The sequence below is a fragment of the Paenibacillus sp. DCT19 genome, from assembly GCF_003268635.1.
Lineage (GTDB): Bacteria > Bacillota > Bacilli > Paenibacillales > Paenibacillaceae > Paenibacillus.
In genome coordinates, this window is sequence record NZ_CP029639.1 from 3296907 (window position 1) to 3412249 (window position 115343).

Consider the following 115343-nt stretch of genomic DNA (forward strand, 5'->3'; position numbering starts at 1 on the left):
ATCGTTATTGCATTTCAAGATTTTATTCCCTCAAATGGATGGTTTAACTCAGAATGGATTGGATTCGATAACTTTAAGTACGTATTCGGTATGCCAGATACGATGCAAGTTATTGGAAATACCTTATTCATTTCATTGTTGAAAATGATCGTTGGTATCATATTTCCTCTTGGATTGGCGATCTTGCTTAATGAAGTTAAGAACGTTGTATTCAAACGAACAGTTCAGACGGTCGTCTATATGCCTTATTTTATTTCCTGGATTATATTATCCGGCATACTAATTGACATACTGTCACCTTCAGGCGGTATTATCAATAATTTTCTAGGACTTTTTGGTTTTGAACCTATTTATTTTTTAGGCGATGGTGCATGGTTCCGCTTTGTAATTGTTGCTTCACATATATGGAAAGAACTTGGCTTTGATACGATCGTATACTTGGCCGCAATTCTAAGCATCGATAAGTCTTTATACGAAGCAGCAGCGTTGGACGGTGCTGGACATATCAAGCAAATGTGGCATATTACACTTCCTGGTATGAAACCAATCATCGTATTACTTAGTGTTCTAAGCCTTGGAAATATATTAAACGCAGGTTTCGATCAGGTGTTTAATCTGTACAGTCCTCAAGTCTATTCCAGTGCAGACATTCTGGATACGTATGTGTTTCGGATCGGCATGGAGCAGATGCAGTATGGTGTAGCAACAGCTGTTGGACTTTTCAAATCGTTCGTGTCATTTATCTTCATCTGTACCTCCTATCTTCTTGCCTATAAGCTCGCGAATTATCGCATTTTTTAATTGGAATTTACGAGCGATAAGCCCCATTTCTCTCAATAAATAAGGAGGCTGTATACATGATCGAACGACGCACGCTTTCTCGAAAAGTATTCCTATATGCGAACTATATTTTCTTAACCTTATTTTCCATCACTTGTTTATTCCCTATTATTCATATGGCCGCTTTATCCTTCAGTAGTAATGCAGCCGTTTCAGCTGGATGGGTGACGATTTGGCCTGTGGATTTTAATCTGGATTCCTATAAATATATCTTCAGTAACAACATCTTTATGAGTACGGTACTCGTTTCCTTTCAAAGGGTGATACTCGGGGTTTCCTTAAGTTTAACCCTCACTGTTCTTGCTGCTTATCCGCTCTCGAAATCCAATTTGAAGTTTCGTTCCAGAACGATATACTCCTGGTTTTTCGTTATAACGATGATCTTTAATGGAGGATTAATACCAACCTTCATGGTAGTTAAAGAGACGGGGCTAATGGACACCATCTGGGCTCTTGTCATCCCTTCAGCGGTTAATGTATTTAATATTGTGCTCATGCTTAACTTTTTCCGTACTCAGCCGCCAGAGCTTGAAGAATCTGCCCAAATGGATGGCGCAGGTTCCTTGCGAACATTATGGAGCATTTACTTGCCCATATCTAAACCATCCTTAGCCACAATCGCCCTATTTTCAATCATTTTTCACTGGAATTCATGGTTTGATGGCATGATCTATATGAACTCACCGTCCAACTATCCGTTACAGACCTATTTACGAACCGTTATTGTATCAAGAGATTTAACCAATATGAACGCGAGCGATTTATCACTCCTTGCTAATATTTCTAATCGTACGGTCATGGCAGCCCAATTGTTCGTATCCATGCTGCCCGTCTTATGTATCTATCCTTTCCTGCAAAAGTATTTCGTCAAAGGGATCGTGCTTGGCAGTGTCAAAGGGTAGTTTAATCAAACTATACATTATGAGGTGACACATGAATCAGGATCTATTGAAGCGTGCTTTTTTAAATCCGGGTCACTCGTTTCGCTCAGTTCCATTCTGGGCTTGGAACGACAAGTTGGAGCAAGAGGAGTTGAATCGCCAGATTGATGGTTTCAAGGAACAGGGCATGGGCGGTTTTATGATGCATGTGCGTGAGGGCTTGGAAACACCTTATCTGAGCCAAGAGTTTATGCATCGGATCAAGGACAGTGTTGCTAAGGCGAAGGAGTCAGGCATCTCTGCCTGGTTGTACGATGAAGATCGATATTCCTCAGGGATGGGTGGTGGAATGGTCGCGAGTAAAGGCGGCGATAAGGTGCGTGCCAAGGCACTGACTTTAGATATGAGCCGCACCTTTGATCGAGAAGATACATCCATTGTGGCCATATATCACGCCATCATAATAGGGGAAGTATCACGAAGCTGAGGCAACTGGCAGAGAATGAACTCGGAGTGGTTCTTCAGACGAAAGATGAGATCTATCTCATCTTCCGTGTGAGAATCGCTGATAAAAACGACTGGTGTCATGGGGACACCTACACGGATCTTATGAATCCTGAAACGGTAAAGTTATTTATTGAGACGAACTATGAACCTTACAGAGAAGCAGTTGGAGAAGAATTCGGAAAAACGATTCCTGGGATATTTACCGATGAGCCGACGATCCAAGGTTTTGCCGAACGTATGAATGAACCAGAATTGACTTGGATTGCATGGAGTGAACTATTTGCACACGAGTTTGAAGTCAGAAGAGGATATTCCATATGGACGTTGCTTCCATACTTCTTTTTTCAAGGTCCCCTTTCTTCACAAATACGTTATGATTATTGGTTGACCGTGACGGAAACGTTCAGCGAATCGTATACGAAACAAATTGGGGAGTGGTGCCAAGAACAGGGCATTCAGTTCACCGGACATTTTCATTCCGAAGGTAGTATTGTCGGACAGACTCGTCATAGCGGTTCAGTAATGTCGCATTATCGATATTTGCACATTCCGGGTATTGACACACTGGGTGAGCAAACCAAAGAACATTTAACGATCAAACAGGTCTCCAGTGTTGCGAATCAGCTTGGTAAGAAACAAGTAATCACCGAAACTTACGGTGTGACAGGCTGGGACTTAACTTTTGAGAGTCGAAGATGGATGGGGGATTGGCAATTTGCTTTAGGCATTAATTTATTGACTCATCATTTATCCTGGTATTCACTCAGAGGATGTCGTAAGCGGGATTACCCACCATCTTTCAATTATCATACGAACTGGTGGAGTCATAATCGGCGCATGGAGGATTATTATGCAAGACTGGGCTCTGTCTTAAGTGAGGGGAAATTAACTCGGAATGTGCTCGTGATTCATCCAGCTTCATCGGTGTGGTCACATCTCGGGCAAAATGTGAACATATCTTCATGGAAAAATACAGCCGGTAATGAATCCATGCTGACAGACTATGATAAGTCTTTCAACGAATTCGTCAACCGGATGGTTGAATGGCATGTCGACTATGATCTGGGTGATGAGCTTATAATGAAAGAGTTCGCCAGAGCTGAGAAAGGTCAGCTATACGTCGGTGAAGCACAATATTCACTCATTGTTCTACCTTCTCTACACAATGTCATGTCCTCAACACTTGAGGTGTTGCTTTCATTTATGGACAGTGGAGGTATTGTTGCTGCATTTGGGGAAGTGCCGTACTTAGTAGATGGCAGGTCGGAGAGTCTGCAACGTTTGGATGATCTAAAAAAGCATTTCCAATATATTCAATTCAAAGATTCTGCTGAACTGATAACGCTGTTGGACGAGAAAACATCACGTGCCGTAAGCATTCTGGATCAGGATGGCAATGAAGCGAAGCATTTTCTTCACATGCACCGGCAAGTACAACATGGCTCGACTGTTTTTATTGTAAACAATGATCGGAATAACACCCATCAAGTGGAGATCAGTATTTCAGAAGGGCAACACCTGGAAGAATGGGATGCTTGGTCGGGAGAAATGATTCCACGCCCAGTTGCTAAGAAAGATGGCAAGATACGCTTCAGCGATACATTCGGGCCAGCACAGTCCAAGCTATATATTGTTTCATCCACTTCAAGTAATCAAGAGGAAATTGCAACCGTTAACAACGATCAGATGACTGACGTGAATCAAAATCATGGTTCCGCTCAAGATCATACCCTGTTTGAAATAAGCAATAAGTACATTTCAGAGCTACAGCCTGTCTCGTTTGAGAGAACTGCACCTAATGCGCTTGTTCTTGATCAATGCCAGTTTCGCATGGGGAATGAACCGTGGTCTAAGCCTATGGAGGTGTGGAGGGCTCAACGTATGATTCGTGAACGACTGGGTATGCGTCAGGTATTCCACAACGGAAACCTACAGAGGTACTTTTGGATTCATCAGGAACATCCGGGCAATGAAACCCCGCTGGAACTGAGGTTTACATTTGTGGTCGCCGATGTGCCAGCGAATGATGCATTTCTGGTACTTGAAGATGCACATCGTTTCGACTACGAGCTTAATGGCAACTGCTTAGATAAAAAGCCAGAAGGATATTATTTGGATCGGAGTATGCAAAAAATTAAACTGTCAGGATTGCATGAAGGTATAAATACGCTAAAAGTTCTGATCTCGTACTGTAACGATATGGAATTGGAGAATGCATATATTATTGGAGATTTTGCTGTCGACCCTTATCGTAAAATAGTGATTGAGCCTAACAATCTAACTTACGGCGACTGGCGTAAACAAGGCTATCCCTACTATTGTGGCAGTATGAACTATTATTTCGAGATCGAAAAGGGTATTGAATCAGTTAACGGATACAGACTGGAGTTTGGTAAATATGCGGCTGTTCTACTTGAAATCAAGCTGGACGGAACAATATCTAAGACCATTCCGTGGAAAAGCGAGGCATGGTTTGACATAGATCCTGGCGTTCTGACGTGCCAGAAGAATAAAGTCGTGGTTGAAGTCGTTGGAAGTCCAAGGAATCTGTTCGGCCCACTTCATCAACAGGAGACCAATTCAAGCTGGATTGACTGGTGGTCATTTCACCCCGAAGATGAAGATTATACATTAGAATACCAAGGCACTCCCTACGGTTTATTAGAACCCATCAAACTTCTAAGTAGTAACAAGAAGGTTCGAGATTATTGATAGAAAGGAGACGTGACGGATGAAACCGGTGAATTTAAGGATCAATAATTATTATTCTCCTTTGGGTATGGATACCAAAGTTCCCGTATTGGGCTGGCAGCTAGAAAGTGAAGAGCGTGGACAACACCAGGCGTATTACCGAATTATATTTGCAGAACAGAAAACGGATATCGAACAATATAAATATTTATTGTGGGATAGCGGGAAGGTAAGTTCTTCCGAGCAATTTGGCATTCGTTATGAAGGGCAACAACTACAAAGTGTAACGACGTATTACTGGAGAGTGGCAGTCTGGAATCAGCATGGGAAAATGTGTTGGAGTGATCCTGTATCATTATTTACCGGCTATTTATACGATGAGACCTGGAGAGCGAATTGGATCGGAAAAGGGGATGCCAAGCCATTCTACGCCCGAACTGAGTTTACAGCAACAGGGAAGATCAAGCGAGCCTATGCACTCGTTTCGGGACTCGGTCATTTCAAGATGTTCATGAATGGAGAAAAAGTGGGGCTTAACGAAATGGACCCAGGCTGGACCCATTACGAAAAGTCCGTACAATACGTATGCTTTGACGTGACAAACCATATACGAGAAGGATCGAATGTCATTGGACTTTCGGTTGGCAACGGGTTTTATGTAGGCGATGCAGGCGACCGACATTTCTACACGATTGGAAAAGGGTATGAATCATATGGAAATGTGTTGCTTGCTATTGGCGAGTGGCATATTGAATATGAAGACAGCTCCATACAGTATGTACTGACCGGAAGTGAACAATGGAAAGTTTGTGCTAGTGCGACTACTTTAGCTAATGTATATGGTTCAGAAAATTTCGATGCTCGTTTGTATCCGGAAGGTTGGTACGAATCGGCATTTGACGATTCTACATGGTCTAAAGCAAAGGTGGTAACCTCACCCAAGGGGAAGTTGGTAAGCCAGAACCAGCCACCAATCATTGTGAAATCCGTCTACGATACGATTAGCATTGAGGAGCCTAAAGATCAAATTTATGTTTTTGATTTAGGGCAGAATATGTCAGGCATGTTCGAAATCTATGTCAGCGGCCCTGCCGGAAGTAAAGTAACCATTAAACCTGGGGAACTAAGAAACGAGGATGGAACGGTTGCCACGCCTTGGGATATTGTGACGTATTCAGAATATACGCTATCCGGTACAGGTGAACTGGAAACATGGAAGCCAGATTTCTCATGTTACGGGGCAAGATGGGTACAGATCGAAGGATGTACGCGTGACCGTACTGATCCATCGAAACCATTTATTCACGACGTAAAAGGACATTTCATCACGTCAGCATCACCGGATGCGGGACATTTGGAAACGGATGATTTCCGTATTACCAAACTAGGTGAGATTATAATCAAAGCAATTGAAAGTAATCTTCAAAGCGTACACTCCGATTGCCCTACGATTGAAAAGCTGGGCTGGATCGAGACGGCAAGTCTGATGGGGCCATCCATCATGTATGTCAAAGCGGTTGAAGAGCTCTGGCTGAAAATTACACGCGATATGATCGAAGCACAGACAGAAGAGGGCCTTATTCCTGATATAGCACCTGAATACTCCAAATTTACAGAGGGGTTCCGGGATTCGATTGCTTGGGGAAGTGCAATCATTCTGGTTCCAGAATTACTGCTTGAGACGTATGGGAATCGAACTGCACTGGAAGAAGCTTATCCAGCTATGAAGAAATACTTGAACTATTTGAAATTAAAAGAAGTAGACGGTGGGCTCATACAACACGGTCTCGGTGATTGGGGCATTGTGCCGCAAAGTGGCGGAGATTATATCGAAAATGTTGAAACAGCCTTTTACTATGAGTGTTATAAGTTAGTATCCAAATTCGCTTATATGCTTGGACTCGATGATGAATCTGCCTATTATGAATCGGAGTCGGCACGCGTGAAGCGATGTTATAACTCCAAGTTATTACGTCAGGTCACAGAAGAGGGTCGCTACGCTTATTGCAAGTTAAATGGGGAGTTTGATCCATTGAATCAAGTCGTGCAGGCCATCCCGCTATACTTCAGGCTTGTGGAGGAAGAGTATCGATCTGATGTGGAAGCTGCGCTATTACATGCCACATCCGGGAGACAACTGAAGTCAGGCGAGATTGGGCTACGCTTTTTGTTTGGTGCTCTCGCAGGTATAAAAAGAAACGATATCGTCTTCGATATGATGATGCAGCCAGAGCATCCAAGTTATATTCGATTTGTTGAGCGTGGAGAAACTGCGCTGCCCGAATTTTGGACGGACGATTCCCGTTCTCGCAACCATGATATGATGGGACATATTCTGGAATGGTTATATAAGGAATTGCTCGGAATATCATCGTTAAGTGACGCCTACAAAGAGATTCTCATTGCGCCTGGCTGTTTGGATCGAATTCAATATGCCAGCGGTAGTCACTACTCCATTAGAGGTAAGATCGAGAGCGAATTTACGGTGGAGGAGCGTGGATATCAGTTAACAGTGACCATTCCTCCGAACACCCATGGCAGGGTTAAGTTACCTATTATTTCAGATCAAGCAGTGATTATGGAGGGAGGAATTCCAATCGGTTATGAGGATGTGCGAGAGCGTGGTCGTTCATATGCAATAATTGGAATTCAATCGGGAAGTTATCGGTTCACAGTGAATGGACAGTAATGCAATGTAAGGTGAAATAAGAGAAGGGATGTCCCTCAAGGTATTGAGCCTTGTGAGACATCCCTTTTTAACTTTGAAATCTGCTGATCTTCTTATACAGTTAGAATATCTACTCCTAGAGCTGGAAGAGTCAACTTCTGATCCAATCTCTCGCTGGTCAACAAGCTGCGATAAGGAACGTCCAGCGTAATCTCTCGTTGCTCATTCGTCAAATTGATCAGGAAGAGGAAGCTCTGCTCCCCCTTCGTTCGAATCGACAGCTCGACACCTTCCGGCAGCTGGATTTTGGGCGCCAGTTCCTTTTCCTTCAATATGTCTTCAAACAGCTGATAGAAATAAGATGGCTCCGGCCAAGTGCCAACATAATACACTTCACCTTCACCAAGCTTATTGACAGTAACTGCCGGCACACCCTCGTAAAAGTCGTTGTCATACCAAGCGATCGGCTCTGCACCTCGTAGTTCCAGTAGATCACACCATTGCTTCGCAGCGAATGTCTTGCCCTCCGCGTTCCGTATCCGATGCTCGCTGTTGCCGATTGCATCGTATTCACTTACGACAACACCCGCAGCTTCCGCCAGTAGCCCCGGCAGAGGCAGCATCTCACATACATTCCTCATGTTCTTCACGCCAGTCCGATTGGTGAGGACAACCGTACCACCTTTGGCTGCGAATCGCTCCAGTCGCTGTGCTACTTCTTCACTTAACAGGAAGAGAGAAGGGACAATGACCAGCTTGTAACCGTCGAGCTCTTCAGTCCAGTTGATAACGTCTGTACCGACGCCCATTTTCAGAAATGCATTATGCATAGAGGACAAGTTGTCTATATAGTGCATTCCCCCTTCCGCCTGCGCCTGAAGGGAAAGGGCTGTATGCTGATCGTGGGAATGTAGAATCGCAACCTGGGTAACAATTGCTGAGCCGCCCAGCAGTTCTCCTAACTGGTTCACCTCGCGAGTAAGCTCAGCGAACTCCCGGAACCTGCGTCCAGGAACATTACTGTGGTCGATTAGCCCATGCCAGAATTGTTCGGCTCCGACGGTAGCACTCCGCCAGCGGAAATGAACGACCATATCCGCACCACGGGCAATTGTCTGCCAGGAGCGAGCTCGAATCAGTCCAGGATAGGGGGTGCGCTGAATCGGCATCCAGGCGCCCTGCGCTCCGCTGAGCTGTTCCATTACCCAGAAATTCCGGCGTTTGATGCCGCGAACCAAGTCCAGCGTAAGCGCTCCGTTCCTCGGAAACCGATCGCCATAATCGCGATACAGCTCATTGGGATAATAATCGACAGAGACGAAGTCCAATCCGTTGTGCATATCATAGTAGTCTAGGGTATTTGGATATTGCCACATGTTATGCGTCACGAATTGATCTGGACAGTTACGGCGTAAAATCTCAAGCTGCCATCCCAGCAGATGGCCAACGCTGTCGGAACAAAACCGCTTATACTCCAGAAGATAGGAAGGATTCATCGGTTTGCTGGCACCGAGCGGCGTTGTTACCTCAGCCCAGCTGCTGTACTCACCACTCCAGACGACCGTACCCCACTCCCGGTTCAACTCCTCCAGATTGGAATAACGCTTCTGCAGCCAAGCGACAAATGCACGATTGCATGTATCACAATGACACTCCTGATAGTGCATCTCGTTATCGATTTGCCAGCCAATGACGGCGGGATGCTTACCATAGCGCTGTGACATCGCTTCCACAAATTTGGAGCCCAGCATTCTCAAGGAAGGACTGTTGTTGCAACGATGTCCACGCACACCTGGCCGGATGATGTGGCGTTGCTCATCCATAGGCAGTACATCTGGATAACGGGTTGTCATCCAGTTCGGCGGGGTATTGGTGGGGGTGCATAACACAATTTTCATACCGCGCGAAGCGAATACTTCTATAGCCGAATCCAGCCATTCGAACTGATAATTACCCTCGGTCGGTTCCATTCGGCTCCAGGCGAACTCCGCCATTCGCACAACAGAAACCCCGTCTCTTGCATAAGGACGGCATCTTGCTCCCATAACTCCGGGGTCCATTGCTCTGGATAATAATCAATTCCTATCTTAATTGTCATCCTGTAATCTCCTTTATTTATCAATATATTGCGATTATATGCTATATTAATTGGAGTGAATATCTTAAATAATTAATATGATATAACAATATTAAGATAATAGGAGAATTGGTCGCATGCCTCATCCCAATCGCAATTTCCCGGTATTATCTGCCCGAGACAAGCTACTCCCTTTTTATTTGCTTGGCATCGGCCTACATCATGAACAGGAGCACATACGCCGAGATCAAGGCATTCAGGACTATCAGTGGATTCAATGCCGCAGCGGCGAAGGTAAGCTCAGGCTAAGCGGAACGGAACATATCATCAAGCCGGGTATGGGCATGCTGTTGTTCCCCGGTCAGAAACACGAATACTATGCGCTATCAGAGAGCTGGGAGGTGGATTGGATCATTTTTGATGGCAGCGGGTCAGCGAGTTTATTTGAAACAGTCGGCATTGTCAATACATCCGTATATACGCTTGCGTCGCCCGAGTACCTTTTCTCCCGAATGCGAGAGTTGTTGCAAGCCGCCCTTACACCACAAGAGCAGACGTTAAGCAATTATGCCTGCTCCGGCATCCTCTATACCTTATTGACAGAGATTATTCAGCGTGTCTCTGTCGAGGGAAATGATACCGTTGGGCAGCAATATGAGCGGATAAAACCGGTTTTGGATTATATTGAGCAGCATTATGCTGAAGAGATTACTTTGCCAACGCTGGCTGGTCTCATTTGCGTTACACCGGAATACTTCTGCCATTTGTTCAAGAAGACGACAGGCATTCGTCCCATCAGTTATGTTAATCAGGTGAGGGTCAACAAAAGCAAGGAACTTCTGCTCGACAATGCGCAGCGTGGGATGGAGGATATTGCTCGTCAAGTCGGCTTCGAATCTACCAGCTATTATGGAGCAACCTTCAAGAAGCTGGAACGACTCACACCCGGCGCGTTCCGCCGAGTCTATCAGAAGTCGTAACATAAGAATTCGAGTGTGCAGCCGGCTAAATAGTTGGATTATTAACTAAAAAAGAGGGCAGGCCTAATTCTATAGCTTTAAAACCTGATTAAGCTGCTCTGAGCTACAACTCTTAGATTGAAATATTAGACCAGAAAAAGTCGCTATCTTAGCGACTTTTTCTGCTTGGAAGGCAAATGGAAGGTCAATCATGCTTATGTGTAATGCATCGCAACCGTATCTAATAAGAATCGAATCAGAATCACATTGCTTGATCCGTTGGACGAACTAAAATCTCGTTGACCGCCACGCGACGTGGGCGAGTTACAATAAATTCAATCGTTTCTGCAATATCTTCTGCTTCAAGAACTTCAATATGGCTCAGAATATTGGAAAGTTGCTCACGCACGTCTTCACGTAAGTGATTACCTAGTTCCGTTCCCACTGCACCTGGCTCTAAAACAGCCACACGAACGTTAAGCCCGGCCGTCTCTTGCCGCAGTGCTTCAGTAAACGCTGCTACACCAGATTTCGTGAGACTATATACCGCTTGCCCTGCCGATGGTTTGCGTCCAGATACTGAACTAATATTTATTAAATCAGTAACTTTCCGGTCGGAAGTCAAAGCTGATTGGATTAGATACGGTAGTGCAGCATGGGATATGTATAACAACCCATTTATATTCACGGATATCATTCGTTCCCATTCGATTGAGGTCGCCTCTGCCACACCCCGATTAACATGAGTCCTGCATTATTTATAACGGTGTCCAAACGTCCATATTTATCTATAACCTGCTGAACTGCATGTTCCGCTTGCTTCTTATCTGTTATATCTGTTGCTATTACAAGAACCTCACCTCCAAGGTTTTTTAGCTCGGAAGCCAGATTCTCCAATCGATCTTTACGACGTGCGACAAGGACAACGGTTGCTCCTTGAGCAGCGAGCCTTCTGGCAGTTGCTTCACCGATTCCACTACTTGCTCCAGTTACCAACGCCACCGTATCTTGCAATTTCTTAAACATGTTATATTCCTCCTCAAATTTTATTCGCTAAACGCTAAGATGTTACTGTTGTAACGTCTTGTTGAGCTCAGTATAATGTGTATAACATAAAGATATCAATGCATTTCAAGGCAAGTGTGACATAAAAGGAGATGTTGTAATGTCAAACCCATCTAATCAAGTCAGAAGTGCTCTGACGAAAGAATGGATCTTCAATGCACTCATGATATTAATGCAAACCAAAAGTCTAAATAACATATCTATTACCGAGGTGTGTACAAAAGCTGGTGTATCACGCATGGGGTTCTATAGAAATTACAACATCATTGAGGATGTAATCGTGGAACGTATTGATCAAGTGTTTACTGACTTTTTTGATCAGGCATTGGCAGGGGAGAACTTTGATAATTATTATTCAACACTATTATTTTTCAGATGTTTCAGGAATGAGAAAATCTTAGTAGAAAATCTGGTAAAGTCCAACGTTAGTTACTTATTGCTAGCCAAGTGTAATGAATACCTACACAAATTAGCCACAAGAATTGTAGTTAAAACCTACGATGATTCTTACAAAGAAAACTATATTGCTAAGTTTTATGTAGGTGGATTCTATTGCGTTTTAATCGAATGGGCGTTAAATGGCATGAAAGAAAGTGATACGTACATGGCTGATATTTTGTATGAGTTCTGTGGGGTCACTATTCCGAAGGGAAATGCCGAAAAAATAGTATAATTAGTTAATTTTTATTATTTCTTGATAATTTTCCATATGAAGTCGCTGTTTAAGCGGATTTTTCTTATGGCTTTAGCCAGTTGAATGCGTGAAACGTGTGAGCAAGTTGACAAAACACTGAGCCTGAACATACCTGTTGTCAGGCTAGCGTCTTTAGGCACATTTTGGAAACAAGGGGCTGACCCAAGAGCAAACCACCCGTTGGACGGGTGGTCATGATTGACAATTGAGTTGAGTAGCCTCTGGGACTAATCTTTATTTACTTATACTAAACCATCCTGGCATTGCTTGAATTGCATCCCAAAGTTTAGCTGGAATATCAAGTTGATCTAGTTTCGAAACGTTCAATACAGAAACCACCTCGGATTCACGTTCATTTACAATCTTCTCAACCCAATTAGGATCCATAATTAATGCTTGCCCAATGGCGACTAGCGGCAGACCTAATTCCTTAGCTTTAAGAGCATCATCCGGTGTTCTTATGGAGCCAGCAGCCATTACAGGTACCTTACCGTTTGCGCGTTCAAGAATTAATTCAAGTCGTGTTTTTTCATCTTGACTATCCATGGGCTTTGAAGACACATTATCTAATGAAGCGTGTATATAATCTAAATCCTGTCCGACAAGAAAGTCAATTAAATCATAGGTGTCTTTCATACGTAATCCATCCACTTTAGAGGATTCTTCAGGTGATAGTCGGAATCCTATAATGAATGGTTTTGTAGCATGTTTTTTTTTTACATTTTTGATTTCTTCAATAATTGCAAATGGAAAACGCAAGCGATTTTCAAGTGATCCTCCCCATTGGTCTGTCCGTCGATTTGTCGCTGGCGACCAAAAATTCTGAATTAAAAATCCGTGAGCTCCATGAATTTCGACGCCATCAAATCCAGCATCAATTGCTCGTCTTGTGGTGTCTCCAAATGCCTGTACAATCGACAAGACCTCCTCATGTGATAGTTCTCTTGTTTGTGAAGTTGAACCTAAAAGAGTAGCTTCAGGTAGTAATGCACTTGAACTAACTGCGTCCAGTCCTGGCACAGCTTTGTTACCAGCATGAAAGATCTGAAGAATCGCAGGAGCGCCACCACTTTTCGCGGCTTTAGCTAATTTACGTAAACTTGGAGTGAAATCATCATTGTACCCAGCAAATTCATTCGTAAAACCTTGCCCATTAGGTGTAACATGAGTACACCCTGTAATGACGAGTCCTACACCATTCACTCTTTGTGTGTAATACTTTATTTCGTTATCCGAAATGGTAAGATCATCATTGCTTGACCAGGTTGTCATAGGAGCCATAACAATACTATTTTTAATTGTTACGCCACTTTTGAATGTAAAGGATCCAAATAATTTACTGTATTTTTGTTTCATTTCATAAACCTCTCTCTCATATACTGTTTTCTATTTCAGTTTAACTAGTTGCCGATACGACAAGTCAAGCGTATATTCATATGTGAATATACATAGAATTTTTGTGATTCCACTCTCTTTATGATATATATTTAGTTACAGTTACTGTAACTATAGGAGGGGACAGATTAGTGTTGCATTCAATGACATATGTAGTGGAGAATTTAAATGTATCTGCAAAGACACTTCGATTTTACGAAGAACAAGGGATATTACCAAATATAGCTCGTGACGAAAAAGGCCGAAGGGTCTATAGCGAACAACAAATTGAATGGATTTCGTTTATTCGTTGCCTGAAAGAGACAGGTATGCCTCTTTCAAAAATAAAGGAATACCAAGAACTATTTAAATCGGGAAGCGCCACCTATGGACTAAGAGAACAAATCTTGATAAATCATAAATTAGAAGTCCAAAAGAATATTGAGAAAAATTTAAAGCACTTGGAAGAAGTTAACTATAAACTAGCCATGTATGAGCTTCAGAGAGAAGAGGCTATGAGTAATCCTGACTATAACTTTAAGTGTCACGGTATGGAGAGTAAAAAAGTGAATTAATGCAGTAACGAGAAAGGAAGACAAGTTCTGCTGTAAGCGGCATACTGCGTGAAGGGCAGAAGGGTACAAGTAGTTTATCTCAACTGTATAATCAAGGATGAGATTGACGGAAATATGTTCCAGAAATCATCCCACATGCTTCATGTCCAACATGACATGGAGTAAGTAGTACGGGTAGATTCGGCAGAATTAGGGCTGAATAAGCTCATTTGGGAAGGGATCGCGAAGGGATATGTCACGTAGCTATAGACCTTAATATGGTGAAAGTAAGGGATAAAAAGCAATTGTACTTGGGAGTAATCAGTGTTACTCTAAAAGTCTGTGTTCACAAGATATGAATAGTAGTCACCATTATAGTTAGAAAGAAAGGTAACACGATGATAACAGTTGATAACTTATCCTTTTCATTTCCGCAAAAAGATTTATATAACAATGTCTCATTTACATTAGAAGAAGGTCAGCATTGCGCTTTTATCGGGACAAGTGGCAGTGGGAAGAGTACGCTGATTGATATTCTGATGGACCCCGAACGATATTTATATGATGGCAAGTTAGAGATAGACCCCGAGTTCAGAATCGGGTATGTAAGTCAGTTCTCGCAAGTAGACGAAGCGAAAGAAATGACTGTATTTGAATTCATCGCAGAAGAATTTATCAAGCTCCAAGAAGAAATCACGTCGATTTATGATGAAATGGCAACCGCTTCGGATATGGATTCGCTGATGGAAAAGGTTCAATTGGCGTTAGACGCGTTTGAGTCGATGGACGGGGATAATTACGAAAATAACATCAATAAGCAGCTAAACCTGGCTAATCTCATGAAGCTGAAAGATCTTAACATTTCCTCCTTAAGTGGTGGAGAATTCAAACTGATTCAAGTGATGAAGGAAATGCTCCATCGTCCAGACTTAATGATTATGGATGAACCAGATGTATTTTTGGATTTTGAAAATCTTAATGCACTTAAGAATCTTATTAATTCCCACAAGGGAATGCTGCTGGTTGTTACGCACAACCGATATCTGTTGAATCATTGTTTCAACAAAATTATCCACCTTGAAAATACGGAGATCCAAGAGTTTGATGGGCGGTTTATCGATTATAACTTTTCATTGCTTCAGACCAAAATAGAGTTACAAGAAATTGCAGTCGCTGAAGAAGAGGAAATTGAGAGAAACGAGAATATCGTCACTAACCTTAGAGCGATTGCAACCGTTGATTCAGAAGCATCGAGAGGGAGAGCGTTAAAGGCCAGAGTTAAGTTTACAGAAAGATTGGAAGCACGTAGAATTAAAGCGCCATTTGTTGATATTAAGCAACCGAATATTCGTTTTGGCATGGAGCATGATCCTGAAGATATCCCCGTTATAAACGTCAATCATTATAGCGTTGCCTTTGACGAGTTGCTTATAGACAATGTGAGCTTTGGGATGAAATCAACAGATAAAGTAGCCATTATCGGTGCAAACGGTACAGGGAAAACGACTATGCTCCGAGAAATTTATCAAAACAACCATGCTTCAATTGAAATCAATGCTGATGTTAAAGTGGCTTATTTATCTCAGGTTCAAGGTGAAATGCTTGAGGATTCTAACACCATATTGGAAGAATTCATCGATGCTGGGTTTGATACGTATGATGAGATTAGATCATATATTTCAAACTATGGCTTTGAAGGAGAAATTCTGGATCAAAAGATAGAATCTTTATCTGGTGGAGAAAAAAATATGCTTCAATTGGCTAAAGTTGCTGCCAGTAAAGCAAATGTGCTGCTTCTGGATGAGCCGACAAGCCATTTAGACACCTATACACAAATAGCACTGGAGAAAGCTATTGTGGACTACAAAGGCGCCATTCTCATGATTTCTCATGATTTTTATTCTGTAGTCAACGGTATGGATTATGTTGTCATCATTGAAGATAAGAAGATTAGAAAAATGAGTATGGAAGAATTTAGAGAGATGATCTATGCCAGCCATTTCAACAAAGACTATTTAGAAACTGAACAAAAGAAAAAAGCTGTTGAAATGAAAATTGAATTGGCTTTGAAAGATACTAACTTTGAACTTGCAAAAGTATTGGTTGATGAGCTAGAAGAGGTCATTAAGCTGCTTTAATTGAAAAGGCTCTGATTGAAAAAGTCAGTCACCGCGAACAGGTCTAAAATGAATTCAGGTGTGACAGATTGGAATTAGAAGACGTTAACAAATTCGTTTGATATCTATAGTAAAAACTTAATTTGAAAGCAAACCAAAAAATGTTGGTCTAGTATAGATCAACATTTTTTGGTTCGTAAGCGATATGTATGTAAAGGAGAGAAATCTGATCTGACACTCCATATAAAGATACAAAACATTGATAAGCATCGGGAACCATTAACTGGATGCCAAATTAGTAGTGTGCAAACTGTCAAGGATTGATTACAATAGAAGCATTACAGACTAAGGGATGAATGTACAATGGTTCAAGAAGACAGCGTATTTGAACAGATTATGAAATCGAAGCGATCCAAATCGGTCAAGACTAGAACAGGTCAGGTAAGCCCAGCTCCAGCCAAGAAAACATCTCTGGAACAATTAAATGATTTGGATATCCGACACCATAATGTAGAAGCCGAATTAGTAAAACCAAGTATGCCGCATAGACGGGTACTAGAAATCAGGAAAGAACTGAGTCAGATTAGAAAATTAAAGAAAGAAGATCACATGTTATAAGCTTTTTAGAAAAGTACATACGATGCTATTAAGTTCATATTACACCGTGGTTGTAATCGAATCATCGGATCACTAGTAAGTCGTGAGGTCATAAAGACTCACGACTTTTTATATGCATGGAGTGTTAATTCGTAATAGAGAGAATACGCCATGCTGAATCTTCTTTTTGCATTAAGTATAACTTAGTAGTTTCATCTGCTTGTAGGGGAGACTCATGGAAATACACATTTTTTGTTTGACAAATACTTCAATGTTTCCATCTTGAAGCACGTTAAACCACGGCTCATCCATCGAAATAACTGCACCGTACACTTGACTGAATTTCCCCTCGTGAACCGCGTGTTCTTGGACATAGGCTGAACGTACCGCCTCAGCATCAAACTCCAGTACACCTTTCATATTTCGATTTAATGTCTGCACAATTTGCAACTCATCCCCCTCATAGGGACTCTCATCTATGTAGTGAAAATTGACGATCTTCGCTGCATCAAGAGCAGCTGCAATTTCTTCTTTACTGGTGTAGCCGACTAAATTGGTTTCTTCTTGTTGAACAGGCTCACTAGTAGAGGTAGATATAACTGGAGAGTCAGGGGAAACGGAATAACGAGTCAACACACAAGCCATTAGAAGAAATACAATCCATAATTTTGTCATGACCAATCCTCCTTATACATACTCTGCTTAGTTATAAACGTCTACAGTAATGAAATAGTTGCCCTGTACTGGCTCGGTTTATTGTTGAGACGAAAGGGGAATCTGGCCGGCTCGTTGAATTATATCCAAAACGCATAAAGTGGGAAGAGGTCGATGTCCATGGCGATTGAAGAACGAATCGATGCTATTATTAAGCGCTTACAACCAGAAACTCATCTTCAGAATAAATACGGTCAGGAAGCAACACTAGCAGATCGAATGGAATATTACAACACACCCGGGGTATCCATTGCAGTTATCCATGACTTCAAACTGGAATGGGCTCGTGGATTCGGAATATGCGAGGCTGGGAAACCTGAGGCTGTCACCGAAACGACCCTCTTCCAAGCGGCGTCGGTCAGCAAGCCGATTTTTGCTGTAGCTGTAATGCGATTAGTTCAGGAAGGGAAGTTAGATCTGGATCGGGACGTGAATAATTATCTGACATCTTGGAAACTACCTTCTGTTTCCGGTTGGCAGCCCAAAGTTACGTTGCGGCAATTATTGAGCCATAGTGCGGGAGTTACGATTCAGGGATTTCCAGGTTATGAAAGAACCGATGAACTTCCCACGCTAGTGCAGATTCTCAATGGACAGCATCCAGCAAATACCTCATCTGTGGAGGTTAATGTTATTCCAGGATTGCAATTCAGATACTCCGGAGGGGGAACAACGATCGCACAACAGCTTGTTGAAGATATGCTGAATCAACCTTTGGCTGAAATAATGAGCGAGTTGATATTCAGCCCGTTGGGACTTACGAACAGTACATATGAACAGCCATTGCCTTCTCAAAGATATGAAACTACTGCAGCGGGACACCCTTGGAAAGGTAGAGCTCTGCCTGGCAAGTGGTATGTCTACCCCGAAATGGCGGCAGCAGGTCTCTGGACAACGCCTTCAGATCTTGCTCGTATAGGCATTGACCTGCAATTAACACTGAAACATCATTCGAGTGGGATTCTGTCTGCGGATACACTAAACGAAATGTTAACTGCTCAGATTGAGAATCATATGGGTATCGGCTTTTTCCTTGAAGGGGAAGGGGAAGGAAGCCGTTTCGGTCATAATGGGTGGAATGAAGGTTTCGTAACCCGTTTGGTTTTATCCAAACATCACGGTTATGGTGCGGTCATTATGCTCAATTCGAATGAAGGTAATGCATTGCTTGGAGAGCTCGAACATGCTATTGCGCGTGAGTACGGATGGCTCGGATATTTTCCTGACAAAATAAAAGCGGATGTATCACCGAAAATACTCAAGGAGTACGCGGGTGATTATAAAGCAACATCCGGACCACATGCTTCTATCCACCTAGATGGTAATGACTTGTCTTTGCAAATCTATGAGCAGTCCCCAATCCGACTATTTCCCGAATCGGAGGCAAAATTTTCAGCAGAGGGGCTGAATACAAGCATTGATTTTGAGCGGAATAGGGATGGTCAAGTTGTGGCGCTTCACATTCATCAAGAGGGCAGGGCATTCCGTTTGGATAGAGCATTGAACTAAGTTGCAGAGTAACTGTAGTCTAAAACTCAGAACAATGACTTCTCTGCAATTAACCGTATTCGCTCGTTATATGCGTCAATTAATAATTAGATTGAGCGTGGCGCAATGTGTTAGTAGGTTGTCATGTTGTGCTAGTTACTTATATGAACGCTAAGAGTATCATTATATTTGTAAGTTAGCGAAGGATGCTTTACATCCGATTAGTCAGTCAGCAGAAGGAGGTGCACATGAATGACAAGTGATTCCTTTGAACGCATCAAGATGCCATCGGGATTTTGGGAAGGTCTACGTCAGATCGGCATTAACTCACATGATGTAGCACGGAAGGCTGGTTTACCGCTCACGGTTATTTCCGATTCAACGGTGAATATCACTCAATATTACGCAATCTGGCAGGCATATTCCGATCTCGCAGGTGATATTGCTCACGGGATGATTCAACTTGCAACCATATATGAGGTGACGAAATTCCCACCACCTATATTAGCCACATTCCACGCACGTGATTATCGTGATGCATTGCAACGGATGGCTCGATATAAAATGTTATGTCCTCCTGAAAGTCTAAAGATCATTGAAGATGGGGAAGATTGCATCCTAGATCTGCAATGGTTGGATACTGATGAATCTTGTCCGCCGTTACTAGTGGGCATTACACTAGCATTCCTGCTCGAATTAGGACGACGGGGAACAGGTCGGCATCTGACGGCTAGCGCTGTAGAGTTCGCACAGCCGATGGGAGATTTACAGGTTCTTGAAGGTTACTTTGGATGCCGAGTTCGAACGGATGCTAATCACAATCGATTGAGCTTACATCGGAAGGATCTGGATATTCCTTTTCATTCTTATAATGCAGAGTTACTTGAAATTCTGACCCCTGCACTGGATCGCACGTTACATGAACATCAAGGTAATCGTTCCTTGTCGGAGACAGTCAAATGGATTATGAAGCGTAGCTTCAGCGCCGGACGTCCTGATGTACACATGGTTGCCAAGGAACTTGGTATGAGCAATCGGACTTTGCAGCGTCGATTAACCGATGAGAGCACGAATTTCAACCATCTGCTGACGGAAGCAAGGCATGAACAGGCACGGGTATACTTATCAGATTTATCACTTGATATCAAGGAAGTTGCATTTCTAATCGGATATGAGGATCAAAATTCATTTTACCGTGCATTCCGCACTTGGGAAGGCGATACACCTGCCAATTGGCGCATTGAACATGCGGAGGGATATGCAAACTCAGGAGATCATCCTTCATTTTCAGGCGGACACACTCATTAATCATCAATCATCTAGAACCAACAACTAGAACAAACAAGGGAGAATACTATTATGGACATGGGATTGAATCATAAAACAGCATTGGTAACAGGTTCGACAAAAGGAATCGGTAAAGCCATTGCCATAGAACTGGCCAAAGAAGGTGTAAATGTACTGATCAATGGACGGAATTACGATGAGGTAGAGAGCGTTGTAAATGAAATCAAGTCTACCTATCCAGATACGTCTCCTCAAAATGCAGCAGCCGATATTGTTAATTCTGCAGAGCGTGAAGCATTATTTGCAAAGTTCCCACAGGTTGATATTCTGATAAATAACACCGGAATTTATGAGCTGATGTCTTATTATGATATAGATGATACTATATGGGAAAATACATTCAGACCAACGTGTTATCCGCAGATGCGCTGACTCGATTTTATCTGCCTACCATGTTGAACAATAACTTTGGCCGGATCATCTTTATTGCAAGTGAAGAAGCAGTAATGCCTGGACATATGCCTCAATATGCCGTAACGAAATCCATGCTGCTCTCTTTATCCAAGAGTCTGTCCAAATTAACAGTAGGCACGGAAGTAACGGTCAATACAATTATGCCTGGGCCGACACTCTCAGAGAATGTACAGCAGATCATTGAGAGCGTCATACAGGATGAGAATATGACCTTTGAAGAGAAAGAGAAAACCTTCATGGCCGCGAATCTTCCGCAATCGGAGTTACAACGTTTCATTAGACCAAGCGAGCTTGGCAGACTTGCGACATTTGTATGCAGCCCGTTCGCAACACCATTTAAAGGTTCACCGATCCGTATGGATGGTGGAATGGTTCCGACAATTTACTAATTGTACTGGAGTACATGACAACCTCATCACTATAACTGACAGCCGATTGGATTGATCGGCTTTTTTTGATGTTACGTTTGATGTTACCGAGTCCAAGGATAAAAGTGTGTTGTCGTTGTAAGTCGGAATGTATGCCAGTTTGCAGGCAGGCTATGAGCTTTAGTGGCGAGTTACTAACGGAAAATGGTAAACTGGACTTGATATAACGGAGATATGGATGAGGAGAACTCATTTCATTTCTACCAAAACAACTGCGTGGGCTTTATCCATCTGTCTATTTGAATGAACTTTCTATTAAACTTTTATTATTTGATTGGGAGGGTCAACATCATGGATTTGGTAAACCAATTTTTAAATGGCTTAAGAGCAGCATTACCAGCAGAAGAACTTGATGATTTAAACATAGCACATGGTGCTACACAAGAAGATATTGATACACTGAAGTCGCAATATCCAGATTGTCCAGAATCGTTAATCCGTTTGCTTGAAAATATAGATGGTACATATTGGAGAAAGTATGGAGACAAAGAAATTACAGTCTGCATTCTAGGCTCGGATGTTGAAGAAGGTCGATATCCATATTATTTACTCTCCACCGAGGAAATGCTCCAAAGTTCGAAACAAGAAGAAGATATGTCCTATCTATTGGAATACGAAGAGGACGAGGGGAGGAACCCGTTGACCCTAAAATAAATTCAGAAGGGCTCCTTCCGGGCAAATATATTCATTTCTCGGATTGTATGAACAATGGTGGCACATCAAGACTTTATATTGATTTTAACCCTTCTGATCTAGGGGTAAAGGGTCAGATTATTCGCTTTTTACATGACCCTGATGAATACGCAGTAATTGCGAACAGTTTTGATGCGTATTTACAAATGCTTATTGACGGTGAATATGTGTATCTAAGTGAAGACGAGGATTAGGAGGAAGAAGGTGCAATGTGAGTAGTAAAATTCATGAATTTAACCTTTGGGCTGAAACCAAAGGATGGGTTATTCGCACCAAATCGAGTCATGATTTAAATTTAGATAATGATGTAAGAACAAGATACAACAATATCCCTGATGAATATTCAGAGTTTTTACGTGTTGTAAAGCAATGCGTCTCACCAAGTGAGCAGACATGGTTCCTGTGTGAAAATGAATATAATCATAGTACAGATACTGCGTTTCGATGGAATGAATTTGAACTGCTCAGCTTGGAAGCGGCGGCAGGAGACGATCAATGGACATCAGAGATTAAAACATGGTGGGATCATTATCTGCCAATCGTCATCTCCGTGCATGGGGCTATTCCTTCTATGCCATCGATTTAATCAACGAAATAGGTACAATCGTGCGTGGGGAAGAACCTGAATTTGAAGAAGTCACCAAAGTGGCAGAGCATCTTGATGAATTTTTACAACTTATTATGTCGAATTCATTAGTTATAGAGTAAGCAGATATGACAATGCAATAATCTCAGATGCCAGTGATCAATAGTATATCTTAACCAAGTCGCTATTTAGCGGCTTTTTCTTTTGGGTGTAGTCCAGAGTATAACCTCTCGATTCTAATGATTCTGTTCTCCAGCCGTTCTGGATTTAAAAAAAGCAATAAGTGATTCCGATAACTGCTGCTGTGCCTTGCTGATGAATCGGTCAGCATAATAAGTTAACTCCAAGTGACGGATCGGAGCAGGTTCAGCAATAGGAATTGATACGATATGTGACCATTCCCGATGTTGCTTCAGCAGTTCTTTTGGTTGAATGGTCGCACCAATGCCAGCCTCCACTAACTGTAACAGCGAGGAAGCGGAACCTACCTCCATGACCGTATTTAATTCAAAACCTTGTTCTCGGCAAACAATATCCACCAAATCTCTCCCCAAATACCCCTTCGGGTACATCACCAGAGCATACCCAGTCAGTTCTTTGAGTGTAACCTCACGCCGCTTCGCCAGCTCACTACCTGAATGAACAAACAATTCGTAGGGCTCACTTCCCAGCGGAAGCTGAACCAGTCGTTTGTCCGAAGGGCCACACAGTCCAATCCCCAGATCTACTTTATGGGCAAGCACTTCTTCCCGAACGAAGATCGTTGAGAATGCTTGCAGGCTAGTTTCGGGATAACGGTTCTTGAAATCAACGAACAACGGAACGAGCTGGAAGTCAAGATCGGACGGTAACACACCCAGCCGAATGGTTCCACGATTCTCGGATCGCAATTCTTTAATCGCATTCTTCGCATCCATTTCAGCCTGTAGCATTTTGGTGCCATATTGATGAAGCAGCCTGCCAGCCTCGGTTGCGACTACTTTTTTACCAATCCGATCAAAAAGCGGCATACCTACTTCTGCTTCAAGCAGGCGAATCTGTTGGCTCAGTGTAGGCTGTGAAATTCCAAGTAACTCTGCGGCTCTCGTGAAATGAAGTTGCTCGAAGACGGCCATAAAATACGTAATGTTTCGAGTGTCCATAGAGTTTCCTTTCTACTAATCATAGTATTTAACTATCATAATAATACGAATTATTGGATTGATCAATGGTTCAAGCCGACTTATACTCATAGTGACTTCAACACGAATGGAAAGGAAAGAGTCTTATGAAAAAAACATTCTATTTATTCGCTCTATTTGTAGCGGCTTTGAATCTACGCCCTATCATTACATCGGTTGCCTCCATGATGGGTGTTATTCAATCCGAGCTAGGCATTAGCGCTTTGACGGCTAGCCTTCTGACCACATTGCCTGTCCTATGTATGGGGCTGTTTGCCCCAGTTGCCACAAGGCTAAGCCAACGCTTTGGTTTGGAGCGCACACTATTTATTGCGTTACTTCTCATCACCGTGGCTACGATCATGCGTGGTATTAACGAATCGATCACAATACTCTTAGTGACTGCTTTGGCAGGAGGGGTCGGCATCAGCTTCGCCGGACCCTTATTATCTAGTTTTATCAAAAAGTATTTTCCAACGAGTCCGGGTGTTGTCAGCATTTACTCAGTATCTATGACCATTGGTGCAGCACTTGCTTCAGGCTTAACCATTCCGATCTATGCTCAAAGCGAGAAGAACCTGCCATTCGCTATGTCATCTTGGGCTATCTTAGGAATTATCGCTCTAATCATGTGGATGGCGCTGTTACGGCACAAACAACATTCCAGCAATAAGACTCAGCATCTCAGACTACCGCTCGGCAACAAACAAGCAATTCAATTTACCTTGTTCTTTGGCTTCATGGCTAGTGTGTTCTATGCCTTAACGGCCTGGATTTCGCCCATTGCGCTTAGTTTTGGCTACAGTTCGCAATACGCTGCAATGCTGCTGACCCTGTTCACCCTGATTCAAGTTCCGGTTGCTCTGTTCGTTCCAGGTATCGTGAATCGTACAGGTAATCCTAAATTACTACTTGTCTTGTGCAGTATATCAGAGCTCGTTGGTCTGATTTTACTTCTATTATCGGCTCCCATGCTTCCAGCCGTGCTTTTCCTAGGGATCGGTGCTGGCGGATTATTTCCTCTAGCGTTGATGCTGCCCATTATGGAAACGCGTAGCGCAGAGGAAGCGGGAACCTGGTCGGCTATGTCACAGATGGGAGGTTATATCCTGGGTGCTTTTGGGCCACTTTTTATTGGATGGATGTTCGATCTAACAGGTCAATTTAACGCTTCGATTATTGCCATGCTGGTCATTGTAATGCTAATGATTGGTGTTCAGCTATCCATGGCATTAGGAAAAAAGGCGGAAGGAGGATCTCTTCAATAATCCTGCATAGGGCATAACTCGAATCCATAGGTGAAAGGGTGATGCTCCCGTCAGTAGTTGCCCTTCTCGTCGAAGACGGGGAGCTATAGCTCCTGCCGCCCCCGTAATGATCATTAGTATTATGATGTTCAGAAATCCAATGACCATCGTACCCATGTAACTTGACGTTGGATTATATAGCAATCGTTGAACCAGAGAGAGGGGCATATTATACCTTTCGCTGTTTCCGAGAAAACATTAAACCCAAAAATACAGCTGTTATTAATTTGTTATAAGTTGTTGTAAACCAGGTGTTACTCGAGCCTATTGCTTTTCCATTTATCGGCTAGCATGATCTGCTGCCTCCATAATCACTTCCCCCATCGTTGGGTGAGGATGAATGGTCATTGTCAAATCTTCTACGGTTGCACCCATCTCTATGGCTAAGGCAAGCTCGGAGATAAGGGTAGATGCTTCAGCACCTACGATTTGTGCACCCAATACAAGACCAGTTGTCGCATGGGCTACAATCTTAACAAAGCCTGCGGTTTCTTTCAGTGCGAGTGCCCGGCCATTAATGGAGAAAGCGGCTTTTCCGATAACAACAGGCACTGAACTTTGCTTACACATGGTCTCACTAGTTCCAACACTGGCTAATTCCGGACTGGAAAACACAACAAGTGGAATTGCCTTGTAGTCGATAATGGAGGACTTACCTGCGATGGCTTCTGCTGCAATTTTAGCCTCATAGGACGCTTTGTGAGCCAATGCGGGACCTTTGATCACATCACCAATGGCATAAATATGAGGAATGACTGTTCTACATTGTGCATCGGTTTCAATGAGTCCTTGATCTGTAACCGGCAAGCCGATGCGATCCAAGCCTAATCTTCCATCGGTATTGGGTTTTCTTCCAATGGTAATGAGCGCGTAATCTGCCTGCACATTGCATTGTTCGTTTTGAAGTAGATAGTGGAGATCGACACCGTTTGTATGCTGACTCGCGCTTGTAACTTTTACTCCTGTAATTAGGGTTATGCCATCTTCTTTCAGCTGACGAACTACTGGGGCTACAAGCTCACTTTCGAATCCGGGTAATATTCGTTCGCCGCCCTCTAGTATTGTCACTTTTGTTCCAAATCTGGCAAACATCTGTCCAAGCTCCACACCAATATAACCACCGCCCACAACAACAAGACGTTTAGGGACTTCAGGCAGAGCCAGTGCTTCGGTGGAGGACAGGATACGGTCACCAAAAGGAAGGGTTTTAATTTCAATTGGGCGGGAGCCTGTTGCCAATATAAGATGATTGAAAGTGATTTGTTGGTCACCAGATTCGGGATGCTGAATTACAGCTGTATGCGAATCAATCAAGCTTGCTTCACCTTTTAACACAGTAACACCTGCTGATTTCAAGAGAAATTCTACACCTCCAGCCTGTTTGCTCACGATCGCTTGCTTGAAGGTCTGAGCCTCTGTATATGAAGTTTCGCCGTGAAAATCGCTCCATTGTCTGCGTATAGTCAAGCGTTCCGCTTCGGCAATGAGTGCCTTGGAAGGGATGCAACCTACATGTGTACATACGCCTCCTAAATGATCTCGCTCCACAATAGCTGTCTTCATGCCAAGCTGTGAAGAACGTAACGCTGCCACATAACCTCCCGGACCTGAGCCAATAACTAAGGTATCTACCGTGTTTACATCATGCATTATTGTGTACCTCCTATAAAATATGATGATCATAATATATTATATCCATCATATTTTATAGGAGTCAATACATAAATGCTTTTGATTCACGACGAGGATAGGACATTCCAGCAAATTGACAAACAAAAATATGATGTCTATAATATTTTAAAAAGTGCTTAGATAAGCTAACGAAACAAGTACCTACTCAACTGAGGAAAATGAAAAAAGCAAAGGAGGAGAGAAAGGATGCCATATCCAGAGGGGCATAAGTTAAAAGTTAGAAAACATATTATCTCAAGTGCTGCCAAAGCATTCCGAACCAATGGCGTTCGTAACATCAGTTTGCCATACATTATGAAAGGTGCGGGCCTGACTCATGGCGGCTTTTATTCCCATTTTGAGAACAAAGAGCAACTTGTGATTGAAGCTTGTAAGTTTGCCATTAGCGATACGATTGACATGCTGCAAAAAGTAGCTGATAAAAACAAAGATAAACCGGCAATTCAAGCGATCATTGAATTTTATTTAAGTCCACTTCATCGGGATCAGACGGAAATAGGCTGTATTCTTCCTGCGCTCTCGGGAGAGATTGCCCAATTATCCGAGGAGGTTCGTCAAGCCTATACCCAAGAATTGCAGCGATTTATGGACTTTATTACGGAGGTGGCTGGGTTTGATGCTTTTACCGGTTATGCGCTGGTAAACATCATGGTAGGCACACTCGCTCTGGCTCGAGCCGTCAATGATTCAACGTTCAGTGATCAGTTGCTACTGGCAGGTAAGACGCAGGCATTACAAATAATAGCAGTTTACGAATGAATTCTTTATTAATATCGTACGAATGAAAATAAAAATAGAATGGGAAAAGAGGAGAAGAGGATCATGGACATAAGAACAATAGATGTGAATGGGCTTCAGATTGCCTATGTAACTAGTCGTGAAAAATTAATAATCGATGTTCAGTCTGCGATTGATTTAATGGCAACTGTCAGGTATCAAGTTGATTCTAACCTTATCATTTTAAACAAATCGGAAGTAAGTGATGAATTTTTTGATTTGAAAACACGTCTCGCTGGAGAAGTGCTTCAAAAGTTTGTTAATTATCAAACGAAGCTGGCTATCATCGGTGATTTCTCAACGTATACCAACAAGAGTCTGAAGGACTTTATCTATGAGAGCAATAATGGAACAGATATCTTCTTTTTGACAGATGAGGAACAAGCTGTTGAGAAACTAAGTAAGGCTTGAGTAGGTGTAAATAAGACACGATTGAGCTGCTGGCAAGCGGCTTTTTAGTTTACGCTAATATATGACAAACCTAGCGCGGTGAAACGGTAGGGACTTATGATCACTGTATGGAAGGGAGGGAACGCATATTCTCGACGAAAAAAATGTTGACGTGGAACCAGTTACATCACTTAATCTTGTTTTGTAAGGAGGGATCACATCATCATTCTTGTTTAATCAATGCATGATGACCTTTTTTTGGACACTTAATAAATAAACATTATAAAGTGTTTGAATAAAGGAGGATTTCTCAACCAAAATCACCAAGTGGGCATACTAAAACATGGAGGTCATCACAATGATTAAACTGGTAGTTACTGATTTAGATGGAACGTTTCTAAACAATCAAGGTTCGTACGATGTCGAGCTTTTCAAACAAGTGTATGCAGAGATGCGGCAAAAAGGAGTTACCTTCGTCGCATGTACCGGGAAACAATGTGAACGTGTAGAGAAATTGTTTGATGAGCATGGCAAAGGTGTTTGGATTTTGGGTGACAGTGCAGCCCGAATTAAAAAAGATGGTGAAGTCGTTAAAGAGTTCAGCATTGATAAGGATCTCGCTTTGAAGGCGATTGATCGAATTCAGGACTTCGACAAAACGATGACTCTAATCGTATGTGCAAGCGATGCGGCTTATGTTCATTCTTCCATTTCAGAAGATATGTACAAAGTGGTTAAAGGATCTTATGAACGTGTGATTAAAACCGATTCCTTTGAAAAGATCGAAACTCGTTTTATTAAAATTACGGTCTTTGATACAGAAGGACGCAGTACAGCATTGAGAGCGCATGTGGAGGAAACGTTGAGTGGACAAATTTACATTGTTGATTCAGAGGCTAAATGGCTGGATATTACGGCATTGAACACCCACAAAGGAGAGACCGTTAAGAAGCTGCAAGAAATGTTGGGTGTCACATACGAGGAAACAATGTCATTCGGTGACGGTGAGAATGATGTGGAGTTGATGGCTATCGCCAAATATAGTTTTGCAGTAAGTAACGCTTGTGATAATACGAAAAAAGCAGCAAACTTCATTACGAAATCCAACGAAGAGAATGGCGTTCTTCTAACGGTTCAAAAAATACTGGATTTGCAGTAATACTTGTCTACCCACAGGTAATGCATGTTCAAAATGACAAGGGCAATCATATGATTGCCCTATTTGTATTGGATATGATTGGATATGAAACGTTAGGTAGAATCGTTGTTCGACACTTGTTTGCGATAATGCTGTGGAACTACGCCCATTTGTTTACGGAAAATGGACGAATAATAACTGGAGCTTTGGAAACCACAGGCAAGTGCAATTTCACTTATCGACCTCCGTGTTTCTTTTAACATTTCACAGCTTTTCTGAAGGCGATATTGAGTGACATAGTTGTTCGGCGATTGACCTACATATTTGTTAAACAATTGGCAACAACGGCTTCTACAGACAGCTCCTGCAGATGCGATTTCCTCTAGCGTTATCTTCTGATCATAGTTCTGGTGAATGAAATGAGTCATTTCCTGAACATGCGTTAATACGCCAGTTTGTCCTGAGATAGGCTTTAACTGATCGCCAATTGTAGCGCATAACGATAGCGCTTGGGCTACCAAACGCAGTGGATTGGCATGTGTATGCTCCGTGTGCATTTCCCGATAGAGTTCCTGAATGGACAGTAATACGTCTTGCTGCCAGCCCACCTGATCCGTTAACACTACAAAATCAGCCATCTTGGAACTGAACTTCTCCGCCCAGTACGTTTGTATATATGAAGCTTTCTCACCAAGGATAGAGGGATGAATAACGACCACAAGGAAGGTACAATCGTCGTGATCCTCTACAGCGTAACCATAATGCAAACGTTGGCTGTTTACAAAAAGTCCATCGCCTGGATGCAATCGAGTGATACTTCCATTCACAGAGAAATCCATTGATCCTTTTAATACATAGATAAACTCCAGATCCACATGCCAATGTGCAACTGCTGCATGATTGTTAAATTGATGAAGGTTTCCCTTGCGGACATAAAGCGGTAAATCAGGAAGATTGTAATTCAACCGTTCTGATAAATCAGAGAACACCTCTAAATCTGTCATCGAGAATCCCTCTTTACACAAATGTATACGATTTTAATAAAAGTATAGCCAATATTGATGGAAACAACAATCATTGTGTCCTATTCTTATATTGTGGAAAACAAGAGAGAGGACAGATATACGTGAGAAAACGCATGCAACTTCAAGGTTTCGGCAAAAAAGACTTTAATCGAGAGTTAATATCGCTTGTGATCCCCATTGCATTACAAAACCTAATATCAGCAACGGTGATATCTGTAGATGTAATTATGTTGGGTATGATTAGTCAATCTGCAATGGCAGCCGTATCACTCGCAGGTCAAATCACGTTTACTTTAACATTGTTTTACATGGGATTGGCAGCGGGGGCGAGTATCCTCACGGCTCAGTACTGGGGGAAGAAGGATACAGCAACCATACAGCGCATTCTTAGTATTGCCTGCGTGTTCTCCTTAGGTATATCGATTCTATTTTTCTTGTCTTCCTTGTTGGTTCCCGACGCCCTGATGCACTTATTCACCAATGATCCTGAACTGATTCAATATGGGTCAAGGTTTTTACAATTTAATTCCTTTTCTTACCTTGTGATGGGATTATCGCAGATGTATCTGAGTGTGATTCGAAGTATGGAAAATGCCAAACTCAGTGCGTGGATTAGTTCTTTATGTTTGGTCTTAAACATTATATTTAATGCCATTTGTATTTTTGTACTATTCCCATCGAATCCGGAACTTGCGATTGGAGCTGTAGCTCTTGCCACGGTGCTCGCGCGTATGATTGAACTGGCATGTTGTGTGATTCATTCTTTAACCAAAGGAAGCATTCGTTTTCGTTTACCGGTACGCGACCGTGTCCAGCGTAATCTATTAAAGGATTTCTTGAAATATACACTGCCAGTGCAGGGGAATTATATCGTATGGGGAGGAGCGCTTACCGCTACGGCTGCCATTATAGGACATGTAAACTCCGATATGGTAGCAGCAAACTCCATCGCATCTGTAGTTAAAAATTTGGCCATTGTTCTCTGTGGAGGTATAGCTACGGGTGGCTCTGTGCTTGTAGGAAAGTATCTGGGACAGGGTCAAATGGAGAAAGCAAGGTATGCAGGTAACTACATGTGTTATTACGCTTTGATTTTTGGAATCATTGCAGGCTGCACGATATTACTGATCAAACCTTTGGTATATTCCATCGTTAATTTGAGCCCGGTTGCTCAAAGTTATCTAGACGGGATGTTATACATTAGTGCGTATTACTGTATTGCCAAATCGTTTAACTCGACAACCATAGCGGGGATATTCCCGGCTGGTGGAGATTCCAAGTTTGGATTATGGTGTGACACAGTTGTGATGTGGCTTGTTATTCTACCCCTTAGTTATCTATGTGCGTTTGTGTGGCAAGTATCTCCCATTTTCTTATATGTCGTCATTAGTCTAGATGAGTTGATTAAACTTCCTATTGCTCTGACTCGATATCGTCAATTTAAATGGCTTAACAATTTAACTAGAAACTTTACATAACCTTAAATTCACTAAGGATTATGTAATTTACTCTTATAAATATTAGCTTTTCATAAAGGAGAAGATGGTATGAATATTCAAGAACGTATGGCAAGCAAACAATTGTTTACAGATCACGATTCCAATTACCCAAAAGAAGCTGCAAAGTTAGCCAAAGCACGCCAGCGAGGTAAAGCACTATGCTATGAAATCAATAATTTGCACCCAGATGATGTTGAAATGCGCAAGAACTTAATGAAACAACTTTTTGGTAGCATAGGCGAAAATGTGTGGATGGAGCCACCACTTCGTATGTCATACGGGTCAAATACGACCGTAGGAAATAATGTATATATCAATTTCAATTTAACCGTGGTTGATGATTATAAAGTTACGATTGGGGACGATGTGATGTTTGGCCCTAATGTAACGATTGCGGTGACGAGTCATCCTGTACACCCTGAGAAGCGCAAAGAAGGTGGGATGTTTGCATTACCCGTTGTGATTGAAGATGGGGCTTGGATTGGAAGCGGAGCAATTATTCTACCAGGAGTCACCATTGGCAAAGGAAGTGTCATTGGTGCGGGCAGTGTTGTAACGAAGGATGTCCCTGCAAACGTAATTGCTGTAGGGAATCCATGCAGAGTCCTTCGTGAGATTACGGAGCATGATCGAGAATTCTACTATAAAGACATGCGTTTTGATCAGGTTGAGTGGTAAAAGAAGTGACATCTACCTTCTGGAGAGGAGTTTGTCTATGTATATCCTTTATTCAATTATTGTATTGCTAGCTCTGTTTTTTATCGTTAGAGCCATTGTTCATACCCGTCGAACCCATATAATCGCTAATAACATGAAAAAGAAGTTTGAACATAATTTTAATGAAACTGCTTATCATAATGATCAGCACAATGACAGGATGTAATTAAGAAAAACAGAAGATTATAATTTTAAATAAAATGAAGAAAGCAACCGACTCAATGAGTTGGTTGCTTTTTGTTTTGCTTGTGATTAGGTGTCTGTATGCATGTCCTATGTTCTGGCTGGGCACAAATCGTCAAATCGAATTATTTTTCTCTGTACTCGGTGTTAATATTTTGTTATATGAAGTGTATTTAGACATGTTCTGCAGAGTAGAAAGAATTACGCCACCTACAATAAGGATGGAACCACCGACCTGTGTAAAAGTGACTGGATTACCTAGAATGAGATATCCAAGCACCATAGCGACAAAGGGTTGCAGATTCAGAAATACGGATGCTTTGGCAGCGCCAACTTTGCGAATTTGATTATTCCAAATGATTGCACATAAACCTTGAATGAGCAGAGCAGAACCGATCAAGAGAATCCACCATCCCAAGGAATGAGAGCTCTGCTCATTCGGCTCTTGCCATAGAGCCACCGGACATACAAGCAGGCAGCCGAGCAATGTTGAATAGGCAGTCGCTTGGAGAGCATCCATTTTTTGCGTGAGTTTTCTCATTAGAATCGTAGAACCGGAGAAGGCGAGCATGCAAATAAACATGATTCCCATACCCGTTGTTAGGGATAGATGTAATCCTTTACCTTGGCTAACTACAAAAAATACACCAGTAAGTGCAACCAACGATCCGACCGCCATGCGTAAAGTGAATGATTCTCTTAAGAAAACTCTCGCTAGTATAGCAGTAAAGATAGGAGAGAGCGATAATATGAGTGAAGCTGTCGTTGCATCGATCGTCTGTAATCCTGTAAAAAAGGATACCTGATGAAGCAGCATTCCAATGAAGGCAATGGGAATGAGGTAAATGATGTCCCTTGCAGTCAACCGTATCATACGTTTGGACAAAATCAGATAGCCCATCAGGAACATGGAGGAGATGACAAGTCGGTATGCGGAAAGATGCATTGCAGGAAACTCCTGCAGCAAGAGTGAACCGAATACGAAGTTGCTCCCGTAAAGCGTCGCACAGAATATAAGAAGCAGATAAGTTCGCAAGCCGCTGCGCCTTCTTTCAAAATTTAGCTAACTCAATCAGCTTATTGGATAGGCTGACCCTTAATCGCAACCAGCTCAATCTCGATTTCAGCATTACGAGGGAGCTTAGCCACCTGAACAGTAGTTCTTGCGGGATGGTGGTTATCGAAAAAGCGACCATAAATGTCATTCATTTGCCCAAAGTGCTCTAAGTTCGTCATGAAAACAGAGGTTTTCACAACGTCTTCCAGCGTGAATCCAGCTTCAGACAACACATGTATTAGATTCGTGAAGATCTGCTCGGTTTGTGCAATAATGCCTTCCTGCAATTGACCTTCTGCATCAATCGGGAGCATGCCGGAAGTGTACAACACATTGTTATGTCTTATTGCTTGTGAATAAGGACCGACGGCTTCCGGCGCATGTGCTGATGTAATGACTGTGTGACTCATGATGAAGTTCCTCCTCTACAGATACATCGTATTTTTTATCCATGTTTAAGTACTGTGTAATTAAGAACCCGCAGCCATAAGCTGCGGGTGTCAGATCGATTTCATATCCGCTACTTGCGTTGTTATTGACCCGCCGGTGTGAAATTCTCATCTAGAAATGATTGAACGGCCTGGAACGCCTGAACTCTATTTTTCTCAAGCAGTACCATATGGGTACCTTCTCCAATTTCCACCCAACGCCGATAAGTAGCTCCGGTTAAGGAAGTAAAGAAGTTTTGTGCCAAATCTAACGGCACATCAATATCCCATTCCGCATGAACGAGGAGTACAGGTACAGTGATGTCTTTCGGTTCATAGAACGCTTTGCCAACCGTCCAATACTCACGAATGTCGAGGATCGGTCCGTTGGTAGCGCGAATATGATCAGGATGGATGGACTGAGTATTAGGATCAGTCGCGAGAGTTGCTTCGACCCATTTCTCAAACCAACCCTTAGGAAGCAGATCGTCACGTTTCCCTTCAGGAGCAGCACTTAACCAGCGTTCCTTCGTAGATCCTGCGGGCACAAGACGATAAGAGCCGAGCGAACCGCCAGTATCAATCGGGATCGGCTTCGTGCTGAGCCATTGCGGAGCGATTAGAGTTAATTTGTTTACCTTATTGTTGTTAAGACTTGTGTATGCCCCAGCTACCGTACCTCCCCAAGACATCCCAAGGATATTAACCTTGGATAGATTACGGTGTTTAAGGACAAAGTCTACAGCCGATCCGAAATCACGAACGCCAGTTTCTGTGCGGACAAGTGGAGGGTTCTGATCCGCAGGCTGTTCCATTTCTGGTGGTCTTGTGGATCCGCCATAGCCACGTACATCAACTGCATAGACATCATAGCCGTGACTAGCGAGGTAATCTAGGAAGGAAAAGCCGTCGAGCTCCACATCATACAGACTGCCTACCGGATAAGTTGCACCATGAACCATGACGATTGTTTTCTCATTCGTGAACTCATTCATAGATGCAGGACGTTTATTAAGGACGGATAATTCAATCCCCGGCGTATCACTAGCTATTTTAAAATTCTCAGATACGATGGAGATCGATGTATTAAATGTGTTGTTAGACATGATATGGTCTCGCCTCTCTTTGATGAATTAGATGATATTATATAAACCGCCAGTTAAATCCATCTTCGCTTCGGGTGACATAACCAGCAGAGCTCTCTGGGAAATGGGTACTGAAATAAATAATGGGACGATCCGCAATGTATTCTAACGCCCAGCGACGCGAGATGAGAGCCTGATCACCAAATTCACAATACATCGAATTCCACTCGGGTCTTAATACCTGGAATGGATGATGCATGATATCGGCGCCGAACAGAGCTTCCTCCCCACCTGATGAAAGACGAATGGACATCTGTCCAATACTGTGACCCGGCGTCGGGATAAATGTAAATAGATCTAAAAACTTTCCGCCTTCTGGGCCGATCGTTTCGGTTAAACCAGCCTCTATGACAGGAAGTACGCTTTCTTCATAGACATTGAAATTGGCTTCATTTTCTTTGTTATGGCTTGCCTCACTGGAGTAATATTCTTGTTCTTTAAACGGAAATACGTATTTGGCATTCGGGAATGTCGGTACCCATTTGCCATCAACAAGCTTGGTATTCCATCCGACGTGATCCACATGCAAGTGAGTTAATAACACGTAATCGACATCTTCTGGAGTAACGCCTGCCTCTTGAAGTCGTTCAAGATAAGGCAACTGCAGATTAGCAAGATCCGGATTGAGTGGCAGGTTTTTATCGTTACCTGTAGCAGTATCAATAAGAATCGTATGATGGGGCGTCTTCACGACCCAGGTGCCGATACTCACAATCAGTTGTGAATTTTCATCAATCAAGCCTTCAGGAAGAGAATGCAGTTTCGTTTGCAAAAAAGTAGGATCCCATGTACCTGGGAAATAAACTTCAGGTGGAACACCACGGATTACCATTTCAGTAACTCTGGTTACGGTAGTGTCACCTACGGTGTAAATCTTAGGTAGCTTTGTCATATGCCACATCGCTTTCGTTAAAATTTCGCTGAAAATGAAATCCTGTATATAAAAGAATTATGTGTAAATGTCCCGGGAACGTATTTGCACATTAGCCTTACTAAAATCTTAGTTCAATAATGCTGTTAAATCAACGTTTTTACACCGTAATTGAACCTATGTGAGAATGCTTGCTATTGCTTGATATTTTGATTAATATCAGGATATAAATTTCGCTGACAGCGAAAAAAATGAATATGTAGGAGAATGCAGCATGAATTCGATTGGTGAGGTTATCCGAAATACACGTAAGCAAAAGAAATTAACGCTTAAAGAAGTGGCACAAACAGGCTCCATTTCATTATCGTTTCTTAGCGAAATAGAACGTGACAAAGCAAATCCATCCATCAGTGTGCTCAAACGGATCGCAAATGCGTTGAACGTTAATTTTACCGATCTATTCGGAGAGAAAGAGCACAGCGTTGTTGTGAGAAGAAATGAACGTAAACCGCTGGTTCATTCTGAAGGCTCTCGTATTACGTGGTTTTCTCTTAGTGAGGGAAGTAAAAACAAGATGGGACCATTAATGGGTGTTCTTGAAGAAGGTGCGACATCAGGAGATATTGGTGTAGGGCACAGTGAGGGCGAGGAATTTCTATATGTGCAGTCGGGTGGCTTAGAGTTTGTGCTTGGAAATGACAGATATACGCTGGAAGAGGGAGATAGCATCTACTTTGATGCTAGAACACCCATAGCTATAAGAATGTATCGAAAGGAGAAACCGTAGTCATTGCCGTAGTGACGCCACCTACTTTTTAAACGTTAATGCTGTTTCCAAAAGTTGATTGTATCCTATTAACCGACTTTTAAAAAACCACGACTAGCGTGGTTTTTTTTTGTTGTATCCGACCCTTTAAGGCGGAGGCGAGACTTTGATACGATGTTTAAAATTTACGAGAACATACTCAGATTTACATTTTCTGATGTATAGGTTGAATCCCATAATTATACCCGGGTAATATTGACTTTTATTTTTACCCGGGTATAATTATATCAAGAACTGAATAGTAGGAGGGATAACATGCAAACTGTATCGACCCTAATAAACTGTACTGCCTTTCTAGGAAATAAGCGCGTTGCCGAAGGGACATTACAGCAAGTTGCTGCAAACGTTAAGGATACACTGGAGGATGGCGAGATCGCGCAGTTGCTGATCTTTGACAACTCAACTGGAAAGCCGATTGATGTTGATTTCCGTGGAAGTGCAGCTGAGGTACTTCAGCGATTAAACAATCAAGCTGGAGATGTACCGGATGTGGAAGAGAATGAACAACCGACACGGCGGGTTGGACGTCCTAAGCTGGGGGTAGTATCCGGTGAGGTTACGTTGCTTCCTCGACATTGGGATTGGCTAAAATCTCAACCCGGAGGAGCCTCGGTAACTTTACGCAAAATGATCGATCAAGCTCGTCGCTCTGGGGAAAAAGAGAGCAGACTTCGCGCTGCGCAAGAAGCCACTTATCGTTTTATGACGGCAATGGCTGGTGATTTCCCACACCACGAAGAAGCTTTGAGAGCACTCTATGCTGGCAATGAGGAGCTGTTGTACCAATGTATCGAAGACTGGTCACCTGATATCAGAGACCATGTCAGAAGTTTAGCCGAGAATGCATTCGCTAAAGAAGATGAGGAGTCGCCACTGAATTGACTCGTTATATTTAAAATGAAGGGGAAGAAAGCAATGAGTATTTTAAAGGTGAATGGTATTGATCTCGCCTTTGATAGCTACGGCAACGAAACTGACGAAACGATTCTATTGATTGCTGGTCTTGGAACGCAGATGATTCGTTGGACAGCTCCATTTTGTGAAATGTTGGCGCATCGTGGTTACAGAGTTATCCGCTTTGATAATCGTGATACGGGTTTATCCACACACTTTAACCAATACGCTACGCTGGATTTTGAAGCACTTGCCAGAACACTGATGTCGGGACAAAGCCCCGAAATTCCTTACACACTCGATGATATGTCTGACGATGCAATCGGGCTGATTGACGTCCTCGGGATCAAAAAAGCACATGTCGTTGGCCGCTCCATGGGTGGCATGATTGCCCAGCTAGTAGCTGGCAGATATCCTGATCGAGTTCTGTCCCTGACTTCCATCATGTCAACGACAGGTAATCCTGCACTTCCACCAACATCCCCGAAGTTATGGCTTTGATGACTCGGCCTACACCGAATCCGATGAAGGATGAGGCTGGATATTTGGCTCAGAGCGTTGCTTTTGCCAAACGTATCGCCGGAACAGGCTATCCTTTTAATGAGGACGAGTATCGTTCGCTCATTCAAGAGGAGATTCAGCGAGCGTATGATCCAGGCAGTATTGGGCGTCAAATTGCCGCCATTGCCGTATCAGGTGATCGTCGTCCTCTTTTGTCAAAAGTGAAGGTTCCTGCACTAGTTATTCATGGTCTAGACGACCCGATGTTTGTCCCAGCCTGTGGTGAGGATACGGCACAAGCCATTTCAGATGCAGAGCTTATGTTGCTTGAAGGCATGGGTCATGATATGCCAACGCCACTGTATGCAACGATTGTAGATGGTATTGAACGAGTTGCCCGTGGCAAGGAGTAACTCGTTATATCGAATCCGAGATGTTCAGTAGAATATATTGATCGGAAAAAGATAATTCGACAGAGAATTCATCTAACCTGAAGTACGTTATACGTATTTCAGGTTTTTTATGTTTGCGACTAAAGAGAGAGCAATCCGTAGCACCTGAGGCGTATAAATGTGTTTTCAGAAGGACATGCTGTCGTTAACTATGAATATTTGAATCACGTCACGCACCTGGAGGACACATCATGAGCACATCAGAGCAAACATTGCTGACCGGCAAGTTAATAGAAGATGAAGCTACATTGCGCACCGAATTTGCAGGTTGTTCCGATGTGATATTTCACTCGTTCCGCACAGCCTGCCATACTTCTGCGTTGTGTGTGTACTGTGTGGGGCTAATCGATACAGATCGGTTAGAACGTCAAGTGTTAGAGCCGCTTATGGCAATGAAAAGAAATGCAGAGTCATCACAGGTTCCGATGGCATCGTCTAAGACCATTCTTGCAATAAGTCAAGCAGCGCAGGCTGTCATGGAAGGACAAGCACTTATTCTTATTGATGGCGAAGTACCAGGCACAATTTATCCATTGTACCAAGTCCCAAGCCGAACACCGGAGGAGCCAGCAGCGGAATCTACGGTACGAGGTTCACGGGACGGTTTTACCGAATCATTAAGCACGAATCTATCCTTGCTTCGGATGAGAATCAAGACACCTGCTCTTAAGTTACAGATGCGAACCATGGGGGAGTTTACAGGCACGCAGGTTACGCTTGCGTATGTAGAAGGCATTATACAACCGCAATTACTGCAAGAAGTAGAAGCTCGTTTGGCGCAGTTAAAGATACAAGATGTGCTAGAAAGTCAATACATAGAGGAGGGAATCATCGATCAGCGTTTCTCACCCTTCCCACAGATGATCGCAACGGAGAGACCTGACGTAGTCACTTCCAATCTGTTAGAAGGCAAGTTCGCATTGTTGATCGATGGCACTCCATTTAGTTTAATAGCTCCGGTTACTCTGTTTTCCATGCTGCAATCACCTGAGGATTACTATCAAAATATGTTCATGAGTGTATTTGTTCGCTGGCTACGCTATATCTTCTATGCATTGTCTCTGCTGCTTCCCTCGGCGTATGTAGCAATAACAACATTCCATCAGGAAATGGTTCCAACGGTTCTACTGCTTAGCATTGCAAAAGCACGGGAGGAGATTCCTTTTCCAGCACTTGTCGAAGCGCTCATTATGGAAATTTCCTTTGAAGCATTACGAGAGGCTGGCATTCGGCTACCTAAACAGGTGGGTGCGGCTGTGAGTATTGTTGGCGCATTAATTATCGGCCAAGCTGCAACAACTGCGGGAATTGTCTCGGCTCCAATGATTATCATCGTAGCGATTACAGGCATCGCATCGTTTATGATTCCAAGATATGCTGCCAGCATTGCCGCACGTTTATTGCGTTTCCCAATTATGCTGATGGCTGGCACTCTAGGCTTAATCGGTGTAATGCTAGGGGTGATCCTCATCGTGATTCACTTAAGCAGTTTACGCTCCTTTGGTACACCCTACCTATCTCCTGCAACACCAACGTCAGCCCAAAAGCTTAAGGATGTATGGTGGCGACCGACGCAAGAGAACAAAACCCGATAGACTGGCAATGATTACGCAACAGGGGAGGCGATGTTCAATGTTGACCGAGAAGGGGAAAATATCTGTCACTCAATTAGCATTTATGATTTTTCCCGCCATTCTCGCTACATCCATCTTATCCGTCCCTGGGATTACAATGCATTATGCAGGACATGACATGTGGATTTCTCCCATCTGGGCATCACTCGTTGGCTTAGCGACTATAGGCATATCACTTGGGCTTGAACGACTATATCCTGGTAAAACGATTATGCAATCTTCAACGCTCATCGTCGGCTGGTTGCCAGGCAAGTTATTTGGGCTCATGTATCTTGGGTTCCTGCCCCACTTAACAGGCTTAATTATTCGTGGATATGGAGAGTTTATTGCAAGTAACGCTTTGCCTAAGACACCCTTGTTCGTGATTATGGGTACGATGGTGGTCGTCTGCGTGATCAATGTTAGATTGGGTATCGAAGTGGTGGGGCGTACTTCTCAAGTATTTGTCACATTGGTTGTTGTGCTTCTATGCCTGATCTTTGTCCTGTTAACCAAGGAGCTCAAGCCGGAAGAAATGCTGCCTTTGATGGAAAAAGGTATCATGCCAAGCTTGAAAGGGGCAGTCGCGCCTGCTGCTTGGTTCAGTGAATATATTGTGTTGGCGTTTATGTTACCTTACGTTAATCGGAAAAAGGGTTTAACAAAAACAATGCTGTTCTCTCTTCTATTTACAACGGTTTCCATGATGGTTACCAATCTCATCTGCTTATTTCTAATTGGAGACTTAACCGATAGTTTTGCATATCCGGTCATGGTTGCTGCACGTTATATCACCATTGCTGACTTTCTCCAGCATATTGAGTCCATTATTATTGCCATATGGATCTTTGGGATTTTTGTCAAGATCTCTGTATTTCTCTATATTTTTGCGACATCTACCGCAGAGTGGTTTGGTTTGAATGACTATAAACCTGTTGTAGCACCGCTCGCATTTTTATGTATGGTTTTTGCCTATTGGATTGTATCCGACACCGCCAGTGCTGCCAATCTTGTCAGCTCTTCAGCGAATGTATATACCTTGGTGCTGTTGCTGGCTTTTCCGGCAATCTTGTATGGTATAGCCTTGCTCAGAACGATGTGGACACGCAGTCGCGGAGATGGAGCTAAGGCAGGATCGGAGGGAAGAGAATGAGGAAAGTGATATCTATCATCATGATATTGCTTAGCAGCATCGTATTATCTGGGTGTTGGGATCGGATTGAGGTTAACGATTTGGCAATTGTGCTCGCAACAGCCATCGATTATGAAGAAGAACGATATCAACTAACTTCCCAGATATTTATTCCAAGAAAGGCGGGCGGGGGATCCTCCGGAGGTAGTGAAGGGAGTCCGAGCGGGGTAACGATGATTCGAACAGCGGAAGGAAGTACAGTAGCCGAAGCGCTAAATCGCTTGCAAAGGAAAGTGCCACGGAATATGTTCTGGGGGCACTGTGAGGTCATAGTCATTAGTGAGCATGCTGGCAAAAAGGGTTTGCGCCAATACATCGATTTTCTGCTTCGATACCCTCAATTCCGCGAACATGCCTACGTCTTCTCTACTAGTGATTCTGCTAAGGATATCCTAGCATTGCTTGATCCCCTCGAAAGAAGTTCAGCAGAATCTTTGCGTGAGATGGCCAATATGAAGCTGGGTACACGAGTGACGGTACTTGAACTAGCCCAGTCTATTGAAGGACCAAGCCGTTCTGCTACATTGTCACGAATGTTAATGTTACCACCAGATCCCGGGAAAGATCGATTTGCATCCAATCCATATGTCAAAGGGTTAAGCTTATATAAAAATGATCATTATGTTAAAACAGTTACCGAACCATTGAGTGTGGGCATTCTGTTGCTTGCGAACGAGCTGGAGAATATTATCATGCCGGTACAGGTGAAGAATATGGAGGGTTCCTTTTCCATAAGGCCAATTGAAATGCATACCGCTTTAACCCCTCAAATTATCAATAATGAATGGCGTATGCAGGTTAAAGTGAAGTCCAAAGGAGAAGTGGTGCTTAACACGACCGATGGTAACTTAACCGATCCTTCCATATTAAATGAATTGGACAAAGCATGGTCAGAACATTTGAAAGAGCTAGCAGAAAAAGCTTTATCCATGGCACAGAAAGAGTTAAAAACAGATTATTTTCAATTCGCTACCGAATTCCGCAGACATTATCCCAAGCAATGGAATAGAGAGCAGAAGAACTGGGAAGAGATTTTTTCTACGATGGACGTTCAGGTGAAGGTAGAAGCGCTCGTGACACGTACAGGAAAGTCCATAGGCCCTCAAGGTATACCTGAGCAGGGTGCAGACTAACCTAGGGACTTCTGTTAATACAGATAAGAAGTGTAGGGAGGAATAGATCGAATGAAATTCGTATCTGTCCTGGGAATATTTCTACTGACAGCAGCGATTGTGTATGGCGAGTGGCGCAGTAGTGCACAGAAAAAGCAAGAATCGTCGCAGGAGGTTTAACACTACTGTCAGCGATGCTTGCTCTAATTTTGTTGTTTCTACCCAGTCTGCCTGGCCCGACGCAGTGGATTAAACTTTTGTTCGGGAAAATAGACAAGTTCATGAAATGAACTTCGCAGTTCATGGTAAATAATGATTTTATTGCTATAAGGTGTAGACGATGCGAGAGCTAACTGGAATGCAGAAGAGAAAACTAGATCCTCATCAAGATCGCTTCTCGGGTGCTTTTGGGAAGTTTACCGAAGACCAAATCATAAGAATGATCAATCATAGGAAACACATCGGATTCATCCATAGATTCATTGATCAGAACGGTGTTCCAGTGTTTTTTGTTCATATGATATCCTGGCTGTATATTCTCATTTTGTTCTCTCAAATTTTCCGCAATAACCGGATCACATTTGAGGTTTATCGTATGTCTGCTTTCAAAAATGAGTGCAAACATTTTTCCGGCAACCTTGATCACGAGGATGTCTGGCCCAAAAGGAAAGTCCTTCACCGCACCCTTCTTCGTCAGGCAGTATTCAATGATATTGTTCATGCAAAAGTAAATCTCCTTTATAGGCATCGTATATTAGGTTAAAGTTTAAACTGATTATCCATAGTATAACAGATGCTCATCTGCTATGAATTAATGGTGTAAAGACTGGGATAAAAGTGCTAAGTAGGCTGGTTAAAGACGAAAATATTTAAATGGGCAAGAAGAAGGGGCAGTAGTGATACTGCTTCATTTTTGTGCGCGGATACGAATACATCATATGTATATAAAGTCTTATTTTTATCCTTTTTAATGAAAATTAACAAAATCCATTAAACATTTTATTTTTAAAGTCGATAAATAGAAATTAATACATCTGAGAAAATAGGTGGTGAGTGAGGAATATGTCTCTAGTAACAGTTAGTTATGAACAATTGCAGATTCAGCCATTTGATATCCGAATTCATGAAGTAACTTTACTCATGAAAGTTCATGATCATGGCAAGCTTACTTTCACTGGAGTGATTCCAGAAGAGAAGGAAGAACAGTACGTACGAATGGCGGACGAGAGTACACCAGTTGAATTGTTCTATACGGACGAGCAGGGTCAAAAGCAACGTTTATTTCACGGAATTATTTTGAAGCTACATGTGAAGGTGGAGAACAAAGTGTACTGGCTTGAAGCGGAGCTGTGTCCCATTCGCATGCAATGGATCTCGGCGCAAAACACGTTCCTATCAAAATATAAGTATTTGATTCTGACGTTATGCAGAAGATTAGTGGGTTCTATCCGGATGGACAGGTCTTCAATACATTTATTGAGAAAAAAAAGCTGGGTGCGTATACACTACAATATCAAGAAACCGATTGGGAGTTCCTGAAGCGGCTTGCGTCACATTATCATACGGTTCTTGTTCCTGTATCAACGGAGGAACGGATTCGCATCTATCTTGGGCTGCCTGAACAACGGGATGCCGGCAAGCTGGAAGCGACACATTACCGCATGTATAAGGACATGCTCGCTTATCAGAAAGAAGCCAAGTTGGGGACGAGCGATATTAACGAGAAGGATTATATCCGTTATGAAGTTCAGGTACGTGATCGTGTGCTCCAGCTTGGGGATCAAGTGCAGTTCAAAGGACATTCACTATATGTGTTCGAAATTCGGACTGAGATGAAAAAGGGATTGCTTTTACATCATTATGTGCTTGGCCATAAAGCATCTGCATATCGCCGCAAGCGTTACAACTCCCGCTTGGTAGGTGCGTCCATCTCCGGAAATATCATGGGTGTAGTGAGAGACGAGGTCCAGGTTCATCTAGATATCGATCAGGAGTGGAGCCTGGCGACAGCCTATCTGTTCCATACTCCACGATGTATGCATCGGATGATCAGACTGGCTGGTATTGCATGCCTGAAAAAGGTGACAGTATAAGGCTCTATTTTCCCAATGCTAGAGAAACTGAGGGCATTGCGCTCAGTTCTGTTCGTCAAAAACTACCTGCAGAAGAAAGTCCGGCAAGTGCGGCACAATCAGGGTCTGGAGCATCATCGCAAACAGGTGGAAGTGGAGGGAGTAGCGGGGCAGGTGGAGGAACGACAACGGTTGTACAGCAGCAACAGCTGCAGCCAGTTGTGAATTTTGATAAGGATCTGAAAGAAGATCTGATGGCCAATCCCAATACGAAGTTCCTTCTAACACCGACGGGTCAGAAGATTACCTTTGAAGAGGATCGCATCACGATTACCGGCTCGACCGGAGGGGCAACGCTGACCCTGACCAGTGCTGGAACGATTATTCTTAATTGCGAGAACAAGATCACGCTACAGGCAAGTAAACAAGTGGAATTAGTAGCAGAGACGGTGACCCTTCAGGCGAATCAGATTGATATGTCTACCAAAGACGGTAATGGCGGTTTAACCATCGATCAAGGACAGGTCGTGATCAAAGGGATCGAAATATTAATGAATCAGTAAAAATGCGGAGGATGGACCCATGCATCAGATGGAACTATGGCAGCAGTTTCTGGAACAAGAGGCATTGCCGCTGCGAAACGCCCAAGTACATAAGCTTCATGAATTTTATATTGCGAATAGATCAGAGATCGTGCAAGGGTTCGTTCCGTTATTTGGGACGCTGTGTGAACAAATCTTGCTCCAGCAAGAGCGCGGAGAGCTTCAGTCGTGCAGTACTATACACGTGTCGTTGATGCGGACAAGGCTCATTCAAGGCGATCCTGCCTACATGCTGCACGCAAGTGATAGACGTCAAGAAAGTGAAGTGCCTGTCAGTGGATTTTTATATGATGCGAGCTGGATCTACAGCTTTATGGATCAATGGATTGAGGAATGCGAGGATGGTCGCAGACGGTATATGAATCGGATTGATCAGGCCGCATTAGAGGCATGGCAAGCAGGTCAGCTCTATCCTTTTCACATTTATATGGTTCTTGCTGTTCGTCATGCGATGGATACGATCCGTACAATGGATTCATTTGAAGCAATCAGAAAAGAGGTACACTTCGAAGTTCGTGTGGGAGAGTATCAGGATCAGGAAGTAACGGAATCGGTATATCGTTTCAACGGATTACAGAGAAGCTCTATTGCGTGCAAAGGTTGGCTGGAAAGCAGGCTACCGAATGAATATATCTATGAACATATCGCTGGTGTTAATCTCTGTAACGGAAATTATGCAGAACTCGATTTCAATCATGCGAGATTCGAGGAAGTGGATTTGAGTGGAAGCAGCTTTGAAGGCGCAAGCCTACTAGGCACACGATTTGAACGTTGTCAATGTACACAGTCCAACTACGGGCAAACACTACTTATTGATACAGACTTTCGAGATTGTAACCTCACAGGTGCCAACTTCGATGGCGCATGGAGTGAACGGGATACATTCATAGAGACGCATGGACTGATCTATGGTATTCATGGACTTCGGTTTCAGGGAGCGAATCTAAGCCATGCCACATTTAGGTACGCTAGGATTGCTGGTGATTTTACGGGCGCAGAACTAGAGCAGGTGAATTTTACAGGAGCAGATCTCTCAGGTAGCCGGATGCTTGCACAGGATCGGTTCCGGGTTGAACTGACCTCTGAGCAACGAGCTTCCGTAGAATGGGTTGAGGCTTAGGAGGCTAGCGTATGGATTACTATATCATCGAATATGACCGCCGTCTCCCGCAGCAAGGGGCTATTCAATGGCCGGAACGGATGCTTCAGGGGTATGAACAGACAGCAGATGAAGAAATGGTGTATGTAAAACAAGGTGAAGTGTTTACATCCCCATGTATCGTGAACCACTATCCTATACAACTGTATGTGGAAGAGCTATCTCGCATCATGCTCAAAATGGAATCAGATCTTCATCACAAACGCATTGTTGTCATGAATCTGGAGCAGCAGAACCAGACGTTCTATGAATGGATCGAGTTACCTCAAGTGAGCTGGATGGCACCCGAGGCAGTTCAGGTTCAAGCTGGACAAGTGAACGGTATAGCTCTTGGACATCAAGGGTTGAGCGAAAGCTCAATATGGTGCGTCCCGTATTACCGTTCATATCTGACAATCGTAGGACTTGAAGTAGCCGAGAAGTTATTAAAAGCAGGAATATACGGGTTAATCGTGAGACCGATTCAGATAACAGGAGGAGAACTAGATGGGGATTATAGATACGGTACTAGATAAAGGTACGCTAGGTGAGTTGCTAAGCTCACCTTGGAGAAGTGAGGATACCTATGTAACCGCAGGTGCTTATATGTATTGTACCTTAGGAACACATGAGGATGTGCTTAACAAGCTGGAGCCTAATGGTGTGTATATCAATGGGAGTCCAATGCTAACAGTGGACGACTGCGTGACGTCCACATCGGAGCCAAGAGTTATGCACGGCGTGCCTTGTACCAAGATGGGAGAAAACATTGATGGGAATCTGTATTCGTTCGGATACTGTAGAAGTGAGCTGCATCCCATGAAGACAGCGGAAAAGCTAATTGGAGATTACGCTGCCCTTCCACATATCATTGATCCAGATCCATTAGAACCAACATTCGGTAAGGCTGTATTTCCATGTGCGCCAGATTTGATGCCTACAGCTTCAACATCTGCACCAGCACAAGCCCCATTTACCGCTCAAGCTACAGCCCAACTTAGCGCTTTGGTCTCACTACCCATGTCTAATTCATTATTGGATGCATTGACTGGAGCAACGACAAAGTGGACAAATGGGAGTTCCAATGTATCTATTCAAGGGGTACCCGCATTAACGAGCAAGTCTTGCTTGTATTGCAAATGCGGTGGGAAAATCAGCTTACTTACCAATGGCATGGATCCAGCTCCCCCTCAATTTTCAGCGAGGTAGTTTCTAAAGGGGGAGATGAGATATGGAAGTAACTTATCAAGGAGATGGCTATGAGTTAACATGGCCATATAACATCAAGGAGCTGCGTAGTTTTCGAATTGAGAGAGCCTTTAACACGCATGCTAAATGTATATTTATAGCTCGCATGAGCGAAGAGGAAGCAGAGCAATGCTTGATACATAGCAGCTTTGAGGATAGTTTGGTAATACAAAAGATTACGGATGCAAGACCGGAAAGCTGGTTTGCTGGGGGATTATCAAGGTAGACATCCAGATGGAGGATGGCATCCCTCTTGTTGAAGTACATGCACTCTCACGTAGCTATGTGATGGATATGACACCCCAGAGCCGTTCCTATCAGAACAAACGTCTAACGTATACTGATGCTGTGCGCCAGTTGGCTGGAAAGTACCATGGAGGAGATGCCCAGAACATGGCAACCAGTGATCAGGCATCAATCGGAGCACTGCTTGTGCAATATGAGGAGACGGACTGGCAATTCATGAAGCGACTCGCAGCCCGTGTGGGTACCGTCATCTTGCCGGATGTTACGATGGATGCCCCTCGTATATTCTTCGGAGTCCCGGACTTATCGTGGGGGCAAGATATCAAGGCTATTCGGTACACGGCGATGAAGGATCGAGCACAGTATGAGCAACTGAAGGCACATGCGGAAGGTGATGATGCGAAGAAGGTAACTGAGTCTGACTTTGTCCGTTACCGTGTGACAAGTGAACAATTCTGCCAAGTAGGCGATGATGTCTCTTTCAAAGGTCAGATCTGGGTGGTGTCCGAATCCGTCATTAGCTATAACGCAGGCAGACTTAGATATGAATACCTGTTCGTCCAAAGACGAAGCCTACGACGCAAATCCCGACGGAATGAGCAACTTCAGGGTAGATCGCTGGAAGGGCGTGTTGTGAAACGGGCGAATAACATGGTGAAAGTACATCTGGACATCGACGACCAACATGATGAGCAAGGCAACTGGTGGTTTCCGTACTCAGGGGAAGGTAACAACATTTTTCACTGTTTGCCGGATGAAGGTGCACGCATCAAGGTATATTTCCCCAGTGGGACAGAGAAACAGTCTATGGCTATTAATTCTGTTCGCGGTGGTAGCGAGGATATGAAAAGCCGGACTGTATTCCATAAGCCAGCAACCAAAGTGTTCGAGATGCCAGGCGAAGCGCGTATGCAGCTTGGCGACGATGGCGTATTGTTCAAGAAAGGAAGCGTCAGTCTGCATCTGGATGCGGGAAACATCAGTCTGAACGCGACGGAAGATCTGCTCGTGGTGGCGAGTAGTCAGATTGAGGCGGGTTCAGGTAGCGACAAGGGTATGCTGGAATCATTCAAAATTCAAGCAGAGCAGCAGATTGTTTTGCAGACGAATGTGGATCAATATGTCGTCCTTAGTGGCAACCGGGTGGGCATTCAGAGTAAAAAGGTGGATTTCCAGAAGATCGAAGTTGATTTTGCGGAAATGCTGACCGATGAAGAACTGGAAGAGCTGTATCTGGATATGTTGGCAGATGGCGAAATCATGAAGCAGGAAATAGATCTGTCGATGAATTTGAAGACGGCAGTACAGTTAACCGATGCACAGCGCGCTGATATTCGCAGTCAGGTTGCACAGACAGCTCAGAGTGATCCTGGACTAGCGAATCAGGCGAAGGACTGGATGAGCAGTAAAACGCCGGATGAACAGAAAACGGTTTATCAGAAGAAGTATGTGAATCAACCTGCCGCTGAACCCGAAAAGAAAAGCAAAGAGCAAAAACAAGTGGAACTGGCGCAGCAGCAACAGGAATACAAGGAGATGAATCAGAACCGTACGAAGATTTACAATTGGCAGCAACAATCGAAGGAGATTCGGGCAACAGGAGAACGGGCAGGGAAAACGGAAGCGCAAATCCAAGCGATGCTACCCGCACCTCCGGTACTAAGTGGACAGCGCTCTTCTGGGCAAGGATCTTCAAGTGGGAAAAAGAGTCTGGGAGAGCAGTTCATGGAATCCACCGGTCTTGGAGATGCCTTTAAATCTATCCGTCCATGGCTCGATCAGATGGAGCTGGAACATGTCATTCCGCAAAAACCGGATTATTTGAGCAAAAAAACGCAAAAAACGGTATACTTATCCAGGTATACGTTCCAAGTGTTGATAGTAGATCCCCAGATGATGATTGCCCAATTCAATATTATTTTTGGCGTTGTGGCCATCATATCTGCGATCCCATCAGGCGGGCTCTCTCTGTATGTCCTGGCTGCTGCAGATGCAGCTATAGGTGCAACGATGATTGTCGTGAATGTCCAGAAACTGAATGACCTGAAGAACGGAAACGCGTACACCAATCCTAAGTTTCTTGGAATGGATCAGGAGATGCTGGATGATCTCGGTGTCGCTCTGATGTTCGTCAATCTGGCGATCTTGGCCAAACATGGGTTGAATAAAGCCGCGGATAAGCTGATTAATAGCAAGAACATGTCGGCATTAGATAGTAACTGGATGGCGTGGAAACAGCAAGCGAAGACGAACTTGAATAAAACAGCGGGTAACATCACGGATTATGCTTCCGATACGCTGAATCGTGCGAAGAATCGCCTCCCAGGTTCAAAGCTCGCTATGGATGGCTCACCTCATGTATCCTTCAGTAAACCTACCAAGCCTTTGCCTCAAAATAGCCGACAGCAGAACTTCTGGAAAGAGACAGAGGCAGGTAAAGGAGATTTAGCGAGGAAATTGGATGGGGGAACGGGTGAATTTACTCCTTATTCTGACGAAATGAGAAAATATATTCCTGAACCAGAACCAGGCGATGGATACCAGGCATTGTTAGAGAAATATTATATTGAAATAAGAAAAGTTGGTTTAGATGATGTTTCAACTGTAGCTAAAAATACTGGATTAACTGAAGAGCAAATTATTAAAATGAAAAAGCACGTTTTCTTAACGATACATGATAAAATATCTATTGCTGGTAAGCCATATGGTAATTTCTACTTTCAAGCAGATCCTGATATTGCCTATGCTTGGCAACAAGCACAAATAAGAGAATTAACTAATATGGAAAAAGATTGGTTTCAAAACTTAGCACATCATGAATTGAAAGAACAAGAAATTATGAAGTATGGTTATATAGATGAACATGGTATAAGATTTGATCCTTTACCTTTGAGAGATAAATCTACATGGAACGGAAATACCTTTCTTGAAGACCCTGAGAAAAATGCTCATGATGCGGCTAATGTCTTAGGGGCTAGACAATATAGTACGCCATTTCCAACGGGTAAGGATAAAAGATTTGAAGATTATATGAAGTATTCTGAAGCTAAAATAGATTATTAGATGAGGTGTTTATTAATGTACTACGATCAGGCCGTAACTAGAGTTAACCAAGTGAATTGGAATGAATTCGGTACCAATGTGTCAAAAGATAATGGAAAGTTAGTTAACGAATTTTTGAGAAGACTTGCTAGTTTTTATAAAGCTGAATGTCAAATACCGAAAACACCTGTTTATAGCAATATAGCATATTTGCTTGGTGACACTGATTTAAAGATAAATATTTATGGGCTCTGTAACAAAAGCACTAATGAGTTTTTGGAGAAACATGGTTATATTGAATTTATAGTTTCTTTTTATATTCAGTTAGCAAAATACATTGATAATCATCCAGAATATTCTGAATATTTAAAAATTTACGAACCTTTACTCGAAATAATTGAGAGTGGAGGATGTTTTAATATTAATACAATGGGTATTGAGATCAAAGGCTTTGGTTACATCCCATTGCAGGGCTGGTATGAACGTTATGTATATGGGGAACCTGGTAGTGTATGAAGCGGATTAACAAGACAAGCTAGAAAACTCCTTTGAAAAGGATTTCTGGAAAAATTATTCTCCTCAAGTTTTTGCGATGTTTTGGCAAATCGTTTTAGAGCAGTTTTCAGTTAACCAATTAACCATGCTGTAATATAGGCTTGGTTTTCAAAGACGAACTAAGGTAATATTGAAAAGCTCGTTCCCACTTGAAGCATGAGTAGGAAAGAGCTTTCTTTTTTATTCCTAAATCAATTAAAGGAATTGAAACTAGAGAAAGTAGATTGTCTATTTTCAGTTCTTTCAGAATATAGTGTCAGGTTACTTGAGCCTGTCCGAGGGAAGTAATCAGTTTGACGGTCTGCATAGCTTGATCATGGAGTCTGAATCGTAGAGGTAAAGTCTGTTAATAGTCTTTGAAGTAGGAGGTATAAAAAAGTCTTTGGAACGTTGCTTTCTTATAATAAGCAAATTAATGATGATATAGAAAAAGTTTATAATGACTATAAAAATACAATACCTAAGCAACTAATTCCATTTGCATTTGATCCCGCAGGAAACTTAATTTGTTTTGATTATAAAGATCATGAAAAGATCCATTATGGTGTTCTGGGAGCATGAAAATGCTGGAGATAAAGCAATATTAATGCGTGAGGAAGGTTTAACAGCAGCACAGGTTGAAAAACGTGCAAGGGAGCAACTATTTTATGTTGCGGAAACATTTTAGGACTTTTGAATAAATTGCATGATTATGATTTTCATATAATTATAATATTAACGTTTTCTTAATAACTTCAATAATTAATCGGATAACAAGAAGCAAAATTCGGGTTTGCAAAAAAATTGTACAAGATCGTTAGAAATCAAACCACAAAGAGTAAACACTATGCTACATTGCTTCTTTATATACTATTATAGATCTAAGTTATTACTTGATTCTGAAGTAGTGTTTGCTTCTCATAAGGCGGTTGAATGGTTTAACTTTGAATTATCAAAGAAAATAGTTTAATAAATTGAAAGACCATGAACAAGAGTGAAAAATTAATGGCAATAGGAAAGGATGGTCTTAATCCCGATCCCCTTGGGTCTCATGAATTAGCCTCAGAACAACCGAAGTTTGAAACAATTCCAGGTTATCAGCTGGTTTGAATAAATTTTATGCCATAAAAGTAGGTGAAGAATGGGATGAGTTATAATTTCATAACCGCTATAGAAAGAGTACAGCGAATAGATTGGTCTTTAGAGGTAGAGAATAAAAAGTCTAATGATTGTCTAGTATCGGAATTCTTGAGGAGAGCATCGGCATTTTTAGTATCTAGCACTTTCACTAGTTCAAATTTTTTCTTTAGTCCTATTAAGGTTTTGGGGACAAATATTGAACTTGACCTTGAGAGAATAAGTGAACAGATATTTCCTACAGAAGACATTCCCTCTAACCCTATCACAAGGATAATGTATTTGCGTTATATAGAATTGGCTTACTTATTAGACATTGGAATTACAATAGCAATGAAATATCAAGATATTTATGAACCTATAATTAGATTCTTAGAAAGAGGCGGCTCGCTAAGGATAGATAAGGGAGTGTATCTTGAGACCGGAGGGAGTACTTTACTACTTGGTGAATGGGTGGAAAGGTACTCAAAAAATGAACCAATAGACATTAGTGATTTATATTTAGATAATGTCGATGGAATAATGGAAAAGTAGTATTTTTCTCATAATTGGCCGAAACAGAATAAAAATATCAAATGATAAGAACAGTCAATTAAATATTCTACATAAGAAAGCAATATTATCCCATCAATAAAAATTCTAGAGCTTAAACAATGATCCAAAATTTCAATTATAGAGATATGAGTATTTTAAAACGGAAGGAGGGTTATCATCTCCATAATCTAAATTTGAGTACTTGTGTTTTAGAAGAATGTATAGAAAGAAGCACACAAAATTAAAACAGATGGAGAGACAAAGTAAATGAAAAGGCTAGATCAGTCAATTGAACGTATATCTGCTATAGATTGGAATAGTATCGGAAATAGAGAAACAAGATCACATGTTCATCTGTGTAGTGAATATTTAAGAAGAGCATCAATTTTCTCAAATAAATTTCCAGGTTCTTGTATATATCCATTCATTGTTATATCAAATTCAATAACTAAGTCTGAAGAGAACTTTGAAGAATTTCAAGTATTGGATAAAATCAACAACAGCTATCATAGAGTAATAGTAGATAGTTATTTAGAGTTGAACGCATTAATTGATGAAGGAAATCAAATAGCTCTCGAAAATCAAGATTTATTTGAGCCAGTAATTAAGCTATATGAAAGAGGAGGTTCATTCTATAAAAGGGGAGGATTTGTGAATGTCGCTGGTGAATCCTTCGAAATTGTAGATCGAACTAATTTAGAACCGCTTGATATAAGTGATCAAAAATTAGATCAGATGGATATTGAACAAGACATGGAGATAATGTGGGTAATGAGGATAATATCGTTATTGAAAACTGCTTGGAACATGCTGTAAACAGGATTAATTCAATTAACTTTAAGTTTGAAGAAGCAGAAAAGAACTCCCATTTAATCCTGGCAAATGAATTTTTAAAAAGATCAGCATATTTTGAACGTTTTTCATATTTGGATTTGAGTCTCGAAAGTCCATTTGTAAATGTTGCAGAAGCTTTAGGATATTCACCTATTTTAGAAATAGAAAAAATAAGTCCAACAGTTTCATCCATTCAAAATGAAATAATCAAGTCGATTTGTATACAATACTTGGAGTTGTCGGCATAGTTGATCAGGGCGTATTAAGAGCTCGAAAATATTATAATGTATATGAGCCTCTTATAAAATTGTTTGAAAGAGGCGGGGAAATCGATCTTGTGGATAACAATAAAAGAACTAGCAGATTTAGTAGGAGGAATATTTCATGCATATAAATGATAAATCGAAAAGAGAGTTTTTATACAAGCCAAGTTATTTCGCAGGTATGATTGTAGATGATGAACCGTTGACTTTTGATTCTTTTTATGCAATCAGTGATGAGTTTATAAGTTTAAAACAAACATTTTACAGAAGTACATTATGCGAGCTTATATGTGAATTAATTCATATTTTTAAAATGGGTTCTCCTAATTATTCTAGATTAGCTACTTTGTTCGGAGATAGTTATGATTATACGCACGGGGGCTTAATCGCAGTTTATGGATTAAAAGAAGCTAAGGCAAGGAAAGAAGAATTTGAAACACAACACGGATTAGGTAAAGCTGGTATGGATTATGGAAACAAAATAATTGTTAGTGTTGAACCGGTAGACCGTATGTTTGAGGATATCATTAAAATAGAAATGGATATTGACATTGAAACTCTAAAGGTAGATTTTTTATACTTGTACGTGAATGGCAGTTTAGATTTAATAAAAGTAAAAAATGATTTAGAGCAATACTACCATAATATAGTGATATTGAAAGAAGAAAGTCTTACAATATCGAATGAAAGCTGTCAAATCATTATTACCAACAGTAATTTAAATTAAAAAATGATGAATAATGATTCAATAACACGCTCTTTTTTTGATAACTATACGAAATTTAACATTCAGCAGATCAATCGTTAGATGATTGATCTGTTGTTGTGTTTTCTGGGAATGAAGAGTTCCCTGAATGTCCAGAAACTGAATGACCTGAAGAACGGAAACGCATATTCCAATCCTACGTTTCTTGGAATGGATCAGAAGATGCTGGATGATCTCGGTGTCGCTCTGATGTTCGTCAATCTGGCGATCTTGGCCAAACATGGGTTGAATAAAGCCGCGGATAAGCTGATTAATAGCAAGAACATGTCGGCACTAGATAATAACTGGACGGCGTGGAAACAACAAGCGAAGACGAACTTGAATAAAACAGCGGGTAACATCACGGATGTTGCTTCTGATACGCTGAATCGTGCGAAGAATCGCCTTCCCGGTTCAAAGCTCGCCATGGATGGCTCACCTCATGTATCGTTCAGTAAACCTACCAAGCCTTTGCCTCAAAATAGCCGACAGCAGAACTTCTGGAAAGAGACGGAGGCAGGTAAAGGAGATTTAGCGAGGAAACTGGATGGGGAAACGGGGGAAGGTGGAAGTTGGTTCCCAACAAGAATAATTGATCCAATTAAAGATGCTGCAATTATTAAAAGAGTATCGGAACTAAAGGCGACACTATCAAACAGGGTTTTGAATAAATCTGGAGCTAATATGGGTTATGCAGAGGTAAATATTGAGGGGATAAGCAAAACAGAATTTTTCGCTCACAGTCAAGTTACAGATCACGGTAAAAATCCTAACTTGATGGACTTTTCTTTTAAACCTCTTAAACCTAATAAGCCAAAATATGAAGCACAAAAGGCAGTTGATGATGACGGAATACCATATTTAAGAGATGATGATACTGAGTATAAGATCATTAATGATATAGCTTTAAAGCTGAATGGGAACTACAATGCAAAAGGAACAATTAAATTATTTACTGAGAAAGATACTTGTGCCAGTTGTAATAGTATAATTAATAAGTTTAAAAAGGATTTTCCGAATATTGACATTGAAGTGATTCATAATAATGGAAATAAGATTCCTAAAATGGAGACAGAAGGGAATTAAGTTGAATGTGGGAATATCAAGAATGCATTGATGCATTTATGGAAGAATTTTTTGAGCGTAAACAGAGAGATAATATAAGTAATAACGAGGCTTTGGTTAGAACTTTTGGTGAATTTTATAGTCCTAATATGGATGATGAAATGGAGAAGGCAATAATAAATGTGTTATATGTAGAAATAGCCTCACAAAATTCACGGATTTTTATTAAAGCAAAAGAAAATAGGGAGAAAGCATTAAAGTCAATTAATTTTGAAAAAATCATGGGTCAACTTGAAATGAAACAAATTACTAAAAATCAAATTGATGAATTGGTTATTCGTCGAGATAATGCGCTAAAACTACTTAATAATATTCAGGTTGATTTATACCCAGATGCGAGATGGTATTATGAGGAACTCATAAATGGAGTAAATCAATATTTTATAACCATTAAGGATGCAAAATCAGAGTTTTTTGTTCCGTATGTATTAGAACATTTTGAGAGAGCTTGCAACAACACACTTAGTGAGAAAATCACCATTTATATGTTACTAGGAGAAAAATTAGTTGAAGAACAAAAACCTATTCCATATAGCATATTAAAAGAATTAGTACAGTTTAATAGTGAAAGTGTTACAAATCAACTTCTACCTGAAGAGAAAAATGACTTAGAATCACGAATTCAAAAATTACTTGAATTAAATGGTCAAGAATAACTGAAACATTATTAAAGATTTCATATCTACTACTTAACAATACCACAATACGATCTAATCAACGTGTTGTGGTAATTTGGCGTTGTGGCCATCATATCTGCGATCCCATCAGGCGGGCTCTCTCTGTATGTCCTAGCTGCTGCAGATGCAGCTATAGGTGCAACGATGATTGTCGTGAATGTCCAGAAACTGAATGACCTGAGTTACTGTTGAAAAAATACACGAGTAACAGAACTAGAAGTTATTAATATGAAAATTCCACTTATGATTCTATTTCAGGCGTTCTCAACCTGATCCCAGTAATAGCGCTCATTTTGCAGTACCAGCACAGCCAGGTTCTTTTCAGGAATTATTAATGATATAGAATTCAGCTTTAGCAAAATAAGTCGGGTGGTTAAAATTATGTATAGTAAAATTGCAATAAAAAGATTGAATAAAGTAAATTGGACAACTCTTGGTACAGCAGGTACACGAGAAGATTCGAAACTAATGGCAGAGTATTTGAGAAGGATGGCTATTTTTTCTGTATCCCATAACATTATGCCTCAAAATCCTTTCGTCATTGATATTGCCAATGAATTGGGTTTTCATAACAACATGGATACAGAGAAGTTTTATTCTAGAGAAATGCTTGAATATGTGAATAATAACATGTATGCAAATTATCTGATTAAATCATATTTATAATTGTCAGTAATATCAGATGAAATTAAAGAAGTTCAAGAATATTTAGATATTTATGATCCAATATTAAGATTATTCGAGAAGGGTGCGTATTTTATAGTTAGGTCAGGTTTTATTGATGTTACTAATGTAGGATCTTATCCAGTTCGAAATTGGTTAAGCCGTTCACAAAACGAGCCATTTGATATTAACGATATATGATTCTGAATTACGAAAGCATATAGATACAATAACTGCATGAACACAACGTGAAGATAGAAAAAAATGAAGGATTTAATCCAGCCAGAAATGATCAAAACGACGAAAGGAGATAATTCCTTTACCTCAAAGAAATCGGATTTTCATGTTGAATTTTAGGAGGTGTTCATTCTAACTGGACTATACAGGAATCCATTCGTTTCCAGATATTTCGAAGTGGATTCAGTTTGGAGAGTTTGAGTAAGATTTTTCGACTGTGTCTCTCCCGTGTCGCCGTGCATTGAAGAGCTTAAGGAAACAACGGATAACATCATTAGTTATGCTTCAGATGTGCTGAATCGTGCGAAGAATCGCCTTCCAGGTTCGCAGCTCCCCATGGATGGCTCACCTCATGTATCGTTCAGTAAACCTACCAAGCCTTTGCCTCAAAATAGCCGACAGCAGAACTTCTGGAAAGAGACGGAGGCAGGTAAAGGAGATTTAGCGAGGAAACTGGATGGGGGAATGGGTGAAGCTGCACCTATTAAGCCAATTGAACCAAGAGGTGAACCTATAGAATTTGAGCCTATTGTTAGCCAGGAAAAAATTGCTCAAAAGACTTATGATAGATTAAGAGAAACAGGATTAAATATGAATGAGATTAAAATATTCTCCCAAAATACTGGTCTTAATTTGGATGAAGCTATTCAACTAAAGAAACATCTAATTCTGACAAAGCATGTTAATTTACCAGATACGGTTACGGGAAAGTATTATTATACAGCTTATTTTAACCCTGATATGCACATTGGTTATGGTTGGGAAAAGGCACTTAAAGGGGAATTAGCACCAGATGAGAAAATATGGTTTAGACAATTAGCAGACCATGAATTGGCGGAAAGTAAGATGATGCAAGATGGCATACCGTATCGAAAAATTGAATCATGGAACGTTAAAGAGGGATTACTGGAAGGCCGCCCAATCAGGAGGCACATGAACTTGCTCCTCCACCTCCCAAAGATTTTCCGGATTTCAAGCCTGATGAAACATTATTGTAGAATTACAAGTTTATTCATAAGAAGGAGGATGTCTAATTGAGTCTGTTATTTGATGAAGCAAGAACGATAATTAAAAGCATTAGTTGGGAAAAGAAGAACCGAATAGACCTTCGCTCGGGATATTGTTATATGAGTTCTTAAGAAGATCTTCTCAATTTTATGATTTTATAAATCAAGAACCTAGAAAAAGATTGGCAATTTTTAGTGCTGCAGATATGTGTGACATGAAGTTACCAATTGATATTTATGATTACTGCGATGAATTAAATGAAATAAAAGATGAGTCGCTGGTCAAATCAGCTTGTAAAAGTTACTTAGAATGGGCGTATTTATCTGGCGAGAACGAATCGGTTGCACTTACATTCCAAGATTTATATGTGCCTATTATAAAATTATTCAGCAGGGGAGGACGGATAAGGTATCATAATGGTGAGTTAGTGTATGGTTGGGCCGCTCGGGCTAGGATTATACCATTAGAAATGAGTGCAGTTGAGCCAGAAGATATTAGTGATACTACTTTGGATTTACTAGATAATGATTGGTTTAAGACAACTTTACAGTAATTTTTTTATTAGTTCAGAGTAAGTTTCCTACCATTAACGTCAGAATGCGAGCTAACCAACATGTTTGGTTTCAGTTTATACACCGCTAATACTAGAATATCTCACCCTGTGCCGAATGAACCCGATATTTAATTATTTGGGTTGTATGGCATCTAATGCTTTAGTTTCAAAATCTCAATAAAGCTATTCTGTTACACTGTGACAGGACGATTATGGTTGGTCAGATATCACCATAATCGTCCTTTTTTCGTGAACATTTCTCAATATCTTTGAAAACTGTAATTCGCTTATCTATAGATATAATAGAACTAGAGATATTGAACCTAAAGGGAATATACTAAATACTTTACAAATTTGAGGGATTACTACAGTTTTAAGAAAACGAAAAGTTCACAAAATCACCTATAATGGCCTTCATATCAGCGAACCCATTAGGTTGGCTCTAACTATATGTAGTAGCGTTTACAGATGCAGCCGTTGCAGCAAAGAAGTTTGTCGCTCTGATGTTCGTCAATCTTGCTAGCTTGGCCAAACATGGGTTGAATAAAGCCGCGGATAAGCTGATTAATAGTAAAAACATGTCGGCACTAGATAGTAACTGGACGGCGTGGAAACAACAAGCGAAGACAAACCTGAATAAAACAGCGGATAACATCACGGATTATGCTTCTGATACGCTGAATCGTGCGAAGAATCGCCTTCCCGGTTCAAAGCTCGCCATGGATGGCTCACCTCATGTATCGTTCAGTAAACCTACCAAGCCTTTACCTCAAAATAGCCGATAGCAGAACTTCTGGAAAGAGACGGAGGCAGGGAAAGGTGATTGGATTAATTACCTGACCCTTCAAAGGCTAGTGGAAAAATAAAATTATATACGTGTGCAAGCTGTAGTAGAGTTATTGAGAGGTTTCATAAAGATTATCCAAATATTGATATTGAAGTAATTGATAACGGCGATGAATTAGTAATTCCAAAGAAAGAATCCTTAAAGGGGACCAAAATATGAAACGAAATTATGAGGCATTATTCGGTGCATTTTATGAAAGATATTTTGATTTCAAGAGTCAGGGAATAAGCAATGCTGAAGCACTCGTCTGTACATCTGAGGCATACTTCGGTGTACAAAAAAGAGGCGAAATGGAGAAAGCGGTAGTTGTCATTGCAGAAGGAAGGATTTATTTAACACATTCTAAAATTTTTATAAATTCAAAAGAGAGGATAGTTAATCTGCTGAAGGGCTTAGATTTAGAAAAGTTACAACTTGAAACAACCTCTGATGAGTACCAAGACATATTAGAACGAAGAGATATGGTGCTTGATGGGATAGAAAGTATTCCTGTTGATCATAGTCCGTTTGCAAGATGGTATTACAATGAAATGGAAAAGGAAGTAAAGAACTACTTTATAGAAATTTTTGTTAACACGAACGATGCAAGTGAGATAATTGAGAAAATAGAGGAAAGGTTTGAGCGTGAATGTAGGAGTACGTGGAGCGAGAATATTGTTGTTAAAACAACACTCGCCGAACTGCTCATTAGACATAGCATTAAACCAGAGAATGAATTTTTGAGTTTGAAAATCGAATTAGAGCGGTTTGATATGAACGAAATAGGTCAACTATTAACAGAATCCGAGAAGTTTGATCTTTCTATCCGGATTAAGGAAGTGTTAAGTAAAATTTAGAGGAGTTTAAGAACAAAAATTTGGTTCTTAAGAAGAACTTCTCAATTTTATGATTTTTTAAATCAAGAACCCAGAACAAGATTGGCAATTTTTAGCGCTGCAGATATGTATGGCATAAAAATACCAATTGATATTTATGCTTACTGCAGAAATGAGTGCGGTGGAGTCAGAAGATATTAGTGATGCTACTTTGGATTACTAGATAATGATTGGTTTGAGACAACTTTACAGTTAACGTCACAATTCAAGCTAACCAACAGGTATGGTTTCATTTTATCCACCGCAATACTATAAAACGCAAGTTTCGGCTATTAAAATATCTCACCCTCTGCCGAATGAACCTGATATTTAATTATTTTGGTTGTATGCGCATCAATCCTTTAGTATCAAAACCTCAATAAGGTTATTCCGTTGCACTGGTTAGGTCGATCATGGTCAGATACCACCATAATTGATCTGTTTTTCGCGATCTTTTCTCAATATCTTTCGAACCGTATAATCTCCCTATGAACTTAAGATATTGGACATAAAGGTAATATACTAAATACCTGTGTCATTCTATGAAATTGCTACCGTTTTAAGAAACTAAAAGTTTTAGAAAACTAGCCGATAATGAGTTAACAAAAAATAAGCTAATGCAAGAAGGAATACCTCTTCGTAAAATTGAGTCAATTAAGAATAGTAAACCATTAGATGGAGAACCTTCTGGTGTCCATGATTTAACATATCCTCAACGAGGTGACTTTTGAGGGGGATAAGAGAAAGTTTTAGATAGTATGGAGGGAAAAGATGAATAAGGTATTCGAAGAAGCTAAAGGTATTATTCAAAATATTGATTGGAGCCATATTGAGTTTAAAAGACCATCATATATTGTGTTATTATCTGAGCACCTGAGAAGGAGCTCATTATTTTATGATTATCTTCACAAAGATTCGATGAGAACAATAGTATTTAATGCTATGGAATTAATCGATATGCAATTACCTGAAAAAGTATTAGAAAAATGTATGGAATCACTCCAAAATGTAGAAGGTATTTTTGTCAGAGAAGTGTGTAAACATTATTTAGAATGGGCTTATTTAATAGGGGAGGGTGTACCAATTGCTGTTCAGTTCAAGGAGCTATACTTACCCATAATAAAGCTATTTGAAAGAGGGGCAGAATACAATATGATAAGGGACTGTTGATTATTGGGGGATTAACTTGTTCGCGATTTGTATCTTCGGAGTCTAGTTTGTTTGAACCAGAGGATATTAGTGAGAGTTATCTAGATGTGATTGATAAAGATGTTTTGAATAGGTGATTATTGTAAAAAAATCATATAATTATCTTTCAATACAATCAATAAAATTCACAATACGAGCTATCCGCCGTATTGTTGTTTCTTTTTTGTACATCACAATAAGCTGAAAATAAAATTATATTAACAAAAATACACCATCCTGTGCCGAATTAACCTAAAATTCGACCCAGAAGATAAACGTTCTTTTACTCTCGTATCAACGCCCAGTAAAGCTTAAGTGTCATCCTACTATTTTAGTAAAGGAATTGGTAACTATGAATGTGAAATGAGAAGAATTCTTTAGAAGAATTATAGATTTCTTACCATCAACAGATACTGCATATAGAGAATCAATTGCTACATACGGTGAAGTACTTGAAACTATAATTATTGAGGATATCTTCATGCCCGAGATTCTAAAACTGCTAAGCGAAGAAAGTAACATCAGTTTGTTAGAACGTATTTTTGACTATTTTGAAGAAGTATCTACTTGTGGAGATGCTCATTTGATAAATCTTTTATCAATTACGGCATTAGAGGTACTCGGTAATGATAGATCGATTCTAGCAATCGCACAGCAATACATGGGACCTGCAACGACACAACTTCAAATCGAAGCTGATAGAGACATCGGTAGGAGCGTCTAAGGTCGATAGATGCTTCTATGATATCCACGAACTCACGAAGGTAATAATACAAAAAGAGAGCATCCCCTCGTAAACAAGAGATGCCCACCAATATTCAATATCACTATCTGTCTAAAGGTCGCTCAGGACATTTATTCTTTAACTACAGAAGCACCCACAGCATCTTCCATCTGATCGTTGTAGAGACGGAACAAACCTAGACGCCAGAAGGCTGCCCCTTTCAGATCATAACGCTTCGCGAGTCCGAGCTTATCATCAACAGAAGATGGGGTTTCACTATTTAAGCTGATACCTAGCAACAGTTTTTCCTTCGGAACACCTGCTTGCAGTGCTAACTCAATCGCTTGCTGCACAAGGCTGTTAGGTTCAGGTACCTGGGCAGTGGTACCCACAGGATTGAACTGATAAGCCATGATGATCAGATCATCGGCTGTGGCAGCGAGTGTTTTGTAATCATAACCCTTGTATGAACTATTTAATGGAGGTACCGCTAACGATAGGGAGGTGTCTGCTTCTAGGGAAGCTCTTAATTCTTTAACATAATTATTCAGCAACTTCTGCTGCTGTACCGGATCTAATTTGAAGCCCAATCCTTCAAAGTCAAGAACAACTCCGCCGAATCCATTCTCCGCAACCGCCGTGCTAATCCCTTGAATCGACTTCTTGCGCAAACTACTGTCACTTAATACTTTCGTTAACTCACCGTTACCATCTAGAGCATAAACCATGAGATAGGGTTTAATATCCTGATCTGCCGCATCTGCCACAATGGATTGGGGCGTAATGTCACCCGCTGCAGCAGGGAAGTTGTACTCATCTCCCTGAAGGGTGAATTGTCCTTCGCGATCAATCCGACTCCAGCCAAACACAACGGAGTTCATGGTAGACACAAGATCTATTTCATGGAAAGCTCTCACCGCATAGAACGCTCTCAAATGCATCTCGCGCTGCGGCGAAACAAGAGATACGGTTCGTGTGGATTGATCCCATTTTACACCAACTCCGAATTGACTGCTAAATGAGCTTAACGGGATGAGTACACGACCTTCTCTTTGGACGGGTGCAGCAGCGAGTTTAACCTTTTTGCCATTAACCGTTGCCGTGGAACTTCCTACCTGAAGCAATACCTCGGTTGTCTGTCCTTTTACCTTGCCAACAGCTTTGACCGTCTGTGTCTTACTGTTCCACTCGATACCAACACCTAGCGATTCCCCGACTGTCCGGAACGGAACGTAGGTGACGCCTTTTTCTATACGGGGTGCTGCATCAAACTTCAGAGCGATATTATCCAGTTTGACGGTGATTGCTGGTGCAGCCGAAATGGTTGATAGATTCGGAAGAGTGCCAAGTAACGAGAAGGCAAGCACGGTTGCCGCGGTAGTTTTCATTATTTTCTTATAAAGCATGATTGATTATTACCTCCAACTCTCACATTAATCGTAACTACATACATGAACAAAATCTAGAAATCCAGTTTACCGTAGTATAGCAAAAATTGAATAGAGTTCCAATTCCAAGAGAGTCGATATATGGTGTAATTCATATAACTCCAGATGATTACTTATAGAAACGGAATGGAATATGAGGAAAAGGAATAAAGTAGCTTGTATAGGCTCAAGATTACGGCAGCTTGGGAATGGGTAATAGGTATTGATAAAAGGATGTATTTCTTCCAATAGAAGGGGTTCCTCATGAATCATTCCATGAACTTATCCAGTGCAGCTATTCTGGGAATGGGAACGGCATTGCCCGTTCATTCTGTACCACAGACTGATATCGCCGAGCTTATTGCTTCTTCTCTTCATGATCGTCCAGATCTTGCTCGTTTTGCGAAACGGGTATTTAAATCCTGCGGGGTAGATACGCGTTACACCGTTGAACCCAGCTACCTCGGTACACTTGAACATTGTCGTTACCTTCCTTCCACCGATGAATCGGATATTCCCACGACCAAAGAACGAATGAATACATACAAACAAGAAGCTCTTCCGTTAGGCATTGAAGCTGCCCAGAAAGCTTTGCAGGATGCGGATATGTCTCCGGATAAAATTACACATCTAATCACGGTCAGTTGTACAGGACAGTATTCACCTGGATTGGAAGTACAACTGATTCCTCAACTGGGATTATCGCCTCGTGTCAATCGGATGCCACTCATTTTTCATGGATGTGCAGCTGGTTTAAAAGCCATTCAAATGGCTCGGGATATCGTGCAAGGCGCACCTGGATCACAAGTCTTAATCGTATGTGTGGAATTGTGTACCCTACATTTTCAGCCGGTGAAAGAGAGAGAGTCGTTGTTCTCGGCATCTTTATTCGGTGACGGGGCATCAGCCTGTATCGTAGGCGCACCACAGTCCCAGGAGACACACTATCTTGATCTGGGAACGGGATATTCGGTTCTTCTGCCAGACTCCACGGAGGATATGACTTGGGAAGTAGGTAACCACGGTTACGATCTGTATTTGTCCCCTCGCATCCCTAAACTGTTAGGTGTTCATCTAGAGGAAGAGCTTAGACAGTTACTTCAGAGCGAAGAGTTACCTGAGCTCTGGGCTATTCACCCCGGAGGAAGAGGCATCGTGGATGCTGTGCAGAATGTGATGAATCTGGAAGATGAACAAACGAAGTATAGTCGGGAGATTCTTAGAACGGTCGGCAATCTGTCTTCCAACACGATTCTGTTTGTGCTGAACGCAATGCGCGCTGAGATGGCTGCTGGGCAGAGACCTTCTACCAAGGGGGTTGCAATGGCATTTGGACCAGGTCTAACCGCTGAGCTTATGAAGTTCACCTATGTACCTGCGTTCTCTTCAGCCGTTAAGGAGGAGAAGGATCATGCCCTTCTTTAGAACATTGTCCATTAGAGCACGCGAGGATGAACTTATGGACGATTTCTCTATGGGTGGTGACGATTTACGGGAAGCACTCAAACACTTGCGGCGACTGAACAAAATATTTGCTGCTCCTGGTCCCACCTTATCAGGTGTTGAGAAGCTATGGAAAGAGATCGGCTGTCCTGATCAGCTTCATATTATGGATGTTGGAGCCGGTTCAGGAGATGTGAATGAGAAGTTGCTCCGGTGGTCTGACAAAAAAGGCGTTAAACTGCACATTACACTCATCGACATGACAGAAGAGGCGTGTGTAGAGGCAAGACGACTATTTCAAAATGAACCGAGAGTCAGTGTGCAGCGTGCAGATGTCATGGATCTGCCTGATGCTTCTGCTGACATCGTAACAGGCTCTCAATTTGTACATCACTTTGACGGCCAACAACTGATTGATATCGTCTCCCAGATGCTGCGCATCTCCAGATACGGTGTTGTCATTAATGATATTCATCGCCATCCAGTTTCCTATACGGCCGTGTGGATTACAACGCGCTTAATTTCACGTAATCGCTACATTCGCCATGATGGACCGCTATCCGTTGCTAAAGGCTTCACAGGCAAGGACTGGCAGGAACTAAAGGAGAAGCTCAACCATCATACGATGAGTTACAGTTGGAAACCTCTGTTTCGTTATTCTGTTGTTATTCCGAATGATGCGGTCAAGACATTATCCTAGGAAAAAACTCGAATTAGGAAGGGCAGGTGTAATCGTGTCCAAACAAGTTGACGTTATTGTCATTGGAGCGGGGATTGCTGGTAGTACCTGCGCATTGCAGCTTGCGAAGCAAGGGCATGAAGTGATTTTGATGGATAGTCAAGAATTTCCCCGTCACAAAACATGTGGTGAGTTCATGTCTCCTGAGACCAAGGAGATGCTGGAATACCTGGATATCCATCTAGAACAGAAGCTTCAGCCAACAACGATGGATCGTGCGCAGATTATTATGCCTGACGGAGGCGAGATCGAAGCTCCCTTACCAGGCAACGCATATGGAATTAGTCGTTATGAGCTAGATTGCATTTTGCATCAAGCTGCATTGGAAGCGGGAACTACGATACTAACCAAATCAACCGTAACGAAGATTGAACAGCCGCAAGCTGGCCTTTATGAAGTGCAGTTTAAGCAAAATGGAGAGCTAGTTCAGTACCGCGCCAAAGCTGTGATCGGTGCACATGGAACCAAGAAGCCACGTGGGGTTGTTCCATCTGCAGAGAATTTACGAGATGAAACGGTCTATGTAGGAATAAAATCTCATTTTACTGGTATGCAGATCCCACCACGAGTTGAGTTGTACTTTTGCGAAGGTGGATATGTTGGCATCTCTCCAATTGAAAATGGAAAGACCAATGTGGCGGCATTGTTGACACTGGAAACGGTACAAGGAAGCGGAACATCGGTGCCTGATATATTACATGCAGCATCCCTAACCAATCAAAGATTAGCAGATCGGCTGGCTGAAGGAGAGGCCGTTCCGGGTACGCAAGTATCCATAGCACCGCTGAATCTCTCTAACATACCAGAGCCGTGGTCACAATATCCTCATATCGGTGATGCAATGATGATGATTCCACCACTAAGTGGAGATGGCATGTCAATTGCACTTCGTTCTTCATTGTTGTGTGCGCAGTACACAGACCGTTATCTCCGTGGTGAGCTGGATGATAAAGCATGGGCAAGTGAGTATATGTTGGCAGCGAATCAGGAATTCACTCAACTGCTTAAACGGACTAGAGCAATTCAAAAGCTGGCCTTTGCTAAAGTTAACGTATATTATCCTAAACTTGTGCAGATGATGCCTAGCTTGGCATCTTATATTGTGCAAGCCACACGTTTACCTCATATGAATAAGACGAATAGATAATAGTCATTAGCATGAGGGTGGCCTGAGCCAGCCTCTTTTTTTATACAAGACAACTCTTCGAGACATTATGCGAATCTCGCAAATTGTACACGAAAACCATAAATGATAGAATACAACAGAAGATATAGCAAATAAATCTAATTTTTCAGACAAGTGGATCATCGAGGAGGAATTCTGATGAGCAAAATGGAAGAGTTGACGATAACCATCGTAGAATATGAGCCACGATATGCCCGTTCGATCGCGGATATGTGGAATGCTAGTCACGAGAGTTGGGGTGGAGATAACTCCCTGCAAACGGAACAGACTATCCTCCAAGAGCATCATCACAGCACGCATCTTCATGTGTTTCTGGCACTTGTTGGTGAAGAGGTCGTTGGGTATTGCAGCTTCTCTCATTATAAAGAGGATAAAGGTGCGCTGTATATTCCACTATTAAATGTACGACCAGATTATCATGGATACAAAATTGGAAAGAGACTTGTGTTACGTGCTATTGAGCAGACGTTGAAGCTGGGATATCCAAGGCTTGATCTGTATACGTGGCCGGGGAATATCAAAGCAGTTCCTACGTATAAGAAGAGCGGATTTTTTTGGGAGAAAAGAGACGACACCACACATCTAATGAACCTGATCCCATCGGTGTTACAAACAGATGCGGCTAAGCCTTATTTTGAACAACTCGATTGGTACGTGGATAGTGTACGTGAAATTCTGGTGGAGCCAGATGGAAGACAAGAGCGTGGTTTTGATTATTTTACATATGAATGGCGTAAGGCAGATGTGAGTCTGAAAATGGAGTATGAACGCACTGGACGGGGCTTAAGACTTATTGAAACAAATGACTATCTAATTCAAGCAACGATTTTGCATGAACATAAACTTCCGTTTGGTTCAACATATAATATTAGGTATGAGGCTGTAAATAAAAGCGGAAAGCCCCTTACGATTGAAGTGAAGGGCGTAAGCAATACCGATATTCAGTTTGATTTACAGGGAGCACGATCTGTAGAGCGACAAGAACACATTGAGGGTAGTTTTCTGGTTCATCCGATCCAACGAGAACAGGATGTATTTCAGACACACCCTGTGGTTGAAGCGGAAGTGCGCATCAATGGACAAGCAGCTACCTTCAAGCTAGGGATTGAACCGAAATTTCCTGTAAAGGTTAAAGCTTATGCCCCTGGACGATCCTTATATATCGGTGATGGGTTCGAGCTAGATTTCACGGTGGAAAATGAGTATGACGAGGATACGGTATTTGCATTTCGTTTACCGAGTGATGATGTCCTGTCTTTTAGCCAACCCGATGTTCAAATTCAGGTTCCGGCGAAGAGTCGTCTTACAGTTTCCCTCACTGCTCAATTGTTGAGCTATGGAATCTGGCATCATCATTTTGACGTATATCATGTATCTGGAGAGGAACGTTCTATAGTCCTTTCACAAGAGACGAGTCTTGTCTTCCCTGGAATTCAATCCGCTTTTGGAGGGGAAACAGAACATGACTGGGTGATTTCCAATGGGAGATACTCGGTTCAACTTAACAAAATAAACAATAATGTATCGATCTATGAGGGGAAAGAAAGTACATTTTATTTGAATTTTCCTCAATTGGGTCTACCATATGTCTCTGAATTTAAGAAGACGCGTGCAACGCGAGTAACCTACCGTCAAGAGCATGGGATGGTGCTCGAAGCTGAGTATGATCTTGCATCTAGTACGGTGAAACTAGTTCAGATCATCCAATTATATAGCAATGGAACGATAAGCCGTCATCACATCGTAGAGAACAAGTCCAAGACCGCTCGTAATGAACCTATATTTCTGAAAGAAGGATTTCATCTTGGATCAGGGATTAGTGTTATTCCCTATGAGGATCAATACGTCGATGTTAGACAAGGACCAGACGCCTCAAACGCGGATTACTGGCAACTGGACAACGTGACCGAAAATTGGATTTTCACCGATGTTGGAGATTCTACGCGGGGCATCACTTGGCCGCAAGATAAGCAGCTTATTGTGGATGGCAGATCCTTTGCTATTGAGCACGAGCTTCATTTCCCCCAAGGAGGCCGGATTGAGACTAAACCCATTCGTATCGCTCTAGGGACATGGAATAATTGGCGCGATTTCCGTTCCTTTGCCCAAAGTAATGAAGCTGTGGAAGAGCTAGAGTCCATTCCTCAACTTCAGACGAAGGTGAATCAAGGGAATCCCTTTTTACATGGGACGTTAGAGGTCGAGATCTCAGAGCAAAAGAACGCATTTTTGGAAGGTGAGATTACACTCTCTACTGAAAAAGCTAGTACATCAACGCAGAAACAGCATGTGTCTATAGACCAAGCGTTGAATCGCATTGTAACACCAATGACCTGGCAGTATGGGCAAGAAGCAGATTTAATGTCACTGCAGATGAGTATGGAGACGTATGAGATAACTCGAGCTCGGTTGGTATTTCCCGGTTCGAATCAACCGATTAATCATCAGTTGGATCAGACAGAGTATGGTGACGTTCTTACGGTAAGCAACGGTGTTCTCCAATTTCAAGCGAGCAATACCTTTGCACCAGCCTTATTTTCTCTGAAGCATCATGGTGTAGAATGGCTAGAGTCCTCTTATCCTAAACCTGGGCCAAAATCATGGTGGAATCCTTGGCTTGGTGGCATCTCTAGCGAAATACATGGGTTATCAACGACAAGTGTCCTTGGAGAAGAACGTGAAGCAAATTTTATAGCGCTTGAGGATAACCTAGGCAATGCTTGGTCAGGAATTAGAATGAGTGTCAGGATTCAAAAAAATGCGAAATTAAGAGGCCTCGTACTTCATCATTACTATTTAACTCTGCCAGGTGTACCTGTGCTTGCTACGACCACTCGAATAGAGCAGAATATGGGTGTGCCGCTGAAACCTTTCAGTTACGCTAATCAATCCTTCTACCGGGCAAGCAATGAACTTACGGATACGAGAATAGATGTGAAAAATGATGCTGGCGAGCCCATTACCTACAAGGCTGGAAGGGTGCAATATGGAATCGATGTATCGAGCGGAATGATTCAATATGGCTCACAAGAACGCAAAGAACGTCTCACCTTTGTGGCACATCCGGAAATGGACGGAGTGAACTTACGAGTTAATAATCATATTGTTTCGTCAGTAGTAGAGGAAGAACTTGAGCTGCGAGATGGTGAGCAGCATTTCAGTAGACCACAGTTCTATATCATCTCAGATCTGATAGCTCCTGAGGAAGCGTATCAGGACTTACGCAATATTCGTTTTGATCCTATGAAAGTAGAAAGGATAATTCCATGAAGATTATAGATGCACATGTTCATTATTCTAATATTGCAGCTTTCAAAGAGACTGCGGAAACTTTAGCATCAATTGATTATAGTGAAAAAGGTTTGCTTGAAGAATTCAGTAAAGCTGGTGTTATTGCTGGGGTTGGGATGGGCGTTACTGAGACTGTCCCAGACGCGTTTCCTGATCCCAATGCGCTTAATCCAATGCTGCTTGACCTGAGTGAAGGGCTTCCTAATCATCTCTATACCTGTATTGGTATTAATCCATTAACCTTACATTTGGAGGGGCAGCTTGATGCAATAGAACAATCGCTGCGCTCAGAGTATGTGGTGGGTATCAAGTTATATGCAGGCTATTATCACTTTAATGTTGGCGACGAAATATATGATCCTATATACAAGCTGGCTTCAACGTACCAGATGCCCATTGTCATTCACGGGGACTGACGTATTCAGATCGTGGACTCTTGAAGTATTCACACCCGCTCTCGATGGAAGAGACGTTTCTGAAGCACCGTGATCTGACTTTTATGTTGTGTCATTTGGGTGATCCTTGGGTGATGGACACAGCTGCATTGCTGGAGAAAAACCCTAATCTCTACACTGATCTATCCGGATGGATCGTCGGAGATGCGGCGAAGGTTGAGCGGCTGTTGCAGGAGCAGACCTATACAGATCATTTCCGCCGTGCCATTGTATTTGCTGAGAAATATGATCGGCTGGTGTTTGGAACCGATTGGCCGCTGGTTCAATTGGAGCCGTATATACAATTTGTAAAGCATCTGATTCCTGAGGCTCATTGGGAGGATGTATTTTATAACAATGCACTGCGTGTGTTTCCAAAGCTAGCGCAGATGATGGAATAACTGCAGCAATTAGGATATTCGAGGTAAAGGGATCCAAAATGACTAAGAACAAGAAGAAGGAATACGAAGTAGAGAGTGAGCCGCCTGAAGGCGGCTTTTTACTATACATATGTGCATGTGAACTGGAAAGAGGTGATGTGCGGTGATGTCGAGGTTTGTCGAGGATAACAATGTTAGGTATAGTATAATGATATTTAATTGAATTATAAGATGCTACATAAGGAGATAGAGAACTATGCCTACAATATTGGTTGCGGACGATGATCCGAATATCCGCGAACTTGTCTGTTTATTTTTACGGAATGATGGATTTACGACACTTGAAGCAGAAGATGGTCAACAAGCCCTCACGGTGTACGGCTCAGCTCAAGTGGATCTTGTCGTGCTTGATATTATGATGCCGATCATGGATGGCTGGACATTGTGCAAGGAGCTTCGAAGAGCCAATCCGGATCTTCCCTTATTAATGCTCACCGCAAGAGGAGAGACATGGGAGAAGGTGAAGGGGTTCGAACTTGGGACAGATGATTACCTGACCAAACCATTTGATCCATTGGAGCTTACTGTACGTGTGAGAGCATTGCTGAAACGTTATAAGATTGGTTCAACACAGATGATTCAGTTTGGCAATGTTATATTAGACCGGCAGACATATAAAGTCACTAGAGGTACAGAGTCACTAACCTTGCCGCTGAAGGAATTCGAATTGTTATATAAGCTCGCGGGAACACCTGGACAAGTCTATACACGAGAGCAGTTAATTGATCAGATCTGGGGCATTGATTATGTCGGAGATGATCGGACGATAGATGTACATATTAAACGTTTGCGTGAACGATTCGCAACGACATCTGATTTTCGTATTGAAACGGTACGTGGGCTAGGATATCGACTTGAGGTCAACGAATGATTCGATCCTTATACATTCGTGTTGTGCTTACCTTCCTCATATCTGTCATTGCGGGTACAGTCATCTCGTTTTTTGTATCGATATGGATCTTTCAAGAGCAACTTAATGAGAATGCAAATATTAATTTGCGAAACTTTGGTCAAGATGTTGTGCAGATCTATGAGGGGCTTCCGTCATCAGAAGCTGAATTGTTTATCAGTCATATGAAGCAGCTTGAATCCTATTACATTCGGATTTATGAAGCCACAGGTGAGTTTACATCATATGGACAGTCTGACAATCATAAATCGGCTAAGATTACGCCTGAGCAACTACAGACCGTGTTAAATGGAGGCGCTGTGCAAGATACACGAAATGGAATTGGTACGGCTCTCATAGGTTTGCCAGTCAGAACAGACATGGGAACCAAGGCGTTGTTCTTTGAAACACTTGCACCGCCTTCGGCTTCTTTTGTCATTTCGTGGGGATTAATCTTTGCGACCACTTCCTTAATAACGGGCAGCTTGTTGATCCTGATTGCTTCAGTATTTCTAGTTAGACCGATTAAAAAACTGACAATAGCAACAAAACGAATTGCCGCAGGAGATTTCAATCTCAAGCTGAATATCAAACAAAGTGGTGAACTCGGTACATTGGCACGTAGTTTTGAAGAAATGACGCATGACCTCCAGCAGCTGGAACAGATGCGTAGGGATTTTGTAGCCAACGTTTCACATGAGGTTCAATCCCCGCTCACTTCGATTTCTGGCTACGCGCAAGCACTTAAAAACGTAAGCCTCGCAGAGCAGGAACGTACGCGGTACCTGGATATTATTATTTCGGAAGCGAAGCGGATGTCGAAAATGAGCGATAGCTTGCTTAAGCTGAGTATGCTTGAATCACAGTCACAGCAACTGAAACTTACTACGCTAGGTCTTGATGAACAAATCCGCAGAGTAATCGTGGCGCTTCAGCCTCAGTGGTCAGCTCGTAATGTTCATTTTGAACTGGATCTTGAGCCTGTCAAAGTCACGGCTGATCATGATCAATTAGATCAAGTATGGACTAATATCATTGGTAATGGCATCAAATTCTCTAGAGATGGCGGCGTAATTCATGTTCATATGCAACAAGATAGCGATAAAGTGACTGTACGGATAACCGATGCGGGAATTGGCATTTCCCTTGAAGACCAAAAGCGTGTATTTGAACGGTTCTTCAAAGCAGATCGCTCCCATAGTCGCAAATATGAAGGTAGTGGTATGGGACTCGCTATTACCAAACAGATTGTAACACTTCATCAAGGTGATGTTCGAGTTGAAAGTGTACCTGATCAAGGAACGACTTTCATTGTTACACTGCCTGTGGCAACCACTAGGGATCATTAGATTCATTTTCATATACAAGTGAATTGCACATCGTTTAGCCAATAGATGTTAGATCTGTACATGTTATGGCTCCTATACAAGCTTGCTTGTGTGGGAGTCATAACATTTTTTTTGCTTGTAGGTAAAGAACAGCTTGGAATGAACTGTTATATATATCTGGAATCGTATGATCCGTATAATCCAATACATAAATCAAATTATCTAATCTATTGGGTGGGGGGAATAGATTGAAGAGTTTTTTCAGTTATGACATAGGAGAATCAAGGAACTCTGTCCTCGTTCGAGCAAGAAATGTTGCCTTAACTGCAATACAGAGGTATGGGATGGACTGGGAGGAGATTCGATTCATCCAATGGTCTGATGCGATCACGTATCAGATTGTGACTTCAGCGCAAGAGAAGATTCTACTTCGTATACATCCTGATCGTTGGAGTAGAGAAGAATTAGCTTCGGAACTTGAGCTGCTTCAAGCCCTCAATCAAACGCAGGATATACATGTCCCTGAAGGGGTCATAAGCTCTGATACATCGTTTATTGAACAGATCCAAACGGAGGAAGGCTATCAGCATCCTTATGTTACATTCATGCGGTGGGTAGAAGGTGAGCATCTAAATCAGCACATTACGGAGAACATGGCTTATCAGATGGGTGTAATGACGGGGAAACTTCATCAAGCAATCGCTCAATTTAAGCCATCAGCTGAATTTACCCGCCCGAGCTGGGGTGCGGATCGGTTTGAAGAGGAGTTCGACACGTTAGAGCCATACTATCCTCGTTTTCTTACAAGTGAGGCGTGGAAGAGATACCAAGATGCGGCGGAGAAGGTCGTCTCTACCCTCGTTAGAATGCCTCGAAACAGTGATAAATATGGTATGATTCACGGTGATTTGCATATCGGGAATATTATCATTCACAATGATCAGCCTCAGCCGATTGATTTTGGCAGATGTGGATATGGGCATTATCTTTATGATGTTGCAAGCACATTACTAGGACTTCATGTACCCCAGCGAATTTCATTGATTGAAGGTTATGAGCACGTAAGACCGCTGAAAAAGGGCGATTTACAAGATGTAGAGTGCTTCTTCATCATGAATCTAATTTCGAATTACTGCCATCATGCGCCTAATGAATCTGAAATCGTGAACTTAATTGGTGAGCAACCCTACGCTCAAGCTTATATTAGAGAGTACTTAAGGGGTGCCTCGTTTTTGTTTGAAAGGGTTGAACCAGTGATTATAGAGGAGTGTAAGACTAGTTAGTTGCATGTCTATAGTAGGTTGTGTAAGAAGAAAAAAATCGCCGCATGGGCGATTTTTCTCTTATTCGCTATGAATCAGCTGCTAGCATTTTAGCTATTATGGTTTCTGTAGTCTAATTGAGGTTCGTCTAATCTAGAGATTTCTTCTACGATCTATTAGATCTAATATACTCATTACTGCGAAGACAGCCACTATGATCAAAATATAAACTAAAAATTCAATCCAGTTTACATTTTCAAGTGTACCTCGGAACAAGTGATACAACACTTTGGTTGTAGTAACCGCAATAATGCAAAGGATAAGATTAGTTAATTTTTTCTTCATCAACGATACCTAATAGCCCATTCGGATCTCTTCAGGCCGAACGAGTACTACCTTTCTTTGTTATCTTGTGTCTTTTATTCAATGGATACTTAGCCAACTCTACGAGTCTACCAGTATAACACAAGATATGGAAGATAGAGGGTTAATAAATGAATTTCTGATTGAATAATTTTACAATTTGTCTTAAAACGAATAGATTAATGTCCATTAATCTGAAATATAACGAATGAGCAACGAGCAACAGCACTTACATTAGCTACAAAACTAACGGTGACCCTTAGAACAGATTAGAGTGAGTTCGTTAGAAACGGCGCATCATCTAGGATCGTGATGGGACTTCGAATTTCACGCTCGCTTAAGGGAATCGGCCAACCTTACTGGTTTACAAGGCTTTCAATCGAGCATCATACATCAGTTGAATCTGAATGCCGAAGGGATCTTCCACAACGCCATATGCCTTGCTAAATACATTACTGGATAAAGGTGCAATAATTTGCACGCGCTGATCCGATACAAGGCTATGGTAGAAACGTTCGATTTCTTCTCTATCTGCACTTTGAATACATAATGAAGTGTTATTTCCAACGTGGTATGGCTCATTGATATTCATGGGATCTTCCGCGATCATAATTTTGGTGCTGCCAAGCTGTAAGACGGAATGAGAGATATAATTTTTATTTTCATCTGTAAGTTGTATAGAATTATCGCGTTCCGCCATCTGTTGATACGTTACCCGGAACCGTTCCTCTGCTCCAAAATGTGTTTTGTAAAAGTGAATGGCCTCCTGTGCTTTCCCGTTCATGGATAGAAAAATGGCTACCTCTAATGTTGCACTCATCGTATACATCTCCTTATTTCCGTATAATCAGGTAGATATCGATCTTATCAATTTGAAATATCTCCTTGAACTCATTATGCTAGTTAAAGGTGTCAAAACATGAAACCTTTATAGGGAGATAGCGATGAAAAAATCAGAACGATTAAATGACATGCTTAGATTCTTAAACGATCGTGAGTTTTTCAATTTGAGCGATCTGATGGAGAAATATCATATTTCCAAGAGCACAGCCTTACGTGATATTGATTCCTTGGAGCAATTAGGTGTGCCGATCTATGCCGAGCATGGCAGGTATGGGCGATATGGAATACTGCAGCATCAATTGTTAGCACCGATCCTATTCACAATGGATGAAGTATATGCACTTTATTTTGCGATGCTCACGCTTGATTCATATCAATCCACACCATTTCATCTAAGTGTTAAGCAACTGAATGAGAAGTTCGAAGCCTGTTTATCTCAGAAGCAACTACAGCAGATCCACTTAATGAAAAAAGTCCTGCAATTCGAAGTGAGCCAGCATCACCATGTAAGTCACTATTTGGATCGAATTCTGAAGAGTATTCTTCATGAGAGCACTTGTACCATTCAATATGTGAAAGGTCAGCAGGAAACGAGCTACCATGTTCAATTTTTCAAAATATCAGCAAAGTTTGGGCAATGGTACGCTAGTGGCATCGACATACAATCCAATCAAACGAAGGTTTTTCGCTGTGATCGAATCACTTCATTCCAAGAAGAGATGTGTGATACACGCTACTCTATTGATGATTTACTTCATCGTTCATTAGACGCATATAAGTCTGCGAATAGCATCGAGTACGAAGTTGAGATCGCAGAGCAGGCCATAGATCTGTTTTATAAAGAAAATTATCCTTCAATGAACATAGAGCGCGGGGAGAAGACCTTCATTAGAGGATATTATAACCCTGGGGAAGAGAGCTTTATTACAAATTACTTTATGAGGTTTGGCACCTCGATCATGGCAGTGAAGCCAGACTCACTCAAACAGACCATGGTACAACATATGGAGAATCTAGTGAGCCACTACCTGGAACTCGAATAAGTAAGCGGATAGATGACATGTTTCTAGATAACATTTTTCTCATTTCTTGTAACTTTGGCAATGGAACCTCCGTCATATAGATTGAGGTGAGAGAATGAGGTCGTATAAATATGGGGCGAAATTAGTTTTTGTATTTCTTATATCCATAATGTTAACAAGCTGTAGCATTGAGAATGATGGGAAAATGTCGTCATCAGGCGCTTCAGACAGTTCGAGCACTTCATCGCCTTGTGTAACAGGAAACATTAATTTGGCAGATTTCCTAATGATTAATGATGTTATGTACTCGCTGAATGATAGTAGGTCCGATGCAACTCCAATTGAGCCTGAGCTCATGGGGACAAGGTTGGTGAAGTTAAATTTACAATGAGTGAACAAGCTTGTTCAGATCATGTTGTGCAAAATGGAGACGCTGCATTCCTTCCAGTCGGCACATCTGTATATGAATTAAAGGGTTATCGGGCAGAATTTCGTGTAGTAGCTAAGGGTAGAATGTACCAGGTTAATGACAATCCTAAGGCTGGGACGATGGGCGATCTGATGGACATCGCTTCAAAGGTAGAGAAGATCAGCTTGGAAAGTGGAAATGACGGTAGTATAATCGGTGATTTTACCGAAGAAGCAACATCAGAATTTGTAAACGAGTTATTACCTTTATCATATGTAGGCTTTGATGAAGTATATAAAAAAGCAAAACATGACTATGGTATCTTCCTGCGTGTGTATCTTCAAGATGGTACATCTATGCGTATGGTGTATTATCCAAAAGCGAATGCATTCTCGGCAGGAGCCTTTGGAACAGAGCGGTTAAATGAACTAATTGTTACGCAAAGACAACGGATCAAATCCGCGGCAGGCATGTAATGGAGCATATGTAAAAGAGGCTATCTCGATCAACGGGATGCCTCTTTTTCTATTTAATACAATATGTGCTCACATATTCGAGTCAGATCATCGAAATTTCGGGAATCAAATATCTTTAATTACATTGTTCATTTGGAACTTCTTAAGTGACTCCGTTGTTGTATGCATATTCTTCAAGTAATCAATTTTGTAGATGCAAGAGTAGAGCACGTTCAACACGTATTCAAAAGCAATCTGTGACGAGAACGTTCCAATCTTAGCGAGCTTTTCCTCATCATTAGGTACTCGAATGCAATATGTACTGAGTTTGGCTAACTCACTCTGGTTACTTGCTGTAATGGTGATGAATGGGATATTCTCACGGTTGAAGTGCTGCGCCACTTGAACATAATTCGGTGAGATCCCATGGTACGTTAGGAAAATAGCACAATCCTGAGAAGTTAAATTAATGGTGTGATATATCCATTCAGATAACTCAGTCGCAATGACCACATACTTATTAATTTTAAAACATTTATTTTGAAAACTTTTTGCTCGAATTTGTGAATCCCCCTGTGCGTAGATGAAGATCCGATTGGCATTATTCAGCAGATGTGCTGTCTGTGATAGGAGCTCGTCGTCCATATATGCAACGTTCTTTTCAATCGTTTCCTTCATCAGCTCTGCAATCTCTTGTGCCACCTGGAGTGAAGATTCACCTGAGCTAAATGGATAGTTAGGATTCACGTTGGAGATGGGCTGTGTACTCTGCTGAAACTCACGGGCAAGCGTAATAGTAAACTCTTTGAATCCAGTAAGACCTAACTTTTGCGTTAGACGATGGATGGCCGAGTGAGATGTATATGTTGCTTTGGCAAGCTCTTGAATGCTTAGTTGGAGCACATGCTCTTTGTGTTTCAATATGTAGGAAGCGATGCTCTTTTCATTTGGTGTAAAGTTCTGCATTTCGGACAACTGCATTAGGATGTTCAACAGGATCACTCCAGCTTCTGTAAATTAACGTGAATCAAGAATAGAAAATAAACATTTTGTTCAGAAAACTACCCGTGTAGCTTGTACATAATGATCGAAAGTACCGTTATCGCGTCAAAGCCTTTACGCAAGACCGTCTTATTCTATAATAAATGAAAAGACACTGAGGAGGAAACTTTATGTTAAACATCGGATATATCGGTAATGGAAAAAGCACCAATCGATATCATCTTCCGTTCTCACTGAACCGGGATGAGCTGAACGTCAAAACAATCTATGCACGCAGCTTGGAGAAAGTGGAGTGGGAAAGAGTACCAGGTGTTGAGTATACGGATGATATTTCATCTCTAATGAACGACCAAGACATTCAATTAATTGTCATCTGCACTCACACAGAGTCACATTACAGTTATGCCAAAATGGCACTGGATCATGGCAAAAATGTACTCGTTGAGAAGCCTTTTATGTTAACAAAAGAAGAAGCCGTGTCTATTTTCAAATATGCAAAAGAAAAGAATCTGATCATTCAATGTTATCAAAATAGACGATATGACTCCGACTTCCTTACAACCAAGAAAGTGATTGAATCCGGCAAGCTTGGGGATCTTCTGGAAGTTGAAATGCATTACGATTATTATCGACCTGAAATACCTAACGCAGTCTCCCAGTTCTCCAAATACAACAGTTATCTATATGGACATGGTGTGCATACCATTGACCAAGTCCTTTCTTATTTTGGTAAACCCGACCGAATCCATTATGATGTCCGGCAGTTATTAGGCGCTGGCAGAATGAATGATTATTTTGATCTGGACTTTTATTACAATTCACTCAAAGTATCCGTAAAATCAAGCTTTTTCCGTCTGAAGCCAAGGCCAAGTTTTGTGGTATACGGTAAGAAGGGTGTTTTTGTGAAGCAAACAGAGGATCGCCAAGAGGAGCATTTGAAGTTATTTTACCTGCCTAAAGGGCATGATGATTTTGGGATTGATCTGCCTCAGCACTACGGCGTGCTCACGTATGTGGATGATGATGGCACGTACCATGAAGAAAAAGTGATTTCTGAAAAAGGCGATTATGCACGCGTGTATGACGATATATATCAAGCCATCGTAAATGGCCGAGACAAAGTAATCCGTGACGAAGAAACCATATTAGCCATGGAAATCTTAGAGAATGGCATGAAAGGGTGTAGCTAAGATGAAACTAGGAATCGTTGGAGCAGGTATGATTGTTCAGGATCTATTGAGTTTTATTAAGGACATTCCTACGATATCTTTGCAAGCAATAAGCTCTAGACCAAGTCATGAGGAAAAATTACGTTTGCTGCAACAACAATATGGCATTGAGCAGGTGTATTCCAATTATAGTGAGATGTTAAGGGATCCTGATGTCGATACGGTTTATATCGGATTGCCAAATCACCTTCATTACGATTATGCCAAAGAAGCATTGTCACACGGCAAACATGTCATTTGCGAGAAACCATTTACCTCCAATCTGTCCGAGTTCCTGGAACTTAAGGAGTTAGCTGAGCAAAAACAATTAATTCTGGTGGAAGCGATAACCAATCAATATTTAAAAAACTACCTGTCCATGAAGGATCACATCTCTCAATTGGGAGATATCAAAATTGTCGAATGTAATTACTCACAATACTCATCACGTTATGCTGCTTTCAAAGCAGGCGAGGTTTTGCCAGCGTTTAATCCAGAGATGTCTGGTGGGGCATTAATGGATATTAACTTATATAACATTCATCTCGTTGTGGGTCTGTTCGGTAGTCCTGAGCGAGTAGAGTACTGGCCTAACATGGAGCGAGACATTGATACATCAGGCATTTTGTTTCTAGATTACGGTAATTTCAAGTGTGTCTGCATAGGTTCTAAAGATAGCACGGCTCCCAATTCCGTAAACATTCAAGGAAACAAAGGATATATTCACATGGCAAGTTCTGCGAATATCGTCGACAGCTATAATTATGTCCTTAATAAGCAAGAGCCGATCCGTGTGGATCAAAAAGATCATGCTCATCGTATGTATGATGAATTCGTAGAGTTTGATCGGATGATTAATGAGCTGGATTGGAATAAGGCTGCCCACATGCTTGAGCATAGTGAAAAGGTGATGAAGGTTATTGAACAGGCCAAACAATCAGCCAATCTTATATTTGGTCCGGATCGATTACGCCATAATTAAAGAGCTATAGAAAAGACAATAGATTCAACGACTTGACCGTATCCTGGTATGTTACCGGGAGCGGTCATTTTATTTTTTTAGAAGTTAAAGGGTAAACACAGTACGGAAAATGATATCTACTACTTATTTCCCTTCGCAAACCTTCATCTCTGGGTTATATTAGAGGTTGTATAATATTGGAAAGGTGAGAATATCTTATGAGCAATGCCAAGATCGTCAGTTTCATAGGCGTGATTTTGTTTACCTTGGTAGCTTCTGGTTGCGCTGCGACAAATGCTATTGTAAACAGCGAGGAAGAAAACGCTCCTCCTCAAATTGTAAAAGCGCTCCAAGTGAAGACAGATGACAATCCTATCGATCAGGCCTTCGGTGAGGATTTTGAAACGGCTTCTGCGACTACCGAGATCAATTATGTTGCGAATGCATATTTGGAGGCGTGGGAGGCGGAATGGAATCATATTTTGGCTGAATTAAAGCAGCACTATGAACACCCGGACGACATATGCATTAACAAAATACAAAAATAGCTATGAGAAGTTTGTTGAACAAGCGTCCGATCTTGAGAGAATAGATTGGTCAGACACCTCGGTATCGCCCGGCCCGGATCGCACTGAAGGTACAGGAGCGCGAAGTGCTTCATTGTTGAAAGAAGCGGAGTTGCTCAAGAGACAAGTGTTACACCTGATTGATAACTATTTTTACGAGAGTAGTGAATATGGGGAATACATATATCTATACCAAGGTAATGGCGCGGAACTAGATCTTCTAAGGTGAAATAGACTTACGAATGATATGCAGAAAGGGCTGGATTATCTTGAAGATACATCTTGTAAGACATGGCGCGGATGAAGACGGATATCGTGGTGGCTGGAGCCAACGCGGATTAGTTGAAGAGGGGATCATACAAGCATCCATACGGTAACGAAAGCAAACGAAGGATGGAAAATAAGTGAAATGAACATTAGAAATCATTTGAATGAAACGTAAGTTTCAAGCAACCTTGGTTAAGGAGTATTTATGAATATTAATAAGACACCTATTGAAGATATAAAATTAATTAGTGTGTTGGTGCTGGCAACCTTATCTTGCCTTGGGCTGGCTCAGTATTTACGTGTCCAATCAGACAAGAACATGTTCAACTTCCTGAGCTGGGATGTTTTCTTAGCATGGGTTCCTTTCATTTTATCGACAATCATCAGATATATATCCAGTAAAAAGATAACTAAGCCTAGCCTTATAGGGATAGGGCTGCTGAGTGTTGTTTGGCTTTTCTTCCTTCCGAATTCTGCGTATCTGTTTACGGAAATTCTACATTCATTTCGATATTTGGATGCACAAGGGGAGGCAAGATTTTGGTTCCAAATGGACTTCTGGTATAGTCTGACAGTAACTTTTGGAGTAGCTATCATAGGTCTATTCCTCTCCATATGTTCAATACATCAAGTTCACCGAATGTTAAATCGAATGATGAGCAGATTGAGCAGCATGCTGGTTGTTGGTGTTATTATTCTGCTGAGTAGTTTAGGCGTATATATCGGGCGATTCAATCGGTGGAATAGCTGGGATCTATTATCACAACCTAAGCAGATTCTAAGAGATCTCATGACGGATATAAGCTCGGGACGAGGTATATTAATAGAATTTGTTGCTATTCTGTTTACAATCCAAGTTTTTGGATACGTGATCATAGGTTTGTTGACTGCGAGATTGAGTAAGTAAGAAGAGAGATCCAATAATCACTAGAATAATATTTGGCAAACAGTATTGTAGTAACTGATAAACTTGAATTAGGAGCGTGAGTCGATGACGAACGATTTTTATTGTGACGAGGTATTGAACGGTAAGACAAAAGTAACGACCGTAATGGAAACCGAAAATGTCTTAGCGTATTATCACACTCGTCCGTTCTATGAAGTTCACATTGTTGTCATTCCCAAGAAACATATTGATTCATTAATTAGTCTAATGAAAGAGCAAGAGCATATGTTGTTAATTGAGATGATGGAAGTTGTTTCACAGGTTTCTGCAAGATTAATCTCCGAATACGGGGCGAGCAAAATTGTCACGAATATAGGAAAGTATCAGGATTCCAAACATCTACATTGGCATGTTGTGTATGGAGAAATAATAAGAGATTAATACAGGTAAAAGAGGATGATCCAGTATTGTGGAGGTGTGGGATAGATGTATGCTAAGGATTACCGATATATTGGGATGAAGATCATAGCGGTTTTCGTCTCAACGCTGATCTTGAGTTTGTATGGATCCTGGAGAGCCTATACACCCGAATCTGATCGAGTATCTGACGTAGGTTATTACTCCTTCGGTGGAATATTAGCGATCCAAGTAGTTCCGATATTCTTTGTATTTATCATATTAGGCGTAATCTTGTCTCCATTTATTGATACAATGATATTTAATAAATTCCATTCTAAAGGTGTAAAAGGATTAATTACGTTCGTAATCGCTTATCTATTGCTTGGTGTGGTTGGTGGAATAATGATCTCCATTTTCTTTCGTAGAGTGGATTCAATTCTATTTTTCAGTACCCTTTCAATTACTGGTTCAATGATTTTTCTTGTCGTTCAATTCGTATTGCAAGGCATTTTTTATAAGCGCAGAGCTAAGGATAATCCAAAGCAAAACGTCTAAATAACATATGGATTCAAAAAGTCACCTAACGGTGGCTTTTTTTAGTGTTTTATTTGTTAATTACAAAATTTGCAACTTTATCACTGATCATCGCGTTATGTTTATGTGGTCATATATGGAAGTATTCAGACTAGGAGGTTATCTCTATCATGTCCAATAAACAGACTCAGCACATGAATTCAACTCGGCAAATGCGAGTAATTAAGCCAGTAATTGCTGGTGTAACGGCTGCTATGTTTGCTGCTTATGGTGTACTGGGCATCCTACCAACTCAAGCCCATGCAGAAGCTTCTGATATTTCGGTGCGCAACTGGCATTCTTATAATAGCTACTCCGTACCTGAGGTTAAAGCATCATGGAGTGCCAATGTAGATAATTACCTTAAGATGAACGAAGCTTATTTAGAAGGCAGTGCTATTGCCGAAGAAGGTAAGGTATTTACATTTGTGGGATCGAAGTTGGTTGCACTCGATGCCAAAACGGGAAAACAGATATGGACGTATGGCAAAAAGCTAACACCATTCATCACTTATAAGGATGGGACTCTCTATGGATTAAGTGCTAATCATAAGCCTTATGCACTGACTGCAAAGACAGGTAAGGTGAAATGGCAGTCTGGTACATCCACGAGTATAGATGCAATGCTGCGTACCGAAGCTTTAATTCCTAAGACAGATACATTCTATGTGATTAATGGAAGTACAACTTTTGCATTTGATATGAAGTCAGGCAAGCTGCGCTGGAAGGCGAATGAACCGTTGGGTGAAGGGAACGGCACTGCGTATCTAGAGGAGTCTGATGGGGTTGTACTGCGAACTTTCAATGTACAAGGTGCACTTTCATCCATTCAGCTCAATGCGTATGACAAGAAAACAGGCAAGAAGCTATGGAGTGAATTCGGTCAGGGAGAAGCTCTCCAAGTTAAAGGTGGCCTTGTATATTCAATCGACTATTACTCGCCAATGCTGGAAGAATACGATTCAATCCCTGATCGAACCTGGAAGGTGAATGTGTACAATTTAAAGACGGGTGTGTTGAAAGGCAGTCAGGAGTATTCGTGGAAAATGGCTGGAGAACCACCGTATGCAAATGGTCGGGGCAGTATATTAGCGAACCAAGATAAACTGTACATTGAACAAGGGGATAAAATAGCAGAGTATTCGCTAAACGCCTACAAAAAAGGAAGTGCTCCCCTGCGAACACTACAGCGACCTCATGGGGAGAACCTAGAATTGATTGGCATCGTTCAAGAACGGCTGATCTATAAGAACTATACGACAGGAGAACTGACCGGAATTAAGCTGGCTAATGGTCAGGAGATCAAATGGTTAGGAGATGCACCTATTTCCCAGATTGATGTCTATGGTAAAGGTATGTATCGGTCACAGCGCAACGGTACATTGCTAGGCATCGATATGCTGTCAGCGAAGCCTCTTTTCCGGGTAGCGACTGGGGGAGATCTGCATCATACAACGTTAAAAACGGATGGGATGCTCATCGTTCAGACGGAAGGCAAGATTCTCGGCGTGAAATTACCGGCAGCTCTGAAATAAACTCTCCGAGCCCAATGAAGGTGGATATTTGTTTTGAATCGAACCAGTGATGGAATACAGTCTTTTTCACGTTTTCTAATCTCTAATGTAATCGTCACGTTAATCGCCGTTGGCATATATGGTGGAGTCATGTTCACTGACCCTCAAGCCGGCGTGGATATGAGTGACCGAGCGAGCATCCTATTTTATCTGGCTTATATCAGCATACCTGTGTTTATCGTATTCGTATTGCTCACCACAGTCCTAGTTTGGTTCAGAGAACGATTACCAAAGAAAAGACACACTTCGAATGTCATCGTGTACGATGTAATAATTGCCGGGATCGTAAGTATGTTATTTTACCTTGTGCATAGTGCATTTTATGAAATTAGCTTTGTAATAGCCATATCACCATTTATATCTACACTGACCTTTAGTATCTTGTATAATACGTATATTACTAAAACTTAATCTACGTTCTTGCTCGTCTAAATGTGATGTAAAGAACTAAGCCGTAGCCCTGGAGTATTCAGTGCTGCGGCTTTTTTCATTGTAGATAAACTTTCAACGAAGATTGTACCAATATTTAGAAATTGTATTTATATCAGTCGCTATATATAATTTTAGACCTACATAATACATCCTTGGGAGAGCGGACATCATGAACAAATTGGTTTCAGTATTTATCATCTTCTTATTCATTCATACCATTGGACTCTCGGCAGCCGTTTCAGCATCTGAGCTGAAAGAATCGCCTATCATCGTAGATAATGGCAAGATTATTAGTGGCAGAACGCTAATTCCAATCAAGGTGGTTTCTACTCATTTTGGTTATCAGGTAGGATGGGAACAAGAAGCGAAGGTGGTTACGATTCTTGGTCGGGATACTACGATCCGTATGAAGATAAATTCTAACGAAGTGAGTCTCAATGATCAGAAGCTTACGCTTGAGGTGCCAGCACAGATATATAACGGGGTCACTTATGTTCCGTTGAAATTTCTGAGTGATGTGTTCGGAGCGAGTATCCGTTGGAATTCGACCTTCAAGGTGGCGCAAGTGCTGTGGGAAGATCAAACGATGTTAATATACACGGAAATTAAACGGATTCCTGATCTGACTGATAAACAGGTTGATAGCCTGTCCAAGGCAGCTAATGAGGCTGCTGTGATTACAGATATGAAATATGCTAAAGAGCATTTTAAACCTTATTTTACGGATAAATTGCTAGGTAAGATCCTATGGAATAAAGGTTTGCCATTTCGAATCCAATTTGATTCCAAACATCAAAGTGCAGTCACCTATCTGAACATTTACCATTCCGAAGCTGTAATGACTCATCTCTCTTACTTTGCGCTCCACACCTGGGTCACTCGGATGATGGAGTTGGAGTATGTAGATCATCACTGGAAGATCAGCCGAATTGATTTTAAATACACGTATTTCTAATAAAATGAAAAGTTCGCTTAGCGAACACGGCTGCATGGGTCAGAACTCTGGCTTATACAGTCGTTTTTTTTTTTGACATTAGTTTCAGAGAATGAGAAAATGTTGTGTTGTGAGAAAAGGATAGGGGGTAACTCCCTGATAAGATAGCTATATATTGGAGGTCTATGGATGAATCAACGATATCGTATTACAAGAACCATGCAGGAGAGTAACGCGGAACAAGCGATCACTCTGGAGGAATGCAAGCAGTATTTTGCGGAAAAAGATGACTTTGCGTACTCCAGCGTTTTACATGTAAAAGGACCTGACAGTATCATGTCGATTGACGGAGATTTTTTCATGTGGTCACATGAGGGTAACGAAATTCCATTTCGTTTATTCTCGGGAGATCTGTATGTGGCAATCTCCAATGAAGCAGTCGTTCCGAAGATGATTGAGATCGCAACGGATCTGCGCGCTGATATTGTTGAAGGATAGGACAGTGATTGAACAACATATTAGTTAAGAAGATAACGAGACCACGATGAGATTGAAGAGGATAGAAGGTAGTTATTTTGCAGCGACAGGAGTAAGGTTATGAACATTATTGTTTTTGGAGCCACTGGCAAAACCGGCCGCGATATCGTAGCAGGAGCACTGAAGAATGGGCATCAGGTTACCGTGTTTGTCCGCAATCCCTCTAAGCTTAACATGACTCATCCCAATCTTCATGTCCATACCGGAGAGATCACGAATATGGAAGACGTTGATAGGGTCACCAAAGCCCAACATTATGATGTGGTCTATTCAGCGATAGGTTCTAAAGGGATGTTTAAACGCGAACCCTTACTCATTCAAGCCATGCATCATATGGTCAAAGCATCTGAGAAGAACGGTGTAGGCAAGTTCATTCATATCTCCTTCGCCGGTGTGCGATCAGATGCTGGTAAGTTAGGTTTGTTGTATAAGCTAATTGTTCCTAATGTGATGAAAAACTTGCTTCATGACCATCGAGAGAAGGATGCTGTAATCAAGCAAAGCAGTCTAAACTGGGTTCTGGTACAGCCTCCCATTCTAACTGTAGATCCATATTCCGGAAAGTATGTACATGAGGAGCGCATTCATCCTGACAAGTCTCGTAAGTTGAAAATGTCACGAGCCAATTTGGCTGACTTTATGTTGAAGCTAGCGAATGATTCTACTTATGATGGTAAAGAGGTATTTGTAACCGAGTAACTGCACCCCATTGAACCGCATGATTCTAAATGGCAGTGTGAATTCTTCAAGGGAATATGGAACGAAGTTGAGGTGTGAAGTGAGAAGGATAAGTGTATTGCTATTATGCATCTGTATGATCTATGGATTTACTCCGCCTGCTCTAACAGAAGCGGCTAAGGCTTCTACAACAATTAAAACAGCGGTACATATGTACAAAGGCCAGCCTTATGTTCAGATTAGCGGTGGCAACCCAGCCGTGACCAAGTCCATAAATAAAATTTTAAAGGAACATACGGTAAAGGTCGTTGATGACCACCGAGCACTGCAACAACACAATCGTGTAGCCTGGTCTATAACCAGTGTCAAAACCTTGTATAATAACCAAAAGTTATTGTCTATCGTGTATACGGATGGGATAAATTACACGGATGATAACGTAGGAACCTACATATCTTCGACGTATAACTTTGATCTTACAACAGGGAAGCGTATTACACTAAGCGATGTTGTCGATACGGAGTTCAAAAAAGCTAATCTGATGTCAATCATATCTCAGAGTCTTCAGTTGAAATATGATAAAGGTATTCAGATTATCGAGAAGCGAATTTATGAAATTCCGTCGTACTATGTGTCAGAATTTTATTACTACAATAAAGGGATTGTCGTCCGTTTCCATCCCACTACTGTGGCAGAAGCAGCCGAAGGATTCATTGATGTTATCGTACCATATGACCAATTAAGCGATCGGAGCATTAGTCAAACTGTACCTAAATATCTAAATTATCTACGGAATCATGTAAGTGATTATAACGAAACCGAGATGCAGTACTTTGATGGATACAAAATAGGCAATATTTATGCTTTGAGTAATGGTGAATATTGGAGACAGGTTGAACCCAGATTTTATTCAATACCATCTGACTTGCTATTACCTAAGGTGAGGATCTATAAAGATCGAACACGGTACTACATGTGGGTTGACGGCACAGATGATGCAGTCGAGGTAGAGAGGCTGGTTTATTCTGAATGAAAACATATAGAGCCTATGCGATATTCAATTTTGCTGCTGATGGAATCAATGTTACCTTTCCTGAACTGCCTGGATGTGTGACGTGTGGTTATACACTAGATGAAGCTTTATATATGGCAAAAGAAGCGCTTGAGTTATATATCAAGGGTGAGCCTATCGCGGAACTCCTAGCATTAGCTAGCGAGATGCCCGAGTTAACTGACGCTAATGATAGGGTTTATCTGATTGAAGCGAATCATATAGATTGATGCATCAGACAGAGTCACATCAGAGTTCTACGTCATTTTATGTATATTCTCGCGCAACATATGTTAAAATGGGATTTGTACTATCATTTATATTAAATAAGGAGGCCAATATGGAGCCGATACAGCCTCAAGATATTCAAAATAGAATCAGCGAACTTGCTGATCAAGATGTATACGTACACCTTGAATTAACGACAGGTGCGTATGCTCAGCACTTGGACAGCACAAGACATCCGGCGTCGGCATTTATTTCCAATGCGGTCATTCGATATACGCAGGGATCTATCTCCGCGACGAGTCCATACCGAGTTGGCTTAAAGACAACTCAGGGATGGATCTATGCTGAAGGACTTACACATGTCGATGAGCAGGACAAGGATCGCTTAATTTTGGCTGGACATGATACTCAAGGAAAATTGGTTGTAGCATTACAACTCAGCAGAGAAATGTTCTGATGGAAGTGGAGGAGCAAGCATGAATAATGAACAATACAAACATCAGCGCATTTTGGTTGTATTCCCTCATCCAGATGATGAGGCATTTGGAGTTTCGGGAACGTTGGCTAAATACATAGAAGACGGTGCTCACGTCACATATGCTTGCCTGACCCTTGGCGAAATGGGACGAAATATGGGAATACCGCCATTTGCCAATCGAGTAACGTTGCCAGCCATTCGTAAGCAGGAATTGATTGAATCCGCCCATGCGATTGGTATCCAAGACTTAAGAATGCTAGGTTTTCATGATAAAATGATTGAATTTGAAGACCCGGATCTGTTGGATGCCCGGCTTATGGAGCTCATTGATGAGTTGAATCCGTCGCTCGTCATTACGTTCTATCCAGGTCATAGTGTGCATCCTGATCATGATGCGACGGGTGCTGCTGTTATCCGCACAATTAGCCGAATGCCAGCACAGAATCGTCCGGTTGTACATTGTATCGCATTCTCCAAAAACTATGAGCAGGCTATTGGAAAACCAGACGTCCTCATGGATGTAAAGGCGTTACTGGCGAAGAAAATGGCATCGATCCGCGCACACCGTTCACAGTTCCAAGCGGCTGAGCTTGTTGGCAAAAGCGAACTGAATGATAAAGAAATTCAGAAACGCTTCGGAACCGAAGTGTTCTGGACATATCGATTTGAATAAACGCCGTGGATCATGCGATAAAATTATATTTTATTATTAGATCTGTCCCACATAACAGATCTAAGTGATCGTAAAAGTCGCCTTCGAGGCGACTTTTATGTTTTATAACGAAGATTAGTACAATCCTTACTTTGAACGAAACGCATTAATTCAAATGACGTTCGTTCTATTGATCTAAGCTGTCTAATAGCTCATCTGTCGTTAGAATGGTGGCGAATTCGTCATGTAGTGTTGCAAGTGAGATCTCATGTACCGTCTCCGCAGTATGATAGGTGCCGTGTTGGTCATATAAACCAAATGCGGCTACTGCATCTGAAATAAGAGTTGTATTAAATCCTAAGTTACCGCTCATTCGAGTCGTTGTGGATACGCAATGAGGAGTGGTCAATCCTGTAATTACAACATTTGTGATCTGATTTTGTCTTAAATGTTCTTCTAGAGGTGTGCCGATAAAACTACTATTTACCTTCTTCGTTAGAACGATTTCCCCTTCACTCGGTTTAACGACCTCTTTAATACCGAATCCTTCATTTGTAGGATGGAATAGAGAATGAAGCTTGTCCGACGTGTGTTGAATATGTATGATGTGCCACCCTTTGTCTCTCCATGTACTAAGTATTCTACTAATATTTGCTTCCGCTGATGGATTGTTTCTTTCACCCCACTTGGGATCATCAAAAGCCTTTTGAACATCGACTATAATTAGTGCTGTATTTGGTTTCTCCAATGACAGTTCCTCCGATCCTAATTTTGGGATTACATCAATTTTTATTCTAATCTCTGATTCTGCTTTCCGCAAATGAATTCAATGATAAATATCGGTTCTTGTGAACCTAATGAGGTCTTGGGTGATCTAATGAATAGATGAACCTAAGAGAAAGGGGAGCCATGTGTGGATTTAACTGAGAAAGTAACACTTGCAAGGCAAGGAGATCAAGAAGCTTTTGTATATGTAATACGAGCTGTACAGCAAAGCTTATTTGCCATAGCCAGAACCATTGTGAAGAACAACGAAGATTGTGCAGATGCCATGCAGGAGACGATTACTAAGGCATATTCTAATGTACATACACTGAAGGAGCCTACCTATTTCAAAACGTGGATCATTCGTATTCTGATTAATGAATGTAATCGGATTATTAAGAAAAAGCAACGAGTAAGCCCGGTGCCATACGATACGAGACAGACATCGTATACGGGGGATTATGGCCAGATCGAATTGTTTGAAGTGATAGATCAGCTGGATGAACAACTCCAGACTATCGTGATGTTATTTTACATTGAGGACATATCGATCAAGGAAATAGCAAAACTACTCCATGTTTCTGAAGGCACGGTTAAATCACGCTTATTTAGAGCCAGGCAGCAACTATCTGAACTTTTAGTAGGGGAAGGAGAGGGCAAATATGAATCATCCTGATGCACTTGATCGCGAACTTAAGTCATTGTTGAAGTCCAAAGCAGCAGACGTGGCTATTCCTGATCCAGTTCAGAATGCTGTCGAAAATACGCTATCTTCTCTACCTAATCAGAAGAGGAAGAAGAGATTACCTATTAATCGGTGGAGATGGATGGCTGCAGCAATAGTCTTCTTTTTTCTCCTCGGTGCGATTTCGGTTTCCACTGTGCCCATATTTTCTGAAATGCTGCGATCTTTGTTCGCTAAAGATAATCCGGATATCGGACTATTGCGAGCACAAGAGTTAGGGTTAGTTCACAATCCTCATATTAAAGTAAAAGATAAAGGTTATACGCTCGTAATCAATGAAGCTGTGGCCGATCCGACGCGGGTGACGATTGCTCTACAGCTATTTGATCCCAAAGGGAAACATAATCGTGACAAATTGGTCATTGGCTATGAGAACGAAATTACGATTAAGGATAGTGAAGGAAATAAGGTAGACACCATGTACGACATGGGATATACGAATGATTTTTATTACCTAGTCGCCTTCTTCCGTGAGCCTCTACAGACAGACCGGATTACCATTGAAGGAAATATTCAGAAACTAGGTCAGCGGAATGAAACACCCATTGAAGGCGATTGGAGTTTTAGTTTTGATATGGATATGAAAGAGGCTAATAGCAAGACGACCATCGAAGAGTTGTCCGGAAGCTATACAACACCTCACGGGATGACGGTGACGTTGAAGCGACTGACAAGGATGGTACAGGGCGTTCGTCTCGAACTGGAGACAGAGCTTAGTGATGAAGCCATGGCTAGATCACCGGGAGATTTATGGGAGAAACAGATGCTGAGCTTCCATTTTGAGACGATGGATAAGGAAGAGATTCATGCTGTGAATCCGAGAAAACAGGGTTTTATGGATAGTTTGATGACTTCTGATCACAAGGTCATTGGTAATGGAAAAATGCACTGGAGTTACACATTTAAGTACTTGCCTGAAGAAGAACCTTACCGATTTGTCTTAGATGCCTATTCCGTTGCAGAGTTAGATGGAAGCCAGATTACGTTTAAACCCGCTGAATTGGTTGAGCCAAAAGGGTATCAAGTATTGAATGATCACTTTGAGTTGATCGGGACAGCACTTCAGGAGTCTGATATGGAACAAGGCCAGAATGAAATGGTCATCTCTTTCTATGCAGAGTTAGAAAATGAATTTGACTACAATGTATGGAAGGCAGTTGATGCCTTAGGTAATCGGTACGAAGTAGATCGCGGTGGGGTATCGTTTCTTATTCATACTTTGCCTGACAATTGGCGTGAAGGATTGATTAGTATGGGAGATAGTGGGATGAAGCAACCCTACAAATTCGAAATTAAAGGATTAAGTCATATACCCGACCAGCTTACTTTGATCAGAGAAGTCGTTGACAAGCGCTATCAAGACCCAGATTGGTCAGTGCTGCTTAATCAATAGAGAGAGGGAGGGAGCCGAAATATAAGTTACATTAAAAGACAAACAAAAGAGCAACATACAGGCAGCAGTAAAGCTACTATTATGGTAGCTTTTTGTTGTTATTATAGCGCTAGTGTTGTAATTATCGTCTCTAAGCTTCGTTATAAGACCACATATAAAATTGTTCATAATTGGTGTTATCTGGGTTATCATGTATGTAGTGATTCTATCAGATCAGTAATACCTATATCTAAGAAACTTGGAAAGTGGGAATAGACATGCCTATAATACAAGTTCTACATTACGATGCCTTCTCTTCAGAGCCTAATATGGGAAACCCTGCGGGAGTTGTTTTGGAAGCGGATCATTTGTCTGAAAGGGCAATGCAGTCCATTGCACGTTCTGTTGGATTCAACGAAACGGTATTTGTTGTAAGATCAAGCCAGGCGGATTATAGACTAAGATATTTTACACCAGGACATGAGATTAACTTATGTGGACATGCAACGATGGCTTCGATGTATTGTTTAAAGACACGAGGACATATTAAAGCATCCCAGAATGCTCTAACGATTGAAACGAATGTTGGAATCCTACCTATAACGACTGATTACATTAATAATGAACTGATGGTAACGATGAAGCAGGATCATCCTCAATTTTTTCCATTTCAAGGGTCAGTTAAGAAACTAGCAGAGAGCCTAAGCTTATTGGAAGAAGAAATCGATACCTCTATGCCCATCGTGTATGGAAGTACTGGAACATGGACGTTACTAGTGCCTATTAGAAACTTAGAGAGCTTTAACAGAATGCAATCTAATAATGAGATTTTCCCAGAAATCTTGATGGAGAATCCAAGGTCTTCTGTGCATCCTTTTGGATTAGAAACAGTTAAGCAAGAGGCAATGATGCATGCAAGGCACTTTTCTTCACCGTATTCAGGTACGATTGAAGATGCGATAACAGGAACCGCATCTGGCGTGATGGGAGCTTATTATTTGACATACCTTGATCAAGAAGCGTCTAACATAGAGTTCATCGTGGAACAGGGTACAGAAGTGCATAAAGATGGACAAGTGTTGGTAAATGTAAGTCGTAGGCAGGAAGGTATAGACGTGTATATCTCGGGAACAGGGGTCTATGTTCGTGAGCTTCATGTTGAATTTGATGGTTAATTGATGATTCTCTAAAATGCAATGCAGCGGATTGGAAAGCGACTCCTATTCAGAAGGGCGTGACATGCATTTGGTCAATCAAGACATACTATCTCAAGCGGCAATAGCTTTTGGAATTAACCCTATTTCATTGGAGTTTGTGAGTAATTCAACGAACGAAGTCTATAAATACATTAACAATAATCAGATGTACTATCTACGATTATCCGAAAAATCCATTGAATACGAGATGAGCATTCAGGCTGAAGTTCACTGGGTTCGTTTCTTGGCTATGAACGGTATTCGTGTTTCTTTACCTCTATTAACAGTAGAAGGAAGCTTGACGGCCGTATGTAGAGATCATGAGAAATGTTATATTGCTACTGTGTTTGAAGGAGTTTCGGGGAAGTTTTTTGATTCAGATCCACAAGCATGGGACTCACCCTTATTTAAACAATGGGGTGCGACAATGGGACATATGCACAAGTTAACTAGCTCATTATACGAGCCTATGGATTCACAACATACGAGAGTGAAGTGGAGCACGCTAGACATTGATAACCCGCATTTACATAAAGGCAACTACGCTGTGCTTGTAAATAAACTTAGAGCAATTGAGCAGGAATTGATGTCGTTACCTACAAACCCTGAAGCATATGGGCTAATCCATTATGACTTTCATCCTTATAATTTTCTAATTGAACATGGAGAAATCAATGTATTTGATTTTGATGATTCATTGTACGGTTGGTACGCGATGGATATTGGTGTAGCAGCTACACACGCTGTATGGTGGGGTTCAGATCATTCAGAGTGGCGTTCCAAGAACGAATTCTCCAAGCATTTCTTAACTGCGTTTCTAGAAGGTTATCTGGAGCAGAATAATCTAGATGATCAATGGATTAAGAGGATTCCTTTATTCATGGAATATCGGAATATCAGTTCTTTCTTCTGGTGGCTGAAGGATTGGGATGGGGATGAAGGAAAACTGAGTGAGTCTCAGAATAATGCAATTACTGACGCAGTTGCGCGGATTCAGTCGAATCAAACATTTGATGGGTGCGATTTAGAGTTATGACGTTGAAGGAGTTGAATTGAATGATTCTAGGACTGTATGAAGCTCATTTACCGATAAGTGATAAAAATAGATCGATCGATTTTTATTCAAAACTAGGACTGGAGCTTGCCTGGGAAGATGAAGATACGGCCTTTTTCTGGATTGAGAAAGAGAAGAGCTGGTTAGGTCTGTGGGAAGGGGAAGAACATCGGCTTCCATATCATCCTTCGATCAGACATATTGCATTCAGAGTAAGTTATGAGGAACTGAAACATAGTATAACTTGGCTCAAAACGATTGGTGTTGAACCCGTTCCTTTTGGGCGAAGAAGTTCAGTTGAACCTTTTGTACGTGCAAATCAAGGGAATGCTTCCGTATACTTTAACGATCCTGATGGGAATAGTCTTGAGTTGATGTGTTTTGTGCCTGTTCCTGAAAAGTTCAAATCTATAACAGATAAACTATCATTTGAACAATGGGAAGCTATGATCCGGGAGGAAGAACAATGACCATGTTTCCTTTTCAAGTTAATGAATCAATCTTAATTAATATAATTCAACCTAAAGATCGAGATGAATTGTACTCATTAATTGATGAAAATAGAGCACATCTTCGAAAATGGCTATTGTGGGTCGATAAACGAAAGTCTCCATCCGACTTAGATTCTGTTATAGCGATGTGGGCACAAAATGTTGAAAAGAGAAACGGATTTGATGCAGGAATATGGTACAACCATAAGTTGGTTGGAATGATCGGGCTACACTACATTGATTGGAAGAACAAAGAAACAAGCATTGGGTATCTTTTATCGGAGTCAGTCGAAGGTCGTGGAATTATATCAACATCGATCAAGGCATTGTTGGGTTATTTTTTTACTGAATTCAAGTTAAATCGCGTCATCATTCAATGTGCAGAAACGAATCTAAGAAGTCGAGCTATTCCAGAACGTATTGGTTTTGTAAAGGAAGGCATTTCAAGAGAAGCTCAGTGGTTATACAATCATTATGAGAACATTGTGACTTATAGTATGCTATCGAGTGAATGGAATAAGTAACATTGCTTCTATTTTTCTGAAGAAACCCGTCGCTTAACAATCAATTTGCTGCGAAGGAGAACAAAATGAATCGAATATTGGTGATTGGATCAGGTGGATCTGGTAAATCAACGCTTTCCAAAAAGTTGGGTAACATTCTTAATCTGCCTGTTATTCATTTAGATGCTTTCTTCTGGAATCCAAACTGGGTTCCTAAACCTAATGATGAGTGGGATCAGGTGATTGAAGAGTTTACAAACCAAGATCAATGGATCATGGACGGTAACTATTCAAGGACAATGAATACTAGGATGGAGAGAGCCGATGTCATTATCTTTTTGGATATGCCAAGGCTCTTATGCTGTTATCGAATTATCAAGCGGCGCTTGATGTACCATAACAAGAGTAGACCCGATATGAATGAAGGATGTAATGAAAAGTTGGATTGGGAATTCGTGAAATGGGTCTGGAATTATAAGAAAAGAAGTGGAATGAACGTTCTGAAGAAGCTCGAACATATGCAGGGAGATAAACAAGTCATTATTTTAAATACTAGAAAACAAGTAGATGAATTTATAGGCAGAGTAGAGAATGATAGAGGAATACAGATAACAATGTGAGGACGTTGATATTTTTTGACCATTGCAGCAATAATTATAGCCCCTACAGATCAAGGCTTTTGTGTCCCCGTTTCAACAGAAAGTTTCTTCAAAAGATGCTGGATACCTGGAATACAAAGTCTACAATTAGAGATGGTATCTTATTTCGCTGACCCAGGAATAGATCTGACGAAGGAGCATTTCCCGGAATTAGTTAGAGAATTAAGTCTATTAAGAGAATGGGCGAATAAAAGTTTGGAGGAGAAAGACGCGACATTTCTAATAGGTAGGGTGGATTTTCTTATCCAGAAGATGACAGAGGTCTTTAATGATGAAGCAGTTATTCTGTATATTGGTTAATGAAGAGTAACAATTTCAAGAAAAGAAGGTGTGCTGATGGAGATTGTTCAGGCGGATGAAGCAAACGTAGATGAAGTGACCCGGCTAGCCTTAAAGTTATGGCCTGAGAATTCGTGGGAACACCTAAGAGCAGACTTTGAAGAACTATTACAATCAGAGAAAGACATGTTATATCTTGCAAAGTCTCAACAGAATTACGTTGGATTTATTCACTTATCAATAAGAACCGATTACGTTGAAGGTTCTAATTCATCGCCTGTTGGTTATGTTGAAGGCATCTATGTTGAGCAGGACTACAGGAATCAAGGTATCTCAAGAAGATTAGTTGAAGCAGGCGAGAAGTGGGCGAAGTATATAGGCTGTACACAGATGGCTTCAGACACGGAGCTTACGAACCATGCAAGCCAAGCGTTTCATGCGAAGATTGGATTCACAGAAGCGAATCGTATCGTTTCTTTTATTAAGGACTTGAAATGAATAACGTGAAATTTGAGTTGAGCACCCGACCTGTTATCATTGATAATCATTTTCAATTGAATTAAAATAGATGTTGAGGACAGCCAAGCTAGATGAGCTAGGTAATATGGCTACTCCTTGTTATTTCACTAATATGAAACGATGTAGGAGGTAATGATGTTAATTCAAACTCGAAGTATGATTATACAAAAAGGATACAGCGATCAGGTCGTAGAACGATGGAGCGGTCCTTCCCCGGTTGTGGAAATGCCAGGTCTTATTGATTTCAGTGTAATGGTCAACAAGCGGAACAAAGAGCAAGAAGAAGTTCTGGTCATCATTCGCTGGGAATCAGAAGAAGCGTGGAAAAATTGGGAGAAAAGCGACGTACATATCAAGGGTCACCGTGAGAAGAAAACACAAGAAAAGCCGGAATATCTGATCAGTACTACCGTAAATATGTATGAGGTACAGACAGTTAAGTCAGGCAGCGGTTCTTTCAGTAATTCATAATACTCTAAGCACGATTGACCATTAGCTGGTTAGTCGTGTTTCTTTTTTTTATAGATGAACGGATGAATTCACTTGTGATACAATCAACGAATGTAAGAAGTGCAAGGAATGCGAGACAATAGAGGTTAAGCATAAACACCACACCAATAGAATGTACTGACAAACAGGGAGGCATTATTACGATGGATTACGCATTTTCCAACAGGATTGCTGCATTGCAGCCATCCATCATTCGTGAAATTTTAAAAGCAACTTCAGGACAGAACGTTATTCCGTTCTCAGCAGGTAACCCTGCACCAGAAACGTTCCCTATTGAGGCGATTCGTACGTTCACACAAGCCATACTGGAACATGATCCAGTAACGGCTCTTCAATACGGAATTACAGAAGGATATGCCCCGCTACGAGAAGCTCTGACGACACATTTGAAAAAAGGGTTCGATACAGGCAAAGAATCAGATGAACTGTTTATCGTCTCTGGCGCTCAGCAGGGAATCGAACTTGCTTGTAAAGTATTCTGTAACGAAGGTGACACTATTATCTGTGAGAGTCCAAGCTTTATCGGATCATTGAACACTTTTCGTGCTGCGGGAGCCAAGCTAGTTGGTGTACCTATGGAAAATGATGGGATGGATATTGAGAAGCTTGAACATGCTCTGCAAACGGAGCAAAACGTGAAGCTGATTTACGTGATCCCAAGCTTCCAGAATCCGACGGGCATTACAACAAGTGAAGAGAAGCGTAAGGCAATCTATGAATTGGCCAAAAAATATGGTGTTATGATTCTTGAAGATAATCCATATGGTGAACTTCGATTCAAGGGACAAGATGTACCAACCATTAAATCGATGGATGATGAAGGTCTTGTCATATATGTAGGTTCCTTCTCCAAAATTCTATCTGCGGGTCTACGTGTGGGTTACGTTCTTGCACCGTATGAGGTTGTTCAGAAGATGGTTGTGGCTAAGCAAGGTGAGGATGTACATACGGCTATGCTTCCACAGATCTTGGCGTACAAGTTCATGGCAGAGTATGACTACGACAGTCATATTGATAGCATTCGAACAATTTATCACAGAAAATCAGCATTGATGATCGAACAGTTGAAGCAGCATATGGGTGAGAGAATTACCTTTACTCAACCAGAAGGTGGCCTGTTCCTGTGGTGTGATCTTCCGCATCAAGTTCCGATGCTCGAATATGCCAAAACTGCTGCTGCTCAGGGTGTTGCAGTCGTTCCTGGTACGGCGTTCCTCGTGGACGAGAACGAACCGTGCAATGCCATCAGGCTTAATTTCTCTACACCTTCGGATGAGCAAATTGTAAAAGGGATTCAAATTTTGGGTCAAGTATTAGACTCCTATAAGTAAAGACAGCATCGATATGAATATAACGCACTCTAATATCATGGAAGAGCAGTAAAACCGCCAAACTGGCGGTTTTTTGTATAACGATTTATTGTTCTCGTTAGCTAGTCAGCTACGTTTTTTTTGAATGATTAGGGGAACTTAGATCAAAAATGGCTTATCAAAAGATTCTATAGATGAAGTAATTGACGCTTAGAGTTGTTCGTGATAATTTAGATTAATCACAAATTAAACCATCAAAACCAATGAGATAAAGGGGGTTTAGACATGTCGTCGACAATCGTGCTTGCTGCCGCCGAAGATGTAAGAAGTGAGGATTCAGTACAATTAATGAAAGAGCTGAGCGAGGAGCTCGGATTGTTATACGGAGGTGACGGTACGGCAGGATTCCAACTCTCAGACGTGGAAGTTCCGCGATCAGCATTTATTGTAGCTCGTTTGGATGGTTATCCTGTTGGTTGTGGAGCGATTAGACCCCTTGATGAACATTCCGTGGAAGTGAAGCGTATGTATACCCGTTCTGACTATAGACGTAAGGGCGTTGCACAAGCGATATTAGCTGAGGCTGAGCGTCTTGCCATACAATTTGAGTATCGCAATTTGAAGCTACAGACAGGTCCGCTGCAACCCGAAGCATCCGCATTATATGAGCGAATGGGATATTATCGGATTCCTATTTTTCACGGAGACTGGGATCAAGTATTGGCCTATCAGAAAGACTTAGTTAATCAACCAGCGACCCTCTGAAACATTATCTAAGATTAAGCGAACAAAGGTCGACAACACGTAGCTTAATTCCAAAAGTATTGATGTACTATACCCAGCACCAAAGTTACGATAAACAATGCCTTTTCAATTTAGTATAGTTAAATAAAACTCCCCACTCGGCATAATCTTGCTATAGCGTGGGGAGTTTTGTGTATACATTGCTATGTCAGTCTACGATTATCCTAATAACCTATACCTAATTTTAACTATGAATGTTCCTCGTTCGATTGGCTTTCACATATTTAAGCTGAGCAACGATGATGACGCTAATAATAACAAGCAAGAACCAGGAACTGATCTTGCTGAAGCTCACGAGCTGCCACGCTTCATGCTGGTCAGGATATTTCCAACCATTAAAGAATGTAGCGATGTTCTCAGCAGTCCAGATGAAGAAGCCAACAATGATAAAAGCGAGTGAGAGTGGCATTCGATAGGTTGTAGAACGTACACGGTAGATAATCCATGTCTTCCAGAACACAACAAATACAAGTGCTGTGAGCCACCAGCGGAAGTCGGGAATAAAGTGATGTGTGAAAAAGTTAAGATAGATTGCTGCTCCGAGCAATACGGAGGATATGCCACCTGGCCAACCGGTCATGTCCATTCGAAGTCTACGCCATACTTGGCACATAAAGCTAGCTACACTTGCATACATAAATCCACTGTAAAGCGGAACGCCCAATAATTTAGTATATCCAGGTTCGGGATACGACCATGAGCCCATCCATACTTTATATATCTCAAGTGTCAAGCCGATCAAGTGAAATACACAGATGACCTTGATTTCATCAAGGGTTTCCAGACCACTTCGATACATTAGGTATTGCACGATAAGTAGTATTAATAGAATGGCATCATAACGATGAAAAAAAGGAACTTGAACGACGCTCGTAAGTGCTAGTGTCCCAAAAATAACAACAGGGAAAATACAACTCATCGCCTGATGATAGCCAAAATGTAATAACTGTACGATAGATTTCATCTTACCTTTACTCCTTCATAAGGGCTGCTGATCTCAGTGAGATCCGTGGCTTTTTTTGATCTTTAGTTGAACGCCGTTTCCATTAATAGTAGGACAACATACTATAGTTTATATTATTCGTCTAGATATCGCTTATGCAAGAGAAAGGAGTGACTAGAATTGCCGTATAGCACAGGTCTAATCTATAATCCTGTTTCAGGAGCAACACAGTCTACACAGATCATTGTAACCTGTCTTAATGACTCACTTAACGCGCCAGTAAACGTTGAGCTTGAGGTTTTCCGATGGGATTCAACACAAACGGTTCGAATACCGATAGGTCATGAACTCTTCGAGCTTACAGCCCAAGCAGGTAGGACGTATGTGTATCCTCTCATCAATGCTTCTTTTTTTGAGGTGCAAAGTGATTATTTCAGTGCAACGAGCACCATGATTAATGTTTATGGTGTCGATTCGACAGGGCAGATCATACAACGTGTTCTGCAATCTGAGATGTCACTGATCGACCGATTCACCAATATCCCATAATCTGAAGTGAGGTGAAATTCATGGTTGTAGTTAATATTACTGGAGCACTAGCAGGGAATCAATTTGAACCTTCGATTGCTGTTAACACGCTTAATCCTAATATTCTGTGTGTTGTGGCCGTGGATACCAGTACGGGTCCGACATTGACAGGATTTTATCGTTCTATTGATGGTGGAACGACTTGGTCAACCTCGATTCTGCCCAATCCTCCCGGGTATGCTGGCGCAGAGGCACCTACCATTGACTATACGTTTCCAAGTACATTTATTGTAACCGTGCACGTGTTTAACGGATTCAATGACGGGACAATCGTGAGTTATACCTCTTTCGATGATGGACTAACCTGGCAACCACCCGTTATTGTTCAGGCAGGCTATGGTACGGTGATTCATAATGATGAGCCATTAATTGCGGTTGATCGCTCTCCTGGTAGTCCTTACAGGGGAATGCTTACGTGGGCTATACACCATTAGCCACGACTTTTTCTGCCATCTTTTCTCAGAGATCTCTTACACAAGGGTTGAATTGGGAAGCACCTGATCGTCAGTCCAGCCCAAGAGGTATACATGACCGTGCAGCATTGGCAGTTGGGTTCAATGGAGAGGTCTATGCAGGGTATATCATTACTGGACCGGCTAGTCCTTCAGCGCTTCTGCGAATCTCGTACGACGGAGGGATCAACTACCAGCCCTCTATTGAAAGACAATCTACTTTTATCGCCTCCGTAGTTCCTTCACCTTCTCCACTGCCTGTTCCTAATTATCAATTTCGAGTACAGACCAATTTGAATCTCGCTGCAGATATTTCTAATGGGCCGTTTAGCGGAACGGTCTATGCTGTATGGAATGATGCACGTAACGGATATACTGATGTTTTTCTCTCCGAGTCTCCCGATGGCTTACTTTGGTCAGATCCAGTAAGTATTACAAGTGCACCCGTCGGTACACAGAACTTTTTCCCTTCCATCGCAGTTTCACCATACACGGGTACGATAAGAGTTATTTATTATTCCAACCAGATTGATGGATTCCTGCTCGATGTTTATGTCGCAGAGTCGTTTAATGGAGGAGCTACCTTTACCAATCGCCGACTGACCACCACTTCCTTCAATCCAAACGGAATCTCGCCGGTACCGACAGTTCTGATCGGAGATTATATCACGGCGCAAACGACTGCTCCCGACAATCTTGCTGCGGTATGGATGGCAACAACTCTTCCTACAGGTAAATTAGATGTCTATTTTGGAACGTAAACGCCGTGATCGTTCAAACAATGTTTACAATTAAAAGTTAAATCACCTATGGTATGGCTCTAAGGGGTCATGCCTTTTGCAGTTCTACAACGTATGCTGTTAGAAGTATAGCTATGTATTCCAATGATTGGCTTCATCGATAAGGAACCCCAGGAGGGAAAGCATGTCGTATAAACAGATCAAGTGGATGATCTTGCTCATCCCAACCTTAACTGTCGGCATATGGGAGTATGTGCGTCACCAATTTCTTCTACCCTATATATCTATGGATCTGGGCAATTGGCTTACGCCTGTGATCGTGTATGTCGTAAGTATTACGCTAGTCACGAAGCTATTTCGTAACATGGAACGTATCCAAAAGGAACTGGAGAAGGAACGAGCAGCTAAGGCCGTACTGGAATCTCGGGAGAAATTAGCGAAGGAGCTGCACGATGGAATTGCACAATCACTCTTTTTACTTTCTGTTCAAGTAGAACGACTGGAATTACAGCGTAAACAAGAGAAGCAATTGGACGAAGTCTATGCGATTCGGAAAACCGTTCACGAGGTCAATCGATACGTTCGCCAGTCGATAGCTAATCTCAGATATGACGCTCAGAGTCATACAGCACAACCAACACTGGACTCAATTGCTCTACATAACCAAATTGGCCGAATCATCGGCGATACTCCAATTCCAATTGAGTTGGAGTGGCACATTGAGGATGATGTATTTACCGCAAAAGAGAAGATTGAGCTTCTCGCATGTCTGCGTGAAGCCGTTGTAAATATTCAGAAACATGCCAAGGCATCCCAAGGATGGATTAAAGGTGAGGACAAGAACGGATATCGCAAAATAACGATTAAAGATAACGGCAGAGGATTTACCGTCGATCCGTTTACGTTGAAAGACCGATATGGACTACATATCATGAAAGAGAGGCTGAAAGCGATGAATTGGAACTTGAGATTGGTTCGAGAACAGGAAAGCACTATTCTAGAATTTAGCCAAGATGGTGAACATGTATGAGTCATATTCGGGTGCTTGTTGTTGACGATCATGCCCATGCAAGAGAAGCGATATGTGATATTTTATCCATGGATTCGTCTCTTGAAGTGATAGGGGTTGTGACTGATGGTCAGCAGGCTATTGAATTTACAGAGCAATGGCTTCCTGATCTCATTCTGATGGACATTCAGATGCCGATTATGAACGGATTGGAAGCGACGAAGCGGATTAAGCTGATGTTCCCTTATGTGAAAATCGTGATGATTACCGTGTCCGATGACGTATTTCATTTGCTGGAAGCATTGAAATGTGGGGCACAAGGTTATTTGTTGAAGAACCTTGAACCTTCCATGTGGTTAGAATATCTCCATTCCATTGTTACGGAAGAGGCGACCTTGAGCCGTGAGGTAGCATATCAGATCTTAAAGGACGTATCCTTAACGGAGAAAAAAGAACCGGATGTCCCTTTGACTACCAGAGAAAAGGACATTTTATATGGAGTAGCTTCTGGCTGGACAAACAAAGAAATTGCGCTGAAATATACCATTTCAGAATATACGGTTAAAAATCATTTGAAGAATATTCTACAGAAGCTCCAGGTGCAGAACCGGGTACAACTCACTCGTTATGCGTTAGAGCAAGGGCTTATTACGGATACTTATTATTCGGAATAAGCTTTTTTTCTTGCTCTCAAGAGGATTGGGAATTGGAGGGGATTCTAATCCAATGTAATGTATCTCACAATTTAGCCACAAACAATCAGGTGTTATAGCCATGTTGAGCTATATGGAAACATTAGGTTTTTATGTACACTATGAGCAGTATTGTTTTAAGGCTAGCAAAGATGGAGGAGAGGCTTTGAAGAGCAAATGTAAATCTCAACTACATTTCAAATGGAATGAACGCCACATCACTATCCATGATATCTCAGAGAATTCAGCAAGCTACAGGGAAATTCATGGGTAATGCTCGCATGCATATCCACCTGTCGAACAACTCCAACAACAAGATAAACCAAAGTATCAACCCTTGGAGCGTCCTCAGACTATTTCTCCTTATCGGCATGTTAGCTCAGCTTCCATTCTTCTCAGGGAATGCGTCTGCCGCTTCCAAAGAACAGCGCTTCATACCGCTGCAGCCGATCATTAACGCGATGAATCCTGGAGAGGAGATTACACTTAAGCCAGGTATGTACCTAGGACCAGTGAATATAGACAAGAGCATTTCCATTCTGGGAGATGCTTCTGTGATGGTTGTGAGTACAGACTCAAGCTCAATTCAGTCTACGTCTACGGATTCTGCTGGATCCACGATTAACATTCGTGCGGACGGCGTGAAGTTGCAGGGATTTACCGTTTTACATCAGCATGGTACCCCTACTGCAGCCATTCAAGTTGAAGCCAATCATGCAGAGATCAAGGATATACATATTCAGACACAGGGCTTTGGCATTCTAGCTCGTAACGCTAATGAGGGTTTCTTCGGAAATAACGTCATCACCTGGACGGGTTCGGAGACGACTTCAAGTAGCCAGAAGGGCAATGGGATTGATCTATACAACTCTCATCGTAACCAGATTGAAGGCAATGAAATTAAAGGTATGCTCGATGGGATCTATATGGAGAATAGCCGCGAAGCTATTGTACAAGGCAATACGTTGCTACATACGAGATATGGTATCCACTGCATGTATGTGGACGGTTCTTATGTCTTGGACAATACAGGTGAGGATAACATCACCGGTGCCATGATTATGGGTGTGAAAAACACTACAGTAACGGGCAATTCATTTCGCAAGCAGAGTGAAAATGTACATTCACAAGGGATTCTTTTATACGACGTTCATCAATCTTCTATAGTTGACAATATCGTTGAAGGCAATCGAGTTGGAATGAACATTGCGGAGTCCACAGATAACGATATTCGTGGTAATGAGGTTCTACGGAATTTTATCGGGTTTCAGCTTGTACTTGCAGAAGGTAATCGGCTCAATCAGAACCAGTTCATCTCGAATGTGATAGATGCTTCGGCAGTAGATAGCAGTGACAACGAGATGTCATCTAATTACTGGGACTCGTTCCGGGGACTTGATCTCAACGGTGATGGGATTAGTGAAATGGCTTATGGAATTAATCCATTCTATGAGCAATTAATCAGCAGAAATTCAGCCTATCAGCTTTTCTTTCAATCGCCGGGAATGGTCTTTTTGAGTGAGTTGTTTACAGAAGGTAAAGAGAATTGGTCAACAGATCAATCACCTCTGATGGCTACGGCCATGGAACCGCAACTGCAACCGGACAAATCCAAGGATATTGTACCGGTATGGGTAATCGGAGTCATTTTATTAAGTTTTGCGGCTAGTATAATGATATATTCGGGGGGATTACGTAAATGAAGAAACGATGGACAATGGCACTAATGCTTATGATGGGGATGCTGTTATTAGCAGCTTGCGGAGCAAAAACATATGCGGCATTACCGATTAACGAAGACGTGGATATCTGCGCCATTTGCAAGATGCAGGTGAAGGATGATGCCTATGCAACACAGCTTACGACAAAGGATGGCAAGAACTATAAGTTTGACGACATCGGCTGCATGAACCAATGGAAAGAAGAAAATGGGACTGAGAACATCGGAATGGATTATGTTCGTGATTATAATGACAAGGAATGGATTGAATACAGTAAAGCGACCTATGTCTATGATGCTTCTCTGCGCACACCGATGGCGTATGGCATTCTTAATTTCAAGGACAAAGCATCCGCTGAAGCGTTTGTTGCCGAGCAAGGAATTGGAACGATCATGACTGCTGAGGAGCTCGCATCCCATGACTGGAAGCAAAACACGGAGATGATGGATATGATGGGGGAGCATGGGCATGACCACGGACATGGTGAAGAAGGAATGGACGAGAAAGGAATGCATGGGGAAGGCGAGAAGAAGGAAGAATCGGGTCACTAGTGATGATGAGTGATCAGGGTGATCCAATATGGTAGACATGTTACTGGTAGCCAAGCGAGAAGTGAAGATGGGATTTCGCAATCCCTGGGCGTATTCGTTCCTAATTCTTTTTTGTACATGTAGCTTAAGCTTACTGCTCATTGATTCGCAGAACTTTGTTCAAGGATACTCAGGCACAACAGGCTCGATGTTAAATCTCATTCTCTATCTTTTGCCACTAATGACACTGTTTCTCGGTTCCTTCTCACTGACTTCAGAAAAGGAAGAGGGAAGCTGGCAGCTGTTGTCTACCTATCCAATCGGCACGATGTCCTTTATTGTTGGGAAATATCTCGGCTTGACGGTGGTGCTAATTACGATTGTTGCATTTGGCTATGGCTTGATGGGAATCATCGGTGGGGTAATTAGTAGCGCGTTAAACGTAACAACATACCTATTATTTCTGGCATTCTCTTGCGGTCTGGTCCTATTATTTCTAACGGTTGCGCTGTTCATCGGCTCCATATCCAAAAATCGGTGGCAAGCGTTAACCATTTCCGTATCCGTTTGGTTCTTTGCTGTGATTGGGTGGCCTACACTTTTACTCGCGATCCTAGGCATTGTGCCTTATCTATGGGTCAAACCGTTACTTGTTGTACTCACCTTTATCAATCCCGCCGAACTGGTACGTTTATTTGTAGTTATTAAGCTTGGTGGAGGCTCGGTGCTCGGACCGGAATATTACCAATGGGTGACATGGGTACAGCAACCAAGTGGCAGTTGGATTTTCTTAATGATCTGTCTGCTGTGGATTACATGTTCTGTACTTGTTGTGTACGGGATCTGGGAAAGGGGACGTTCCCATGGATAAAAAAGTAGAGGCTAGCATCAACGAATTATGTAAAACGATGAAAAAACAATCGATTGTAGAGGGAATCTCCTTTCACATCTCTTCAGGTAACGTGCTCGCCTTATGTGGAGGCAATGGCGCTGGCAAGAGTACCGTTCTGCGTATGTTAGCAGGTATCCTTCGACCTACTTCAGGAGATATCGTTGTGAACCAGATCCGGCAATGGAGTGACCGCAAACGCTATTCGGAACAGATCGGGTACATGCCAGATGATTATCAGTTTAATCAGAGTTTGACGGCAGAAGAGATGCTGTTGTTCTGGGCTGCATTGCGAAGAGTACCCAAGGAGAGAGTTCAGGAAGTGCTGAAGATGGTAGGTTTGGAGGACAAAAAAAATAAACGTGTCTCAACCTTCTCTAAGGGAATGAGGCAACGTGTATTATTCGCTCAGGCATTGTTAGCCAAGCCACCACTGCTCATTATGGATGAACCAACGAATGGGTTAGATCCATTCTGGATGCATGAATTTGCACAGCTGATCAAAGGAATTAAACAGCAGGGTCATATGGTTGTATTCTCCACCCATCAGCTAGACATTGCAGATGACCTTGCTGATCATATTGTCTTTATGAACGATGGGCGCAACGTAGGAAGTGGTACAACACATCAGTTTCGAGCAGAGTTTGGTTCACTTCATGCTGCATTTCATCAAAGTCTAGGAATAAAGTGAAGGTGATCCCTCTTGCAAAATCATAAACGTCATATCAGACGCACCATCACCATCTTGATTGGAACCGTTGCAGTGTTGGCGGGTGCATGGGCTGTCTTTCAGGGGCTCTCACCGTCGCAGACACAACGATCAGGTTCAATTGAGGTAGGTGCCACCGCCCCGGACTTCACAGCACCTAATTCAGTGGGTGAACAGGTTTCACTGTCCGATTATCGAGGCAAAGTAGTTATGATTAACTTCTGGGCGTCATGGTGCACACCCTGTGTAAGGGAAATGCCTTTGCTGCACGAGACCGCAGAGAAGCATCAAGAAGATGTGGAGACACTATTCGTGAATGTTGGCGAGTCGAAGGGGACTATTCAAGAATTTATGAATGAACAGCAATTCAATTTTCCTGTAATCGTTGATGTGACTGGCAAAATATCAAGTATGTATCGTATCACTGGTCTACCAGCAACGATGGTTATTGATCGTGAAGGCATGTTTAGCCACATTTTACACGGTGAGCTCACGAATGATACACCACTTGCGCATTGGCTGGAGGATGCAAAATAAACTTAAATAAATCAGGAATACTCAGAAAGAGCCTTGGAAACGAGGTTCTTTTTTGGTCATATTGTTTAATATGGAGAAAAGGATGGTAATAATCACCTGTATTAGCTGCGTTGTTCATATGCTACAATTCTCAGATATGCCAATTATTATCCATTATTAAGGTATATGAATACGAATAGAAACGGCAGATGAAGTATGAACAAAGCAATGATTAAAAGGTATTGGGTGTTTGTCGCCATACTAATAGTAGTGTTCTTTTATTACGAGCATCGATTAAACGTAGCCCAAAAAAACGAAGATGTCCTACTGGAGTTATACCAATCCAAGAATAATAGTGGTTACATCACTTTTCTCAAAGAAGGCCATTCTTTCAAGCCACTGGCACATACACTTGAAGAACTTAGTCAGGTGACGAATGAGGTGCAGCCAGCCAAAGTTCAGAAGTTGCTTGATCAAGCGAAGGTACAGGGGAAAGATGCGACCCAGTATCTAACGACTCTTATTGAGTTCAGTGATGATTACATATCTACATCTAAACCTCGGTATATGTACGAGTACGATTACTCTGTCATGACATCAGCGAAACAGAAGGAGGTGTATCAGCTCGCCTACCGTAGTGATCTATATGGACTAATGTATGGAATCAGTTATCACTATTGGAAGGACAAACCGAAATTAATCCCTCAGGAAACCCAAACGGTACTTGCGTCGATTGCTAAAGAACTGCATGCATTGGATGAAACACTCTCATTTTACAAGACAAGTGCAGATCGTCAGTTACAATGGGGGATGAGAGAAGTATGGAGCAGCTTAAATCCATCATTCTAAATGAAGTGAAGCTTCATTTCAATAAAATTGTGGAGATCAAAAGCGAAATGAATCTTTAACCTACGCTGAACCATTCCAATCGTACGCATGTTACGATAAACAAAATAATCCATCCCCAGAGTACTAATAAACGAATTGCTCGTGGAATGACTAAATACTCCGAATACAATTTTGTGAAAAATTTTCGCATGGTTAAGCCCCTTTATAGGATCAAATTTAACAAAATTTTACCACGCGAGGGAATAATGTAAAAGGTTAACTTAACTGACTTCATAATGTATTTTGTTGCCCGTATACGAACCCTTCATATAGGTCAGATTAACTTTACTTGAACCATTTGTTCAGCGAAGGTGTAGGAGTGTAGTTGTTAACATACGACAAGCTTTTGAAAACAATAAATACTTAAAATTTTATTTTCTCAATATAAAATAATATGTATAATGGGCAATACGTCTGACAAAAAAGTGTAACACTGACACCAACTCCAAAGAATAATCATGATGATTCGGAGGAGACCGAGAAGAGGAGGACATATGAAAACAACGAAGGTCTCATTTTTTGTACTTACCCTGGTTTTGCTCCTGGTGACGGGGTTATCTGGATGGGCAGGGGAGCATCTGCAACAGAAGCGAATTCAGGCAAAACGTATGTCATCGGTACGGACATTACATTTGCTCCATTTGAGTTTGAGGATGCGAATGGTAATTTTGTAGGTATTGACATGGATCTAATGGACGCCATTGCCAAAGATCAGAATTTCAAGTATGAAATTAAAGCCCTCGGTTTCAACGCTGCCGTTCAAGCGCTTGAGGCGAATCAAGTCGATGGCGTAATTGCAGGGATGAGCATCACGGATGAGAGAAAGAAGGTATTCGATTTCTCGGAAGCTTATTATCCATCCGGTGTTGTTATGGGGATTAGTGCCAACAACGATACAGTGAAGAGCTATGAAGATCTCCGAGGACAAAAGGTTGCTGTCAAAACAGGAACGGCTGGGTACACATTTGCTGAATCCATTGCCTCCGAGTATGGCTTTACCATTGTGCCTTTTGAAGATTCCGCACAAATGTATCTTGACGTTATAACAGGCAATTCTATTGCGTGTTTTGAAGATCAACCCGTTCTAGCTTATGGCGTCAAACAAAACAATGGTTTGAAAATTGTAACTGAGAAAGAAGACGGAGACTCTTACGGATTTGCGGTAAGTAAGGGGAAGAATCAAGAGTTGCTTCAGAAGTTTGATGCAGGACTCGTAAACATTAAGGCAAGTGGTGAGTATGATCGAATTTTGGAAAAATATGTTGGGGAAAATGCCCCAACTGCTGCACAAAGTAGTCGGTGGGAGAACATTCAGAATTCACTTCCAGCTCTGTTTAAAGGGTTAGGAAATACATTATTGTACACGGTAGTATCGTTGTTCTTTGCCTTTATTATTGGTCTGATCTTTGGATTTATGAAGGTAGGACAGAATAAGATCCTTCGTGGAATTGCAACAGTTTTTGTTGATGTGTTCCGTGGTATTCCATTGATTGTACTTGCGTTCTTTATTTATTTCGGTATTCCACAAGCAATGGGCTTCACCATGCCACTGTTCTTGGCAGCGATTTTAACACTAAGTTTGAATGCCGGAGCTTACGTAACCGAAATTATTCGGGGCGGGATTCAATCCATTGATCCAGGACAGCTGGAAGCAGCTCGTTCATTAGGCTTACCTTATCGTAAGGCTATGATGAAGATTGTTATTCCACAAGCGATTCGAGTGATGATTCCTTCATTTATCAATCAGATGGTAATCACATTGAAAGATACGTCGATCTTGTCTGTTATCGGTCTTGTAGAGCTGACTCAATCAGGTAAGATTGTAATCGCCAGAACGTTTACCTCTTTCGACATTTGGTTAACGGTTGCGGTTATGTATCTGATTGTTATTATCACATTGACCAAAGTTGCTGACTATCTGGAGGTGAGGGTTCGCCGTGGGTAAAATTAAAGTTGAAGGATTGAAGAAAAGCTTCGGAACGAATCATGTTCTGAAAGGAATTGATATGTCCGTCAATGAGGGTGAAGTTGTCTGCGTCATTGGACCCTCTGGATCAGGCAAAAGTACGTTTTTGCGTTGCATTAACCAACTTGAAGAAATAACTGAGGGTCGAGTGATTGTGGATGATCAGGATCTGAATGATTCCAAAACAAACATTAATAAAGCGCGTGAAAATATCGGCATGGTGTTTCAGCACTTTAACTTGTTCCCTCACTTTAATGTACTGAAAAATATTACGTTTGCACCAAGAGAACTTGGTTTGTTAAATGAAGCGCAGGCACGCGAGACTGCTCTGAAGTTATTAGACCGTGTAGGGTTATCGGATAAAGCAAACAGCTTTCCAAGCCAGCTCTCAGGAGGTCAGAAGCAACGGGTGGCCATCGCTCGTGCACTTGCGATGACGCCAGACGTGATGTTGTTCGATGAACCAACCTCTGCGCTTGACCCTGAGATGGTTGGTGAGGTGCTTGGTGTAATGAAGGATCTCGCTCGTGAAGGTATGACGATGATGATTGTCACACATGAGATGGGATTCGCACGTGAGGTGGCCGATCGGGTGATCTTCATGGATGGTGGATACATCGTAGAAGAAGGAAGCCCTGAAGAAGTATTTGGGAATCCTAAGAATGAACGTACCATCAGCTTCTTGGAAAAAGTACTCTAATAGAGGTTGTTCAAAAAGTCTGCTTTTGATTACGAAAGATGCTCAAGCGGCATCTTTTTGAACAGGACTAATATGATAATGCTAAACCTTCAAGACATTGCTCTTGAAGGTTTTTTAATATGAAGATAACATAATGAAGGATGGGAGGCGCAGATCAGATGAACTTATTTTATATCCAATCAACCATACGCGGAATGAGCTATGTAGCCTCATTTCTAGAGGATAACTTTATTGGGTTGACATGGCCTGGCACAGGAGATTTGGGAGAAATGTCACCAGAAGAATGGAAAGAGCAATTGAGGGAACATTACAGGTTGGAAGAGACGGAGCTTGCACATGTAATCAAGGATTTTCATACATTTGTACATACCATGCAAGATGGAGACTACGTCGTTATGAAGGATGATGAGTGGGCGTATGTAGGAGATCTGGGCGATTATTATTACGATGATTCCTTAGGGACAGAAGAAGATCTCATATGCCATCGAAGAGGTGTTACCTGGCTAGGACGTATTCCCTTGGAGGATTTAAACGACAAAGTACAAGCCTTCATTCATCAGCCTGCTACGCTGGCTCAATTTGAACATCCGATTTCACAAGCACAGTTGGACCGTCATCTTGCAGACATAAATGAAGCACCGGAAGGAGTGCAAGCGTCGAATTCCCCGTCTAACAAGGTGGATAAAGCAACGATTGAAGCGGCTCTGCATGTGTTAAGACAAGCGTTAGACAGTGAGGATATTAACATACGTGTTCGCGCCGCGGAGGCAATCTTACAATATGCCAGGTCGTAATTGATTAAACTTGTACCGGATGAATGACTATGGTCGTTTGGCGTGGTTAAGTGTAACTATACTGTGGTTCATTGCGTTTATACTTGTAGTTATGAGATATTACGTGCATCCTTATCCCTAACGTACAAGGAGAACCGCATTTCATGAAGAAACTTTCTCGTGGTATTTTATCTATCTGTGTAAGTGGAGTCGTACTTCTGTCAGCATGTGGGCATACAGATGCCCCTGATCGTACGACAATCCGTGAAGCAACCGATGAATCGAGTCCCAATACTAATCAGGCACCATCTACTCAGGAGGAGCAGACGAATTCAATCTCGGCATCCACTGATGCCATCTCTGATTCGGAGCAATTGATTGATCCAGCGCACAAGCAAATTAAAGAGATTACCGCGGATGACTTTAAGCAAGGTGTATTCATCGATTTTGATCAGTATAAACAAAGCTTCTTCGACGATGAGATCATATCCAAATTTAAGGGGAATATCGAAGCCGTAGTGGAGAATAATCCAGAGAAGTTTAAGGAGAACCTGAATAAGGACTCCGCAGCAACCAATAAGTATCATTTCTACTACACAAGCGAGAGCGAAGAAGGGCAAGAATTTATGTTTTACGATTTAGATATAATTGAGAAAATAAACATCAATAAGCGCGAACAGATTCGGGTAGGTGTGCGATTTGCTCAAAAGAGTCCGGATGGACGTGTCGACAACACAGGAATCACTTACTTTTTCACGAAGAACCAAGATGGTGAATGGGGTATTGAGAATATAGACTAATAGAGACCATGAAATGATTCATGGTCTCACAATGGCGTTTTCATGATAGAAGGAACAATTGGTCTTGATGCTTGATGACGTTCACCTCAACCTTTGACTGCACCAGCCGTCAATCCGCTGACAATATACTTCTGACCAAATAGATACAATATAAATACAGGTAGTGAAGTAAGCACAAGGTTGGCAAAAATTAAATTCCAATCCCGGCTGTACTTGCCGTAAAAGTTATAAATGGATAGCGGCATCGTCCACGTTGAGCTGTCTGTCAGGAAGTATACAGGAATGGTGATATCATTCCACACCGACATAAATACCATAA

General features: G+C 41.6%; 122 protein-coding genes and 4 pseudogenes (2 of these 126 cut by a window edge). 106 read left to right on the top strand and 20 right to left on the bottom strand.

What is annotated here, in order from left to right:
• The 5 genes in view from DMB88_RS14990 to DMB88_RS15010 are tightly spaced (at most 56 nt apart) and all read left to right on the top strand, a layout consistent with a single transcriptional unit that may run on beyond the window.
• Nucleotides 1-801: the 3' portion of an ABC transporter permease gene (locus DMB88_RS14990; protein ID WP_128101995.1), read on the top strand. Its footprint begins 111 nt before the window's first position; the window shows 801 of its 912 coding nt (coding positions 112-912); the start codon falls outside the window, past its left edge; the stop codon is at nucleotides 799-801.
• A 56-nt stretch (nucleotides 802-857) separates the two neighbouring features.
• Nucleotides 858-1742, top strand: coding sequence for a carbohydrate ABC transporter permease (locus DMB88_RS14995; protein ID WP_128101996.1), 885 nt, complete (start codon nucleotides 858-860; stop codon nucleotides 1740-1742).
• A gap of 31 nt (nucleotides 1743-1773) precedes the next feature.
• The gene (locus tag DMB88_RS15000; protein WP_128101997.1) at nucleotides 1774-2208 is read left to right on the top strand and encodes a hypothetical protein; all 435 of its coding nucleotides are present in this window, start codon (nucleotides 1774-1776) and stop codon (nucleotides 2206-2208) included.
• A gap of 26 nt (nucleotides 2209-2234) precedes the next feature.
• The gene (locus DMB88_RS15005) at nucleotides 2235-4940 is read left to right on the top strand and encodes a glycosyl hydrolase (RefSeq protein ID WP_128101998.1); all 2706 of its coding nucleotides are present in this window, start codon (nucleotides 2235-2237) and stop codon (nucleotides 4938-4940) included.
• Between the two features lie 19 nt (nucleotides 4941-4959).
• Nucleotides 4960-7608 carry an alpha-L-rhamnosidase gene (locus DMB88_RS15010; RefSeq protein WP_128101999.1) on the top strand — a complete coding sequence of 883 codons (2649 nt, stop codon included), beginning with the start codon at nucleotides 4960-4962 and terminating at the stop codon, nucleotides 7606-7608.
• A 92-nt stretch (nucleotides 7609-7700) separates the two neighbouring features.
• Here the strand turns inward: DMB88_RS15010 and DMB88_RS15015 are convergent, their stop codons facing one another.
• Complete coding sequence (locus DMB88_RS15015) at nucleotides 7701-9557, bottom strand: beta-galactosidase (protein ID WP_368028357.1); 1857 nt, start codon at nucleotides 9555-9557, stop codon at nucleotides 7701-7703.
• Nucleotides 9506-9685 carry a hypothetical protein gene (locus DMB88_RS31200; RefSeq protein ID WP_254438680.1) on the bottom strand — a complete coding sequence of 60 codons (180 nt, stop codon included), beginning with the start codon at nucleotides 9683-9685 and terminating at the stop codon, nucleotides 9506-9508. Before DMB88_RS31200 ends, DMB88_RS15015 begins: the two co-directional genes overlap by 52 nt.
• Before the next feature lie 116 nt (nucleotides 9686-9801).
• Here DMB88_RS31200 and DMB88_RS15020 point away from each other — a divergent pair, with 116 nt between their 5' ends.
• Nucleotides 9802-10644 (top strand): AraC family transcriptional regulator, encoded by an 843-nt coding sequence (locus DMB88_RS15020; RefSeq protein ID WP_128102000.1) that lies wholly within the window; start codon nucleotides 9802-9804, stop codon nucleotides 10642-10644.
• Nucleotides 10645-10885: 241 nt separating this feature from the next.
• Here DMB88_RS15020 and DMB88_RS31205 read toward each other — a convergent pair whose 3' ends face one another.
• Both DMB88_RS31205 and DMB88_RS31210 read right to left on the bottom strand, forming a co-directional pair.
• Nucleotides 10886-11311 (bottom strand): SDR family NAD(P)-dependent oxidoreductase, encoded by a 426-nt coding sequence (locus DMB88_RS31205; RefSeq protein ID WP_254438592.1) that lies wholly within the window; start codon nucleotides 11309-11311, stop codon nucleotides 10886-10888.
• Nucleotides 11312-11316: 5 nt separating this feature from the next.
• Nucleotides 11317-11649: an SDR family oxidoreductase gene (locus DMB88_RS31210; protein WP_254438593.1), complete on the bottom strand. Its 333-nt coding sequence runs from the start codon at nucleotides 11647-11649 to the stop codon at nucleotides 11317-11319.
• Between the two features lie 139 nt (nucleotides 11650-11788).
• Between DMB88_RS31210 and DMB88_RS15030 the strand changes: the two genes are divergently transcribed.
• Nucleotides 11789-12361 carry a TetR/AcrR family transcriptional regulator gene (locus DMB88_RS15030; RefSeq protein WP_128102001.1) on the top strand — a complete coding sequence of 191 codons (573 nt, stop codon included), beginning with the start codon at nucleotides 11789-11791 and terminating at the stop codon, nucleotides 12359-12361.
• A 255-nt stretch (nucleotides 12362-12616) separates the two neighbouring features.
• Here the strand turns inward: DMB88_RS15030 and DMB88_RS15035 are convergent, their stop codons facing one another.
• Nucleotides 12617-13738 carry an NADH-dependent flavin oxidoreductase gene (locus DMB88_RS15035; RefSeq protein ID WP_128102002.1) on the bottom strand — a complete coding sequence of 374 codons (1122 nt, stop codon included), beginning with the start codon at nucleotides 13736-13738 and terminating at the stop codon, nucleotides 12617-12619.
• A gap of 170 nt (nucleotides 13739-13908) precedes the next feature.
• Here DMB88_RS15035 and DMB88_RS15040 point away from each other — a divergent pair, with 170 nt between their 5' ends.
• From DMB88_RS15040 to DMB88_RS15050, 3 genes are all read left to right on the top strand, one after another.
• The gene (locus tag DMB88_RS15040; protein WP_128102003.1) at nucleotides 13909-14331 is read left to right on the top strand and encodes a MerR family transcriptional regulator; all 423 of its coding nucleotides are present in this window, start codon (nucleotides 13909-13911) and stop codon (nucleotides 14329-14331) included.
• A 377-nt stretch (nucleotides 14332-14708) separates the two neighbouring features.
• Nucleotides 14709-16448: an ABC-F family ATP-binding cassette domain-containing protein gene (locus DMB88_RS15045; RefSeq protein WP_128102004.1), complete on the top strand. Its 1740-nt coding sequence runs from the start codon at nucleotides 14709-14711 to the stop codon at nucleotides 16446-16448.
• Between the two features lie 342 nt (nucleotides 16449-16790).
• Nucleotides 16791-17045, top strand: coding sequence for a hypothetical protein (locus tag DMB88_RS15050; RefSeq protein WP_128102005.1), 255 nt, complete (start codon nucleotides 16791-16793; stop codon nucleotides 17043-17045).
• A gap of 171 nt (nucleotides 17046-17216) precedes the next feature.
• Here the strand turns inward: DMB88_RS15050 and DMB88_RS15055 are convergent, their stop codons facing one another.
• The gene (locus DMB88_RS15055; protein ID WP_128102006.1) at nucleotides 17217-17699 is read right to left on the bottom strand and encodes a hypothetical protein; all 483 of its coding nucleotides are present in this window, start codon (nucleotides 17697-17699) and stop codon (nucleotides 17217-17219) included.
• A 159-nt stretch (nucleotides 17700-17858) separates the two neighbouring features.
• On the opposite strand from DMB88_RS15055, the gene DMB88_RS15060 reads away from it, so the two are divergent.
• The 5 genes and pseudogenes from DMB88_RS15060 to DMB88_RS15080 all read left to right on the top strand — a co-directional run bounded on the left by DMB88_RS15060 (nucleotide 17859) and on the right by DMB88_RS15080 (nucleotide 22694).
• Nucleotides 17859-19247 carry a serine hydrolase gene (locus DMB88_RS15060; protein ID WP_164848700.1) on the top strand — a complete coding sequence of 463 codons (1389 nt, stop codon included), beginning with the start codon at nucleotides 17859-17861 and terminating at the stop codon, nucleotides 19245-19247.
• Nucleotides 19248-19478: 231 nt separating this feature from the next.
• Complete coding sequence (locus DMB88_RS15065) at nucleotides 19479-20534, top strand: AraC family transcriptional regulator (RefSeq protein WP_128102008.1); 1056 nt, start codon at nucleotides 19479-19481, stop codon at nucleotides 20532-20534.
• Between the two features lie 51 nt (nucleotides 20535-20585).
• Nucleotides 20586-21376, top strand: a pseudogene (locus tag DMB88_RS15070) (SDR family NAD(P)-dependent oxidoreductase).
• Between the two features lie 330 nt (nucleotides 21377-21706).
• Nucleotides 21707-22302: pseudogene (locus DMB88_RS15075) on the top strand (SMI1/KNR4 family protein).
• A 17-nt stretch (nucleotides 22303-22319) separates the two neighbouring features.
• A complete protein-coding gene (locus tag DMB88_RS15080) occupies nucleotides 22320-22694 on the top strand; it encodes an SMI1/KNR4 family protein (RefSeq protein WP_254438594.1) in 375 nt (124 codons plus the stop codon).
• A 236-nt stretch (nucleotides 22695-22930) separates the two neighbouring features.
• Here DMB88_RS15080 and DMB88_RS15085 read toward each other — a convergent pair whose 3' ends face one another.
• The gene (locus DMB88_RS15085; RefSeq protein ID WP_128102009.1) at nucleotides 22931-23836 is read right to left on the bottom strand and encodes a LysR family transcriptional regulator; all 906 of its coding nucleotides are present in this window, start codon (nucleotides 23834-23836) and stop codon (nucleotides 22931-22933) included.
• A gap of 125 nt (nucleotides 23837-23961) precedes the next feature.
• Here DMB88_RS15085 and DMB88_RS15090 point away from each other — a divergent pair, with 125 nt between their 5' ends.
• Nucleotides 23962-25122 carry an MFS transporter gene (locus DMB88_RS15090; protein ID WP_128102010.1) on the top strand — a complete coding sequence of 387 codons (1161 nt, stop codon included), beginning with the start codon at nucleotides 23962-23964 and terminating at the stop codon, nucleotides 25120-25122.
• Nucleotides 25123-25440: 318 nt separating this feature from the next.
• Here DMB88_RS15090 and lpdA read toward each other — a convergent pair whose 3' ends face one another.
• The gene (lpdA, locus tag DMB88_RS15095) at nucleotides 25441-26811 is read right to left on the bottom strand and encodes a dihydrolipoyl dehydrogenase (RefSeq protein ID WP_128102011.1); all 1371 of its coding nucleotides are present in this window, start codon (nucleotides 26809-26811) and stop codon (nucleotides 25441-25443) included.
• A 228-nt stretch (nucleotides 26812-27039) separates the two neighbouring features.
• Between lpdA and DMB88_RS15100 the strand changes: the two genes are divergently transcribed.
• The 3 genes from DMB88_RS15100 (at nucleotide 27040) to DMB88_RS15110 (ending at nucleotide 29179) form a co-directional block, all read left to right on the top strand.
• Nucleotides 27040-27612, top strand: coding sequence for a TetR/AcrR family transcriptional regulator (locus tag DMB88_RS15100; RefSeq protein ID WP_128102012.1), 573 nt, complete (start codon nucleotides 27040-27042; stop codon nucleotides 27610-27612).
• 63 nt (nucleotides 27613-27675) lie between these two features.
• A complete protein-coding gene (locus DMB88_RS15105) occupies nucleotides 27676-28041 on the top strand; it encodes a DUF4180 domain-containing protein (protein ID WP_128102013.1) in 366 nt (121 codons plus the stop codon).
• A 337-nt stretch (nucleotides 28042-28378) separates the two neighbouring features.
• The gene (locus DMB88_RS15110; RefSeq protein WP_128102014.1) at nucleotides 28379-29179 is read left to right on the top strand and encodes an HAD family hydrolase; all 801 of its coding nucleotides are present in this window, start codon (nucleotides 28379-28381) and stop codon (nucleotides 29177-29179) included.
• A gap of 92 nt (nucleotides 29180-29271) precedes the next feature.
• Here the strand turns inward: DMB88_RS15110 and DMB88_RS15115 are convergent, their stop codons facing one another.
• Nucleotides 29272-30162, bottom strand: a complete 891-nt coding sequence (locus DMB88_RS15115) for a helix-turn-helix transcriptional regulator (protein ID WP_128102015.1) — start codon at nucleotides 30160-30162, stop codon at nucleotides 29272-29274.
• A 122-nt stretch (nucleotides 30163-30284) separates the two neighbouring features.
• On the opposite strand from DMB88_RS15115, the gene DMB88_RS15120 reads away from it, so the two are divergent.
• Together DMB88_RS15120 and DMB88_RS15125 are read left to right on the top strand one after the other, a co-directional pair.
• On the top strand, nucleotides 30285-31661 hold the full coding sequence (locus DMB88_RS15120; protein ID WP_254438595.1) for an MATE family efflux transporter: 1377 nt from the start codon (nucleotides 30285-30287) through the stop codon (nucleotides 31659-31661).
• A gap of 69 nt (nucleotides 31662-31730) precedes the next feature.
• Complete coding sequence (locus DMB88_RS15125; protein ID WP_128102016.1) at nucleotides 31731-32360, top strand: sugar O-acetyltransferase; 630 nt, start codon at nucleotides 31731-31733, stop codon at nucleotides 32358-32360.
• A gap of 337 nt (nucleotides 32361-32697) precedes the next feature.
• Here the strand turns inward: DMB88_RS15125 and DMB88_RS15130 are convergent, their stop codons facing one another.
• From DMB88_RS15130 to DMB88_RS15145, 4 genes are all read right to left on the bottom strand, one after another.
• Nucleotides 32698-33618, bottom strand: coding sequence for a DMT family transporter (locus tag DMB88_RS15130; RefSeq protein WP_128102017.1), 921 nt, complete (start codon nucleotides 33616-33618; stop codon nucleotides 32698-32700).
• Between the two features lie 41 nt (nucleotides 33619-33659).
• The gene (locus DMB88_RS15135; protein WP_128102018.1) at nucleotides 33660-34049 is read right to left on the bottom strand and encodes a Rid family detoxifying hydrolase; all 390 of its coding nucleotides are present in this window, start codon (nucleotides 34047-34049) and stop codon (nucleotides 33660-33662) included.
• Nucleotides 34050-34171: 122 nt separating this feature from the next.
• Nucleotides 34172-35173: an alpha/beta hydrolase gene (locus DMB88_RS15140; protein ID WP_128102019.1), complete on the bottom strand. Its 1002-nt coding sequence runs from the start codon at nucleotides 35171-35173 to the stop codon at nucleotides 34172-34174.
• A gap of 37 nt (nucleotides 35174-35210) precedes the next feature.
• Nucleotides 35211-36104 (bottom strand): MBL fold metallo-hydrolase, encoded by an 894-nt coding sequence (locus DMB88_RS15145; protein ID WP_128102020.1) that lies wholly within the window; start codon nucleotides 36102-36104, stop codon nucleotides 35211-35213.
• A 253-nt stretch (nucleotides 36105-36357) separates the two neighbouring features.
• Here DMB88_RS15145 and DMB88_RS15150 point away from each other — a divergent pair, with 253 nt between their 5' ends.
• The 7 genes from DMB88_RS15150 (at nucleotide 36358) to DMB88_RS15175 (ending at nucleotide 42694) form a co-directional block, all read left to right on the top strand.
• Nucleotides 36358-36870, top strand: coding sequence for a helix-turn-helix domain-containing protein (locus tag DMB88_RS15150; RefSeq protein ID WP_254438596.1), 513 nt, complete (start codon nucleotides 36358-36360; stop codon nucleotides 36868-36870).
• 294 nt (nucleotides 36871-37164) lie between these two features.
• Nucleotides 37165-37791 (top strand): DUF2239 family protein, encoded by a 627-nt coding sequence (locus tag DMB88_RS15155; RefSeq protein ID WP_128102021.1) that lies wholly within the window; start codon nucleotides 37165-37167, stop codon nucleotides 37789-37791.
• 33 nt (nucleotides 37792-37824) lie between these two features.
• On the top strand, nucleotides 37825-38304 hold the full coding sequence (locus tag DMB88_RS31215) for an alpha/beta fold hydrolase (RefSeq protein ID WP_254438184.1): 480 nt from the start codon (nucleotides 37825-37827) through the stop codon (nucleotides 38302-38304).
• Nucleotides 38304-38717, top strand: coding sequence for an alpha/beta fold hydrolase (locus tag DMB88_RS31220; protein WP_254438185.1), 414 nt, complete (start codon nucleotides 38304-38306; stop codon nucleotides 38715-38717). The genes DMB88_RS31215 and DMB88_RS31220 overlap by 1 nt, the downstream gene beginning before the upstream one ends.
• Before the next feature lie 230 nt (nucleotides 38718-38947).
• Complete coding sequence (locus tag DMB88_RS15165) at nucleotides 38948-40351, top strand: spore germination protein (RefSeq protein WP_128102022.1); 1404 nt, start codon at nucleotides 38948-38950, stop codon at nucleotides 40349-40351.
• A 37-nt stretch (nucleotides 40352-40388) separates the two neighbouring features.
• Complete coding sequence (locus tag DMB88_RS15170) at nucleotides 40389-41522, top strand: GerAB/ArcD/ProY family transporter (RefSeq protein ID WP_164848701.1); 1134 nt, start codon at nucleotides 40389-40391, stop codon at nucleotides 41520-41522.
• The gene (locus tag DMB88_RS15175) at nucleotides 41519-42694 is read left to right on the top strand and encodes a Ger(x)C family spore germination protein (RefSeq protein ID WP_128102024.1); all 1176 of its coding nucleotides are present in this window, start codon (nucleotides 41519-41521) and stop codon (nucleotides 42692-42694) included. The genes DMB88_RS15170 and DMB88_RS15175 overlap by 4 nt, the downstream gene beginning before the upstream one ends.
• Nucleotides 42695-43046: 352 nt before the next feature.
• On the opposite strand, the gene DMB88_RS15180 is transcribed toward DMB88_RS15175, so the two are convergent.
• The gene (locus DMB88_RS15180; protein ID WP_128102025.1) at nucleotides 43047-43394 is read right to left on the bottom strand and encodes an MmcQ/YjbR family DNA-binding protein; all 348 of its coding nucleotides are present in this window, start codon (nucleotides 43392-43394) and stop codon (nucleotides 43047-43049) included.
• A 341-nt stretch (nucleotides 43395-43735) separates the two neighbouring features.
• On the opposite strand from DMB88_RS15180, the gene DMB88_RS15185 reads away from it, so the two are divergent.
• The 24 genes and pseudogenes from DMB88_RS15185 (at nucleotide 43736) to DMB88_RS15300 (ending at nucleotide 62944) form a co-directional block, all read left to right on the top strand.
• Nucleotides 43736-44212, top strand: coding sequence for a hypothetical protein (locus tag DMB88_RS15185; protein ID WP_128102026.1), 477 nt, complete (start codon nucleotides 43736-43738; stop codon nucleotides 44210-44212).
• On the top strand, nucleotides 44098-44766 hold the full coding sequence (locus DMB88_RS15190) for a hypothetical protein (protein WP_128102027.1): 669 nt from the start codon (nucleotides 44098-44100) through the stop codon (nucleotides 44764-44766). Before DMB88_RS15185 ends, DMB88_RS15190 begins: the two co-directional genes overlap by 115 nt.
• Nucleotides 44742-45308, top strand: coding sequence for a hypothetical protein (locus DMB88_RS15195; protein ID WP_128102028.1), 567 nt, complete (start codon nucleotides 44742-44744; stop codon nucleotides 45306-45308). The genes DMB88_RS15190 and DMB88_RS15195 overlap by 25 nt, the downstream gene beginning before the upstream one ends.
• A 19-nt stretch (nucleotides 45309-45327) precedes the next feature.
• The gene (locus tag DMB88_RS15200; protein ID WP_128102029.1) at nucleotides 45328-46467 is read left to right on the top strand and encodes a pentapeptide repeat-containing protein; all 1140 of its coding nucleotides are present in this window, start codon (nucleotides 45328-45330) and stop codon (nucleotides 46465-46467) included.
• Nucleotides 46468-46478: 11 nt separating this feature from the next.
• Nucleotides 46479-47021, top strand: coding sequence for a hypothetical protein (locus tag DMB88_RS15205; protein WP_128102030.1), 543 nt, complete (start codon nucleotides 46479-46481; stop codon nucleotides 47019-47021).
• Nucleotides 46993-47694 carry a PAAR-like protein gene (locus tag DMB88_RS15210; protein ID WP_128102031.1) on the top strand — a complete coding sequence of 234 codons (702 nt, stop codon included), beginning with the start codon at nucleotides 46993-46995 and terminating at the stop codon, nucleotides 47692-47694. The genes DMB88_RS15205 and DMB88_RS15210 overlap by 29 nt, the downstream gene beginning before the upstream one ends.
• Nucleotides 47695-47716: 22 nt before the next feature.
• Nucleotides 47717-47959 carry a hypothetical protein gene (locus tag DMB88_RS15215; protein WP_128102032.1) on the top strand — a complete coding sequence of 81 codons (243 nt, stop codon included), beginning with the start codon at nucleotides 47717-47719 and terminating at the stop codon, nucleotides 47957-47959.
• 8 nt (nucleotides 47960-47967) lie between these two features.
• Entirely contained in the window at nucleotides 47968-51042 is a 3075-nt protein-coding gene (locus DMB88_RS15220) for a hypothetical protein (protein WP_128102033.1), read from the top strand.
• Between the two features lie 15 nt (nucleotides 51043-51057).
• Nucleotides 51058-51537 carry a hypothetical protein gene (locus DMB88_RS15225; RefSeq protein WP_128102034.1) on the top strand — a complete coding sequence of 160 codons (480 nt, stop codon included), beginning with the start codon at nucleotides 51058-51060 and terminating at the stop codon, nucleotides 51535-51537.
• Nucleotides 51538-51903: 366 nt separating this feature from the next.
• Nucleotides 51904-52243, top strand: a pseudogene (locus DMB88_RS15230) (SMI1/KNR4 family protein).
• 458 nt (nucleotides 52244-52701) lie between these two features.
• Nucleotides 52702-53226, top strand: a complete 525-nt coding sequence (locus DMB88_RS15235) for a hypothetical protein (protein WP_128102035.1) — start codon at nucleotides 52702-52704, stop codon at nucleotides 53224-53226.
• Between the two features lie 267 nt (nucleotides 53227-53493).
• The gene (locus tag DMB88_RS15240; protein WP_254438186.1) at nucleotides 53494-54042 is read left to right on the top strand and encodes a hypothetical protein; all 549 of its coding nucleotides are present in this window, start codon (nucleotides 53494-53496) and stop codon (nucleotides 54040-54042) included.
• Complete coding sequence (locus DMB88_RS30570) at nucleotides 53991-54308, top strand: hypothetical protein (protein WP_128102036.1); 318 nt, start codon at nucleotides 53991-53993, stop codon at nucleotides 54306-54308. Before DMB88_RS15240 ends, DMB88_RS30570 begins: the two co-directional genes overlap by 52 nt.
• 136 nt (nucleotides 54309-54444) lie before the next feature.
• Nucleotides 54445-55050 (top strand): hypothetical protein, encoded by a 606-nt coding sequence (locus DMB88_RS15250; protein WP_128102037.1) that lies wholly within the window; start codon nucleotides 54445-54447, stop codon nucleotides 55048-55050.
• Between the two features lie 81 nt (nucleotides 55051-55131).
• Nucleotides 55132-56154 carry a deaminase domain-containing protein gene (locus DMB88_RS31225; protein WP_254438187.1) on the top strand — a complete coding sequence of 341 codons (1023 nt, stop codon included), beginning with the start codon at nucleotides 55132-55134 and terminating at the stop codon, nucleotides 56152-56154.
• Nucleotides 56155-56159: 5 nt separating this feature from the next.
• Complete coding sequence (locus DMB88_RS15260) at nucleotides 56160-56849, top strand: Imm3 family immunity protein (protein ID WP_128102038.1); 690 nt, start codon at nucleotides 56160-56162, stop codon at nucleotides 56847-56849.
• 402 nt (nucleotides 56850-57251) lie between these two features.
• Complete coding sequence (locus DMB88_RS15265) at nucleotides 57252-57536, top strand: hypothetical protein (protein ID WP_128102039.1); 285 nt, start codon at nucleotides 57252-57254, stop codon at nucleotides 57534-57536.
• Nucleotides 57537-58106: 570 nt separating this feature from the next.
• Entirely contained in the window at nucleotides 58107-58808 is a 702-nt protein-coding gene (locus DMB88_RS15270; RefSeq protein WP_128102040.1) for a hypothetical protein, read from the top strand.
• A gap of 43 nt (nucleotides 58809-58851) precedes the next feature.
• Nucleotides 58852-59331 carry a hypothetical protein gene (locus DMB88_RS15275; RefSeq protein ID WP_128102041.1) on the top strand — a complete coding sequence of 160 codons (480 nt, stop codon included), beginning with the start codon at nucleotides 58852-58854 and terminating at the stop codon, nucleotides 59329-59331.
• Nucleotides 59332-59834: 503 nt separating this feature from the next.
• Complete coding sequence (locus DMB88_RS15280; protein ID WP_128102042.1) at nucleotides 59835-60116, top strand: hypothetical protein; 282 nt, start codon at nucleotides 59835-59837, stop codon at nucleotides 60114-60116.
• Between the two features lie 65 nt (nucleotides 60117-60181).
• A pseudogene (locus tag DMB88_RS32030) lies at nucleotides 60182-60337 on the top strand (deaminase domain-containing protein); the annotation flags it as partial.
• On the top strand, nucleotides 60334-61014 hold the full coding sequence (locus tag DMB88_RS15290) for an Imm3 family immunity protein (RefSeq protein WP_128102043.1): 681 nt from the start codon (nucleotides 60334-60336) through the stop codon (nucleotides 61012-61014). The pseudogene DMB88_RS32030 and the gene DMB88_RS15290, both read left to right, overlap by 4 nt.
• 789 nt (nucleotides 61015-61803) lie before the next feature.
• On the top strand, nucleotides 61804-62202 hold the full coding sequence (locus tag DMB88_RS15295; RefSeq protein ID WP_128102044.1) for a hypothetical protein: 399 nt from the start codon (nucleotides 61804-61806) through the stop codon (nucleotides 62200-62202).
• Between the two features lie 499 nt (nucleotides 62203-62701).
• Nucleotides 62702-62944 (top strand): DUF7674 family protein, encoded by a 243-nt coding sequence (locus DMB88_RS15300; RefSeq protein ID WP_254438188.1) that lies wholly within the window; start codon nucleotides 62702-62704, stop codon nucleotides 62942-62944.
• A 131-nt stretch (nucleotides 62945-63075) separates the two neighbouring features.
• On the opposite strand, the gene DMB88_RS15305 is transcribed toward DMB88_RS15300, so the two are convergent.
• Nucleotides 63076-64350 (bottom strand): stalk domain-containing protein, encoded by a 1275-nt coding sequence (locus DMB88_RS15305; protein ID WP_128102045.1) that lies wholly within the window; start codon nucleotides 64348-64350, stop codon nucleotides 63076-63078.
• Nucleotides 64351-64635: 285 nt separating this feature from the next.
• Between DMB88_RS15305 and DMB88_RS15310 the strand changes: the two genes are divergently transcribed.
• From DMB88_RS15310 to DMB88_RS15345, 9 genes are all read left to right on the top strand, one after another.
• Complete coding sequence (locus tag DMB88_RS15310) at nucleotides 64636-65796, top strand: type III polyketide synthase (protein ID WP_128102046.1); 1161 nt, start codon at nucleotides 64636-64638, stop codon at nucleotides 65794-65796.
• Complete coding sequence (locus tag DMB88_RS15315; RefSeq protein WP_128102047.1) at nucleotides 65783-66514, top strand: methyltransferase domain-containing protein; 732 nt, start codon at nucleotides 65783-65785, stop codon at nucleotides 66512-66514. Before DMB88_RS15310 ends, DMB88_RS15315 begins: the two co-directional genes overlap by 14 nt.
• Nucleotides 66515-66548: 34 nt before the next feature.
• Nucleotides 66549-67700, top strand: coding sequence for an NAD(P)/FAD-dependent oxidoreductase (locus tag DMB88_RS15320; protein ID WP_128102048.1), 1152 nt, complete (start codon nucleotides 66549-66551; stop codon nucleotides 67698-67700).
• 177 nt (nucleotides 67701-67877) lie between these two features.
• A complete protein-coding gene (locus DMB88_RS15325) occupies nucleotides 67878-71009 on the top strand; it encodes a GNAT family N-acetyltransferase (protein ID WP_128102049.1) in 3132 nt (1043 codons plus the stop codon).
• Nucleotides 71006-71446, top strand: a complete 441-nt coding sequence (locus DMB88_RS32035) for an amidohydrolase family protein (RefSeq protein WP_368028191.1) — start codon at nucleotides 71006-71008, stop codon at nucleotides 71444-71446. Before DMB88_RS15325 ends, DMB88_RS32035 begins: the two co-directional genes overlap by 4 nt.
• A 20-nt stretch (nucleotides 71447-71466) precedes the next feature.
• The gene (locus DMB88_RS32040) at nucleotides 71467-71865 is read left to right on the top strand and encodes an amidohydrolase family protein (RefSeq protein WP_368028192.1); all 399 of its coding nucleotides are present in this window, start codon (nucleotides 71467-71469) and stop codon (nucleotides 71863-71865) included.
• A 235-nt stretch (nucleotides 71866-72100) separates the two neighbouring features.
• Nucleotides 72101-72775: a response regulator transcription factor gene (locus tag DMB88_RS15335; RefSeq protein WP_128102050.1), complete on the top strand. Its 675-nt coding sequence runs from the start codon at nucleotides 72101-72103 to the stop codon at nucleotides 72773-72775.
• Nucleotides 72772-74142 carry a sensor histidine kinase gene (locus tag DMB88_RS15340; RefSeq protein ID WP_128102051.1) on the top strand — a complete coding sequence of 457 codons (1371 nt, stop codon included), beginning with the start codon at nucleotides 72772-72774 and terminating at the stop codon, nucleotides 74140-74142. The genes DMB88_RS15335 and DMB88_RS15340 overlap by 4 nt, the downstream gene beginning before the upstream one ends.
• A 323-nt stretch (nucleotides 74143-74465) precedes the next feature.
• Nucleotides 74466-75404 carry a phosphotransferase enzyme family protein gene (locus DMB88_RS15345; RefSeq protein ID WP_254438189.1) on the top strand — a complete coding sequence of 313 codons (939 nt, stop codon included), beginning with the start codon at nucleotides 74466-74468 and terminating at the stop codon, nucleotides 75402-75404.
• Nucleotides 75405-76110: 706 nt separating this feature from the next.
• Here DMB88_RS15345 and DMB88_RS15350 read toward each other — a convergent pair.
• Nucleotides 76111-76566, bottom strand: coding sequence for a VOC family protein (locus DMB88_RS15350; protein ID WP_128102053.1), 456 nt, complete (start codon nucleotides 76564-76566; stop codon nucleotides 76111-76113).
• 124 nt (nucleotides 76567-76690) lie between these two features.
• On the opposite strand from DMB88_RS15350, the gene DMB88_RS15355 reads away from it, so the two are divergent.
• Both DMB88_RS15355 and DMB88_RS15360 read left to right on the top strand, forming a co-directional pair.
• Nucleotides 76691-77632 carry a helix-turn-helix transcriptional regulator gene (locus tag DMB88_RS15355; RefSeq protein ID WP_128102054.1) on the top strand — a complete coding sequence of 314 codons (942 nt, stop codon included), beginning with the start codon at nucleotides 76691-76693 and terminating at the stop codon, nucleotides 77630-77632.
• Nucleotides 77633-77998: 366 nt separating this feature from the next.
• Nucleotides 77999-78496, top strand: coding sequence for a hypothetical protein (locus DMB88_RS15360; RefSeq protein ID WP_128102055.1), 498 nt, complete (start codon nucleotides 77999-78001; stop codon nucleotides 78494-78496).
• A 105-nt stretch (nucleotides 78497-78601) separates the two neighbouring features.
• On the opposite strand, the gene DMB88_RS15365 is transcribed toward DMB88_RS15360, so the two are convergent.
• A complete protein-coding gene (locus DMB88_RS15365) occupies nucleotides 78602-79468 on the bottom strand; it encodes a MurR/RpiR family transcriptional regulator (RefSeq protein WP_128102056.1) in 867 nt (288 codons plus the stop codon).
• Nucleotides 79469-79647: 179 nt separating this feature from the next.
• Here DMB88_RS15365 and DMB88_RS15370 point away from each other — a divergent pair, with 179 nt between their 5' ends.
• From DMB88_RS15370 to bshB2, 16 genes are all read left to right on the top strand, one after another.
• Nucleotides 79648-80667, top strand: a complete 1020-nt coding sequence (locus DMB88_RS15370) for a Gfo/Idh/MocA family oxidoreductase (RefSeq protein ID WP_128102057.1) — start codon at nucleotides 79648-79650, stop codon at nucleotides 80665-80667.
• 1 nt (nucleotide 80668) lies between these two features.
• Complete coding sequence (locus tag DMB88_RS15375) at nucleotides 80669-81667, top strand: Gfo/Idh/MocA family protein (protein WP_128102058.1); 999 nt, start codon at nucleotides 80669-80671, stop codon at nucleotides 81665-81667.
• 197 nt (nucleotides 81668-81864) lie between these two features.
• Nucleotides 81865-82194 carry a hypothetical protein gene (locus tag DMB88_RS15380; protein WP_128102059.1) on the top strand — a complete coding sequence of 110 codons (330 nt, stop codon included), beginning with the start codon at nucleotides 81865-81867 and terminating at the stop codon, nucleotides 82192-82194.
• Nucleotides 82195-82454: 260 nt separating this feature from the next.
• On the top strand, nucleotides 82455-82589 hold the full coding sequence (locus tag DMB88_RS31740) for a histidine phosphatase family protein (protein WP_302476272.1): 135 nt from the start codon (nucleotides 82455-82457) through the stop codon (nucleotides 82587-82589).
• Nucleotides 82590-82684: 95 nt separating this feature from the next.
• Complete coding sequence (locus DMB88_RS15385; RefSeq protein ID WP_128102060.1) at nucleotides 82685-83386, top strand: DUF1361 domain-containing protein; 702 nt, start codon at nucleotides 82685-82687, stop codon at nucleotides 83384-83386.
• Between the two features lie 84 nt (nucleotides 83387-83470).
• Entirely contained in the window at nucleotides 83471-83806 is a 336-nt protein-coding gene (locus DMB88_RS15390; RefSeq protein WP_128102061.1) for an HIT family protein, read from the top strand.
• A 45-nt stretch (nucleotides 83807-83851) separates the two neighbouring features.
• Nucleotides 83852-84319 carry a hypothetical protein gene (locus DMB88_RS15395; RefSeq protein ID WP_128102062.1) on the top strand — a complete coding sequence of 156 codons (468 nt, stop codon included), beginning with the start codon at nucleotides 83852-83854 and terminating at the stop codon, nucleotides 84317-84319.
• 149 nt (nucleotides 84320-84468) lie between these two features.
• Entirely contained in the window at nucleotides 84469-85872 is a 1404-nt protein-coding gene (locus tag DMB88_RS15400; protein ID WP_128102063.1) for an outer membrane protein assembly factor BamB family protein, read from the top strand.
• A 33-nt stretch (nucleotides 85873-85905) separates the two neighbouring features.
• Nucleotides 85906-86322, top strand: coding sequence for a hypothetical protein (locus DMB88_RS15405; protein ID WP_128102064.1), 417 nt, complete (start codon nucleotides 85906-85908; stop codon nucleotides 86320-86322).
• Between the two features lie 190 nt (nucleotides 86323-86512).
• Complete coding sequence (locus tag DMB88_RS15410; protein WP_128102065.1) at nucleotides 86513-87298, top strand: copper amine oxidase N-terminal domain-containing protein; 786 nt, start codon at nucleotides 86513-86515, stop codon at nucleotides 87296-87298.
• A 168-nt stretch (nucleotides 87299-87466) separates the two neighbouring features.
• Complete coding sequence (locus DMB88_RS15415) at nucleotides 87467-87775, top strand: hypothetical protein (RefSeq protein WP_128102066.1); 309 nt, start codon at nucleotides 87467-87469, stop codon at nucleotides 87773-87775.
• Between the two features lie 99 nt (nucleotides 87776-87874).
• On the top strand, nucleotides 87875-88513 hold the full coding sequence (locus DMB88_RS15420; RefSeq protein ID WP_128102067.1) for an NAD(P)-dependent oxidoreductase: 639 nt from the start codon (nucleotides 87875-87877) through the stop codon (nucleotides 88511-88513).
• A 79-nt stretch (nucleotides 88514-88592) separates the two neighbouring features.
• Entirely contained in the window at nucleotides 88593-89525 is a 933-nt protein-coding gene (locus tag DMB88_RS15425; protein WP_128102068.1) for a hypothetical protein, read from the top strand.
• Nucleotides 89522-89773 (top strand): type II toxin-antitoxin system HicB family antitoxin, encoded by a 252-nt coding sequence (locus DMB88_RS15430; protein WP_128102069.1) that lies wholly within the window; start codon nucleotides 89522-89524, stop codon nucleotides 89771-89773. The genes DMB88_RS15425 and DMB88_RS15430 overlap by 4 nt, the downstream gene beginning before the upstream one ends.
• A gap of 110 nt (nucleotides 89774-89883) precedes the next feature.
• Entirely contained in the window at nucleotides 89884-90228 is a 345-nt protein-coding gene (locus tag DMB88_RS15435; protein WP_056691728.1) for a YojF family protein, read from the top strand.
• Between the two features lie 19 nt (nucleotides 90229-90247).
• Nucleotides 90248-90922: a bacillithiol biosynthesis deacetylase BshB2 gene (gene bshB2, locus DMB88_RS15440; RefSeq protein ID WP_128102070.1), complete on the top strand. Its 675-nt coding sequence runs from the start codon at nucleotides 90248-90250 to the stop codon at nucleotides 90920-90922.
• A 166-nt stretch (nucleotides 90923-91088) separates the two neighbouring features.
• On the opposite strand, the gene DMB88_RS15445 is transcribed toward bshB2, so the two are convergent.
• On the bottom strand, nucleotides 91089-91649 hold the full coding sequence (locus tag DMB88_RS15445; RefSeq protein WP_128102071.1) for a cysteine hydrolase family protein: 561 nt from the start codon (nucleotides 91647-91649) through the stop codon (nucleotides 91089-91091).
• A 165-nt stretch (nucleotides 91650-91814) separates the two neighbouring features.
• Here DMB88_RS15445 and DMB88_RS15450 point away from each other — a divergent pair, with 165 nt between their 5' ends.
• The 12 genes from DMB88_RS15450 (at nucleotide 91815) to DMB88_RS15505 (ending at nucleotide 101069) form a co-directional block, all read left to right on the top strand.
• Entirely contained in the window at nucleotides 91815-92342 is a 528-nt protein-coding gene (locus DMB88_RS15450; RefSeq protein ID WP_128102072.1) for an RNA polymerase sigma factor, read from the top strand.
• Complete coding sequence (locus tag DMB88_RS15455; RefSeq protein ID WP_128102073.1) at nucleotides 92329-93804, top strand: DUF4179 domain-containing protein; 1476 nt, start codon at nucleotides 92329-92331, stop codon at nucleotides 93802-93804. The genes DMB88_RS15450 and DMB88_RS15455 overlap by 14 nt, the downstream gene beginning before the upstream one ends.
• Before the next feature lie 257 nt (nucleotides 93805-94061).
• Entirely contained in the window at nucleotides 94062-94958 is an 897-nt protein-coding gene (locus DMB88_RS15460) for a PhzF family phenazine biosynthesis isomerase (RefSeq protein WP_128102074.1), read from the top strand.
• Nucleotides 94959-95022: 64 nt separating this feature from the next.
• Complete coding sequence (locus DMB88_RS15465; RefSeq protein WP_164848702.1) at nucleotides 95023-96015, top strand: phosphotransferase enzyme family protein; 993 nt, start codon at nucleotides 95023-95025, stop codon at nucleotides 96013-96015.
• A 20-nt stretch (nucleotides 96016-96035) separates the two neighbouring features.
• Entirely contained in the window at nucleotides 96036-96503 is a 468-nt protein-coding gene (locus tag DMB88_RS15470) for a VOC family protein (RefSeq protein WP_128102076.1), read from the top strand.
• Nucleotides 96500-97048 (top strand): GNAT family N-acetyltransferase, encoded by a 549-nt coding sequence (locus tag DMB88_RS15475; protein ID WP_254438190.1) that lies wholly within the window; start codon nucleotides 96500-96502, stop codon nucleotides 97046-97048. The genes DMB88_RS15470 and DMB88_RS15475 overlap by 4 nt, the downstream gene beginning before the upstream one ends.
• Nucleotides 97049-97113: 65 nt before the next feature.
• Entirely contained in the window at nucleotides 97114-97647 is a 534-nt protein-coding gene (locus DMB88_RS15480) for a DNA topology modulation protein (protein ID WP_128102077.1), read from the top strand.
• Between the two features lie 15 nt (nucleotides 97648-97662).
• The gene (locus tag DMB88_RS15485) at nucleotides 97663-97986 is read left to right on the top strand and encodes a hypothetical protein (RefSeq protein ID WP_128102078.1); all 324 of its coding nucleotides are present in this window, start codon (nucleotides 97663-97665) and stop codon (nucleotides 97984-97986) included.
• Nucleotides 97987-98022: 36 nt separating this feature from the next.
• Nucleotides 98023-98463 (top strand): aminoglycoside 6'-N-acetyltransferase, encoded by a 441-nt coding sequence (aac(6'), locus tag DMB88_RS15490; RefSeq protein WP_128102079.1) that lies wholly within the window; start codon nucleotides 98023-98025, stop codon nucleotides 98461-98463.
• A gap of 156 nt (nucleotides 98464-98619) precedes the next feature.
• Entirely contained in the window at nucleotides 98620-98955 is a 336-nt protein-coding gene (locus tag DMB88_RS15495; RefSeq protein WP_128104462.1) for an antibiotic biosynthesis monooxygenase, read from the top strand.
• A 182-nt stretch (nucleotides 98956-99137) separates the two neighbouring features.
• The gene (locus DMB88_RS15500; RefSeq protein ID WP_128102080.1) at nucleotides 99138-100325 is read left to right on the top strand and encodes an aminotransferase-like domain-containing protein; all 1188 of its coding nucleotides are present in this window, start codon (nucleotides 99138-99140) and stop codon (nucleotides 100323-100325) included.
• 264 nt (nucleotides 100326-100589) lie between these two features.
• Nucleotides 100590-101069 carry a GNAT family N-acetyltransferase gene (locus DMB88_RS15505; protein WP_128102081.1) on the top strand — a complete coding sequence of 160 codons (480 nt, stop codon included), beginning with the start codon at nucleotides 100590-100592 and terminating at the stop codon, nucleotides 101067-101069.
• A 223-nt stretch (nucleotides 101070-101292) separates the two neighbouring features.
• Here the strand turns inward: DMB88_RS15505 and DMB88_RS15510 are convergent, their stop codons facing one another.
• Nucleotides 101293-102072, bottom strand: coding sequence for a DUF817 domain-containing protein (locus DMB88_RS15510; protein WP_128102082.1), 780 nt, complete (start codon nucleotides 102070-102072; stop codon nucleotides 101293-101295).
• A 159-nt stretch (nucleotides 102073-102231) separates the two neighbouring features.
• Here DMB88_RS15510 and DMB88_RS15515 point away from each other — a divergent pair, with 159 nt between their 5' ends.
• The 15 genes from DMB88_RS15515 (at nucleotide 102232) to DMB88_RS15585 (ending at nucleotide 115024) form a co-directional block, all read left to right on the top strand.
• The gene (locus tag DMB88_RS15515) at nucleotides 102232-102600 is read left to right on the top strand and encodes a hypothetical protein (protein WP_128102083.1); all 369 of its coding nucleotides are present in this window, start codon (nucleotides 102232-102234) and stop codon (nucleotides 102598-102600) included.
• A gap of 20 nt (nucleotides 102601-102620) precedes the next feature.
• The gene (locus DMB88_RS15520) at nucleotides 102621-103073 is read left to right on the top strand and encodes a hypothetical protein (protein WP_128102084.1); all 453 of its coding nucleotides are present in this window, start codon (nucleotides 102621-102623) and stop codon (nucleotides 103071-103073) included.
• Nucleotides 103055-103852 (top strand): hypothetical protein, encoded by a 798-nt coding sequence (locus DMB88_RS15525; RefSeq protein ID WP_128102085.1) that lies wholly within the window; start codon nucleotides 103055-103057, stop codon nucleotides 103850-103852. Before DMB88_RS15520 ends, DMB88_RS15525 begins: the two co-directional genes overlap by 19 nt.
• Before the next feature lie 163 nt (nucleotides 103853-104015).
• Nucleotides 104016-104861 (top strand): sensor histidine kinase, encoded by an 846-nt coding sequence (locus DMB88_RS15530; RefSeq protein WP_128102086.1) that lies wholly within the window; start codon nucleotides 104016-104018, stop codon nucleotides 104859-104861.
• Nucleotides 104858-105514 (top strand): response regulator, encoded by a 657-nt coding sequence (locus DMB88_RS15535; protein WP_128102087.1) that lies wholly within the window; start codon nucleotides 104858-104860, stop codon nucleotides 105512-105514. The genes DMB88_RS15530 and DMB88_RS15535 overlap by 4 nt, the downstream gene beginning before the upstream one ends.
• 284 nt (nucleotides 105515-105798) lie before the next feature.
• On the top strand, nucleotides 105799-107235 hold the full coding sequence (locus tag DMB88_RS15540) for a NosD domain-containing protein (RefSeq protein ID WP_254438191.1): 1437 nt from the start codon (nucleotides 105799-105801) through the stop codon (nucleotides 107233-107235).
• Nucleotides 107232-107804, top strand: coding sequence for a nitrous oxide reductase accessory protein NosL (locus DMB88_RS15545; protein WP_128102088.1), 573 nt, complete (start codon nucleotides 107232-107234; stop codon nucleotides 107802-107804). The genes DMB88_RS15540 and DMB88_RS15545 overlap by 4 nt, the downstream gene beginning before the upstream one ends.
• 28 nt (nucleotides 107805-107832) lie before the next feature.
• On the top strand, nucleotides 107833-108654 hold the full coding sequence (locus tag DMB88_RS15550) for an ABC transporter permease (RefSeq protein ID WP_128102089.1): 822 nt from the start codon (nucleotides 107833-107835) through the stop codon (nucleotides 108652-108654).
• Nucleotides 108647-109363, top strand: a complete 717-nt coding sequence (gene ccmA / locus DMB88_RS15555; RefSeq protein WP_128102090.1) for a heme ABC exporter ATP-binding protein CcmA — start codon at nucleotides 108647-108649, stop codon at nucleotides 109361-109363. Before DMB88_RS15550 ends, ccmA begins: the two co-directional genes overlap by 8 nt.
• 12 nt (nucleotides 109364-109375) lie before the next feature.
• On the top strand, nucleotides 109376-109918 hold the full coding sequence (locus DMB88_RS15560) for a TlpA family protein disulfide reductase (RefSeq protein ID WP_128102091.1): 543 nt from the start codon (nucleotides 109376-109378) through the stop codon (nucleotides 109916-109918).
• 195 nt (nucleotides 109919-110113) lie between these two features.
• The gene (locus DMB88_RS15565) at nucleotides 110114-110746 is read left to right on the top strand and encodes a hypothetical protein (protein WP_128102092.1); all 633 of its coding nucleotides are present in this window, start codon (nucleotides 110114-110116) and stop codon (nucleotides 110744-110746) included.
• Nucleotides 110747-111347: 601 nt separating this feature from the next.
• Nucleotides 111348-112730 carry an amino acid ABC transporter substrate-binding protein/permease gene (locus DMB88_RS15570; protein ID WP_128102093.1) on the top strand — a complete coding sequence of 461 codons (1383 nt, stop codon included), beginning with the start codon at nucleotides 111348-111350 and terminating at the stop codon, nucleotides 112728-112730.
• A complete protein-coding gene (locus DMB88_RS15575; RefSeq protein ID WP_128102094.1) occupies nucleotides 112723-113451 on the top strand; it encodes an amino acid ABC transporter ATP-binding protein in 729 nt (242 codons plus the stop codon). The genes DMB88_RS15570 and DMB88_RS15575 overlap by 8 nt, the downstream gene beginning before the upstream one ends.
• A gap of 158 nt (nucleotides 113452-113609) precedes the next feature.
• Nucleotides 113610-114245 (top strand): hypothetical protein, encoded by a 636-nt coding sequence (locus tag DMB88_RS15580; protein WP_128102095.1) that lies wholly within the window; start codon nucleotides 113610-113612, stop codon nucleotides 114243-114245.
• A 143-nt stretch (nucleotides 114246-114388) separates the two neighbouring features.
• A complete protein-coding gene (locus tag DMB88_RS15585; protein WP_128102096.1) occupies nucleotides 114389-115024 on the top strand; it encodes a hypothetical protein in 636 nt (211 codons plus the stop codon).
• 86 nt (nucleotides 115025-115110) lie between these two features.
• Here DMB88_RS15585 and DMB88_RS15590 read toward each other — a convergent pair whose 3' ends face one another.
• A protein-coding gene (locus DMB88_RS15590; protein WP_128102097.1) for a carbohydrate ABC transporter permease crosses the window boundary here: on the bottom strand, nucleotides 115111-115343 show its final stretch. The gene runs 598 nt beyond the window's last position; the window shows 233 of its 831 coding nt (coding positions 599-831); its start codon lies off the right edge, out of view; its stop codon occupies nucleotides 115111-115113.

Excerpts from the sequence above, each read along its gene's own strand:
- DMB88_RS15550 (WP_128102089.1), top strand. The coding sequence starts at position 107,833 with ATGGTAGACATGTTACTGGTAGCCAAGCGAGAAGTGAAGATGGGATTT.
- DMB88_RS15190 (WP_128102027.1), top strand. The coding sequence starts at position 44,098 with ATGCAGAAGATTAGTGGGTTCTATCCGGATGGACAGGTCTTCAATACA.
- DMB88_RS15390 (WP_128102061.1), top strand. The coding sequence starts at position 83,471 with ATGACGAACGATTTTTATTGTGACGAGGTATTGAACGGTAAGACAAAA.
- DMB88_RS15010 (WP_128101999.1), top strand. The coding sequence starts at position 4,960 with ATGAAACCGGTGAATTTAAGGATCAATAATTATTATTCTCCTTTGGGT.
- DMB88_RS31215 (WP_254438184.1), top strand. The coding sequence starts at position 37,825 with ATGAGTATTTTAAAGGTGAATGGTATTGATCTCGCCTTTGATAGCTAC.
- DMB88_RS15480 (WP_128102077.1), top strand. The coding sequence starts at position 97,114 with ATGAATCGAATATTGGTGATTGGATCAGGTGGATCTGGTAAATCAACG.
- DMB88_RS31210 (WP_254438593.1), bottom strand. The coding sequence starts at position 11,649 with ATGTTTAAGAAATTGCAAGATACGGTGGCGTTGGTAACTGGAGCAAGT.
- DMB88_RS15020 (WP_128102000.1), top strand. The coding sequence starts at position 9,802 with ATGCCTCATCCCAATCGCAATTTCCCGGTATTATCTGCCCGAGACAAG.
- DMB88_RS15050 (WP_128102005.1), top strand. The coding sequence starts at position 16,791 with ATGGTTCAAGAAGACAGCGTATTTGAACAGATTATGAAATCGAAGCGA.
- DMB88_RS15395 (WP_128102062.1), top strand. The coding sequence starts at position 83,852 with ATGTATGCTAAGGATTACCGATATATTGGGATGAAGATCATAGCGGTT.
- DMB88_RS15290 (WP_128102043.1), top strand. The coding sequence starts at position 60,334 with ATGAAACGAAATTATGAGGCATTATTCGGTGCATTTTATGAAAGATAT.
- DMB88_RS15295 (WP_128102044.1), top strand. The coding sequence starts at position 61,804 with ATGAATAAGGTATTCGAAGAAGCTAAAGGTATTATTCAAAATATTGAT.
- DMB88_RS15155 (WP_128102021.1), top strand. The coding sequence starts at position 37,165 with ATGCAAACTGTATCGACCCTAATAAACTGTACTGCCTTTCTAGGAAAT.
- DMB88_RS15520 (WP_128102084.1), top strand. The coding sequence starts at position 102,621 with ATGGTTGTAGTTAATATTACTGGAGCACTAGCAGGGAATCAATTTGAA.
- DMB88_RS15215 (WP_128102032.1), top strand. The coding sequence starts at position 47,717 with ATGGAAGTAACTTATCAAGGAGATGGCTATGAGTTAACATGGCCATAT.
- DMB88_RS15090 (WP_128102010.1), top strand. The coding sequence starts at position 23,962 with ATGAAAAAAACATTCTATTTATTCGCTCTATTTGTAGCGGCTTTGAAT.
- DMB88_RS15505 (WP_128102081.1), top strand. The coding sequence starts at position 100,590 with ATGTCGTCGACAATCGTGCTTGCTGCCGCCGAAGATGTAAGAAGTGAG.
- DMB88_RS15570 (WP_128102093.1), top strand. The coding sequence starts at position 111,348 with ATGGGCAGGGGAGCATCTGCAACAGAAGCGAATTCAGGCAAAACGTAT.
- DMB88_RS32035 (WP_368028191.1), top strand. The coding sequence starts at position 71,006 with ATGAAGATTATAGATGCACATGTTCATTATTCTAATATTGCAGCTTTC.
- DMB88_RS15470 (WP_128102076.1), top strand. The coding sequence starts at position 96,036 with ATGATTCTAGGACTGTATGAAGCTCATTTACCGATAAGTGATAAAAAT.
- DMB88_RS15360 (WP_128102055.1), top strand. The coding sequence starts at position 77,999 with ATGAGTGAACAAGCTTGTTCAGATCATGTTGTGCAAAATGGAGACGCT.
- DMB88_RS15135 (WP_128102018.1), bottom strand. The coding sequence starts at position 34,049 with ATGAGTCACACAGTCATTACATCAGCACATGCGCCGGAAGCCGTCGGT.
- DMB88_RS15210 (WP_128102031.1), top strand. The coding sequence starts at position 46,993 with ATGGGGATTATAGATACGGTACTAGATAAAGGTACGCTAGGTGAGTTG.
- DMB88_RS15350 (WP_128102053.1), bottom strand. The coding sequence starts at position 76,566 with ATGAGTGCAACATTAGAGGTAGCCATTTTTCTATCCATGAACGGGAAA.
- DMB88_RS15585 (WP_128102096.1), top strand. The coding sequence starts at position 114,389 with ATGAAGAAACTTTCTCGTGGTATTTTATCTATCTGTGTAAGTGGAGTC.
- DMB88_RS15410 (WP_128102065.1), top strand. The coding sequence starts at position 86,513 with ATGAACAAATTGGTTTCAGTATTTATCATCTTCTTATTCATTCATACC.
- DMB88_RS15315 (WP_128102047.1), top strand. The coding sequence starts at position 65,783 with ATGCCCTTCTTTAGAACATTGTCCATTAGAGCACGCGAGGATGAACTT.
- DMB88_RS15180 (WP_128102025.1), bottom strand. The coding sequence starts at position 43,394 with ATGAACAATATCATTGAATACTGCCTGACGAAGAAGGGTGCGGTGAAG.
- DMB88_RS15105 (WP_128102013.1), top strand. The coding sequence starts at position 27,676 with ATGGACATAAGAACAATAGATGTGAATGGGCTTCAGATTGCCTATGTA.
- DMB88_RS15415 (WP_128102066.1), top strand. The coding sequence starts at position 87,467 with ATGAATCAACGATATCGTATTACAAGAACCATGCAGGAGAGTAACGCG.
- bshB2 (WP_128102070.1), top strand. The coding sequence starts at position 90,248 with ATGAATAATGAACAATACAAACATCAGCGCATTTTGGTTGTATTCCCT.
- ccmA (WP_128102090.1), top strand. The coding sequence starts at position 108,647 with ATGGATAAAAAAGTAGAGGCTAGCATCAACGAATTATGTAAAACGATG.
- DMB88_RS15045 (WP_128102004.1), top strand. The coding sequence starts at position 14,709 with ATGATAACAGTTGATAACTTATCCTTTTCATTTCCGCAAAAAGATTTA.
- DMB88_RS15085 (WP_128102009.1), bottom strand. The coding sequence starts at position 23,836 with ATGGACACTCGAAACATTACGTATTTTATGGCCGTCTTCGAGCAACTT.
- DMB88_RS15530 (WP_128102086.1), top strand. The coding sequence starts at position 104,016 with ATGTCGTATAAACAGATCAAGTGGATGATCTTGCTCATCCCAACCTTA.
- DMB88_RS31225 (WP_254438187.1), top strand. The coding sequence starts at position 55,132 with ATGATTGATCTGTTGTTGTGTTTTCTGGGAATGAAGAGTTCCCTGAAT.
- lpdA (WP_128102011.1), bottom strand. The coding sequence starts at position 26,811 with ATGCATGATGTAAACACGGTAGATACCTTAGTTATTGGCTCAGGTCCG.
- DMB88_RS15495 (WP_128104462.1), top strand. The coding sequence starts at position 98,620 with ATGTTAATTCAAACTCGAAGTATGATTATACAAAAAGGATACAGCGAT.
- DMB88_RS15540 (WP_254438191.1), top strand. The coding sequence starts at position 105,799 with ATGGGTAATGCTCGCATGCATATCCACCTGTCGAACAACTCCAACAAC.
- DMB88_RS15370 (WP_128102057.1), top strand. The coding sequence starts at position 79,648 with ATGTTAAACATCGGATATATCGGTAATGGAAAAAGCACCAATCGATAT.
- DMB88_RS15580 (WP_128102095.1), top strand. The coding sequence starts at position 113,610 with ATGAACTTATTTTATATCCAATCAACCATACGCGGAATGAGCTATGTA.
- DMB88_RS14995 (WP_128101996.1), top strand. The coding sequence starts at position 858 with ATGATCGAACGACGCACGCTTTCTCGAAAAGTATTCCTATATGCGAAC.
- DMB88_RS15200 (WP_128102029.1), top strand. The coding sequence starts at position 45,328 with ATGCATCAGATGGAACTATGGCAGCAGTTTCTGGAACAAGAGGCATTG.
- DMB88_RS15535 (WP_128102087.1), top strand. The coding sequence starts at position 104,858 with ATGAGTCATATTCGGGTGCTTGTTGTTGACGATCATGCCCATGCAAGA.
- DMB88_RS15430 (WP_128102069.1), top strand. The coding sequence starts at position 89,522 with ATGAAAACATATAGAGCCTATGCGATATTCAATTTTGCTGCTGATGGA.
- DMB88_RS15385 (WP_128102060.1), top strand. The coding sequence starts at position 82,685 with ATGAATATTAATAAGACACCTATTGAAGATATAAAATTAATTAGTGTG.
- DMB88_RS15465 (WP_164848702.1), top strand. The coding sequence starts at position 95,023 with ATGCATTTGGTCAATCAAGACATACTATCTCAAGCGGCAATAGCTTTT.
- DMB88_RS15235 (WP_128102035.1), top strand. The coding sequence starts at position 52,702 with ATGAGTTATAATTTCATAACCGCTATAGAAAGAGTACAGCGAATAGAT.
- DMB88_RS15140 (WP_128102019.1), bottom strand. The coding sequence starts at position 35,173 with ATGTCTAACAACACATTTAATACATCGATCTCCATCGTATCTGAGAAT.
- DMB88_RS15250 (WP_128102037.1), top strand. The coding sequence starts at position 54,445 with ATGCATATAAATGATAAATCGAAAAGAGAGTTTTTATACAAGCCAAGT.
- DMB88_RS15260 (WP_128102038.1), top strand. The coding sequence starts at position 56,160 with ATGTGGGAATATCAAGAATGCATTGATGCATTTATGGAAGAATTTTTT.
- DMB88_RS15225 (WP_128102034.1), top strand. The coding sequence starts at position 51,058 with ATGTACTACGATCAGGCCGTAACTAGAGTTAACCAAGTGAATTGGAAT.
- DMB88_RS15265 (WP_128102039.1), top strand. The coding sequence starts at position 57,252 with ATGTATAGTAAAATTGCAATAAAAAGATTGAATAAAGTAAATTGGACA.
- DMB88_RS15400 (WP_128102063.1), top strand. The coding sequence starts at position 84,469 with ATGTCCAATAAACAGACTCAGCACATGAATTCAACTCGGCAAATGCGA.
- DMB88_RS15500 (WP_128102080.1), top strand. The coding sequence starts at position 99,138 with ATGGATTACGCATTTTCCAACAGGATTGCTGCATTGCAGCCATCCATC.
- DMB88_RS31220 (WP_254438185.1), top strand. The coding sequence starts at position 38,304 with ATGACTCGGCCTACACCGAATCCGATGAAGGATGAGGCTGGATATTTG.
- DMB88_RS15345 (WP_254438189.1), top strand. The coding sequence starts at position 74,466 with ATGGACTGGGAGGAGATTCGATTCATCCAATGGTCTGATGCGATCACG.
- DMB88_RS15115 (WP_128102015.1), bottom strand. The coding sequence starts at position 30,162 with ATGACAGATTTAGAGGTGTTCTCTGATTTATCAGAACGGTTGAATTAC.
- DMB88_RS15510 (WP_128102082.1), bottom strand. The coding sequence starts at position 102,072 with ATGAAATCTATCGTACAGTTATTACATTTTGGCTATCATCAGGCGATG.
- DMB88_RS15125 (WP_128102016.1), top strand. The coding sequence starts at position 31,731 with ATGAATATTCAAGAACGTATGGCAAGCAAACAATTGTTTACAGATCAC.
- DMB88_RS15170 (WP_164848701.1), top strand. The coding sequence starts at position 40,389 with ATGTTGACCGAGAAGGGGAAAATATCTGTCACTCAATTAGCATTTATG.
- DMB88_RS15340 (WP_128102051.1), top strand. The coding sequence starts at position 72,772 with ATGATTCGATCCTTATACATTCGTGTTGTGCTTACCTTCCTCATATCT.
- DMB88_RS15305 (WP_128102045.1), bottom strand. The coding sequence starts at position 64,350 with ATGCTTTATAAGAAAATAATGAAAACTACCGCGGCAACCGTGCTTGCC.
- DMB88_RS15015 (WP_368028357.1), bottom strand. The coding sequence starts at position 9,557 with ATGGAACCGACCGAGGGTAATTATCAGTTCGAATGGCTGGATTCGGCT.
- DMB88_RS15220 (WP_128102033.1), top strand. The coding sequence starts at position 47,968 with ATGGAGGATGGCATCCCTCTTGTTGAAGTACATGCACTCTCACGTAGC.
- DMB88_RS15435 (WP_056691728.1), top strand. The coding sequence starts at position 89,884 with ATGGAGCCGATACAGCCTCAAGATATTCAAAATAGAATCAGCGAACTT.
- DMB88_RS15310 (WP_128102046.1), top strand. The coding sequence starts at position 64,636 with ATGAATCATTCCATGAACTTATCCAGTGCAGCTATTCTGGGAATGGGA.
- DMB88_RS15565 (WP_128102092.1), top strand. The coding sequence starts at position 110,114 with ATGAACAAAGCAATGATTAAAAGGTATTGGGTGTTTGTCGCCATACTA.
- DMB88_RS15035 (WP_128102002.1), bottom strand. The coding sequence starts at position 13,738 with ATGAAACAAAAATACAGTAAATTATTTGGATCCTTTACATTCAAAAGT.
- DMB88_RS15065 (WP_128102008.1), top strand. The coding sequence starts at position 19,479 with ATGACAAGTGATTCCTTTGAACGCATCAAGATGCCATCGGGATTTTGG.
- DMB88_RS15460 (WP_128102074.1), top strand. The coding sequence starts at position 94,062 with ATGCCTATAATACAAGTTCTACATTACGATGCCTTCTCTTCAGAGCCT.
- DMB88_RS15380 (WP_128102059.1), top strand. The coding sequence starts at position 81,865 with ATGAGCAATGCCAAGATCGTCAGTTTCATAGGCGTGATTTTGTTTACC.
- DMB88_RS15145 (WP_128102020.1), bottom strand. The coding sequence starts at position 36,104 with ATGACAAAGCTACCTAAGATTTACACCGTAGGTGACACTACCGTAACC.
- DMB88_RS15335 (WP_128102050.1), top strand. The coding sequence starts at position 72,101 with ATGCCTACAATATTGGTTGCGGACGATGATCCGAATATCCGCGAACTT.
- DMB88_RS15355 (WP_128102054.1), top strand. The coding sequence starts at position 76,691 with ATGAAAAAATCAGAACGATTAAATGACATGCTTAGATTCTTAAACGAT.
- DMB88_RS15240 (WP_254438186.1), top strand. The coding sequence starts at position 53,494 with ATGAAAAGGCTAGATCAGTCAATTGAACGTATATCTGCTATAGATTGG.
- DMB88_RS15455 (WP_128102073.1), top strand. The coding sequence starts at position 92,329 with ATGAATCATCCTGATGCACTTGATCGCGAACTTAAGTCATTGTTGAAG.
- DMB88_RS15475 (WP_254438190.1), top strand. The coding sequence starts at position 96,500 with ATGACCATGTTTCCTTTTCAAGTTAATGAATCAATCTTAATTAATATA.
- DMB88_RS15420 (WP_128102067.1), top strand. The coding sequence starts at position 87,875 with ATGAACATTATTGTTTTTGGAGCCACTGGCAAAACCGGCCGCGATATC.
- DMB88_RS15270 (WP_128102040.1), top strand. The coding sequence starts at position 58,107 with ATGGATGGCTCACCTCATGTATCGTTCAGTAAACCTACCAAGCCTTTG.
- DMB88_RS15060 (WP_164848700.1), top strand. The coding sequence starts at position 17,859 with ATGGCGATTGAAGAACGAATCGATGCTATTATTAAGCGCTTACAACCA.
- DMB88_RS31200 (WP_254438680.1), bottom strand. The coding sequence starts at position 9,685 with ATGACAATTAAGATAGGAATTGATTATTATCCAGAGCAATGGACCCCG.
- DMB88_RS15030 (WP_128102001.1), top strand. The coding sequence starts at position 11,789 with ATGTCAAACCCATCTAATCAAGTCAGAAGTGCTCTGACGAAAGAATGG.
- DMB88_RS15000 (WP_128101997.1), top strand. The coding sequence starts at position 1,774 with ATGAATCAGGATCTATTGAAGCGTGCTTTTTTAAATCCGGGTCACTCG.
- DMB88_RS15205 (WP_128102030.1), top strand. The coding sequence starts at position 46,479 with ATGGATTACTATATCATCGAATATGACCGCCGTCTCCCGCAGCAAGGG.
- DMB88_RS15300 (WP_254438188.1), top strand. The coding sequence starts at position 62,702 with ATGCCCGAGATTCTAAAACTGCTAAGCGAAGAAAGTAACATCAGTTTG.
- DMB88_RS15165 (WP_128102022.1), top strand. The coding sequence starts at position 38,948 with ATGAGCACATCAGAGCAAACATTGCTGACCGGCAAGTTAATAGAAGAT.
- DMB88_RS15375 (WP_128102058.1), top strand. The coding sequence starts at position 80,669 with ATGAAACTAGGAATCGTTGGAGCAGGTATGATTGTTCAGGATCTATTG.
- DMB88_RS15175 (WP_128102024.1), top strand. The coding sequence starts at position 41,519 with ATGAGGAAAGTGATATCTATCATCATGATATTGCTTAGCAGCATCGTA.
- DMB88_RS15195 (WP_128102028.1), top strand. The coding sequence starts at position 44,742 with ATGCCTGAAAAAGGTGACAGTATAAGGCTCTATTTTCCCAATGCTAGA.
- DMB88_RS15185 (WP_128102026.1), top strand. The coding sequence starts at position 43,736 with ATGTCTCTAGTAACAGTTAGTTATGAACAATTGCAGATTCAGCCATTT.
- DMB88_RS15545 (WP_128102088.1), top strand. The coding sequence starts at position 107,232 with ATGAAGAAACGATGGACAATGGCACTAATGCTTATGATGGGGATGCTG.
- DMB88_RS15280 (WP_128102042.1), top strand. The coding sequence starts at position 59,835 with ATGTTCGTCAATCTTGCTAGCTTGGCCAAACATGGGTTGAATAAAGCC.
- DMB88_RS15150 (WP_254438596.1), top strand. The coding sequence starts at position 36,358 with ATGAATTCGATTGGTGAGGTTATCCGAAATACACGTAAGCAAAAGAAA.
- DMB88_RS15100 (WP_128102012.1), top strand. The coding sequence starts at position 27,040 with ATGCCATATCCAGAGGGGCATAAGTTAAAAGTTAGAAAACATATTATC.
- DMB88_RS15325 (WP_128102049.1), top strand. The coding sequence starts at position 67,878 with ATGAGCAAAATGGAAGAGTTGACGATAACCATCGTAGAATATGAGCCA.
- DMB88_RS15110 (WP_128102014.1), top strand. The coding sequence starts at position 28,379 with ATGATTAAACTGGTAGTTACTGATTTAGATGGAACGTTTCTAAACAAT.
- DMB88_RS15055 (WP_128102006.1), bottom strand. The coding sequence starts at position 17,699 with ATGACAAAATTATGGATTGTATTTCTTCTAATGGCTTGTGTGTTGACT.
- DMB88_RS31740 (WP_302476272.1), top strand. The coding sequence starts at position 82,455 with ATGATATGCAGAAAGGGCTGGATTATCTTGAAGATACATCTTGTAAGA.